At 44.5% G+C, this 88,444-nt stretch carries 67 protein-coding genes; 38 read left to right on the forward strand and 29 right to left on the reverse strand.

Features of this window, described 5'->3' with window-relative positions; all coding sequences use genetic code 11:
- Positions 1–189: 189 nt before the first annotated feature.
- The 5 genes from VPNCDNU1_RS14855 to VPNCDNU1_RS14875 are packed head-to-tail and all read right to left on the reverse strand — an operon-like array spanning position 190 to position 8,732.
- Positions 190–756, reverse strand: coding sequence for an Lcl C-terminal domain-containing protein (locus VPNCDNU1_RS14855; RefSeq protein ID WP_104401045.1), 567 nt, complete (start codon positions 754–756; stop codon positions 190–192).
- Positions 756–2,291: an Lcl domain-containing protein gene (locus VPNCDNU1_RS14860; protein WP_104401046.1), complete on the reverse strand. Its 1,536-nt coding sequence runs from the start codon at positions 2,289–2,291 to the stop codon at positions 756–758. The genes VPNCDNU1_RS14855 and VPNCDNU1_RS14860 overlap by 1 nt, the downstream gene beginning before the upstream one ends.
- A gap of 9 nt (positions 2,292–2,300) precedes the next feature.
- Positions 2,301–4,559 carry a proprotein convertase P-domain-containing protein gene (locus VPNCDNU1_RS14865; RefSeq protein ID WP_167404801.1) on the reverse strand — a complete coding sequence of 753 codons (2,259 nt, stop codon included), beginning with the start codon at positions 4,557–4,559 and terminating at the stop codon, positions 2,301–2,303.
- A gap of 9 nt (positions 4,560–4,568) precedes the next feature.
- Entirely contained in the window at positions 4,569–6,722 is a 2,154-nt protein-coding gene (locus VPNCDNU1_RS14870; protein WP_104401048.1) for a TonB-dependent hemoglobin/transferrin/lactoferrin family receptor, read from the reverse strand.
- Positions 6,723–6,725: 3 nt separating this feature from the next.
- A complete protein-coding gene (locus VPNCDNU1_RS14875; protein ID WP_104401049.1) occupies positions 6,726–8,732 on the reverse strand; it encodes a prolyl oligopeptidase family serine peptidase in 2,007 nt (668 codons plus the stop codon).
- 554 nt (positions 8,733–9,286) lie between these two features.
- Here VPNCDNU1_RS14875 and VPNCDNU1_RS14880 point away from each other — a divergent pair.
- From VPNCDNU1_RS14880 to VPNCDNU1_RS14915, 8 genes are all read left to right on the forward strand, one after another.
- Entirely contained in the window at positions 9,287–10,531 is a 1,245-nt protein-coding gene (locus VPNCDNU1_RS14880; protein WP_104401050.1) for an extracellular solute-binding protein, read from the forward strand.
- A gap of 60 nt (positions 10,532–10,591) precedes the next feature.
- Positions 10,592–11,578 carry a carbohydrate ABC transporter permease gene (locus VPNCDNU1_RS14885; RefSeq protein WP_101111632.1) on the forward strand — a complete coding sequence of 329 codons (987 nt, stop codon included), beginning with the start codon at positions 10,592–10,594 and terminating at the stop codon, positions 11,576–11,578.
- Between the two features lies 1 nt (position 11,579).
- Entirely contained in the window at positions 11,580–12,446 is an 867-nt protein-coding gene (locus VPNCDNU1_RS14890) for a carbohydrate ABC transporter permease (RefSeq protein WP_104401051.1), read from the forward strand.
- Between the two features lie 6 nt (positions 12,447–12,452).
- On the forward strand, positions 12,453–13,802 hold the full coding sequence (locus VPNCDNU1_RS14895) for a GH1 family beta-glucosidase (RefSeq protein WP_104401052.1): 1,350 nt from the start codon (positions 12,453–12,455) through the stop codon (positions 13,800–13,802).
- Positions 13,802–14,893 carry an ABC transporter ATP-binding protein gene (locus VPNCDNU1_RS14900; RefSeq protein WP_104401053.1) on the forward strand — a complete coding sequence of 364 codons (1,092 nt, stop codon included), beginning with the start codon at positions 13,802–13,804 and terminating at the stop codon, positions 14,891–14,893. Before VPNCDNU1_RS14895 ends, VPNCDNU1_RS14900 begins: the two co-directional genes overlap by 1 nt.
- Positions 14,894–14,915: 22 nt before the next feature.
- Positions 14,916–15,929, forward strand: a complete 1,014-nt coding sequence (locus tag VPNCDNU1_RS14905) for a LacI family DNA-binding transcriptional regulator (RefSeq protein ID WP_104401054.1) — start codon at positions 14,916–14,918, stop codon at positions 15,927–15,929.
- Between the two features lie 77 nt (positions 15,930–16,006).
- Positions 16,007–16,945: an alpha/beta hydrolase family protein gene (locus tag VPNCDNU1_RS14910; protein ID WP_104401055.1), complete on the forward strand. Its 939-nt coding sequence runs from the start codon at positions 16,007–16,009 to the stop codon at positions 16,943–16,945.
- A 48-nt stretch (positions 16,946–16,993) separates the two neighbouring features.
- Complete coding sequence (locus VPNCDNU1_RS14915) at positions 16,994–17,479, forward strand: YbaK/EbsC family protein (RefSeq protein WP_104401056.1); 486 nt, start codon at positions 16,994–16,996, stop codon at positions 17,477–17,479.
- 117 nt (positions 17,480–17,596) lie between these two features.
- Here the strand turns inward: VPNCDNU1_RS14915 and VPNCDNU1_RS14920 are convergent, their stop codons facing one another.
- Entirely contained in the window at positions 17,597–18,943 is a 1,347-nt protein-coding gene (locus VPNCDNU1_RS14920; protein WP_104401057.1) for a DEAD/DEAH box helicase, read from the reverse strand.
- Positions 18,944–19,302: 359 nt separating this feature from the next.
- On the opposite strand from VPNCDNU1_RS14920, the gene VPNCDNU1_RS14925 reads away from it, so the two are divergent.
- Entirely contained in the window at positions 19,303–19,593 is a 291-nt protein-coding gene (locus VPNCDNU1_RS14925) for an Lpp/OprI family alanine-zipper lipoprotein (RefSeq protein WP_101111640.1), read from the forward strand.
- 122 nt (positions 19,594–19,715) lie between these two features.
- On the opposite strand, the gene VPNCDNU1_RS14930 is transcribed toward VPNCDNU1_RS14925, so the two are convergent.
- The 10 genes from VPNCDNU1_RS14930 to VPNCDNU1_RS14975 all read right to left on the reverse strand — a co-directional run bounded on the left by VPNCDNU1_RS14930 (position 19,716) and on the right by VPNCDNU1_RS14975 (position 31,576).
- On the reverse strand, positions 19,716–20,615 hold the full coding sequence (locus VPNCDNU1_RS14930; RefSeq protein ID WP_104401058.1) for a L,D-transpeptidase family protein: 900 nt from the start codon (positions 20,613–20,615) through the stop codon (positions 19,716–19,718).
- Between the two features lie 156 nt (positions 20,616–20,771).
- Positions 20,772–22,241 carry a deoxyribodipyrimidine photo-lyase gene (gene phrB / locus VPNCDNU1_RS14935; RefSeq protein WP_104401059.1) on the reverse strand — a complete coding sequence of 490 codons (1,470 nt, stop codon included), beginning with the start codon at positions 22,239–22,241 and terminating at the stop codon, positions 20,772–20,774.
- Positions 22,242–22,248: 7 nt separating this feature from the next.
- On the reverse strand, positions 22,249–23,067 hold the full coding sequence (locus VPNCDNU1_RS14940) for a MerR family transcriptional regulator (RefSeq protein WP_104401060.1): 819 nt from the start codon (positions 23,065–23,067) through the stop codon (positions 22,249–22,251).
- A 27-nt stretch (positions 23,068–23,094) separates the two neighbouring features.
- Complete coding sequence (locus tag VPNCDNU1_RS14945) at positions 23,095–24,048, reverse strand: DUF523 and DUF1722 domain-containing protein (protein WP_104401061.1); 954 nt, start codon at positions 24,046–24,048, stop codon at positions 23,095–23,097.
- A 231-nt stretch (positions 24,049–24,279) separates the two neighbouring features.
- Positions 24,280–25,923, reverse strand: coding sequence for an FGGY-family carbohydrate kinase (locus VPNCDNU1_RS14950; RefSeq protein WP_104401062.1), 1,644 nt, complete (start codon positions 25,921–25,923; stop codon positions 24,280–24,282).
- Between the two features lie 54 nt (positions 25,924–25,977).
- Positions 25,978–26,709 carry an SDR family oxidoreductase gene (locus VPNCDNU1_RS14955; RefSeq protein ID WP_104401063.1) on the reverse strand — a complete coding sequence of 244 codons (732 nt, stop codon included), beginning with the start codon at positions 26,707–26,709 and terminating at the stop codon, positions 25,978–25,980.
- Between the two features lie 55 nt (positions 26,710–26,764).
- Positions 26,765–28,024, reverse strand: a complete 1,260-nt coding sequence (locus VPNCDNU1_RS14960) for a sugar ABC transporter permease (protein ID WP_104401064.1) — start codon at positions 28,022–28,024, stop codon at positions 26,765–26,767.
- Entirely contained in the window at positions 28,021–28,881 is an 861-nt protein-coding gene (locus VPNCDNU1_RS14965) for an ATP-binding cassette domain-containing protein (RefSeq protein WP_104401065.1), read from the reverse strand. The genes VPNCDNU1_RS14960 and VPNCDNU1_RS14965 overlap by 4 nt, the downstream gene beginning before the upstream one ends.
- Positions 28,882–29,123: 242 nt before the next feature.
- Entirely contained in the window at positions 29,124–30,209 is a 1,086-nt protein-coding gene (locus tag VPNCDNU1_RS14970; RefSeq protein WP_104401066.1) for an ABC transporter substrate-binding protein, read from the reverse strand.
- A gap of 335 nt (positions 30,210–30,544) precedes the next feature.
- Positions 30,545–31,576 (reverse strand): LacI family DNA-binding transcriptional regulator, encoded by a 1,032-nt coding sequence (locus tag VPNCDNU1_RS14975; protein WP_104401067.1) that lies wholly within the window; start codon positions 31,574–31,576, stop codon positions 30,545–30,547.
- Positions 31,577–31,990: 414 nt separating this feature from the next.
- Here VPNCDNU1_RS14975 and deoD point away from each other — a divergent pair, with 414 nt between their 5' ends.
- The 4 genes from deoD (at position 31,991) to VPNCDNU1_RS14995 (ending at position 37,441) form a co-directional block, all read left to right on the forward strand.
- A complete protein-coding gene (gene deoD, locus VPNCDNU1_RS14980) occupies positions 31,991–32,701 on the forward strand; it encodes a purine-nucleoside phosphorylase (RefSeq protein ID WP_104401068.1) in 711 nt (236 codons plus the stop codon).
- Between the two features lie 35 nt (positions 32,702–32,736).
- Entirely contained in the window at positions 32,737–34,206 is a 1,470-nt protein-coding gene (locus VPNCDNU1_RS14985; protein WP_104401069.1) for a lactate dehydrogenase, read from the forward strand.
- Between the two features lie 180 nt (positions 34,207–34,386).
- Positions 34,387–35,886: a hypothetical protein gene (locus tag VPNCDNU1_RS14990; protein ID WP_104401070.1), complete on the forward strand. Its 1,500-nt coding sequence runs from the start codon at positions 34,387–34,389 to the stop codon at positions 35,884–35,886.
- Complete coding sequence (locus VPNCDNU1_RS14995; protein ID WP_104401071.1) at positions 35,858–37,441, forward strand: GGDEF domain-containing protein; 1,584 nt, start codon at positions 35,858–35,860, stop codon at positions 37,439–37,441. The genes VPNCDNU1_RS14990 and VPNCDNU1_RS14995 overlap by 29 nt, the downstream gene beginning before the upstream one ends.
- A gap of 177 nt (positions 37,442–37,618) precedes the next feature.
- On the opposite strand, the gene VPNCDNU1_RS15000 is transcribed toward VPNCDNU1_RS14995, so the two are convergent.
- Positions 37,619–38,512 (reverse strand): DMT family transporter, encoded by an 894-nt coding sequence (locus VPNCDNU1_RS15000; protein WP_104401072.1) that lies wholly within the window; start codon positions 38,510–38,512, stop codon positions 37,619–37,621.
- A 213-nt stretch (positions 38,513–38,725) separates the two neighbouring features.
- Here VPNCDNU1_RS15000 and VPNCDNU1_RS15005 point away from each other — a divergent pair, with 213 nt between their 5' ends.
- From VPNCDNU1_RS15005 to VPNCDNU1_RS15070, 13 genes are all read left to right on the forward strand, one after another.
- The gene (locus VPNCDNU1_RS15005) at positions 38,726–39,103 is read left to right on the forward strand and encodes a DUF3302 domain-containing protein (protein ID WP_104401073.1); all 378 of its coding nucleotides are present in this window, start codon (positions 38,726–38,728) and stop codon (positions 39,101–39,103) included.
- A complete protein-coding gene (locus VPNCDNU1_RS15010) occupies positions 39,103–40,233 on the forward strand; it encodes an HlyD family secretion protein (protein ID WP_104401074.1) in 1,131 nt (376 codons plus the stop codon). Before VPNCDNU1_RS15005 ends, VPNCDNU1_RS15010 begins: the two co-directional genes overlap by 1 nt.
- Positions 40,234–40,858: 625 nt before the next feature.
- Complete coding sequence (locus tag VPNCDNU1_RS15015; RefSeq protein ID WP_104401075.1) at positions 40,859–42,385, forward strand: sensor domain-containing diguanylate cyclase; 1,527 nt, start codon at positions 40,859–40,861, stop codon at positions 42,383–42,385.
- A gap of 143 nt (positions 42,386–42,528) precedes the next feature.
- A complete protein-coding gene (locus tag VPNCDNU1_RS15020) occupies positions 42,529–44,073 on the forward strand; it encodes a sensor domain-containing diguanylate cyclase (protein WP_104401076.1) in 1,545 nt (514 codons plus the stop codon).
- Between the two features lie 404 nt (positions 44,074–44,477).
- Positions 44,478–45,035 carry a DJ-1/PfpI family protein gene (locus tag VPNCDNU1_RS15025; RefSeq protein ID WP_104401077.1) on the forward strand — a complete coding sequence of 186 codons (558 nt, stop codon included), beginning with the start codon at positions 44,478–44,480 and terminating at the stop codon, positions 45,033–45,035.
- 359 nt (positions 45,036–45,394) lie between these two features.
- Positions 45,395–45,703, forward strand: coding sequence for a ribbon-helix-helix domain-containing protein (locus VPNCDNU1_RS15035; protein WP_101111662.1), 309 nt, complete (start codon positions 45,395–45,397; stop codon positions 45,701–45,703).
- A 129-nt stretch (positions 45,704–45,832) separates the two neighbouring features.
- Positions 45,833–46,480: a DUF1007 family protein gene (locus VPNCDNU1_RS15040; RefSeq protein WP_104401079.1), complete on the forward strand. Its 648-nt coding sequence runs from the start codon at positions 45,833–45,835 to the stop codon at positions 46,478–46,480.
- A 7-nt stretch (positions 46,481–46,487) separates the two neighbouring features.
- Positions 46,488–47,399, forward strand: coding sequence for a nickel/cobalt transporter (locus VPNCDNU1_RS15045; protein WP_167404802.1), 912 nt, complete (start codon positions 46,488–46,490; stop codon positions 47,397–47,399).
- 233 nt (positions 47,400–47,632) lie between these two features.
- Positions 47,633–49,792, forward strand: coding sequence for a prolyl oligopeptidase family serine peptidase (locus tag VPNCDNU1_RS15050; RefSeq protein ID WP_104401081.1), 2,160 nt, complete (start codon positions 47,633–47,635; stop codon positions 49,790–49,792).
- Positions 49,793–50,066: 274 nt separating this feature from the next.
- The gene (locus tag VPNCDNU1_RS15055) at positions 50,067–51,365 is read left to right on the forward strand and encodes a phosphatase PAP2 family protein (RefSeq protein ID WP_201797128.1); all 1,299 of its coding nucleotides are present in this window, start codon (positions 50,067–50,069) and stop codon (positions 51,363–51,365) included.
- Between the two features lie 152 nt (positions 51,366–51,517).
- Positions 51,518–51,907, forward strand: coding sequence for a thiol-disulfide oxidoreductase DCC family protein (locus tag VPNCDNU1_RS15060; protein WP_167404803.1), 390 nt, complete (start codon positions 51,518–51,520; stop codon positions 51,905–51,907).
- Between the two features lie 249 nt (positions 51,908–52,156).
- The gene (locus tag VPNCDNU1_RS15065; protein ID WP_104401082.1) at positions 52,157–53,524 is read left to right on the forward strand and encodes a YjiH family protein; all 1,368 of its coding nucleotides are present in this window, start codon (positions 52,157–52,159) and stop codon (positions 53,522–53,524) included.
- Between the two features lie 506 nt (positions 53,525–54,030).
- A complete protein-coding gene (locus VPNCDNU1_RS15070; protein ID WP_104401083.1) occupies positions 54,031–57,192 on the forward strand; it encodes an AAA family ATPase in 3,162 nt (1,053 codons plus the stop codon).
- A gap of 84 nt (positions 57,193–57,276) precedes the next feature.
- Here the strand turns inward: VPNCDNU1_RS15070 and VPNCDNU1_RS29005 are convergent, their stop codons facing one another.
- From VPNCDNU1_RS29005 to VPNCDNU1_RS15115, 9 genes are all read right to left on the reverse strand, one after another.
- On the reverse strand, positions 57,277–57,978 hold the full coding sequence (locus tag VPNCDNU1_RS29005; protein ID WP_201797129.1) for a hypothetical protein: 702 nt from the start codon (positions 57,976–57,978) through the stop codon (positions 57,277–57,279).
- 297 nt (positions 57,979–58,275) lie between these two features.
- Positions 58,276–60,054, reverse strand: coding sequence for an NAD(P)-binding protein (locus VPNCDNU1_RS15080; RefSeq protein ID WP_104401084.1), 1,779 nt, complete (start codon positions 60,052–60,054; stop codon positions 58,276–58,278).
- Positions 60,055–60,227: 173 nt separating this feature from the next.
- On the reverse strand, positions 60,228–62,240 hold the full coding sequence (locus VPNCDNU1_RS15085) for a methyl-accepting chemotaxis protein (RefSeq protein WP_104401085.1): 2,013 nt from the start codon (positions 62,238–62,240) through the stop codon (positions 60,228–60,230).
- Positions 62,241–62,464: 224 nt separating this feature from the next.
- Entirely contained in the window at positions 62,465–64,528 is a 2,064-nt protein-coding gene (locus tag VPNCDNU1_RS15090) for a prolyl oligopeptidase family serine peptidase (protein WP_104401086.1), read from the reverse strand.
- A gap of 197 nt (positions 64,529–64,725) precedes the next feature.
- Positions 64,726–65,598 carry an SIS domain-containing protein gene (locus tag VPNCDNU1_RS15095; RefSeq protein ID WP_104401087.1) on the reverse strand — a complete coding sequence of 291 codons (873 nt, stop codon included), beginning with the start codon at positions 65,596–65,598 and terminating at the stop codon, positions 64,726–64,728.
- A 2-nt stretch (positions 65,599–65,600) separates the two neighbouring features.
- The gene (locus tag VPNCDNU1_RS15100; RefSeq protein ID WP_104401088.1) at positions 65,601–66,563 is read right to left on the reverse strand and encodes an MBL fold metallo-hydrolase; all 963 of its coding nucleotides are present in this window, start codon (positions 66,561–66,563) and stop codon (positions 65,601–65,603) included.
- Positions 66,563–67,504, reverse strand: coding sequence for a phosphoglycerate dehydrogenase (locus tag VPNCDNU1_RS15105; RefSeq protein WP_104401106.1), 942 nt, complete (start codon positions 67,502–67,504; stop codon positions 66,563–66,565). The genes VPNCDNU1_RS15100 and VPNCDNU1_RS15105 overlap by 1 nt, the downstream gene beginning before the upstream one ends.
- Before the next feature lie 4 nt (positions 67,505–67,508).
- Complete coding sequence (locus VPNCDNU1_RS15110; protein WP_104401089.1) at positions 67,509–68,474, reverse strand: shikimate dehydrogenase family protein; 966 nt, start codon at positions 68,472–68,474, stop codon at positions 67,509–67,511.
- A complete protein-coding gene (locus tag VPNCDNU1_RS15115) occupies positions 68,471–69,100 on the reverse strand; it encodes a glucose-6-phosphate isomerase (protein WP_104401090.1) in 630 nt (209 codons plus the stop codon). The genes VPNCDNU1_RS15110 and VPNCDNU1_RS15115 overlap by 4 nt, the downstream gene beginning before the upstream one ends.
- Before the next feature lie 319 nt (positions 69,101–69,419).
- Between VPNCDNU1_RS15115 and VPNCDNU1_RS15120 the strand changes: the two genes are divergently transcribed.
- From VPNCDNU1_RS15120 to VPNCDNU1_RS15155, 8 genes are all read left to right on the forward strand, one after another.
- Positions 69,420–70,316 (forward strand): carbohydrate ABC transporter permease, encoded by an 897-nt coding sequence (locus VPNCDNU1_RS15120; protein ID WP_104401091.1) that lies wholly within the window; start codon positions 69,420–69,422, stop codon positions 70,314–70,316.
- Positions 70,313–71,449, forward strand: a complete 1,137-nt coding sequence (locus VPNCDNU1_RS15125) for a carbohydrate ABC transporter permease (RefSeq protein ID WP_104401092.1) — start codon at positions 70,313–70,315, stop codon at positions 71,447–71,449. The genes VPNCDNU1_RS15120 and VPNCDNU1_RS15125 overlap by 4 nt, the downstream gene beginning before the upstream one ends.
- Before the next feature lie 121 nt (positions 71,450–71,570).
- On the forward strand, positions 71,571–73,040 hold the full coding sequence (locus VPNCDNU1_RS15130) for an extracellular solute-binding protein (RefSeq protein WP_104401093.1): 1,470 nt from the start codon (positions 71,571–71,573) through the stop codon (positions 73,038–73,040).
- Positions 73,041–73,115: 75 nt separating this feature from the next.
- Positions 73,116–74,207: an ABC transporter ATP-binding protein gene (locus VPNCDNU1_RS15135; protein ID WP_104401094.1), complete on the forward strand. Its 1,092-nt coding sequence runs from the start codon at positions 73,116–73,118 to the stop codon at positions 74,205–74,207.
- Between the two features lie 99 nt (positions 74,208–74,306).
- Positions 74,307–75,872: a xylulokinase gene (locus tag VPNCDNU1_RS15140; protein WP_104401095.1), complete on the forward strand. Its 1,566-nt coding sequence runs from the start codon at positions 74,307–74,309 to the stop codon at positions 75,870–75,872.
- Between the two features lie 222 nt (positions 75,873–76,094).
- A complete protein-coding gene (locus VPNCDNU1_RS15145) occupies positions 76,095–76,757 on the forward strand; it encodes an HAD family hydrolase (RefSeq protein WP_104401096.1) in 663 nt (220 codons plus the stop codon).
- Between the two features lie 210 nt (positions 76,758–76,967).
- Positions 76,968–77,387: a GNAT family N-acetyltransferase gene (locus VPNCDNU1_RS15150; RefSeq protein WP_104401097.1), complete on the forward strand. Its 420-nt coding sequence runs from the start codon at positions 76,968–76,970 to the stop codon at positions 77,385–77,387.
- 82 nt (positions 77,388–77,469) lie between these two features.
- Complete coding sequence (locus VPNCDNU1_RS15155; RefSeq protein ID WP_101111686.1) at positions 77,470–78,228, forward strand: DeoR/GlpR family transcriptional regulator; 759 nt, start codon at positions 77,470–77,472, stop codon at positions 78,226–78,228.
- 28 nt (positions 78,229–78,256) lie between these two features.
- On the opposite strand, the gene rbsK is transcribed toward VPNCDNU1_RS15155, so the two are convergent.
- Entirely contained in the window at positions 78,257–79,180 is a 924-nt protein-coding gene (rbsK, locus tag VPNCDNU1_RS15160; RefSeq protein WP_104401098.1) for a ribokinase, read from the reverse strand.
- Positions 79,177–80,019, reverse strand: a complete 843-nt coding sequence (locus tag VPNCDNU1_RS15165) for an AraC family transcriptional regulator (RefSeq protein WP_104401099.1) — start codon at positions 80,017–80,019, stop codon at positions 79,177–79,179. The genes rbsK and VPNCDNU1_RS15165 overlap by 4 nt, the downstream gene beginning before the upstream one ends.
- Positions 80,020–80,221: 202 nt before the next feature.
- Between VPNCDNU1_RS15165 and VPNCDNU1_RS15170 the strand changes: the two genes are divergently transcribed.
- The 3 genes from VPNCDNU1_RS15170 (at position 80,222) to VPNCDNU1_RS15180 (ending at position 85,312) form a co-directional block, all read left to right on the forward strand.
- On the forward strand, positions 80,222–80,644 hold the full coding sequence (locus VPNCDNU1_RS15170) for a YHS domain-containing (seleno)protein (protein ID WP_237322409.1): 423 nt from the start codon (positions 80,222–80,224) through the stop codon (positions 80,642–80,644).
- 295 nt (positions 80,645–80,939) lie between these two features.
- Positions 80,940–82,271: an MFS transporter gene (locus VPNCDNU1_RS15175; protein WP_104401100.1), complete on the forward strand. Its 1,332-nt coding sequence runs from the start codon at positions 80,940–80,942 to the stop codon at positions 82,269–82,271.
- Positions 82,272–82,852: 581 nt separating this feature from the next.
- Complete coding sequence (locus tag VPNCDNU1_RS15180; protein ID WP_104401101.1) at positions 82,853–85,312, forward strand: SIR2 family protein; 2,460 nt, start codon at positions 82,853–82,855, stop codon at positions 85,310–85,312.
- A 328-nt stretch (positions 85,313–85,640) separates the two neighbouring features.
- Here VPNCDNU1_RS15180 and VPNCDNU1_RS15185 read toward each other — a convergent pair whose 3' ends face one another.
- The gene (locus VPNCDNU1_RS15185) at positions 85,641–86,723 is read right to left on the reverse strand and encodes an acyltransferase family protein (RefSeq protein ID WP_104401102.1); all 1,083 of its coding nucleotides are present in this window, start codon (positions 86,721–86,723) and stop codon (positions 85,641–85,643) included.
- A gap of 567 nt (positions 86,724–87,290) precedes the next feature.
- On the opposite strand from VPNCDNU1_RS15185, the gene VPNCDNU1_RS15190 reads away from it, so the two are divergent.
- A complete protein-coding gene (locus VPNCDNU1_RS15190; protein WP_104401103.1) occupies positions 87,291–87,863 on the forward strand; it encodes a sugar O-acetyltransferase in 573 nt (190 codons plus the stop codon).
- Positions 87,864–88,444: the final 581 nt, after the last annotated feature.

An 88,444-nucleotide genomic window follows, 5' to 3' on the forward strand; every position in this document is an offset into this window, starting at 1 on the left:
CAATTCTTAATTAACTCTTGCAGTTGCCAGACCACAAGACGTTTTTATCAAATTGAAAGGGGTTATATAACTGACTTATAGCTGTAAGCTTTACGGAACCCCCAGCCTAGCTGGGGGTTTTCTCTATACAAAAAAAAGTCAGTCTTTGAAACAAAGACTGGCTTTTTATTGTTCTGAAGTATTTAGAGATTACTTACCGTCTGTAACCAACAAAGCACCGTAGTTACCACCTGTCTTATTAGGCAACTGAGTTAATATTTCACCGTAGTCTGAATCCATTACCAATATGACGTCACCAGATCCTGCGGCAGTCGAACTCCAAAGAGTTGAGGCTGTAGATGGGTCTGCCGAAACCGTAAAATTAGGAAATGCTTTAGTGTTCAGAGCTGGTTTAATACAACCTTTCTCTATAAGAGAAAATAACTCTTTAGTGTTTGGTAACCTCCAGCTGTCATAGCCCGCAAATTTATGCAGCTTGTGGAGAGCTTTCGAATTGATATCTTCAATTTCTTTCAATGCTGTCTGCCATTGAGTACCCTGGCTTTCACCAGTACAAGTAGCTTGGGTGCGATCCCATGTTTTGCCAAGAGGACAACGCATCCAGACCAGACCTGTCTTAAGGTCTTTCACCGTGCCGTTGTCTTGTGCGATGAAACGAGAGTTGGGTGCTGATTTTGTAATATCGACAGAGCATGTTTGGGCCAATGCACCAGACGAAGTCAATGTAATCAACATGGTTAACATAAACTTTTTCATTACTTGCTCTCCTTCATTGCAACTAAACGAGTTGGGAACACCCAAGATTCAGATGTCTTATCTTCAAAGTCTCCCGTATAGATTTCATATTGTGCAGATTGACCACGCTGTAATGACACTGCATCCATGTCAAAATCAGCAGAATCCGTGCCATTCAAGTATGTCGCGTAGAAATAGAGTTGTCCTTTCGTTTCTGCATGGAAAAGACCGTGTAGGAAGTGATCGGTCCAAACAATGCCTTGCTTAACATAGGGGTAATCATCTTCTGTACCAAGTGTCTGGTGAGGGAAGTACTTCAGAGACAAGCCAGCGACGGAACCATCAGATAGTTTTCCTGTTTCACCAAAGTCAATAATATCGTAAAGCTCGTGACCTGTTGGCAAGCGCCAATTAGACAACCCACAGATATTTTGTTTGTTTATCTCGTCCACATACTGTTGAGTAGTACAAATACCATCACCAGCGGTCTGGCAAGTGGCTGTAGGTACATCACCTTCATATGAAGAGAATCGATCTTTGATTTCCAATGCAAACACGCGTTCTAAATGCTGGATAGAGGAAGTATCATTAGATTTAACTTCCCAAATCAATCCGGTGCGTTCATCAGATACACATGACCATTCAGTTGCGTCATCCGCCAGCTCGTTACCCTGAGCATCCAGCTTTTTGAATTTGAAGCCGTTGCCAGTGTTAGTTTGCTTATCCGTGACATCAAGACCATACATAGCATCCTGACCTGGGTAATCCGACGGGTTTTCTGTCTGGTTTTCTGTGTTAGAAGCATCCGAGAAGAACTTAGTCAAACCTGTATCATTCAATGGCTGTAAAGTGAATTTGGCTTTCGACAGTTCAGTCACTGCTTTAGCCAGATCTTCAGCCGATGCGTTAGCTTCCGTCAACGCTTTGTAGTCTGCTAGCGAAAGCCCAGCGGATGCCAGAACGCTTGAACGGTTTTTATCACCTGCTGCTTGAGAGAGCTTTACCACATTCGCTTCAAGTACGCTTAGATCGTTGGCGTTCAGGTTATTCAGCAAAGAACCTGAAAGAGTAATGTTCGCACGCTTAATTTCGGTTTCTACCTGAGAAACGGCCTGAGACAGCGTCAAACCGTTATCCATTGCACCCGAGATCAGCGTCGTGATGCCATTGATAACGTTGTCGCTTTTCAATCGACGATTCGGCGCAGCCAAAACAGTCTGGCTTCCTGCTGAGGCAGGGTTAACACTGCTTAATGCGGAAGCTTGCGCCACACCTGTGTCCATCACCGCCAAAATGGGAAAATCATAAATACTCAGGCTGGTACTGGTGATGGTAAAAGCGCCATTACGTGCAGTTGTGCTCGCCTCGGACGCGTCACATCGATAGTTTTGGTTAGCATCCACACAAACTTTTGCGCTTGCCGGAACATTGGCTGTCGTAATGTTGCCAGACAAGTCATAAGTCGGAAGGCTGGTTGAGCTGGCAGAATCGCCGCCCGAACCACCACAACCGGCGAGCAGAAGAGCTGCCGAGAGCAGGGTCAGTTTTGTTTTCATAATGAACTCTTAGTAGTACTTGCGGTTCCGAAGCCAGGCTCCGGTAAATAGAATGAGCAAACTTAGCCAGGCAATAGATGCCCCACTAGAAGATTGCGTAGTCGACGGCTTTTTATTGTTGTCTGTCGTCGTATTCTCACATTGATATCCACTCAGTTCGCTGACACCCCATTTCAATAAAGTGCCTGTGTCCTGATGTGCAAAGTCGGTGATTTCCAGTCTCCAGATGCCATACATACTGGTTCCTTTCAGGGCATCTAATTCCTTAGAGTTGCCCGCAGCAAAGTAGCGTTTGAACGTGTTGCCGCTGCTGTATTCATGCGGCTTAATTCGAATAACAACGTTGTCTGGGCTGGTCAGCTTGAGCTCTAGGTCGGTAAGCTTTGCATGCTCCAACTCGAAATAAACGCCTAGGTTGTCTGAGATGGATTTTTGAGCGTATACGTCATAACTGAATGACTTAACGCCTAAGTTATTGCTCTGGTCCGCATCAGGAATGGATGCGTTGACTGAAGTGACTGGTGTGACAAAGTTCGGCTGTCCGTAAACAAACTGCTCTGTATGCTGCCAGCGGTGAACAGACTGGTTGCTCGTAACCTGATATTGAATGTCTAATGCCAAATCAAAAGGCTTCGCACAGACACCATTTGCCAGACCTGAAATATGAATCTTCTGGAGAGCTGAACTGGCATCAGAAAAACTGACCTCTTTCGCCAAATCGGTACGGGCTACACCATCAACGCTGCTTAGTGATAAGGTGCGCTGAATCTGCAGATCAATGCCGTGCTCAGGATCGATAAATTTGGGCGTATTGAACACACGAAATGGCTCTTTAATCAGCCCGTGAATATCAAAATTCGCTTTTAGGATCTGAGCGTATTCCTTGTCCGAATACAGTTTGTTGGCAACAAAAATCATGCTTTCTGCCAGATCGTGCATTTTCATGCCACGACCTAAACCATACATGGATTGCAGCACAATGGTGTCAAACTCCGAGAAAGCGACCTGCCCGTATTTGGCGACCGATTGCTTCAGCGACTGGAACAAAGGGGTTGACCAAAGCTCGTCGCCCAGTTCTCCACCTACGTACTCGTGCGGTCGGTATTCGTCGCCTTCAAAGTAGCGAGCACGCTGATTCCACAGGCTTCGGGTATTTTTCTTGAAACCAAACACACCATCCCAATTAGCGAAGGTATCCAGTTCAAAAGATTCACCCTGAGCATACTGAATGCGGTAGCTGTAAGATCCTGCCCAGTAGTCACCAAAACCTTCTCCGATAGCACCGGTATGACCATAGCCCCAATCCGGCACAATCTGATAGTGGATGCCATGCCCTAACTCATGGATAACCACGTCGGCATCTATTGCGTCCGGCGAGCCTGTAATGCCGAACATGGTCGCTTTAGGACCGAGATAATACGCAGAGTTATCTTGCGACAGTCCCCTTCCATCAAAGCGTACAGGTTCAGAAAACAGGTCTGAACCTAGTGAAGACAGGTATTGAAGCGAATGATCAAGATGATAAAACGCCATAACCTGCGCAAATTCCGGCATGTCATACGTCACCGAACTCAACGCTGCTTCAGAAGCGAATTCAACAACACCTTCCTGAGCCAGAAACGAGCTGGTCGGGCTGGTTTCCCAAACTCCGGTGTCCGCGTTTTTCTGTTGCAGCTCCTTCGCATCCACCTGACGCAAACGCTCATTAGCCAGATACAGCTTGCCACCAGATTCAAGAACAGATACGGACTTGCTCACATAACGAATCGAGTGAGGGTAATCTTCTAGGTTTTTCCACAAAGAGTCGGGCTGCGGAACCTTATCCATAGTGCGAAGATCTGGGTCAAACACATTGACTTTCACGGACTTGATAGAACCTGTTGCCAGCTCTGGCGGTTCTAGCGCCTCAAGACGCCTCGGATTTTCTAGCTCAACCGCAGTGGTAACTAACCCGTTTCGAATCACCGTATCTTCTAAGCTTTTGAAAATTCGGGCAACGCGCTGATCGTTGTCCACACTCAGAACGACCGCTCTCTGGTGTTTGTATTCACCACCCACCAGCACATCGAAGTTATAGTGCTTGCCAAGCTTACTTTCGGTAACGTAACGCAACCGGAATGAACCAACATCAGCATAGCGCTGGCTCACGTAGTTCAGGGCTTCACCATCACTGGTCACTGTGGCTGCATCGCTCGGGTAGTCCCACTCGCCTGCCATAGCAGATGAGATAGAGGCACAAAGCAGGGTCGGCAACAGGTACTTTTTCATCATGCCTCCCTAGAACTCGTATTTCGCGTTAAGTGTGAAATACCGACCAGGTTCGGTTGAGAAAGAGGTCTGATGCTTACCTAATCCAGCGATGTCCTGATAACGCGTAAATTGACTGTCCAGCAGGTTGATCACGTTAGCACTCAAAGTCAGGTCATCCCAAAGCACGACGCTTGCACCTGCATCCAGTGACTGCCAGGCCTGAGTCTGGTCACACGGCACTTCCACTTGCAGTTGATTGTTGCAGACAGGGGTTCTGGTCATCTCTGCAGCCCAATTCATTCGAAGGTAACCGCTCAACGCATTTTGTTCGTAGTCAAGCTGAATATTGCCTTCCCATGGAGTCAGAGAACGAATGTAATTACCGTCGCCATCTTTTCCATCGACGACGCCTGCTTTAGTCGACACTGCCCATTGCTCATCAATCTGGTAAGCCACAGAGAATTCCATGCCCTGTGTAAACACATTTTTCTTGTTTACATACTGGTACAGCGAATTACCGTTTGAATCCCGGTCTATTCTCTTAACATCGATGAAGTTTTTGTATTGGGTGTGGAAAACCGCTGTCGACCAAGACCACTGACCATCCTGATATTTAGCGCCAAGTTCATAGGAATCGCTGGTCTCTTTTTCCAACTCTAAATTCGGAATAATGTAAAACGGGTCAAGTAGGTTAAACAGGTGAGGTACAAACCCGTATACCTTGTCGTAGCTCGGGGCACGATAGCCATGGTTGTAGCTGACATAACCGTTCAGAGAAGGCGTGAACTTGTGGGTGACGGACAAACTTGGTGACCATTCTGAGCTGCAGGTATTGCCGATTTCATAACCACCAATTTCGCTTTTTGCTTCAGGCTTGAGGTGGTGAAAATCAAAACGCGCCCCAAGATCGAATATCCAGTTGCCGTGGGTTGCTCGGTCTTTGATGTATGAACTGAATCTGTGAGTAACCACTCCTGCAAACGGCGACTTATCTTGCTCGTCCAAACCATTTGTGTCGAATGTCTTTCGGCTAACCGGGCGGTTGTACGAACGACGATCTACTTCTACACCGTAAACGATCTGATGCTGCATATCGGCGAAGTCAGTTTGTTTGTTGGCATCCAGATTGATGCCCATCGCGCTGTCATTAAACTCACGATGATCATCTTCATTGCGGTACTCGGTGATGCCTCTGTTATCACGGTATATCGAGTAATTGCGATCGCGCTGCGAAGTGGAATCGCGCAAATAGCCCTTGGTATTCAACTCATCGTAAAATACATTCGAAACAGTATGTTGTGTCCCAAGTTCAACGCCGATCGTCTGGGTAAAAACTTTGTCGTTGTAGTGGCTAACGTCCCATTTTCCATCCGGCTGAACGATATGCGTGCCTTCATCGCGATTAACACGGTTAAGGTAGTAATTTGCTTTGGCTTTAAGAATAAAATCGTCGTGCAGATAGTGGTTAACCACCGCATCCAGATTGTAGCCATCGATATCACGATTATAGAGATCCTGCTTGTAGTTTCGGGTCTCTTCACCCAACCAGTAGCTGGCGCGAATTAAAGCTTCGGTATCTTGAAAACGAAATGCTGATAAAGCATAGCTTTTGGTTTTGTTACTGATCTGGGTGTAGGTGGTGCCTACCTCGGAATGGAAATCTTTACCTTGCAAATAGTCCTCTGGCTTCTTGGAAACCAGTACCACAACCCCACCAATAGCGCCGGAGCCGTGAATGTTAGAGCTCGCCCCTTTCACCACTTCGATTTGCTTGAGGCTGTTGATATCAAAAGTGTCGCGACCCGCGCCATCATTGAGATCCAGAGCACCGTATCCGTCCGACATTTTTACACCATCTTTCACAATGGCAATTCGGTTTCCTGTCATCCCTCGGATCACGATGTTCTGAGGTCGACCCGCTCCGCCAGTAACGGAAACGCCCGGTTCGGTGTCCAGCGCATCATAGAGTTCTGTTGCCCCTTCCTTTTCCACCTTGTCCAGATCGACCACAGAGATGGATCCCGGCACTTCAAACGGTGGAGTGTCGATTTTGTTAGCCGTAACAACCACGGTTTCGACAAATTCCTGTTCATTTTGAGTAGAAATCGTGCCGCTTTCAGCGAAGCAGACATGAGAAAACAACGCAGCCGATACTGCGACAGATAAAGGAGAAAGTTTCATCAATTACTCCGCTGATGAGTGTTGAACAAGTGAAAGGAGAAAAGCGTACTCTTCCGCCTGAAAATTCAGTGCGTGTCGGCGGTCTGGTCTATGACCAGAGACGAAATCGGTGCGCAACAAGTAAGGGTGGTCTGCGGTACTCAGCATATTTAGGCGAGCGACATACTTAGCGCCTTCCCAAAAAGGTACTCGGCGATCTTGATAACCCACGCGAACTAGAATAGGCGGGTAGCTTTGTTTTTTAAGGTTTTGATACGGGTCGAAGTTCAGCATCACTTCCCGCTGTTTGGCGTCACTTGGGTTACCCCATTCCAGATGCTGTTGATCACTCAATGGGATAGAACTGTCGGACATGCTGTTTACAACATCTAAAAATGGCACTTGTAATACCACGCCTTGATACAGTTCTGGCTTTTGATTGATCGCCGCTGCGACTAACGTACCGCCAGCACTGCCTCCTATTGCGAGAATGGGTCGATCGCCGCTTTCATAGTTTTTTAGATACTGAGATGCCATATGAAAGTCATTGATACCGTTTTGCTTGTTGATGCCACGACCTGATACATGCCAGTCATTTCCAAGGAAACCGCCACCGCGAACATGCGCGATAGCGTAAATTGCACCTTGATTTAACAAGCTAACTATTTGAGGCATAAAGTAAGGGCGCATGGCGACACCATAGGCACCGTAACCATACAAAATAACCGGTGATTGCTTGGTTAGCTTGTCTTTGCGATAAGCCAAGGTGACAGGAACACGCACTCCGTCTTGCTTAACCCAAACCTGCTTTGAGACATAATTTTCGGTATCGTGGCTTGGATAGACATCTTGAGAAAGAGCAGAAACCTGCCCAGTATTCACATCCAATTCCGACCATTTAGGTGGTTGAATCAATGACATGCTGCGCAAACGAATTCGATTACTGCCATAGTCACCGTTTCTCTTCACCCAAGTGACAGCACCATTCTCATTCAATGAGTTCTGCCACACGGTTTTTCCATCTCTTACAGCCGTTAGCTTGCGGTTTTGATGAGCCACCGTCGAAACCACTAACGCAGATTCGAAAAGATAAAAATTATCGATGGATTCATTTTCAGTAGGTTGGAACGCAAGGCTAAATTTAGAAATATCGGCTTTAAGTGGCTTTTGCCAAATAGCAAATTCGCCTTGATGGTTGGAATTCAAAAACAGCTGCTCGTTGGCGATATCTGCAAAATACTCCAGCCCATCCTTTCTAGGGAAAATGGTTTTCGACAATACCCCAGTATTTAGGTTAAGAAGAAGCTGCTCTACGCTGGATTCGTTGTTGGATTGAACAATCGCCCAGTTGTCATCGCTGGCCGGATAGACAGACACCAGCCACGCAGGATCGGCTTCACTAAATACGGCTGTCTTATTTTTTGAATTGAGATCAAATCGAACCAATTGGTAGGGGCGCTGAGTTGTGTTTTCTTGGCCGACTGCATACAGAGAACGATCGTCTCTCGACCACAGCAATGTGGATTCAGAACCACTGGTAACCCATGTTTCTGATCCTGTTTCAAGTTCAATCACCGAAATCTGATGCTGCCCTGTCCCAGAAACATCTTCCGCCAAAGCTATCGCGCTTAAGTCGTGGCTTAGCGTCCAATTAGCAAGGCGGTAATAAGCGTGTTTCTCTTGCCGCGTACTGATATCCAATACAACTTCAGCCATCGCGTTTGAGCGATTTTTTCGCAGCAAAACTTGTCGACCATCTTGAACGCTAAGTTTGTACTGCTCCCCTTTTATCACCAACCAAGGTTGAGGGGCTTTTTCGACATCATCGCGTTGCCACTTATCGAGTAGTAAGTCCTTAAGCGGCTTTATGTCTGATAAGGTTTTGTCGGTTTTGGTATTTTGTTCAACCAAAAACTGCTTAACGCTCGCATCGCTTCGGCTGTCATCTCTGAGCCATTGGAACTCATCCTGAGCCAGAACATGAAAGCATGTGAGACTAGTGAATAAAATCAGTGAAGAACGCCAAAGCATGAGCAACCTTAGAAATATAGAGAGAACTTATAAAAGGTCGCGCATGGTGCACCCAAACAATAATGATATCAATTATCATTTACATTGATATTTGACACTAATCACACATTGAGTACTCGATCGCTCGAGAAACAACCCAAGGTAAACATTCTTAGTGGAGATAAACTCAACTATTCATGAAGAATTAATTCGAATGATAATTCACAAAATGAATAAAAAATGATTAAAAACCCCTTAAAAACTCTCTATATCAGTTAAAACCCCAATTTTTAACAATTTGAAATGTATTTTCATTATTTCAAACAACAGGAATAAAATGTAATATACATCACAAAAAAACATATCGTGTTCCATTCGCAATTTGCTGCTTTTTTTAATGTCATGAAACAGTTTCATGACATGTATTGAATTTGCCCAGCCTTTCAATTTTCCTGAATTTCCTATTTCTCTCCTCTAGCCTGATGAGACGAAGTTCACACTATATCTGCCAGAGTTTATTGATACTGCCCACGCACTCTGTTGCCTGCTCCCAATAAAACCCATAAGGATATGATATGAAAGTGTTTCAAATTGCCGCCTATTGCGCGCTTGCATTAGGCGTCGCTTCCACCGTGAATGCTGAAGAAAACAAGATCCGATTTGATGGTTTCCCCGATTTTGACAGCAGTTTAAAGGTCATATTGCCGGAGTTTAAGAAAGAGTCTGGAATCAACGTTGATTACCTGATGAACAATCACGGTGACCACCACACCAAGCTCACCACGAACCTAGCGACCGGATCTGGCGCAGGTGACGTGATCGTTGTCGATGTTGAAAAAATTGGCCCTTTTGTCGCCTCAGGTGGCTTGGTTAATCTCTCAAAACAATACGGTGCGGATAAGTTTCAAGCGCAATTTGCGCCTTATGCATGGGCGCAAGGCAAAGGAGGCGATGGGAACATGTACGGTATACCCGTCGATTTGGGGCCTGGCGTGATGTATTACCGAACCGACATCTTTGAAAAAGCTGGTATTGATGTAAAAGAAGCCATTAAAGATTGGGATGCTTACATCGCGGCAGGGGTCAAATTAAAGCAACAGAATGTCCAGCTTATTGCGTCAGCTGCAGATGTCGCGCAAGCCATTATTTTCACCACAGTCCCAGAAGGTGAAGGCCTGTATTTTGATAAACAGGGCAATTCCGTTGTCACTTCGCAACGCTTTGTCCATGCGTTTGAAGTAGCGAAAAAGATCCGAGACAACGGATTAGACGCCCGAATCTTAGCTTGGTCGAATGAATGGTATGAAGGCTTTCGCAACGGCACATTTGCAACTCAGCTTTCTGGTGCTTGGCTTTTGGGTCACCTAAACAATTGGATTGCCCCAGATACCAAAGGGAAATGGGCCGTTTCTCACTTACCTGATGGTATTTATGGCAGCTGGGGTGGGTCTTTCCTCTCTATTCCAAAACAATCAGACCATCCAGATGAAGCGTGGAAGCTGATTGAATACATGACAACAAACCGTGCAGTTCAACTTAAGCACTTTGAAACTATCGCGGCGTTCCCAGCCAACACAACAACCTACGACGATCCTTTGTTCGAACAAGAAGTTGAATTCTTAGGTGGGCAGAAAGCGCGATTACTGTTTGCAGATGTGGCGAAAAATATAAAACCCGTACAGCCGAGTAAAGGCGATCACATTGCCCGAGCCATCATTCTAGAAAATGCATTAATGGAAGTCCTCGATGAAGGCAAAGACATCAAAACCGCGCTTAAAGAAGCGGAGCGTCTAATAAAACGTAGAACACGTAACCTGTAATAAAAGTTACTGGGAATAAAAACGTAACTTGGATTTGAAGCAATACGGAGCCAGCAGGATATGGATACTGCAAACAGTAAAGCAACCGAAATTCCAACGAATACACAGGAAAAGCGCTTTCAGATGAATGCGCTAACACCTTATGGATTTTTGTTGCCATTCATAATTATTTTTTCCGTTTTCGGTGTCTTTCCCTTGCTGTTCTCGGTCTACCTATCATTTCATGCGTGGAACCCTGTTGAAGGGTTAGCCGCAATGAAATATGTGGGAGTAGAAAACTACGAAATCGCACTCACCGACCCTTGGCTGTGGCGTTCGCTTAAAAATACCCTGTGGTTGGCCATCACGTCAGGCGTAGCTCAGCACCTAGTCGCCATACCTGTCGCTTATATTTTGGTTTCATTAAGCGATCGGCTTAGGCATTGGCTCACATCGGCCTATTTTTTGCCGTTCATTACATCAACTGTCGCTGCGTCTCTTATCTTCTTTAATATGTATTCCCCTAACAGCGGAATCATAAACCAAACGCTGATTATGCTATCCGACAGCACGCTATTTGGGTGGGCATTTAGCTGGGTAAATGACTATCAACCCATACGGTGGCTCGACGATTCAACCATGGTAAAACCCGCTATCGCAATCATGGTATTTTGGAAATACACCGGTTTTAACATCGTCCTCTACACCACTGGCTTAATGACCATTCCAAAAGACATTTTAGAGGCCGCCAGAATGGATGGAGCCAACGCGTTTCGTCGGTTTTGGAGTATCTCACTTCCAATGATTCGACCGTTTGTTTTCTTTGCTGTCACCATGACCATCATAGGTAACCTACAGTTGTTTGAAGAACCATTCGTATTGACAAGGGGGACAGGGGGAACCGGTCAATCTGCGTTAACCATCTCTATGTACTTATACAAAGTCGGCTGGGAATGGCTAGAGATGGGGACGGCTTCCGCTATTTCATGGCTGCTCTTTGCGCTTATCGCCTTTTTCACCTGCATTCAATTTTTCTTCTTCGGGAAGAAAGGATTAGGGGAACAATAATATGAATCATTCTATCGCCCCTCAGAACACACGCGTGACGGAAGTCATCGTTAAGGTCACACTGGTTGCTCTGGCAAGTGTGTTAATCATCTCCGCCTTGATGACTGTATTTCCATTTATTTGGTCTGCACTGCTTTCAACTCGTGATCGAACAGAAATATTCGGCTCAGGCATCAGCTTTGCCATTGGTGATAGCCTCGCGATTAATTACGCAAAATTGCTTGAAATCATGCCTTTTTGGCAAGCGATGTTTAACTCCATTTACGTGGCCTTTTTGGGTACCACAATTTCGCTTTTGTTTTGCTCGATGGGAGGGTATGCCTTCGCGGTGTATCAATTCAGAGGAAAAAACGTCCTATTTGGCATGTTGGTTGGATCCATGATGATACCGCCAGTTTTGAGCCTGATACCCTATTTCATGATCGTGAAGTTTTTAGGGCTTATCGATAACCACATGGCAGTGTGGCTACCCTTTACGACAACGCCGTTTGGCATATTCTTGATGCGCCAACATGTGGTTGCCTCTATCCCAAAAGAATTGCTCGAAGCAGCCAAGCTAGACGGCGCTGGGGAATTTCGCACGTACTGGAGTGTGGTTCTTCCTCTTATGAAACCTGCACTTGCCACATTAGCCATCGTTCAATTTGTGTTTTTCTGGAACAGTTTTATGAACCCACTCGTGGTACTCACTTCGCCAGAAAACTATGTCATTACTCAAGCATTACGCAGCGTACAAGGTATTCCCAACACACCTTGGGGAGCCGTCATGCTTGGCACCACAATTTCCATTCTTCCTCTGGTAACAGCCTACCTATTTGCTTCGCGGCAAATGATCAGCGGCTTAACCTCTGGAGCCGTAAAAGGATAACGTTTTATGAACAAATACCAACTTCCACACGACTCATCCATGCTCTCTAAAGACTTTGTATTTGGGGTCGCGACCTCTTCTTACCAAATCGAAGGAGGAGTCACAGCAGACGGTCGATGCCCTTCCATTTGGGATACGTTCTGCCTTCGCCCGAACACTGTCGATAATAACGATAATGGCGATATTGCTTGTGATCATTACCATTTATGGAAACAAGACATCACCATGATCAAAGAGCTGGGAGTCGATGCTTACCGGTTCTCGATAGCGTGGCCACGTATTATCGACAAAGACGGCATCGTTAATACCGCTGGCTTGGCATTTTATGAACGCATTATTGATGAATGCCGCCAGCAAGGGCTCAAAGTTTACGTCACCTTATACCATTGGGATTTACCTCAGTATTTGGAAGATCGTGGTGGTTGGCTGAACCGCGAAACGGCCTACAAATTTGCCGAATACGCCAATATTGTTAGCCAATACTTCGGAAATAAAATTGATTGTTACACAACGCTGAACGAACCCTTTGTGTCCGCTTTTCTTGGCTATCGCTGGGGCATTCACGCACCTGGGATAAAGGGAGAGAAAGAAGGCTTTCAGGCATCGCATCACCTTCTGCTAGCACATGGTTTAGCGATGCCACTTCTGCGTCAAAATGCACCGGCTTCGAAACACGGCATTGTGCTCAATGTGACTCCTGCTTATCCAGAAACTAAAGCGGATGAAAATGCTGCAAAATACGAAGATGCAGAAAGCTGCCATTGGTTTATGGAGCCCATTTTGCACGGCAACTACCCTGATTTGGTACTGGAGAAACAAAAGGAAAATCTGCCCGTTATTTTGGAAAAAGACCTACAAATAATCAGTGCTCCCATCGATTATCTGGGCATCAATTTTTATACCCGTTCTGTAGTGCGATACGGTTCCAACCGTCAGATTCAAAGTGTTAGCCAAAACAATGCCGAGCACACCCATATCGGTTGGGAAGTTTACCCTCAAGCACTGACTGATGTGCTCCTGCGAATTCATAATTATTACAAGGAACTGCCACCCATATTTATTACCGAAAATGGCGCAGCCGTGAACGACAAACTCGTGGATGGGGAAGTCCACGACGAGCAGCGTATTCGTTACTTTCAAGCTCACCTCAACGCGGTAGACAAAGCGATTAAATCAGGCGTTAAAGTAAGTGGTTACTTTGCATGGAGCCTAATGGACAACTTTGAGTGGGCATTTGGGTATCAACAAAGGTTCGGCTTGGTCTATGTCGATTATGCTACGCAAAAGCGTACTCTAAAACACAGTGCCATTGCGTATCGAAACATGTTGGAAGACCGCTCTAAAGGAGGCAACTAATGGCCAAAGTTGAATTTAAAAACTTAAAGAAATCCTACGGTGACGTGGCGGTTGTAAAACAATTTGATTTCACGGTAGACGACGGCGAGTTTGTGGTTTTTCTCGGACCATCTGGCTGCGGAAAGTCGACGACTTTAAGGATGTTAGCAGGGCTGGAATCGATATCTTCAGGGGAAATCTACGTAGGCGACAAATTGATGAATTCTGTCGATGCCAAAGACCGAGATCTGGCGATGGTGTTTCAGAGTTACGCCCTTTACCCACATATGACGGTTTATGAAAACATCGCCTTTGCGCTGAAATTGAAAGGCATGTCTAAAAGTGACATCGACACAGAAGTTCGAAAAGCCGCTCAAATGCTGGAATTGGCACCACTTTTAGACCGAAAACCAAAGGCATTATCTGGCGGGCAAAGGCAGCGCGTTGCTATGGGACGAGCCATGGTTCGAACCCCAAAAGTCTTTTTGTTCGACGAACCTCTATCCAATTTAGACGCCAAACTTCGCGGAACCATGCGCGAAGAGATAAAGCACCTGCATAGAGAATTAAAGACCACGACCATTTACGTTACCCACGACCAAATCGAAGCCATGACGCTGGCCGACAGAATAGTGATTCTAAAAGACGGTTACGTTGCACAAGTCGGAACGCCAACAGACGTATTCCAGCGTCCTGCCAACAAGTTTGTCGCGCAGTTTATTGGTAATCCTTCAATGAATATGCTGGATGCGCAGCAGGTAAAACACGAGGGCAGTTGGAGCATTAGATTAGGGTCGCTTCTTATCCCTATGCCTGAACGCTTCGTTGCAAAAGCCAGAAATGAAGCCTCTGTACATTTTGGTATTCGCCCCACCGATCTCTATTTGCGCGCGGAGCAGATAAGCCGTTCGCGCTACTACCCTTTGCCGATTAAAGTCATCGATAAAGAGCTACTTGGTGCGAGTATATTAGTGAAAGGTATGTTGGATGAGCAATCGCTCACAATTGAAACGCAAGCAGCAGAAGTTGACGTCGACATCTTATCAGTATACTTAGATATGGATGCTATCCACCTTTTTGATATTGAAAGTGAACAGTCGTTGGCTGACTGAATTCTCCATCTTCTGAGGAATCATGACGAGAAAGAAAAAAGAATCCACCGTATATGATGTCGCCCGCCACGCGGGGGTTTCCGTCAGTACCGTGTCGCGTTTTTTAAATCGAAGCAGTTACGTTTCAGAGCAAAAAAGTGCCAACATCGAATCGGCACTGAAAGCGACGGGCTACAAGCCTAAGGTTCAGGTGACGCTTGGCTCTGGAAAGCGCTCGATGACCATCGGTGTTCTGGTTCAAAACCCAGAAAGCCCCCATACCAACCGAATGTTGATCAACATGGAAAGCACGTTGATGGCACATGGCTATTCATTGGTCATTGCATCCGGTCATTGGAATAACAACCAAGAACTCCATGCATTGGATTACCTTGCTCAAAGCCATGTGGATGGCGTCATAATATTTACGGGCAGCTTAACCGAAATGCAGATTCTTGAGTTCAGTGACTCTACGCCTGTCGTTGCGGTGGGCTATTACGTCAATGGGAGTAATGTCCTTTCTTTATCCATCGACAATGAGCTTGGCGGTTACATGGCAACGTTGCATCTTCTGCAACAAGGACATGTCTCAATAGCGCACATCAAGGGGCATTCCAATCAGCCCGACTCTCGATCGCGTTTTTTAGGGTATAAAAAAGCACTGGATGAAGCGGGTATAAAGGCAAGAAAATCACTAGTGAAGCAAGGCGACTTCAGTTCAGAGTCGGGGTATGAGAAAACACTGGAGTTGATCGACTCAAATACACACTTTACTGCGCTGTTTGCAGCCAATGACCAAACTGCATACGGTGCAATAAAAGCGCTGCATGATCGAAACATGAAAGTGCCGGAAGATGTCTCTGTTATTGGGTTTGATGATCTTCCAACGTCACTTTTTTTCACGCCAGCATTAACCACGCTGCGTCAACCCATCGAAGAACTGGGTGCCGTATGCGCCGATGCATTACTTAAGCTGATGTCTGGTGAGAACCATCAAACGCGCATGCCTCCTATTGAATTGATTGTTCGCCAATCCACCAAATCTCCATTTCGATAAAATTAACCGTTCTCATCCTACACTCATCTCCGTCCATAACTATCTTCGTCCATAACTAGTCTGACGCGTGGAGCATAATGATGAGCGAACTTAAACCCGTTTTTCTTAGCCTGTTAACATTTCTTTTTTCAATGACTGCGCAAGCGGAACAAGTCCAAACTTTGCCTCGTTCCGATAGCAGTAATATTCACTACTATTTATCCATCGAAAGTGAAAAGCCCTCCGACACCTTACTGGTTCTTATTCAAGGTTCTGATTGCAATAGCGTTACCAAAGTTGAAATGATTAAAGAGGGTCTACCGACAGTTGCACCCAATGCCGATCTTCTAACGGTCGAGAAATACGGTATTACTCAGTCGCTTTCCTACGACGAAGATCCTGAACGAGCAGATTGCCCAGAAAGTTTTGTTCAAAAAGACAGCATTAGCCAGCGGGTTGATGACCACCTAAAAGTTATCTCTCATGTCCGATCTCAATACCGCTATAAAAACGTTTATGCCGTCGGTGGCAGTGAAGGAGCGGTTGTCGCGAACTTCCTTGCGCAATACCCAGAAACCGTTTCTAAAGTGGTGGCCTTTAATGGCGGTGGCGCGCGTTTTATCGACGATCTTGAACATGCAATAAAATCGGAGATAACGGATAAAAAAACCTATACTGAAGTGATGCAAGAAGTCCAAGAGTTCACTCAATACGTACTTAACAGCGAACCTGTTGAGTTTAATGTAAGTGGTCATGGCTTTGCATGGTGGCGGGAAATATTAGAGCTAAACCAAACGGACGTATTAAGAAAAACGCAGGTGCCTGTTTTGCTTGTTCAAGGCGAAAAAGACAACAGTGTCTCCGTGAAATCGGCATTGGAACAATTTAACCTTCTTAAAAAGGAAGGGAAATCTAATATTGAATACCTTTCACTTGCGGGACTGGACCATGCTTTTGATGATCAGGATGGACAAAGCCAAGTGCCGATGGTCATTAAAGATGTTCAACAGTGGTTGGAATCCGATAAACCCAAATAACTAACCTGAACTCGGGTTAACTACGCTAGGCTCAGCGGGAGAACACTAATGGAAAATAAGCCGACAAGCTCAAGCATTGAAAGAGTAAAACTGCATTTGGAAAACCACGGAGGGCACTTCGATGTTTTGACCCTCCCTGATTCTACCCACACGGCAAAAGATGCGGCAAATGCCATCGGCTGCAACGTCGAACAAATAGCCAAGTCTTTGGTGTTTGTCGATAAGCTTTCAGAACAACCCATTATGATTGTCGCATCGGGAACGAATACCGTGAGTTTGGACAAAGTAGAGAAAGCAACAGGGTTTGTTCTAGGGAAAGCCACGGCAAAACAGGTTAAGTCCTTTACTGGCTTTTCTATTGGTGGCGTCTCCCCTATCGCCCATGCTCAACCCATCATCACCGTGCTGGACGAAGACTTAAAGCAATACTCTGAAATATGGGCAGCGGCGGGTTCACCAAATTCCGTATTCAAGCTCCAGTCTGAGCAACTTCAGTCATTAACGCAGGGTAGCTGGCTGAATCTTTGCCAATAGGGGTATACGGCTGACCTATGCTAATGTCGAAAGCCTGGTTATGGATAACAACATCCAAAGATAAAAACGCAAAAAGCCCAGCTTCAATCGCTGGGCTTTCTTATCTAACCGGACATTTTAGTCGTCGCTAGGCGGTTGTGGCTTTTTCTTCTTCGGCATAAATACCTGATCACCAACCGCCACATTTGTGAGGAAAGTTTTATCACGCTTGGCTGGCTTCTTAGCGCCTTTCTTCGCTTGAGGCTTGCGTTTCTTCTTGGCATCGCCAGCATTTTTTCGAAAGTCTGGCTTACGCGGCTTAATGCCTTTGAATTTTCCTTCAAGACCTTCCAACACGGAGAAAGAAAGATCTTGTTGTAAGAAATTCTCGACTCGCTTAAAGCTATCCCAATCTTTAGGTCCAACAAGAGATACGGCGTTTCCTTTGTTGCCCGCACGACCAGTACGACCCACACGGTGCACGTATTCTTCTGTATGCTTTGGCATATCGAAGTTAATCACGTGCGTAACGCTCGCAATGTCGAGCCCACGAGATGCGACGTCGGTGGTCACCAATATTTTAAAAACATGGCGCTCAAATTGGCTCATGATGTTGTTGCGCTGCGTCTGGTTTAAATTGCCGCTCAACGCCATGGCCTTCAGGCTCTTTTCGTTCAACTCTTTGGTTAAGCGCTCAGTATCCGCGCGAGTTGCTGTGAAGATGATGACCTGGCGGTATTCAGACTCTTCCAAGATGCGATTCATGATCGCTTCTTTGTGATCAAGGTGATCACAAAGGTAGAAAGTTTGCGTGATGTCTTTGTGTTCTTCGTTCGCGCTGCCAACAGAAATGCGTTTTGGTGCATTCAGCATTTCAGAAGCAATGTCGTTCACTTCCGCATGATCCAGCGTCGCTGAAAACATGAGCGTCTGACGACGGCGATGTTTCGCTGCATTGTGAATTCGGCGAAGCTCTGGAGCAAAGCCCAAATCCAACATTCTGTCTGCTTCATCAAGTATCAGTGTATCCACGCCATCGAGAAACATAGAACGATGCTCAAGGTGGTCAGCCAAACGTCCTGGCGTCGCGACAATGAATTTAGGGTATTTACGAAGCGCTTTAACTTGATCGTTAAAGTTTTCACCACCCAAAATAAGGGTCGCGTCGTAAGATAAGCCACCCAACATGGCGCGAAGTTCACCGTACACCTGCTTAGCAAGCTCACGTGTTGGCGCTAAAATGACCCCTCTTGGATCTTTCGCAGAGAAAGCTTTGGTTTTAAGCGCTTTATGAAGCAACGGTAATACAAATGCTAACGTCTTACCCGATCCGGTTTTAGACGACGCCAACAGGTCTTTACCTGCAATAACAACGGGAATGGATTGACGTTGAATATCAGTTGCTTGCTTGAAGTCGTAGTGCTTCAGGTTTTTCAATAAGCGGTTATCTAGCCCTAAGTCTTTAAATTGCAAAGGATTCTCCAAAAAGGTGGTACAAGGTGTTTTATCAGCGCCGTATGATAACTCTTTTTAAGGACCAGATCACAAAAAATAGTCGCTATTCTTATTAGCCCTCATGCAAGCCATTGTGTCACGCTATCTACAAATTTGTCATTTTCATGTTAGATTTTAGAGCGATGCCATCAGATGGCGGATTTTTGTGCCATATTAGAGACTGGTGACCACATGTGAGTAGTACTGATTTACGTTTTCTCACAAGCGGCACTATGATTGAGTAGCAACCTTTCATACCTAAACAATCAAAGCCATTTAACAAAAAGCTTTATGTGCGGGAATTTAGGGAATAAAACAAGCTATAAAAAAATGTCCAACAAGGAGTTCTTATGAACAGCAAATTACTTTTAGCAGCGGGTATTTCTTCAGTTCTGTTTTTGGCAGGTTGTTCTGGCGCGCCAGACACAGCTTCCAGCAAACTGGATGAGCTTACTAATCAGGTTCAGCAGCTCAGTCAGCAAGTTTCTTCGCTTCAATCTTCTCAAGAAAAAGCGAGCATGAAAGCAGAAGAAGCAGCTTCAGCAGCGAATGGTGCTAAGAGCGCTGCGATGTCGGCTCAACAAGAAGCGGCACGTGCAAACAGCCGTATCGATAACATCGCGCAGTCTTATACTAAGTAAGCTCGGAGATTAAGTAAAAAATGGGTGCATTTGTCACTCAGATATTTTCGCTTGCAGCCGGATTTAAACGGCTGATATCAAAATATGTAACCTGAACTTGGGTTATTAAGAGGTTAGGTTATTTATGGCGTGGCAATTTCGATTGGCACGCCGTTTTGTACTTGAACTGCGGCCTTCGCTTTTGCATCTGAAATATTAAATTCATCCATCCACCAGCCAAGCTCCATTGGCAACTCTAACCTTGCTTGAACGCCTTTGCTGTTGGTTAATGGCTCATGCACTTCAATAAACACACTTCTGTCAGGTTCTAGCGACATTTTGATTGGTTGATTAATGATCCTTACCTGTTCACCTTTGTTCGCCTGTTTAAACAGCCATTCGATGTCTTTAGGCTCCATTCGGATACAGCCCGCGCTTACACGCAGCCCAATGCCAAAATCTTTGTTGGTACCGTGAATCAGATACTCTCCAGATCCATACGCCAAACGCATGGCATAGTCACCCAAAGGGTTTTCCGGCCCTGCGGGCACGACCCGCGGCAAGCTGATGCCTTTTTCGGCGTATTCTTTGCGGATCGATTTAGGGGGAGTCCATGTTGGGTTTGGAATTTTGCTCGAAATTCGCGTGACCATCTCGGGCGTATCTCGCCCAACTCGACCTATGCCTACAGGGAAAACGTGAACAATGTCTTCGCCTTTGGGGTAATAATACAACCGCAATTCTGGCAAATTGATAACAATGCCCTTTCTAGGCGTATTCGGAAGAATGAAGTGAGTAGGAATAGTCAGTACAGAGCCTTCAGGGGGAAGGAACGGGTCGTACCCTTTATTGGCAGCCATAAGTGAAAGAAAGCCAACATCGTATTGCTTAGCGATTAGAGCGAAGGTTTCCCCTTCTTGAACCACATGTCGCTGCACGGTCCCAGCGATATTACTGCCTTCAATAGGCAGTGAAAATGTTGCTGCCGAAACCGACGATGCAACCAAGGATACCAACCAAACACCAACGACCGCTTTCTTCATTCCTACTTTTACCTTAATTTCTTTCGTTCAACATTTCTTTCGATCAACATCGTTTTTGTCAGCCTAGTTCGTTCAGCCAAGTAGGATCATGTCAGCAACGCCGGTGCATCGTCAACATACTTAACTTGAGTTCAAGTGACTTAACCCTAATTCAAGCTACTTACCCTTTGCTTTCTTATACATGCTCAACGCCAGCTCGCGCTGAGTTTTATGGTCAACAACACGCTCAGGATAGTTCAGCGTGTGGCTTTCTGACCAAGTCCAAGGCTGATGAATGTATTTTGATGGCACCTGTTTCAACTCCGGAACCCAATGACGCACAAATTCGCCTTGAGTATCAAATTTTTCTCCCTGAGATATCGGGTTAAAAATTCGAAAGTACGGCTGACCATCGCACCCTGTTGAAGCCGACCACTGCCAACCCCCGTTGTTTGCCGCGTAGTCTCCGTCTGCAAGTTTTGACAGAAAATAGTCTTCACCCCATCGCCAATCAATTAACAAGTCTTTGGTTAGAAAACTCGCCACAATCATTCTTAGCCGATTATGCATCCATCCAGTAGAATTGAGCTGTCTCATAGCTGCATCGACAATCGGATACCCTGTTGTGCCATTTTTCCAACGCTCGAACCAATCTTTGTCATTGTGCCATTCAAGATCAACCGCCCAGTCAATAAACGGTAAGCCTTTACTTAATTTTGATTCAAATTCGAGTAAATGTTGATAAAACTCTCGCCACACCAACTCACTCAACCACGTTTGTTCGCCTTCATTGAGGTCGTCCATACTACGTTGGTAAGTCAAACGAGCGACGCACTGCCTAACTGAAAGAAAGCCAAGCGCTAAATAAGGTGACAACTTGCTGGTTCCTTCAACAAAAGGAAAGTCTCGATCTTCTTTATAGCGGGTGGCGCTTGTTGTATGACGAAGCGCGTTTTTTGCCGAACTGAGAGGATTTTTTGCGCAAAACTCGCGAAGCTGATGAATCAGTGATTCCGTTGAAACATCATATTGATTGCTGTCCGTCCGAGCGTAACTGAAATGGCACTTTGAATTGAATTCGCTCACCAGAGACTGAAGAAACGCCACTTCCGGCACCTCAACGTTACCCTTTTTTAAACGTGGAAAGACAGAAACACCAGCTTGAGAAACCTGACTTAGCCACGCTCGCTTAAATGGCGTGAAGACTTTGAAATACTCACCTTTTTTGTTGAGAACACTTCGCGGAGGTAAGACACATTTATCGTGATAGAGATGAAAGTTTTTTGATGGTGGACACCCGCTTTCAATGGACGAATCTCGCTGCTTTTCGTTCCATTCATGTTCGATATTGGCGTGTAATGCTTGAATTTTGTCGTAGGTAAGCAACTTAGATATTAAATCGGCTTGCTCTGCAAACGTCGACACTTCGGCGTAAACCAAGGGGATATTTAGCTCATGCAATTCTCGCTGCAATTCATACAAACGCCGATAAATCAGATCCGCTTGAATGGGAGCCAGATGGTGGGACTCCCATTGCTGAGGTGTCGCGATATACAGTGCAATGACAGGCTGTCCGGTTGCTATTGCTTGTGAGAGTGCGGTGTTATCCAACGTTCTTAAATCACGACGAAACCAAACCAATTGCATACTATTGTTATTCTTCTATCTGATTGAAATACACTTGCTGGATAAGCGGAGAATACCCCACTTCATACGCATCTAATGCCGCGAAGGACTTAATGTCTCCAGCCGTCTTACTGCTGATGTTTTTACTGCAATGAAAGTAGACTTGAGAAACAGATTCTGAGTCCACCATTTCAGGTAGCCCACTCACGTCTTCAACGCCTTCCAGCATAGTGACGCGGTTTCCGCTATCTGAAAGCAAAAGGGCATGTATTCGTGTGTCCACACTTCCGGGGGTATCAAAGCTTACAAGTAACGCTTTTTTGTTCTGAGACACTTTGTTTTCCGATTCAATTATCCGGTTAGATACCACCATAATTAAAGAGCGAAACAGAGAGATTTGAAGGGAACGCTGCGTCCCTTTTACTGAATCCAAGGCTTCTTGAACAGGGTAAATCACCTTGTTCACAATATGCTGAGTAGGGTACTCCTTAAACAAAGCGGAGAGAATTTTATCGCCCTTCTGAGCATCCATTTTGGCAATGGCCTCAAGCAGAGAATCCACTTCTTTCAACGATTCTTCACTCGGTTCAGCGAGATCCGATTTCGAACCGCCTAGGATTAAATCTTTCACCTTCCCAATGGGGACCCCTTTATTGAGCCACCCCTGAATTTCACGGATGTCATTGATGTCCTTTTCGGAAAAAAGACGGTGACCCTTTTGAGTTCGTTTGGGTTGAATCAAACCGTAACGCCTTTGCCATGCGCGCAGCGTAACGGGTTTGATTCCAGTCATCTCAGAGACCTCTCGAATGGCAAATCGAGGGTTTTTCTGATTAAGATCTTTCATAGTTAAAGGTTTTCATAATTAAGGTTCTCACAGCCCATATCTTAATCTCAGTTCTTGTGGGTATGGGTCTAAAAATCGTTGAGTTTCTAAGTATTGGTCTGGGTACGAATTCAGGTAGTGTTTGATCAGTGTTAACGGAGCCAGCAAAGGTAACAAACCTTGGCGATATTCATGAATAGTATCCGCCAATTCTTTCTTTTGGTTTCCATTCAGATCACGTTTGAAATAGCCCTGAAGGTGCATCAAAACATTGGTGGTGTTTTTGCGACTTGCGCGGTGCTTAAGCGCATTCATGAATTCGTTACGATATTGAATGTAAAAAGCTTGGGAATCGTAAAGTTTAATGTTGGCGACCAAACGACCAATAGACCGATAAGATTCAGGGTGATGCGCCATTAAACTGAGTTTGTACCGAGAATGAAACTTAACGATTTTCCCTGGCGTTGGTTTTCCACCCATGGATTGGTAAAAATCATGCAGAGCATAAACTCGCGCAATGAAATTTTCTTTTAAAAACTGATCGTGCAAGCGCCCATCTTCTTCAACAGGAAGCCACGGCATTTTTTCCATTAGTACTTTGGTGTAAAGCCCAACGCCATTTTTGTCGGCGCTGTTTTTCTTGTACACCTTGACTCGCTCCATCCCACAAGTTGGAGATTTTGCGCAAACGACATAGCCGCATAAATTCTCTGAGATCAATTCTTCAACTTTGCTTTTTGAAAAATCCATCATGCGATCCGTGTACTCTTGGTCGGGGTTCTTTGTTTCGACAAGAGCCACTCGTTCTTCATTACTAATGAGACGAATGGTAGGGCGCGGCACTGGGAGCCCTATTCCAACTTCAGGACAGACGGGAACAAAACTGACGTATTCCGAAAAATCTTTGGTTAAAAAGTTATTGATTTTGTGCCCAGAGTCGAAACGTACTTTCTCTCCGATTACACACGCACTTACACCAATTTTAATTTCATTCGCTGCCATAGTTTTCTCCCTAACCACTTTAGTTGGATGATTGAGTTGGTTGACTAGGTTGGATAGTTGTTTTGTACAATTATTTTTCTTGTACAAGAATCTATAGCATTTCGATCACATCGATACAAAAAATAATTTTGTATCGTTTATTGCTTCGCTGTAAAACCGGCCTAATGATTTCGGTTTAACTAATTGATATAAATAACGTAAATGGCATGAACATGATGTATTTATAACGTTTTAAATTTCTCTAAATTTTTTGTTCACTTCTTGAATTTCAATGAAAGCTGCATAACGCTGACGGTGTATATTCACCACTTTTTCTGTCGCAGTGGAATATTGCTCGCCGAAGTGCGACATGGTTTTCATCGCTTCAAACACATCATTAAATACGCCAGCCGCAACCGCTGCCATAATGGCGCTGCCAAGCATCACAGGCTCACTTGCGATAGGCGCAACAACCGGAAGCTCTGTTGCGTCGGCTAGAATTTGACGAATTAGTGGATCTTGCCCCGCACCACCACTTACGACTACCTGCTTCACTTGAATGCCCTCTGCCGACTGGGCACCAATGATCTGTTTCAACCCATAAGCTAAACCACATAGCCCCGCCACATACAATTTAACTAAGCTCTCGACTGAACTGTCCATATCAAGCCCTAATATCGCCCCGCGAGCATCTGGATCGGCGTGAGGCGCTCTATTCCCAAGAAACTCCGGAAGAACATGCAGCCCTTTGGCTAAGAAAACGGCATCGCTGAGTGACGGGCAAAGCGCTTTCGCCTGTGAAGATAAATATTGAACCGGCGTACAGTTTTGTATTTGCGCCATGGCTTTTAATTCTGGGAACGCAGGATGCGACTGAATCAAATGATCCATAGCGGCACCTGCAGCTGACTGCCCAGCCTCATTCAGCCACATTCCGGGGATCATCGCAGAAAAATACGGCCCCCAAACACCTGATACCAAGGTTTTGGTTGTAGACGTGGTCATGGTGCAAGCCGATGTGCCAAAAACATACGCAAGGCTAGCCGTTGGATCTGAAATACCTTGCTCATTAACCGCACCGACCGAGCCCATTCCACCAGCATGGGCATCAATTAACCCAGCAGCAACGGCAACCCCGACGGGTAACCCCAAGTGCGCGGCAGCATCTTGCGTTAAACCTTGTGCAAGCGAAGTACCCGGAGCGACAACAGTAGTTCCTATTTTGGCGAAATTGTCACTGGTTAGTTCACTTAGCCCGAATTGATTAAAGTACGTCTCGTCCCAGCGGTTTTCATGAGCTAGGTAAGTCCATTTGCATACCGTGGTGCATATGGAGCGCGAGAGCGACCCGCTAGACTTCCATGTCAGAAAGTCCGTCAGGTCAAAAAAGTGCTTTGCGTTTAAATACGTTTCTGGCAGATTTTCTTTTAGCCACAACAACTTTGGCGTTTCCATTTCTGGTGAAATTCGGTTGCCGACATAGTCAAGAACCGAGTGCCCTTCTTCATTGATGCGCTTGGCTTGTGACGTGGCACGTTGATCCATCCAGACAATCACGTTTCTGTCTGCATGATTGTGAACCCCGACGGGTAAAGGCTGATCGTAATCGCCAATAACAACCAAAGAACATGTCGCATCAAAAGAAATACCAACTACGTGATGTTTATCAATACCCGCCTCATTCACCGCCGCGCGAACACAATCGCCAACGGCATCCCAAATTTGATCGGAAGATTGCTCGTATCTTGCGTTTTCATCGCTGAACATCAGCACATCGCACTTTGCCGTACTGAGCTCTTTGCCTTGGAGATCATACACACCAGCACGAGCACTTCCTGTTCCTACATCCACTCCAATGACGTATTTATCTGCAACTTGCACTTTGCTTGCTCCCATTTATAGCACTCCGTTTTTCATTCCCCGTTTGTAACAAGCCACTTAAACTTCCGATTAGAGCTCTACACTATTGGGTAGAATGACCAAATCCCGAACCGTTACGCCAGGTGACCGTGTCAGCATAAAGACAATGGAATCCGCTACTTCCTCGGCTTGCATTAAACTGCCGTTCGCCAATGCCTCTTCCATCTTGTCTTTTGGCCAATCATCCAAAAGGGCTGTTACAACCGGTCCTGGAGCCACCGCCCCCACACGTATCGAGTGGGGAATCAGTTGGCGTCGTAGCGAATGCACAAACGCCTGAATGGCATGTTTCGACGCGGTGTAAATAGGTTCGTAAACCACAGGAATAAACCCAGCGATCGAACTGGTCACAACAATATCACCACATTTTTGCTCGATTAAATGCGGCAGCACCGCTTTTACCGATCGAAATACTGCGTTGATATTGAGATTCAACATGCGATCCCATTCATCTGGATCCCCTTCGGCGAAGATTCCCCCAACATACGAACCCGCATTGGCATGAAACCCATCGAGCTTTCCATTGGTCAGCGCTAGAATGCCTTCAAGCATGCCCGAAACTTGACGCGGTTCCATCAGATCCACCTCCAATGGCAGAGCCAACGTACCCAAATCTTCGCAGGCTTTTTCTAAACCATCTTTGCTTCTATCAATCAGAACAACGGTTGCCCCTTCATCAATCAATGCTTTTGCGCAGGCTAATCCAATCCCAGACGCCGCGCCCGTTATCGCGTAAGCCTTTCCTTCAATGTTCATTTTCATGGGTTCTGTTCCTTATTCATCGTTACCGGTTTTCATGAATACCAGTTTGGGGGCATTACGCTTTACCGTGAGAAACACGGCTTCGGCGGGCAAGGCTATCGATAATCACAGCGACTGCGAGAACAGCTCCGGTGATCATGTACCGATGCGCCGATGAGAGATTGAGCAACGTTAAGCCGCTCGCGATGGACTGAATGACGATAATGCCAAGCAGCGCCGACCACGCCGAACCACGGCCACCAAAGAGGCTGGTTCCACCAATCACAGCCGCAGCAATGGCATTGAGATTCACATCGCCCGTTCCTGCCTGTTGGCTTGAAGAGGCCAAACGCGCTGCCGCCAGTACACCCCCTAACGTTGCCAACGTAGAGCACGTTACAAAAGCGCTAATGTAGATAGCTTTTACGTTGATACCCGCACGGCGAGCTGCTTCTGCGTTTCCGCCAACCGCCAGCATGTATCGTCCCCATTTGGTGCGAGTTAGCGCGTAGTTAAGTGCGACCACGAGAAAAATAAACAAACCAAACATCCATGGAATGCCGCGCCCCTGATTTAAATAGGCACTCACTGCGAGTAACAACACCGTGACTATCAACGCTTTCACCCAAATGAACTTGGCACTTTTGGCTGAAAGGTTTACCGACTTGCGTTTGCGTCTAAGCGTCCATTCAGAAAAAGCAATAACGCCACCAGCGAATACAGACAGTGAGTAGGAAACCCAATCTGGCATCACCATCAATTGCCCAAAATTCACCATTGAAGAACCGTAAGGCAAATTGATAGAACCGGTAGAACCCAGTAAATACAATTGCAAACCAAGCAACGCGAGCAATCCTGCAAGGGTTGAAACAAAACTCGGCATACCGAAACTGTTTCTTAAAGATGCGTATGCAAAGCCCACCATGGCACCAAAACATAGGCTTATTCCGATCGCGATGCCCAAAGGCACACCTTGGTTTACCCAAAGCACACCCAAAATCGCTGATCCGACACCACTCATGGAGCCAACGGATAAATCAATTTCGCCAAGCATCAAAACGCAAACAATACCAAGGGCGATAATCCCGACAGTCGAACTATCGAAAAGCAGGTTGACGAGGTTATTGGGCGATAAAAATATCGGATTAATGTAGGTAAAGATCCCCCAAATAAGGATTAACCCCACCACCACGGGTAACGAGCCTAAATCCCCGGATTTTATCTGGTCGATGAATTTGCGAATGTATCCACCCAAACCAGCCGCATGAGTAACGCGGGTATCGCTTCTATCCAACAAATGGTTTGGGTTCGGCGTAACATTAGAGGAATGATTCATGCCTTTTCCTCCACCGCGGTTGACGCGTTATCCATTCGGTTCGCACGCTCCATCGCTGCATTATCAGTGGCACCCGTTATTGCTCCTATCAACTCTTCGTTGGAAGCGTCCGCTCTAAATATCCCATTGTTTTTTCCTAACCGTAGCACCACAACTCTATCGGCTACGGCACGTACATCCTGCATGTTGTGGGAAATCATGATTACTCCTAACCCTTTGGCTTTTATGCGCTCGACCAAATTCAAAACCTCTGCCGTTTGCGCCACTCCCAATGCCGCTGTGGGCTCATCCAACATCACAATTTTAGGGTCGAGAAGTAACGAACGAGCAATCGCCACGGTTTGGCGCTGTCCGCCAGACAGAGACGCAACCACATCTCTCACACTGGGTATTCGAGCGGCTAATTCATTGAGCAGTTGCCAAGACCTGACTTCCATTTCCGTTTCATCTAGATTCAGGCTGTTCTTCTCTTGTCCCAAAAATATATTGGCGACAACATCGAGGTTTTCACACAAGGCTAAATCTTGGAAAACAGTTGCAATCCCAAGCTCTAGCGCATCGCTTGGTTTTTTGAATTCCACCTCTTTCCCTTCAAACGCAATCGCCCCTGAACTTAATGCATGCGCACCAGCAAGGATCTTAATCAGGGTCGATTTTCCCGCCCCGTTATCCCCAACCAGCGCCACCACTTCACCAGGGTAAACATCAAGGTCGATGTTGGTTAGTGCGGCGACCGCACCAAAATTCTTGGACACATTGCGTAGGCTTAAAATAGGCTGAATGCCTTCTTTGGAATCCAATTCTGTTTGGTTTGATTGCTTTTGGGCTTGTTCTTGAGATGAACCATCCGACGCCATAAAACTCACTCCAGTCAAAGCGTTTTTTATTCAACACTTTTCGTTTAACGCTGTTCGTTTATCGCTTTCCACCTATACGCAGATTCTTATCTTGAGCATTGGGCAGTAAAGCGCTCGCCATTTACGCTTTGAGTTCAGACCTTAAAACATAATGAAAAGCCTGATAAAGAGTGCCACCTCACCAAAAGACCGGTGGCACTCATGTTCAAACTGGTTAAAAAGGCCAGTTTGAGGACAAAGCGTTACTTAATTCCCAGTTCTTTACAGCCCGCTAGGTAGCGACCAGTACAAACGTCATCAGCAGAGGCAATACCCGAATCAAAAATGATCTTTTTGATGTTGCCGCGTGTGACCACTTCAGGGACAAATAACTCAGATGGCGTGTTGTAGAGTGTTGTTTTGGCTTTCGGTGTTTCGCCGTTCAACATGGATACCGCGACTTTTGCTGCCGCTGCCGCCACAATTTCAGAAGGCTTGGAAATGGTGTTGTATTGATCGCCAGAAATGATCAATTGAAGGGCCGCCAACGTGGCATCGTTCCCCGTTACAGGCGGCACAGGATCAACTCCCGCTGCTTTAAACGCCGCTATCGCACCGCCGCCAGTGCCGTCATTCGCCGCGACAACGCCAATGATCTTCGAACCAAAACGGTTAATTTGGCCACTTGCCCAAGACTGCGCTTTTGGTGGTGCCCAATTTGGTGTCGCGTATTCCGCTAGCGTGCCGTATTCACTGCCGTCTAGCCCTTGATCGATCCCATCTCGGATAAGACCCGCTGCAGCATCCGTCGGTGAGCCATTAATTTGCAATATGCCGCCTGAATCTTTCGACACTTTATTGATTCGTAAATGCTCAACCAAGCTATCGGCAATGGCTTTACCTATGCCTTGATTATCGAACGAAACATAGTAGTCCGCGGCTCTATCTGGGATTGGTCTATCATACGCAATGACCTTTATCCCTTGGCTTTGCGCCAACCCAACTAATGATGCAGCGGCGCTTGAGTCCACCGGATCCAATACGATCACTTTTGCACCTTGGGTAATCACGGAATTGAACTGCTGTTGTTGCAACGCAACATCCGCATTCGCATTTTGGTAGATCACTTTACAATCCGAGCAGAGTTCACTCATCGCCGCCTTAAAGCCGGGGTAATCATGTTCTTCATAGCGAGTTGAGGCTTGGTCGGGCATAAGAAATGCGACCAGAGGGGCAGCAATACTTTGCGCAGACACCGCGCTCAAAGAGACAAGCAACGCAGCAGAAACACTCAGTTTGCTTGCCGATTTCAGCTTGCTCGCTAACAGTTTCGTGGCTAAGGATTTCATAGTTAATACTCCATTTAAGATATGTCAGGTACAGCAGTACCCTCAGCAGCCGTCCGACAGCCGCTGTTCCTTTATCCCTCCACCGTATTGCTTTTAAAACTTGGGTATACTAAAGTGCAAAAGTCTTCTGTTTGCTGCAACAAACAAAGACTTTAGAACTGTCCTAAGTTCTAACAACCAGCGAAAGTGTAGGGTCGATTTTCTTTGGTAAAGTCTATTTCCATGTAAGTTTGTTCTACATTTTCGTTCCTTCTTTCTGCTTTTATCCGATAGTTACTACTCAAGTTACATTGCCGAGATTCGCTAGAAATACTGCTGTATTAAGTTTTATCCGCTCATTTTTCTATCGCAAAATTCAAAACCGATGCTCGCTCGATCAATTCCGCTTCTAATACCGTCGAAAGTTTCACATTCTGTTCTGCATCTCCGTTGATTCTCAACATCAACCTGTCCCATGCGTGTTTGGCTATTGCTTCAACAGGTTGGCGCACCGCCGTTAAGCTAACGCTTCTTGCCGACATCCAGGCATAATCATCAAATACCAATAGCGAAATATCCTCTCCTACCTTGATGTTGCGTTCTGCTAAAGCAGTAAGCGTACTGAGCGTAGTAACGTTAGTAAGAGAAAAAATGGCAGTTGGGTGGGGGTTTGCGTCTAACCATTCCCCAACTTTTACTGCTCCGGCATCAAGGTCGGCGCCAATTTCAATTACATCATGAGTCGCGCTATTTGTATTTTCTAGCAGAGCCCTAACAGCTTGTTTTCCACCTTCAACACGTTCATTTATTGGAGGAAAAGACAGATCGGATGCGATGGTCAGAATATTCTTGTGCCCTGCCTCACGTAAGTAACGACACGCCATTTCACCAGAATCTCGATTATTTATGGTGATGGAATCGAGTGCCGATTCATCTACTGCGACACGGTCTACCAGCACTACGGGGCAAGCATCGGCTTTATCGATCAATATTTGTGGAAGGTTTCCCGAGCATGGGACGACGATCATACCTGCAGGGTGCCAGCTCAATAATGTCCGAATGCGCGATTGTTCAATATCCGTTTGGTCGTGAGCACTCGCCACAATCACGTCGTAACCTTGCTCGTAAGCGAAACTTTCCAATAAGGTTACTATGGTGGCAAAAAATGTATCGGTAATATTAGGAACCAGTACAGTAACCACTTTGTTGTGTTGGGAGCGTAACTGAGATGCCACTCGGTTTACTTGATACCCAAGCGACTCCGCAGCGTTTTGAACACGCTCTTTAAGATCCGTATTAACGGGTTTCTTTCCGGAAAACACATTAGAGACCGTCGCCGTAGAGACTCCCGCCAGATTTGCCACTTCTCGAATTGAAGGTTTCTTCATGCAACCAAAGCCCTTATCTACTAACTGAAGCCTTTATTTACCTACTGTAAAACGTTTAACTCAAATTACGTTACTTAATAAGTGGTCAATAATCAAGCGTGTTGTTGATAATTTGTTCAATAAGGATTAAAGGATTGTTAAAAGAGGCATAACACACTCAAGTATCGAGCTTAAAAGAAAGAAAACACTTGCTCTGTCCACCAGCAAATCGATTGCATTCCCGTTTTCAACAGATTTCGTTATCAACATTCCATTTTCGCAAAAAATTAGAATTTTTTGTGACAAAGATCTCAAGGGATGACCGTTCACAGGGCTAGTATTGCTGTCAAGAAGTAACCCCTGTTCAACAGATTTGGTAATTGTCGTCGCATTATTTCCTGCGAATTATCAAAACTCACTTTGGAGAGTATCACTATGGCAACCCCACACATTAACGCACAAGCAGGCGATTTCGCAGAAACGGTTCTAATGCCAGGCGACCCGTTGCGCGCTAAGTACATTGCAGAAAACTTCCTAGAAGATGCAAGGCAAGTTTGTGATGTAAGAAACATGTTTGGTTTTACAGGTACTTATAAAGGTAAAAAAGTATCGGTAATGGGTCATGGAATGGGTATTCCTTCTGCTTGTATCTACACCCACGAGTTGATTTCTGAATACGGTGTTAAAAATATTATCCGCATCGGTAGCTGTGGTGCTGTAAAAGATGATGTGAATCTAATGGACGTGGTTATCGGTATGGGTGCTTCTACCGACTCGAAAGTAAACCGCATTCGTTTTGCAAACCACGACTTTGCAGCCGTAGCTGACTACGGGCTATTGGAAGAAGCAGTTAAACAAGCGCGTGCGAACAATGTTCCAGTAAAAGTGGGGAACGTATTTTCTGCCGACCTTTTCTACACACCAGAAGCCGATATTTTCGAAAAAATGGAAAAGCTAGGCATCTTAGGTGTGGATATGGAAGCGGCGGGAATTTATGGTGTCGCGGCGGAGCTTGGTGCTAAAGCGCTAACTATTTTAACCGTATCAGACCACATCATTCGCGGTGAGAAGCTTTCAGCAGAAGATCGTCAGAAGTCGTTCAACGATATGATGACCGTTGCGCTAGAAACCGCAATTAACCTGTAATTTTTTACGACCAGTTTATTCCCGAGGGGGCGATCGTGTCAGACGGCAAACTGCCAAAGGATGCAGATGGGTTGCAACTCAACTTTTGTAAAACATTGGCGTGTGACAACTTTGGATTGAGTGATGCAAATCGGTATGTTTTGCAGCATGCAAACCCTAAACGTCCAGCGATGGTGTGCCGTGAGTGTGGTGCTTTCCCCCCCTTACTTAATAATCGCGAGGTTCTTAACGAACTGAGCAGGCTTAGAGCCGTGCATAGTGACGGTTTGCCGGCGTGTCGTAACCCCAATTGTGAAAATGCCGGCAAAACCGTCCATACCCACAAACATCTTTACCACGCCTTCGGTTACAGCGGTGATAGGCAACGCTATCGTTGTAAATGCTGTCAATCGACCTTCGTGGATAAATGGTCCGGCAGCAATGCCAAAATAGAATTCCAAGAGCACTTACTTGGGTATTTGTTCACTGGCTATTCCGTACGTGAAATCTGCCGTAAGCTCGAAATCAACCCTAAAACGTTTTACGATCACGTGGATCAAATCGCGAGCCGCTGCCGTCGTAAGTTAGCGATGTTTGATGCTCGTTGGATGAACCACGCCGAGCAATATCACCTTTCTTCGCATTACACAGTGCTTCAGCCACACAGCCAAAATGGCGTATTCTGGATAGTAACCACGGATGCTGACTCGGGTTATGTGTTGTCACAACACGTCAATTACTCGTTTGATGAGGAACCACAAGGCAATATTGACCACAACCCCTATCAAGTCCCTGCTAGGTTTGTTTCCAAAGAATACCAACCAGAGTCTTTTGAGGCGGTCACTCGCCGCGCAACGTCACTACGTGAAAAAATCGACAACAAGTACCAAGAAATTTTAGCGCGCGGTAACGTAGAAGACCCTATGGGAAATCTGCTGAAATTCAATTACCCGTCGAAAGGTGCATTGATTCGCCCTCCTTATACCTCTTATGCGCACTACCTCCATGTTTTGAATATGTGTGAGGATGAAAAACGCGTGTCGATATTTATGCCGCAAGACCCAATTTTGCGCTCTGCTGCGTTGTCGGTTTGCCTACCGAGAATACAGCGCCATAATATTGACTTGATGTATGTAGAAGAAGATGCCAATGAACAAGAAGGTACGATTGCTCAAAAAATTGACATCGTCCATATGGGGTGGTGGCGCGATCGCTGGGCTATCCGAAATGACGACAGTCGCGCAAAAGGAATTTGTTATCTTGCGGGCGACAATGCCGATCATGAACATTGGTTAAACCTTGCTACTACTACTCAAACTCAGTATTACCAGCAACGTTTTCAATTATTATTTGAAAGCTTCATTAATGAACCTCGCCGCAAACTACGCCCTGGTGGTTTGCTTCCTTTGTTGGACATTTTCCGTGCTTGGCACAATTTGTGCTACCAAGATAAGAACGGTATGACGCCAGCACAGCTTCTTAGACTGGCAGACAAACCTCTTACATTACGAACTTTGTTGTCCTGATTTGGATAATCAGTGAAAATCTGACGCATTTATCAGTGAGATAAACGGTAAACGGCCACAAATGTTGTACTTCATTGAGAAAATGTGGCTATTATCATTGTATTGGTAGTGCCATTCTTATCGAGCGCACAATATAATAACAAAGTTGAAACTAAGATACGTAACTGCTTGGACTAAACATTGGATAAAGCCCAGATATTAATTGAGAATGAGCTAGAGCAACTACGTGCTCGAGTTGAAAGTGAACCCGAAGGGGTATTGCTTCAGGCGAAGCAATGTTTAGCCCGTGCAGAACAAATCCTATATCACGAAGGGGTTATCCAAGCTTACATCGTCATTTCACGTTGCCACTGGAGCTTAATGAGTTACCAGAAAGGCATGAAAGCCATTAAAGAAGCACTAACGGGTCAAAACCGGTTAGACAACGATAACTACCTCCCTGAAATTCTTCACATTCATGCCCTACAGTTTTGGGGGCAAGCCAAATACTATTCTGCCCAGCAATATTGGATCAACGCCCTAGAGCAGTCAGCTTTGGTTGGCGAGTCCACGATTGAAATTGAATCCCTTATCGGGTTAGGCAACGTATGGCGAATAACTGAAGACATTCATCTTGCAAAATCAACCCATGAACTGGCCGTTAAAGTGGCGAACAACGCCCGTATTGACTGGCTGGAAGGTAAAGCGAGAATCTTGCTGGCATGGGATTACTACCTACTGAACAATTACGTCGAAATGCTGTCGGTATTGGATGGTGCAGAAGAAGCCTTGAAATACCACCAAGACCCAACTTGGCGTGCCGAAATATGCGATTTCCGTGGCTTGGCGCTTATTGGGTTAGAACGTTTAGAAGATGCCGAAAGCTCGACAATGGAAGCGCATACACTTGCTGTAAAGCACGACTTAACTTGGATGAAAGCGCACTCGTTTATTAGCCGAGCAAGGCTAGAGCTGATACGTAAAGACTTCAAAATTGCAGGCGAGCTTTTACAGCAAGCCGAAGATGCTGCTAAACCGTTCGATAATGGCGAATTGCTGTCCCAAATATGCTTTCAGCAATCGGTCGTTGCTGAAGAAAGCGCCGATTATGAACAAGCCCTTCAAGCATTCAAAAAGTACCGTCGGTATTCCATTCATATGCTGAAAGAGCAAACGAACCGACTGGGCATGGATAAAGCGCGAGGCTCGAAAAGGCAGCTCGAACAACGTGCGCGTAAATTGATTAATCGCATTCGTGGGCAAATCGAATTTAACCGCGAAAAGCGCTTTTCTAATGTCGTATCTGAAACCTACTGGTGGGAACAAATGGTTCTGTTTAAATCAGAACTGAAAAAGTCCAATCACGCGGTCATCATGATCCAGCACGAAGACAGTAATTACTTAGAGATCTGTATCGAGCTTGCTCATTGCTTATGTGGTAGGAGTGACTTGATTTCTCAACTCGATGAATCTCGTGTTGGCATGCTAATTTCTGAAAAAGGCGATGAAGCCAATAAACTGTTTGATGTTGTCAGCCAAATGATTTCTATGTACCCATGGGATCGTCGAGGCTTAAAAGGCAAAGCACCGAAAACGTCACTGCATGATATTTTGACGTTCCCATTCACGCTCGATCAACTGGTCGAAAAATCCACCGAAACGGAGCATGCTAATGGAAGCGTTACTAAGCAAAGTCTCTGAAGCTGGATTGGATCCGGCTTCCGTTACGGGTGAAGATGCCATTATATTTTGGGATCATGTTCGTCAGCACATCGCAACAACGAATCTTGAACGCTCCCATTGCTTTTTGATCAGCTCCGAATACAGAGCTAAGCTGAACCAACCCAAATCCAGTTTGGACGAACTTCGTGAAGCGGTTGCCTTACTTTCGCTACCTCGCGATGTCGAAGACATTCTCACGATTAAAGCCGCTTTGTCTGATCGCCTTTATGAAAATGGCGACTACGCCCTCTCTTTGAAAGAGTGTGTAGAATTGTCGAATATTTCCGTCGAGTTTGGTCATATTGATTACTACGTCATTGCTGTGCTTGGCATGGGTAATTTGTGTGACGCCTATGGCGACCATGCTCGGGCACTCAAGTATTATCAAAAAATCAACGGTATAGATCACGCAATCAGCAGCCGTTCGCTGCGCTTAAGATGCAAGCTGTACACGGTATCTTGCCTAATCTCGTTAGGTCGTGTCGCGAATGCCAACGAGCTGCTTAATGAATGTGAAGAACTCAGTATTCTGGTTTCAGACAAGGTACTGGCCGGGCAAATCATTCTTTACCAAGCTCGAATTCTCCGTAAACAGAAGCTGTACAACGAAGCGTTAGAAGTTTTGGCCAAGGCGCGTTATTCGTTAAACAATGTCAGTGCTTACTGGCTTTCAAACATGATGCGATTGGAACTGGCCAGAAGCTTGAATGCTATTGGTAAAACGGATCTTGCAGAGTACACACTCAACTCTGCGGTTAAACGCATCAAACTGAACAACTCACCTGTATTGCTAAAAAGCTTGTATGAATCACTCAGTGATGTTTTTGCCTCGCAAAAAGATTTCAAGCAAGCCCTCGCGTTCGAAAAAAAAGCGTTCAGAATTGGTACGGATTTGGTCAAGAACATTCCAATTAGTGATTTGGCGGGTTTTCAGCTTCGTCGCTTATCGCGCTTTGAACTCCAGCTTAAATTGATTCTTTCAGAGCAAGAAAACAAAGAGTTAAAAGAAACCACTGAAACTCAGAAAGACAAAGTAGCGCAATTGCAACAAGACGTGTTTACCGATCCGTTAACCAGCTTGCACAACCGACGCTGGCTTGATGTGAAACTTAAAGATCTCCTGCTGCATGAAACCCCATTCACTTTGATGGTCATCGATATTGATCACTTTAAATCGATCAATGATGAACTCAGCCACTTAGTGGGCGACAAAGCCATTGTGAATGTTTCACATGAGCTAGCCGCGCACTTCCGATTCCGCGGCGCATCTTGTGTGCGGTTTGGTGGCGAAGAATTCTTGGTTATCTTGGAAAATACTAATGTCGACCAAGCGGTTTTGCATGCCGAGCACTATCGGGAACGTATTTTCCAATTCGGCTGGCACGATATTTTGGGTGAACGTGGGCTAACGGTAAGCGTAGGAGTCACCAATCACAGAGAAGGCGAAAACACCCAGCGCACCTTCTATCGTGCAGATAAAGCGCTATATCGAGCTAAAGCGAAAGGTCGAAATCAAGTCTGCTACGAGATTTAGTATTCTATAGATAGCAAGCTTCTAATGAACGTCAGCTAAGAACAGAATTTATAAGCCATCTTCCATTGTGTAGGATGGCTTTTTTACATGTCCCTATCAGCTATAAACTATCAGCGCAACGTCGTTTACCCTGATTCATTGAGTTATAGGAAAGCCATAAGTTATAGTAAAAAAAAGTTATAGGAAAAACAACGAAATCCCACCCAACGCAGCCAGAGTGCCAATCACACTGGTCGAAGATACTCGCTCTCCATTCCAAGCGTAAATAAACAATATAAACAGCGGGCTGGTTGCAATCAGTGTTTGAGCAACCGCTGGGTTCGCATTCTTAAGTGCGATTTGTTGAAGCCAAAGCGCTAAGAATGTTCCAACAAAGATGGCAAGGAGTAACTTTGTGTGCTGCTTCCGGTTCACACCTTTCCAGTGATGTTTAATGCCCGAGAAAGGTTGAGGCTCCAATAATCGAATCACCAAAGCCACAGCAACAACGCCAATACTCAAGCGGATGAGGGCTCCCCAAAGTGGCGGTATGTCTCCTGCGACTAAAGCGTAGTGGGAAATAACCACACCGCTGGCCTGACACACACTCGCCAACAGCCCAAAGCCAATTCCCGCCATTGATGCTTCCTGGTCTATGCTGGAAGGCCTGATTACAACGAATGTGACCGCCGCCGTAGTGACAACCACGCCTAGCCAGCTTTGTACACTCAACTCAGAACCGAGAGCCAATAAAGCAAGCACACCAGAAAGTGGTGGAGCAAGCGACTCTAACAGTAGGGTCTTGTTTGCCCCGATGCGTTTAAGTGCAGCAAAATAAGCGCTGTCACCTATCGCAATGCCCACCACTCCTGATACAGCTAAGATGATAAAATGCCCAGTTTCCATTGCCCACCCATCATCAGGCATTGGCATAAACGGGATCACTACCAACATCATGGCAGACGCAATCACCCCTTTAACAATATTCAATTGCATGGCAGAAAACTGGTGGCTGAACTGACCGTATATCCATGTTGCCATTGCCCAAACAATTGCAGCCCCAATCGCTGAAGCCTCACCAATGTAGTCCACTTCACATCCTTATTTGTGACGTTCAAACAAAATGGTCGCACATTCCACGCGCTAACACCATTTGGCTCACACCTCTCTTGATGCGCTTCGAATAAAACTTGGTCTGCATATGAATCTAGCGATATATTAGAATCTGTTACGTCATATCATTATGCTGCGCTCACATCACTATTCACTTCTCTCTTATTAAAGAAACCAGAAGGACAAGGTTTTATGTTTCTTGATTATTTCGCCTTAGGACTGCTTATATTTGTCGCCCTAGTCATTTTTTACGGGATCATTGTCATTCATGACATTCCTTACGAAATCGCCAAAGAGCGAGACCACCCTCACCAAGATGCTATTCATGTCTCTGGTTGGGTCAGTTTATTTACATTACATGCGATTTGGCCTTTCTTATGGATTTGGGCAACGCTTTGGCGTAAAGAACGTGGTTGGGGGTTCCATAAACTTGAGGAGGAGCAACAGGATATCCACCACAGAGTCGATGTTCTTATCGATCAGGTAGCGGAACTGCAAAAAGAACTCGCAGAGCTCAAGGTGACGAAGGCTGCTCCCCAAAATCAAGAAGCACAGAAGGGAGAAGCGTAATGGATTTACTACTGATAATGACATACGCCGCTCTGTGTATCGCCATCTTTAAAATTTTCAAGATCCCATTAAACAAGTGGACAGTTCCAACGGCTGTTCTCGGTGGCGTTTTACTCATTGGCACCTTGATTCTCCTCATGAATTACAATCACCCATTCACTCAATACGGCGGTCAGTACTACACCACCACACCGATCGTTCCTAGTGTTCAGGGAAAAGTAGTGGAAGTGTCTGCCAAGGCAAATACACCACTGAAAAAGGGGGATCCGCTGTTTAAGATTGACCCGACATTGTTCGAAGCAGAAGTCGTGCGGCGGCAGTCTGCTCTTGCGGAAGCAGAACAAACCGTTTTGCAATTAGCCTCTGTTTTCAAAGAGTCTCAAGCCGCTTCCATAGAAGCACTGGCTGACAAAGACAAAGCAGAAAGAGAATTCCAAAGATACAACAAAGGGTTCAAAAAAGGCGCATTTACTGAGCAACAACTCGACACGCGTCGCCAGTCCTTTAAAGCAGCAACGGCCAGTTATGAAGCCTCCCTGGCAAAAGTAAAACAGGCAGAATTAGCCTACAAATCGGAGATAGATGGCGAGAACACTCTCATTGCTCGTGTGAAAGCTGAGTTAGCTCAAGCACAGTTCAATTTGGATGAAACTATCGTCCGAGCCCCGACAGACGGCTATGTCACGCAGCTAGCTCTTCGCCCTGGCATGATGGCGGTACCGTTGCCCTTGCGACCTGTCATGACATTCGTTCACACTGAAGATGAGTTTTACGTGGGTGCGTTCAGACAAAATTCCTTGCAACGCTTACAAGCTGGCTTCGAGGCAGAGTTTTTATTCCGAGCATTACCAGGAAAAGTTTTTCGAGGTGAGGTAGTCGAAGTGATCCCTGCGATTGGTGAAGGGCAGGTACAAGCCTCTGGTTCGCTGCTTAATTCAAGCGCGCTGAAAAATAACGGACGCGCGTTAGTGAAGCTCAAAATCACAGACGATCTTTCTGCCTATCACCTCCCAATGGGGAGCAATGCAGAGATAGCCGTGTACTCAGACAGCTTTACTCATGTTTCAGTGATGCGCAAAGTTCTTATCCGAATGAAGAGCTGGCAGAATTACTTGTATCTAGATCACTAATCGAGCTGCTATCAAAACAAAGTACAAAAAGAAAGAAGAAAAGGAAAATAGACCCCATATCGAAAAATGATATGGGGTTAACCTAAGAGGGGGAACCAATCCTCACTGCCTTTAATTTGAAATTAAACTAAACAGGAATTGGTCAGGTTTATTTATAAGTTACATTAATAGTTAGAGTGTAAAAACAGTAATAAACCATGAGATTCCTTTCCTCTTTTAATGCAAAACAAATCAATTTCGTCTCAGGTCTGAGTCTGACCTTACCAAGTGAATCAAAACACATACAACCTAAAGACATATACAATAAGTACCACAGATCGATACGTCCTATAAAACACAAAAACTAGCTCTAAATATTAATATAATATAATTTGACAATACAAAACACCAAAAACACTCAAGTACCACTGCTTAATCGAACCCCAAACATTTGTATTTGTGGCTCAATACCGCCATGTAATAGCAAAACTATCAGTTAAAAATCAAACTCGTATAGTACTTAGGTCCGGTATGATCTATCAGTAATTTGGTGAATGTCTTAAGGTCCGCCTAAATGCCTGAATCCAGATCGCTTTCCACCCTATTTCCCCCGTCAAACCTAAGGGCAATATAACAAGAAACTCTGATGTCGAAACTTACCCTTTACCCAATTGCTCTTATAGTGGTATTTCTGGCCCTTGGTCTGTCTCACTTTCACTATCAGGCTGAAAATATTCGCCAATCTACGTTGTCTACTTTGGAAGTACGCTCGAATTTGCTGCGTCTGTATGTTCGATTGATGTCTGCTAAAAACACAGCAATGAAAAACTCAATTGAATTAGATGTTCAACAAAAATCGATTCTAAAAGCTCGGGTAGATCTAATTAAAGAAATCACCTACTACCCCGAGTACAACACCTATGCACTCTCCGCATTTGATCAACCAGAATTAGGGGATTGGCTTAAAGGTACTCTAACGATGGATGTACCGATCCAATCGTCAACCGACCCCATTGCTGAAGAAATTGCAGCAGTACTGTCTATCAATGAGCAAGCGGGTACTGTTATTGACGACTTAAAAATGACGGTTTGGGCTTATTACTTATCAAAGAATCGTTTTCTGTTTCTTTCACCGAAATTACCCGTCGAAACCTTCCAGTTCAGCGATATTTTGTATGAAAAGCCTTTTTGGACAAGCTTGTTGCCCAAGACTAACCCCGAAAGAAAGCAGGTTGTCACTGAATTGTACGATGACGCTGCCGGGCAAGGTTTGATGATCACCATTTCTGATCCTGTGTATCGCGGAGACGAGTTCCTTGGCATTGTTGCCATTGATATTGGGATGGATCTGATGACCTCTTTACTGAAAGTGGGTAAAGCACCTGGTGAATCCTATTTGGTAGACGAAAACCTGCAATTAACGGCGAGCTTGAGTGCATTTTCTCTGGGAGACAAGTTGCCCATTTTGGTTTCAGATACAGGACAAAGCTGGAAAGAATCGAATGAAGGTTGGTTTTACTGCACACCTACTATTAGCAAAGAACTCTTTTTAGTTCATCGTTTAAAAAAGACCACGTTGCTACTGGAAGCAATGAAAGCGTCATCGACAGTTTGGTCTTTATTGATGGTGGGTTGTGTCCTTAGTATTTTATCTTTCTTTACCTATGTTTCCGCGAAGAAAAACAAACAACTTATGTTGGTCGACCCTTTAACTGGTCTCTATAACCGACGTGGTTTTTACTCTTTCATTCAGCCTATATTCCAGCAGTCGCTGCGCAACCAACAGAAATGTGGGTTATTGGTGATCGACATTGACCACTTCAAGAAGATCAATGATAACTTCGGCCACAGCGTAGGCGATGAAGTGCTCCGTTCCATTGCCACGGCTATTAAAAAGGTCGCGAGCCAGTCGTCTGTGACCTGTCGCTGGGGTGGTGAAGAGTTTGTTGTGCTCCTACAAGATACCAGCCTCGACCGTGCGCACTGGGTTGCGGAAAAAATTCATCTCGCTATTGCCAAAAATCAACACAGCATGAAATCCCTCACCGTGACAGTTAGCATTGGTTTAACCGTTAGTTCACCGGATGTTCAAGTCGACGATATTATGAAAAATGCCGACATGGCACTCTATGAAGCAAAGAAAATGGGCCGTAACCAAACGGTTATTGCGTAGAGTCGAGTCATTTTGTCAGAAATCAGAGACTAAGATGGAGAAGCTTGCTTGTTTCGGCTAAATTTAAAGAAAGACGACGACCATACCATTATCCAATAATAACCAATGCACCAAGAACTAAACCATCAGCGGACATCAGTTTAATGAAGAAAAGCTTATACATTCCTGCTCTTTTTTCAGCACTGCTCGCTGTAGTCGGTTACATTTACTACGAATCTGAAATAGATGAGCTTAGGCGTGACGCTGTCAATACCGTGAATGTCCGTGCGGGGCTGTTCGAACAGTATTTTAAACTGATTTCTGCACACAATACTGGTCTAAGAAATACCATGATCCATTCATACCACTTTGCTGAAGAAGGGAAGATCAACCTGCCTCAGTGGATCAACAGTATTGAATATTTCCCCGAATTCGACACCTATGGTCTCTCTGCCTTTGATCACCCTAACCAAGCATCAAAGCTTAAAGGGACGCTGACAATGCTCAGGCCCTTTAATCCCAACGATGATAAACAGCGCTTTGAAATGACAGCGGTATTGTCTTTGAATGAACAAATCAGCACGTTAGTTCGAGAATTGGGTGTCGCTATTTGGTCATACTACATTTCTGCAAACAAATACCTGTTCCTTTCCCCAGAACTTCCAGTGGCAGAATTCCAAGTCAGCGAAGCCGATTTTGAACGCCCATTTTGGTTGCAGGCGTTGCCTTCTGTAAACCCTCACGGTAGGCAGTTTGTGTCTGATTTGTATGTTGATGGTGGTGGGCAAGGGCTAATGGTGACCATCACCGACCCCATCTGGGTACACGATGAATTTATTGGTGTTGTCGCAATAGATGTAGGGATAAATAGTTTAATCGATTTGCTGCAAGTCAGCAGTTCGGTGGGTCAATCATTCTTGATTGACGAAAATCGCCAGATTGTTTCATCGATGACTGACTTTGATGTCGGAGAAAAAATCGACTTCCCTGCCCCTTCCAAAGGTATGAATTGGATCGAAGATAGTAATGGATTTTATTTGTGGCGTAAGGTTGTTCCAAATGAGCTAGAACTGGTTCACTTTGTCAGCAAAGAGCAACTTCGAGACAAAGGTATCATGCACTCTATGACTGTGTGGACGCTTTTATTAATGGGGATGGTTCTAAGCTTTAGTGCTTATTTCCTCTATGTCGCATTTCGCCGAAATCAACGACTGATGCGGATTGATCCGCTCACAAAAATCCAGAATCGGCGTGGATTTTTCGATGAATTGAACAGTGCCTATCCAGGGTTTGTGAACAGTAAATGTGAGGTTGGCTTGCTGATCTTAGACATAGACAATTTTAAGCCCGTTAATGATACCTATGGGCACTTGGTTGGCGATGATGTGCTGATCTCCATTGTGAACCGGATCAGCAATGTACTGCCTAACATCTCATCACTGTGTCGATGGGGGGGAGAAGAGTTCATGATTTTTCATCCATCGTGCTCGGTGGAAGAATTAGAAGAACTGGCCGAAAAAATACGCCATCAAATTAAAGCCATGCCACACAGTGACCTTTCGCTTCCTATCACCGTTAGTATTGGTGGCTACTTCGGACAAACTCAATCTAATTTCAATACAATGGTTCGCCACGCAGACCGCTCGTTGTATACCTCAAAACATCAAGGGAAAGACCAAGCAACGATTCATTGCGAAAACGAAGAGTAGTGAAAACGACGGTTAGTGACAATGAAGAGTAGCAAAGGGCTGTTGATGTATGCGGGGGAAAAATCGATATGCAAGTAGCATGACCTAAGAGCTCATCTTACACACCATGGGAACCTTGATTTATCTTGTGAGCCTTGGAGCTACCTTATGAACCTTGGAGTAACCTTATGAACCTTGGAGTAACCTAGGTTTAAACCCATACATTTGAAATAACAAATCCGCAACAAGAAAACGACATTGTGAGTGACATCTCGCCTGTAGTATCCAGCTATTACCCACCACTCTAATTCATCAGCAATCCTGAATACACAAACTGAACTAAAGACCTTGTGCGTTTAATCGATCCGTCTTTTTTCAGCATAGATTTTGTGAGAATAGCTCCTACCAATTAAGAGGAAAATAACATGGCTAAGATACTTCTACTTGCAGGTGATTTCGTTGAAGACTATGAAATCATGGTCCCTTTTCAAGCTTTGCAAATGGTTGGGCACACAGTGGATGCCGTTTGTCCGGATAAAGAAGCGGGCGACACTATCAAAACCGCTATTCACGATTTTGAAGGCGACCAAACATACACAGAAAAACCTGGGCACAACTTCGCACTAAACGCGTCTTTTGCAGCTTCCGATGCTGCCGACTACGATGCCCTTGTTATTCCAGGTGGTAGAGCGCCTGAATACTTAAGACTGAACCCAGCGGTGCTCTCGCTCATTCAAGCATTCCACCAGCAAGACAAGCCGATTGCAGCAATCTGCCACGGTGCGCAGCTTCTTACTGCGGCTAACGTTATTGAAGGTAAAGGCGTATCGGCTTACCCAGCATGTGCACCTGAAGTAACGGCAGCGGGCGGTCAATACCAAGATATCGGCATGGACGAAGCCTACACAGATGGCAAATTGGTTACAGCACCAGCATGGCCAGCACACCCTGCATGGCTTGCACAGTTAAACAAGCTTCTGTAATTCGGGGCTATTGATCTTTGCTGGTTAAGGTGATTGATTAGGATCTGTTGACCCTAGTAAGGAATGACTCATTCATTGATCACCTCTATAAATTATGTGAGAACAAGTCCAGAATTTGATAAAGCGATGTTATCTCACAAAAATAACCATCAAAAAGGTGACCTACGCGTTGATTACGCGGCGTACTTAACACTTCAAATCTACAGCCAGGCTTTATTCTGGCTGTTTTTGCTTTATCATCGGACACACAACGACAGAAATTGGCAGAAGGTCACCTTTGCAGGAAGCTTAGGAACCGGCTTGCTTTGGGAATCTTTAAGATTCTAGCTAGATAACCATCTCACAGACGGGAGACGATCATGTGTGAAATATACTCCGGAGCGGAAGAAGAACTTTTTGAATTAAAAACTCGCTCAATCCGAATTGATGGCGTAGTAACCAGTATTAGGCTTGAAGCCATTTTTTGGCAAATCATTGAAGATATTGCCAAAAAATCCGAATTATCTATCGGGGCTTTCGTTACGCAGATTTACAAAGAAGTGTTAGAAAAACGCGGAGAAATCAAGAATTTTGCATCTTTACTCCGTGTAGCGTGTACAACTCATCTAAACAACGGGGAAAGAATGACGCTTTTCTCAAATATCGTAGCAAAAAAAGAGTTGGTGTAACTCATCTATACTCAAACCACCTCAAGATGCTAGGTTCAGTGGTTTGAGTATAAGTCCTCTATTGTTATTTTATAACAATTGTCATAGTCTTGGCTAAAATTTAATATAAAACCAAGTCTCATGCTAAAGATGAACATCGCGCGGCAAGCGTGTAAATATGCTTGCTGCTTATTCCTGATTTTTCTCTCCACATCACTCTCGCACGCTCATCCTCACTCTTGGGTCGATATGAAAACGACCGTACTTGGCGAGGGTACAAAAATTTCCGGATTCTCCATGGAGTGGACTTTTGATGCCATGACCACCGCTTATATGTTGGATGGTGAGGACATGTCTGATCCAGTTCGTGAACAGACACTTAAGCAACTAGCCATGTCTGTTATCGATAACATGCTCTATGAACATTACTTCACCTATTTTTTTGAAGCCGATAAACCCATTCGCTACAAAGAAGTATTAGACGCACAGTTTACTCATCACAGAGGTAAGCTGACTCTTCACTTTAATCTGCCATTAACTCAAGAAAAAGACACGTTAGGTAAGTCATTAAAGCTCATGATTTTTGAGCCCAGTTATTACGTTGATATGAGTTGGAAGAAAAACAATGCAATTCAGCTAAGTGCAAATTTAGAACAGCAATGCTCGGTTGAGCTTGTCGAGCCCTCCCCTACATCGGAACAAATGGCGTATGCACTTTCGCTACCACCTGATGCGGACCCCGATAACACGCTTGGGCAACTGTTTACCCAACACACTTACATTCGTTGTGAGGGCTAATCCGGTGATGAATTCTACTTTTAAATCTTCTCTATCGTCTCTTAAACCTTATGCACTCGTCTTAAAACCCTACGTGAAGTGGGTTGCGTTTGGCTTGATGCTCATCGCGAGTTATCAACTGTGGCTCAGCTGGCCAAACTTGGTACTCAAAAGCATCCAAATACAAAGAGATTTCAACGGTCAACTCAGCGATCTACTTTATGATATTCAAGAAAAGCAAGAAGGCGCTTTGTGGACTTTTTCTGTCGTCAGTTTGGTGTATGGCATTCTTCACTCTTTAGGACCGGGGCACGGAAAAGTCATTGTAACAACGTACCTTGTCGCTAAGCCCACACAAGCAAAAACAAGCTTAATCATCACAATAGTGTCTTCATTACTGCAAGCCTTGGTGGCGATTGCAATGGTTTCAGTTTTGCTGTGGTTATATAAAGCCTCTATGCGTGATGTTCATGCCAAAGCTGAATCTGCGATGATGGTGAGCTACTTCTGCGTATTATTGTTCGGCGTTGTTATGATTTATCGTTCGGTCAAGAAGCTAAGAAAGCCTCATCAGTGCTGTCACCACCACGCCCCAAAATTTGCAGACAACTGGAAAGAGATCATCAGTTTAATCTTTACAATAGGTATACGCCCCTGCACGGGGGCTATCATGATTTTACTGTTCGCAAATATGGTGGGTGTCTATTGGGTTGGGGTACTAAGTGCCCTTTTAATGGCATTCGGTACCTGCTTAACAACCTCAACGATAGCAATGATGACTTTGGGTGGGAAAAAGCTAAACGGTCGCTTATTTGGTGATAAACACCATCACCATTCCAAATCCCCCCATTACCTAGCCTTAGCCGGTGGCATCATCCTCGGTTTGTTTGGGCTTTTATTACTTCAATCTGGGGATGTTGCGTTCAGTCGGGTAATTTAAGCCCTAGAAAGAAAAAGCGTAAAAAAGGGAATCATCGCATTTCCCTTTTTTGCCAATACTCCCCAAAAACTGCGTAATGGGAGTAGCCCTCATTACCAAGCCAGCGCTAAGCCCAGTATCAATCAGCGAGCCTTGCCACAAATAAAATGAACCCACACAAAGTTAAACGCCGTACGGTCTCCTTTTTGTAGTACATTCCGCTTTTCCCTCAGAGATTTTCTTCAAGGAAGACCATGAAAAATAAGGCGTTCGCAATTGCGGCAGCTGTTGCTATCACTGGCTGTAGTTTGCCAGTTGAACCAGAGAATGATACTCCAAAGCAGTTTGCTCAACACATCAAAAACATTGCCATTGAATACCCTGCCACCAAGCAAGTGAATGTGGTTGATGACTATTTTGGCGTAAAAATAAGCGACCCGTATCGTTGGTTGGAAGATGATCAAAGCAACGAAACCGCCGAATGGGTAAAATCTCAAAATCAGGTAACGTTCGACTATCTAGAGCAGATTCCATATCGGCAAAAAATTGAAGATCGCCTCACAGAACTGATGGACTATGAGAAAGTCGGCAAACCCTTTAAAGAAGGGGAATACACGTATTTCTATAAAAATGATGGGTTGCAAAATCAATTTGTTCTCTATCGACAAGTTGACGATAACGAACCAGAAGTATTCATCGACCCGAACACCTTCAGTGACGACGGCACCACATCAATGGCTGGAATCAGCTTCTCTGCAGATGGCTCCCTTGTCGCTTACCAAATTTCCGAAGGTGGCAGCGACTGGCGCAAAGTGATCGTACTGAATACCGAAACCAAAGAAAAAGTAGGCGAAACGCTCATTGATGTGAAATTCAGCGGTGTGTCTTGGTTGGGCAACGAAGGATTTTATTACTCTAGCTACGATAAACCGAAAGGCAGTGAGCTTTCTGCTAAGACGGACCAACATAAGCTTTATTTCCACAAGCTTGGCACCAAACAGAATGAAGATTCGCTGATCTTTGGTGGCACCGACGCTGAAAAGCATCGCTATGTTTACGGCTACACGACTGAAGACGACCGTTATCTTGTTATTTCGGCCAGTGTTTCAACCTCTGGCAATAAGTTGTTCTTAAAGGATCTGTCTAAACCAGATGCTTCCTTAATGCCAATTATGGAAAACGCCGAATCAGATACCTACGTGATTCACAGCGAAGGCAATAAGCTGTATTTGGTCACAAACCTGAATGCACCTAACAAGCGCGTTGTTACCGTGAATGCAGAAGCGCCCCAGCCACAGAATTGGCAAGATGTGATCCCAGAGACTAAGAATGTCCTTCGTGTTTCAACTGCTGGTGATGCGTTATTTGCGAGCTACATTGCGGACGCGGTATCTAAGGTGAAGCAATACGATATGCAGGGCAAACTCATCCGTGAGATAGAGCTACCAGGTGTGGGAAGCGCAAGTGGGTTTTCTGGTGAAAAAGATGCGACAGAGGTGTATTACACCTTCACCAACTACAAAACACCCGGATCCATTTACTCGTTGAACATTGAATCCGGCGAAAGCACGCTTTATCGCCGCTCGACCGCTCCGTTCAAATCGGATGAATACGAATCGCGTCAGGTTTTTTATTCATCGAAAGACGGAACTCAGGTTCCAATGATCATCACTTACAAAAAAGACACGCCCATGGATGGCACAGCTCCGACTATCCTTTATGGCTATGGTGGCTTTAACGTGAGTTTAACACCTAGGTTCAGCCCTGCTCGTGCCGCTTGGCTAGAGATGGGAGGCGTGTACGCAGTCGCTAATATTCGTGGTGGCGGCGAATACGGGAAAGAGTGGCACAAAGCCGGAACGCAATTACAAAAGCAAAATGTATTTGACGACTTTATCGCAGCAGCCGAGTACCTCATTGAGGAAGACTACACATCACGCAACAAACTGGCGGTAAACGGTGGCTCGAATGGAGGCCTGTTAGTGGGTGCGGTGATGACACAACGACCAGAGCTGTTCCAAGTTGCACTGCCTGCCGTTGGGGTTTTAGATATGTTGCGTTACCACACCTTCACCGCAGGCGCTGGCTGGGCATACGACTACGGCACAGCAGACCAAAGTGAAGAAATGTTCCAGTACTTGGAAGCATACTCACCTGTTCACAATGTGAAACCCGGTACTGAGTACCCAGCAACTATGGTAACGACTGGCGATCACGACGACCGAGTAGTGCCTGCACATTCCTATAAGTTCGCTGCAGAACTTCAGTCTAAGCAAGCAGGTAACAACCCTACGTTAATCCGAGTAGAGACAAACGCAGGTCATGGTGCAGGCACACCTACGAGTAAAGTCATTGAGCAATATGCCGATGTTTACAGCTTTACCCTATTTAATATGGGCGTAAAAACTCTATAAGCAAAAAGCCATTAAGCCGCCAATTTTTATTCATATTGGCGGCTTCACTTTTTCTAGGCTTACTCTTCACACTCTTTGTCTATTCTGAAGAAACAGAAATGCGGTGCTTGAGCTAAATAATCGGAACTCAGATTAAATAGACTCGCGTTCGGGTTTAACGATTGATTCTTGTTGCGAACATTAACGCTGTAAAATATTTAAAGAACTGATTTTTACCCTTATAATGCGCGGCTAAATTTTTAGCCTCATAAGAAAACCAACAGAAGGATACACAATGAAGTTACGTGCTTGCGCCGCGTTTGTAATTGGCGCACTAGGTACAGCGACACCTGCTATCGCAGCGTCCGAAATAACGGATATTCGTTCAGATTCCACAGTGGAAACAGGCGATATGCTGCAACTTGTGATCCCTCTCAGCGGCTATATGGCAGCATGGATGCATGACGATTGGGAAGGGGCAAAACAATTGACCTATTCCGTTTTGGCTTCACAAATCATTGTCGACACCACCAAAAAAATCGTTGGCAGACAAAGACCTAGTGGCACTAGCCCTCGTTCTTATCCTTCTGGCCATGCGGCTGCGGGTTTCTCTGGTGCGCACTTTTTGCAAATGCGATACGGTGCAGAGTGGGGTGTACCTGCCTATGCGGCGGCTTCGTACGTCGCGTACAGCCGAGTTCATGGTAAACGTCATTTTGTGAGTGACGTAACGGCAAGCGCGGGTATCTCCTTCTTAGTTAACCAATACTTTGTTTCCCCATATGCCAATGACGGGGTATACCTAAATGCTCAACAAACCGAAGACGGTATGTCACTGAATGTCACCATAACAGAAGCGGCATTTAACCAAGAGCGCAGCTCAAAAGATCGTATTCAAACAGTGGTAACACCACTCAAAAACAAAATTGAAGTCGGGCTGGGTTCTCATCTGAGTTTCTTCACTGAAGACCTGATCATGAACCAGAACTTTAGCGATGTAACTCAAGTCGATAAGCTTCAACCTTATACTCGCATTACCTACTCACGCGAATTGGCAAACAGCAACGCGCTGGATTTCGAGTTTATTCCAACAGAACTGCGCGTTACGGGCAAAGCGAAACAAGATTTCAGCTACCAAGGTAAAGGCTACGCGAAAGGCGAGTCTTTGGTGAGTGAGTACCGACACTACATGCTTGGCGGTAATGTATACAAAGGGTATACGCCTCTAGAAAACTTTGAAGTGAAATTTGGTTTAGGCGTTTATGCCCACCAATTTGGATACCAAGTCGCCAACGCAGATAGCCTAGGGCAACATGCAAAACGTGAGTACCTTCGAATTCTTCCTGCTATGACAGCCAGAGCAACCTACACACTATGGGACAGCGTTGCAGTAACAGGTGAATATCGTTTCCAAAGCTGGGAAAAGAACAGCCACAACACGGCAAAACTTGGGGTTAATTATCAAATCAACCGTGCATGGGATGTAGGCCTGAACTACTTAACCTCATCCACCAACCTTCCAGCAAGTGTAGAATTTGATGAAGTGGGCTACGACAACAGCTCGGTAGAACTTCTGTTTTCAAACCGCTTCTAGAGCTTCCCATTCACCGAGGTTTAAGCCTGACACCCAAAGCTCCGATATTCTCGGAGCTTTTTTATACTCAAGCTACCTCATGGTACTTGGATACAATTGATCATCCGCCAAATTCTTTCGTACAATTAAAAAAATTTGGCAATGAGAATATTATGGCACTCACTATTTTCTACGATGGAACATGCCCTTTATGCAAAGCAGAAATGGATCAGCTTAAGCGTTTTGATTTGCATCAGCGTCTTGTTTTAGAAGATCTTTATCAACCCGACTTCTCACATAAATACCCAAATATCAGTGTTACTGATGCAAATCGGATTCTTCACGCACTAGACGATAATAACCAACTGCTATTAGGGCTTGATGTTACTCAAGCTGCTTGGAACGCTGTAGGCAAAAAGCCATGGGTGAATTGGTTAAGAAAACCGTATATCCGTCCAGTTGCCGATTGGGTTTACCTTAGGTTTGCCAAGCATCGGTACACCATTTCGTGGTTGCTTACAGGTAAGAGACGCAGCGATTGCGATCAGTGTCGGCTTCCCTGATCTGAGTATACTGTAATAAAATAAACTTTGACCCAGTTATCAGTTTTGTATATCTCGCTACTTACACGCAACATTATTGTTACAATACTCCACCTTAAAACCTATTTGCCGCCATTTAAACTGAATAATTAAGAATAAACATTGAATAGTATTGCAGGAATATCAGAAAGCAGTTATTCTTCGCAACAATGAATGAATACTAATGTTTAGTGAATAATTATTTACTAGCGGTAACAAGAGTATAAAAAGATGGATAACGTAAACACGGTTAGCTCTTCTAAGAGTAAAAAGAACTTTTGGGTCTTCTTGATCCCTTCCTTGCTTGGCCTTTTCCTTTTCATGGCACCTGTCAGTTTTCAAGGTGAACTCACCATTCCCGTCGCTATTTTAGCGGGTGCATTAAAAGACTTACTGGGTGACTTGATTGTCCCTATCATTACCTTTGTGATTGGCTTTATGTCTGTGGCGACTATTTTGAATAAAGTTGCTAAGCCCGCGTTTGTCGCGAACAACGCATTTTTAACAGGGCTATTTGATCCTTCCCCACTTTGGTTTGCTGTGCGCACCATTGGTGGTATTGCGGTTTTGATGACGTATTTCCAATTTGGTCCAAAATCCATTTGGGATGAAAACACGGGCGGCCTTGTGCTAGAAGGCTTAATGCCAACACTCTTTGCTGTGTTTATTTTTGCTGGCTTACTGCTTCCATTACTTCTGAATTTTGGCCTGCTAGAGCTGTTTGGTACATTGCTGAGCAAAATCATGCGTCCACTATTTAACCTTCCGGGTCGTAGCGCGATCGACTGTATGGCTTCGTGGCTTGGTGATGGCAGTGTGGGTATCCTTCTAACCAGCAAACAGTACGAGAAAAAATTCTACACACAGCGTGAAGCCGCAGTAGTTGGTACGACGTTCTCAGCCGTTTCTATCACGTTCAGCCTCGTGGTACTGGCTCAGGTTAACCTAGAGCATATGTTCCTACCTTTTTACGGTGCCATTTGTTTAGCTGGCTTAGTTGCAGCGGTGATCATTCCGCGTCTTCCCCCTTTGAGCTATAAGAAAGATCTGTACATCGATGGTAGCGCACCAGAAGCGTCTGACAATGCCATTCCAGAAGGCCACAATAGCTGGTCTTGGGGCCTTAACCTTGCTCTAACAAAAGCAAGCAAAGTGAAGTCAGCGAAAGAAGTATGTGTTGAAGGGCTAAAAAATGCTGCCGACATGGTATTTGGTGTACTGCCTGTTGTGATGGCGTTAGGTACTGTTGCTCTGGTCATCGCCGAGTACACGCCGGTATTTTCTATTCTTGGTCAACCATTTGTGCCGTTTTTAGAACTGCTGAACATCCCTGAAGCGGCTAAAGCATCTGAAACTATTGTGGTCGGGTTTGCAGACATGTTTATTCCAGCCATTTTGGCGGCTTCTATTGAAAGCGACCTAACTCGCTTCGTTATCGCTGCTATGTCTGTTACTCAGCTTATCTACATGTCTGAAGTGGGCGCACTACTATTGGGAAGCCGTATCCCGGTTAACATCGCAGAATTGTTCATCATCTTCATTTTGCGCACACTCATTACGCTTCCAGTTATTGCAGGTATTGCGCATCTGATTTTTTAAATACAGATTTTTTAAGTGAAAGTTTTCTAAGTACTGCTTTTCTATGTACAGGTTTTCTAAGTACAGGCTTTCTATGTACAAAAAGTAAAACGCCTCTAATACCCCCTGATAGTTCAGGGGGTATTTTTGTTATATCCAATACTCTCTTACACTTTTCTTGTCTTCAATATGGCTATTGATAAATCGAATAAAATCACTATTATTCATCTAGTTACGAAGCAAGGCTAATGATTTCATTGTCAGTAATTTTACCGCACTCTGCTCTATCGCCTTCTCTTGTTTGTTTTTCAAAAAGCCCAAATTAAAATGCGATCAAACATAAACTGTGACAACGAATTGATATAAACGTATCAATCAATTGAATGTCACTTTATTTTTGCTATTAGTTATCTCTTAAGTATGTGGGCTTACCATTATTGTCTTATTTATCAATAAGTAACTCATTAAGTCTGGTACTACTTAGAATGTACGGCGTACGCTTCCTATTAACAAAATGGAATTAAATAATGGGTTCAAAAGATGGTCGTTTACCATTAAATGGTGACTTGCTTAAGCAATTAAGGAAGCAAAAAGGGCTGAGCCAAGAAAGGCTAGCCGAGCAATGCACAGAAAACCGATTGTATGTCTCTCTATCTTCAATAAAACGTGCAGAGTCTGGCAGTAGTATTTTGTATCGCACAGCGAAAGAACTCGCTACGTTTTACTCGGTGGAAGTAGAAGATCTCATCCAAAATTCTGCCCCAATATTACAAAAAGAATTGTCGACCATACCGGAACATACGCATCAAGTTTTGCGCCTTTCGATAGAGGTTGATGATGAGTCTTTAAAATCCGAAGTCGAAAAACTGAATGATCGCTCTAATTGCTACTACATAGCAGAAAAAGGGCTTCTTGAGTTTGGCTGGTATTCACGTTCCAGTGATGAATTCGTATTCGAGCGTATTCGTCGATTATGTGCGATGCTGCAATTTACACTGAAAAGTCACGTTCGCATGTTTGTTGAAAGCAGCCCAACCAACGCACAATTCGATGCCCAGAACACACAAGTCAGTCAGCGTGCTAAGCAATTGCTTTCTCAAATCACTTGGGGGGATATCGTTGCATGCCCATGCTTTGTATCGTCCAATTGTGCAAGACCAAGAAATGTCTTCTTACCCGAACAACCTGAATTTAAAGATTGGCGTATTGTGTCAATGTGCCAAGTACAAACAGACTATTTTGTCGGACGTCAATATGAGCTAACTCAACTAAGCTCCATGCATGCCCGTTTATACGATAACAATACAGGCAGTACCGTCTGCTTAACGGGTATGGCAGGGATCGGAAAGACAAGGCTCCTTCACAAATTCATCGAAATACTTGAACATAAAAACTGCTCTCCGGTACGAGTTCAAATATTAAATTTTGGTGTAGTGAACTCCCTTATTCCTACGGTTAATTTGATTCGTTCATTATTCGGCTTCACACCAGAAGATGACAGCAACCACATAAGACAATCTATTGCTATTTCACCGATTGCTTCATCTCATCACCTTTTCATTTACTGGCTGATGGGTTTAAAACTGTATGAGTCGGAACAGCGTCTTTTAGACGTGATGGAACATTCCGCTCGTAACAGAGCAATAGCAGAAAGCATTGAACAGCTGCTTTCACACCGCCCAGCTCACCTTGGTCAACTCGTGATTACCGTAGAGGATTTACACTGGGCAAATGAATTGCTTCTGTCCATTATTCAGGTTTTATCCTCATTAACGGATAGGTTCCCGGTAATGCTCGTTCTGACATTTCGTTCTGAGCATCATTTGGTTAACGCACCGGATTGGTTTCAAACAGCGACAACAATTGCACTCAAGCCGCTTAATATGGATGAATCGATACAGTTGGCAAATTGGATGGCACCAGGAAACCAAGAGGCCGTGCAACGCTGTGTCGAGAGGGCAAGCGGACACCCACTCTTCTTAAGACAATCCTTACTCTGCTCACGTTTAGGCAACCATGTCCCCGAATCTTTAGAGCACCTTGTCGTAGTTCAACTATACAAACTCGATGCAAATAACCTTTCTGCGATAAAGGCGGCGTCCGTATTCGGGCAATGCTTCAACTTGGAGCAGCTTCAGTTTGTTTTAAATGATGAACATTACTATCCAAGAACCTTGTTAGAACACGGTTTGATTAAGCATTCTGAACAAGGATTTATGTTCCACCACGATCTCATTTGTTCAGCGGTACAAAGCCAACTTTCCGATAGTGAAAGGCGGCTGCTAAACGAGCACTGTGCTAAGTGGTTTGAAGAAAGAGACAAAAAGCAGTTTGCGCTCCACTCAAAAAGGGCGCAGTGCAAAGATGCCTTTACGATCCTAATTAAAAGTGCCAAAGAATACATCAGCAGCTTTCAGTTTGAGCAAGCGTTGGAATTGATTGAAGAAGCCATTGAAATTGTTCCAAAAAGTGAAACAGCATACGCTCTAAACTTAAAAGGCAATTGCCTGTATTCGATGGGTAAAGTGAAAGAGTGTATTCACTTTCTGGAACTGGCCGTTAATCAAAACACCGACTCGAATGCCTCCAGCCAGTACTTTATTGATTTAGCTAACCCATATCAGGTGGTTGATGCCATCGATAAGGCTTTATCCATACTGCAAACCGCACAGAACATTTCGGAGCCAACACAGCAATACGCTCAATTGTCTGAAGTGCATTCAATGAGAGGGAATATTCTATTCCCAACAGGAAATATTGAATCCTGCGAACAAGAACATCAGAAAGCACTCCACTACAGCATTAAAGCAAATAGCCCTAAAGCAAAAGCAAAGGCCTTGAGTGGGTTGGGAGATTGTGAATACCTAAAAGGTAACATGATCAACGCCCACAATAACTTCAAAGAAAGCTTGAAGATATGTGAAGAAAATCAATATTTGGAAATCGAAGCGTCCAATCGCTACATGCTTGCGACGACACTGATTTACCAACTCGACACATCACAAGCGCTTTCGCAATCTCAACAATCTGCCACCCTTGCCTACTTAACAGGAAATCGTCGAGCTGAAATTGTTTCCCGACTGACGGCGGCTTGGGTACTGCTTGATTACAATGCTCTGGATCAGGCAGAGAATGAAATCAATATGGCACTAGCCATCGCAAAAGAATTCAATGCTGTCCGATTCATCGCATGTTTAATGGAAACCAAGGCGCGCCTTAAGTGGTATCAGAACGACGCAATTAAAGCTCGTGAATATATAGAGGTTGGGCTCAATTTGGTTGAAGAAAACAACTTACACGCTTTTATTGGTCCCTGGTTATGTTCAACTAAAGCCATGGTCAGCACATTCTGGCAAGAGAGTAGAAACGCGTTGGAGCAAGGTGAAAAGTGGCTTGAGCAACCCTGCGTTGGCCACAACTATTTACGTTTTTACCAACAAGGTATACGCACTGCGTGGAATTTGAAGGATCGCGCACTCCTTGAAAAATATCGAGATCAGCTATTTCAGTGTTGTGAACCTTCACCATGGCGAGAGCTGTATATTGAACAGGCAAACGTCATGCTTGGTGTGTTAACACAAGAGAGCTCTAAAACAGAGCTTGAAGCGTTTAATTTAAAAGTAAAAGAATTACATTTGCTCCAAGCACAAATTTCTTTAAATGAATATGATGCGATACCTTCATTCTAGGTAGGTAACAGACCCAAATTCGCCATAAGATCTCCCGATTCTTTGAGCATCCCCCAGCGCGCTCAAAGAACCGGGAGAAATACACTAAGCCGTTTCTAACAAGACTGCCTTAAGCACTTTTCCTGTGTCTGCACCAACCTGAACTTGAGTGCCTAAATCGGAAACAAAGGTCCAAACAGGTTCTTTTACTTCCGGTGTTAACACTTTACTCAGTGAAAGCTTGATGAATTTGCTTCCCCAATTCCCTGTGTAAAACACTTCTATCGCTTGCTTGTAATCAAACTTATACCCTTCAATGATCGCAAGACCTAGCGGGCAAATAACTTGAGTAGCGTGCGTTAACCCTGGACCTCTTTCCGCTTGATAGTATTGGTAACACTCATTTCCGTCGCGCACTAATCGCTCAAACCCTAGTACGTCTTCAGCTGATTCCCCTGCATTATTGCGAAGGCTTGCTTTCAGGCTGACTAATTCAAATTGATCAACCTTTTGGCTTTCAACCATTTTCGGTTCTTCAATACGCTGGATGTTGGTGATGTAAGGCTTTCCATCTAAAGGCGCAAACATCGAAACCCAAGAAAAGTAATGAAGTGTTGGCTCATCGATCAAATTCGCTTTACAGAGGTAGCGATAGTTCACCCCTGCTACAACTTGCGATTGCACTTCCATAGGTTCATAGTTCACGCCGACAAAGCCTTCAAGAGCAGCATTAAAAACCGCTTTATCTTCTAAATTGAGCTTGCGAAAATTGGACCAGCCACCGAGCGTAGAACCAAACTGAGACATGAGTATTTCCTTTTACATGGATTGATTAAAATTAGGGTCTGTTGACCTTTCGCAGTTTTTTATTGGCGTACTCATGTTTTCCTTAGTGCATTGCATGAACTCAACCAACAGCAACAGATTAAGGAAAATAGCGAATCTGGTCTGGTTCACTTTGGTATCACTTAACAAAAAAACCACCCATTGCTCCAACAAAGAACAAAGGGTGGTAATGGAAAATCAATGCGTTGTATTGCGTTAATGGACATATACGCTTAACGGGTATATGCGTTAACAGGTATAGAGATATATCACTTTGGCTTAAATTGTCTTAAGCAAGCTATCCACGGCATTGCGAGCTTGTTTCCAACACGTTTCCTGCAAACCTACTTCAGCACACCATGATCCCGCGTAAACAATGGGTGCATATCCATTTTCACGAACGTTAGTTGGAAGGTCTTTATGATACTGATTGATTTCAGTCTGACTTGTGTGAGCATCACGATCATAAACGTTATGCGCAAAGTAGAAAATCGCTTTGTTGTCTTCACGCCCTAGCAGGTTCTTTGTATTTGTTTGAGCGAGGTGATCCTGAGTCGACTTAGGTAACTCGGTTAGCTCAGTACCACATAAGAATTCCAAATTCTTATTAGAATCAACAGTACGCAATACAAACTTGTCATTAACTGGGTGAGTTGGGTTCAGAGTAACGAAATAGCTCAATTCTGGTGCGTGTTTGATGTTCGGGTTACACCAATCATTTTGATGTCTATTCTCTTGGAAGGTAATGCTGTAAGGCAGCATTGCTTCACCATGCCTAATGGACACATTGAACGTGCGCCAGCTGTTCACATTCGAAGAAATCACACTATTGTCTGTATGAACAATACCAATGCTTTGCGTGTATTTCACTCGGCCTAAGATAGGTTCAAGCGCGTTACCTTGTTCAGAATGCTTGGCGTTAAACGCAACCTGCGTAAGTGCGTGGTTAGCATGAATAGTGCTCACCATAGCGTCGAAGTTAATTTGTGATAGTTTGTTGTGCTCTTCTTTCTTATCAACGAGCGGCGAGGGTACACTTTCAAAAGTAAACCCAGTGTCAGTCGTACGGAATTTTGCATCGACATTGGTGTGAATAGACAGCCTAAGATTTTCAGAATCGTTATTGTAGCCATTAATCAAGTAAGCAGTTAGGTGCTCAATCCATTTCTTTGTTCCGCCAACAAAGTAGCGTCTATCTGGGAATTCTTCGCCCTCATTTTTACCTTCTTGGTAGCTGAAATAACCAAAAGGTGACGCTAATGGAAGATGCTGCGGTCCTTTGTCTGTTGTAAAGAACATGGCAGCAACACGTGGATAAAAGAGGTTATCACGCATTTCAACAATGAGTTTTGCTAACTCGGCACCCGATAAATCAGCCAACGATGGTTGCTGACGAATGGCGTTGTAGGCCTCAACACAAATTTCAAACTCTGGCGAGGCTTTCAAAGTTTCAGGACGACCTTCAGCTAAATCAATCAGCACAGTGAAAAAAGTATGCAGTTCGATGTTCCAAGCCGTTTCTAGCTTGGCCTCATTTTTACTCATTTCTGTACCGTACGCCACTAATGCGGTAAAAACGGTGCCCAGATCAGTGTCAGACAGGCTGAACCGTCGCTCCATCGGGCGGTTGATGGGCAAATGCTCATCGTCAGTGTAAAGATAGCGATTGTCTTCTGAGAAAAAACACGCCGTATCTTCAATAGGCTTCAGGTTTTCATCACTGTAATAACCCGTTTTAACCATCACTTCTTTTAATGTGTTGTACATACTTAGGTTGATGTCGTTCACACCCATGTCTGCCCAGCGAACCAACGTTTTGGGTTCAATCTTGTTTCCATCGCTGTCTACACTGCTGCTCTCACCAAGATCCAACACAACCGTATGCGCATTTCCACCCAGCTCAGCGGCTTTTTCAAACAAATGGATGTGGTACTGACCTTGATGGTTATCTGAGTTCTTTTGACCCAATTTTTGAAGCAGGTAATAACATGTCGCAAGGCCAGATGTCCCGCCACCGACTACTGCGATATTTGTAACGTTTCCGCATTCATGTTGCATGGTTAACTTTCCCTATTGTCGATTCAAAGCCAATTTTCGCTGTTAGCGTTGCATCAATAGGGTATCGGTTCAGTGAAGTGTAAACAGTGTCAGTTTAGTCTCAGATGAATATTTAAACGCCGTTCTAAATACAAAAAGCCACCTCATTTTTGAGGTGGCTGGAATATGGCAGGTTATACTCGGAACTGGGCGACCATGCCTTCTAACTCTTTCACTTTATTGTAAAGATTTCGCGTAGATTCAGAGCTTCTTTGCGTTTTCTCCACTGATGAATAAGCAATTTGGCTAACTTGTGCGATGTCGTGTGCCATCTCTTGAGTGGCAGTCGATTGCTCCTCTCCTGCAGTGGCAATCGAATGAATCATATTGTTCACGTCATTTGCACGTTCAACAATTTGTTCCAGCGCGTCGCCTGCGGAATTAGACAATTGCACCCCTTCTGTAACCAGTTGAGTACCCTCTCCCATTCTTTCGACTGCGGTGCGAGTTTCACTTTGGATTGAAGTGATGAGGCTACTGACTTCCTCCGTCGCTTTAGAGGTTCGCTCTGCTAAGCCTCGAACTTCATCCGCAACCACGGCAAACCCTCTACCAAGTTCACCAGCGCGCGCAGCTTCAATCGCAGCATTCAGCGCAAGGAGGTTGGTTTGTTCAGCAATGTCGTTGATGACTTTAATCACATCCCCGATTTCTTCCCCTTTCCTACCTAGGCTATCAACCGTTGCAGCGGATTCGTTAACCACGTCAGCAATTCTTTGCATTCCATGTACCGTCTCTTGCATCAGTTTCCCCCCTTCGCTGGCAACATTACCTGCCTCTTGGGAGCTTTGCGCTGCATCAGATGACTGCATTGCGACTTCGCGTACCGTGCCACTCATTTCTTCAACTGCACTGGCAATTAATGCGGCTTTATCCGCTTGTAATTGAATATCACTGGCCACCTGATTGCTGATGCTATCGACTTGTTTGGTACTGGAGGTCACTTCACTTGCCACATCCGAAATACCTGAAACCAAGCCCTTGAGCGAGGCTTGCATTCCATCAATCGATTTAGCGAGTAAGCCGATTTCATCTTCAATGGTTTCGTTGATCGCTGGCGAGGTGAGGTTTCCTTCGGCAATCTGATTCGCCTTTTCTGAGATAGCGTGAATGCGTCGGTTAATAACGCGGGTAATCATAACCGCAACCGCGATGCCTACAGTCACCACAACTAGCGCGTTAACCGAAAGCCACATGACAATCTGGTTCATCTTGTCATTAACCGATGCAATATCTTGGGTCACATCACTTTTTTCTTCTTTCGATGAGCGATCCAATATTTCTTCTAACGGCAATACCACTAAATCTTCGAGATCATCGACGAGCGTAATAGCAGCCTTTTTAGCGGCAGGGTCATAGTTTGAAAATACTTTTTTGGCCGTTTTTCGAATTTCGGCGTAATAGGTTTCAATTTGCGTTATGGCTTTCACCTCTTCTGCACGTCTCTCTAAAGGTTTCAGATTACTTAGGTAGTTATTGAACGATTTAGAGTCCCCTTCAAATGACTCACGTGCAGCAAGATCTCCCATCATGTATGCGTTGAGAGAGGCAATCATATCTCCCGCTTCATCAATCATTTCAAGGTAATACCGAACACCGGGTAGGTCATCATTCAAAGACTCGCTCAAACTGGTCGTTTTAAATGCATCAGCAAACTCTTCCTCTTTCATTTTATCGAGAAGATCTTCGAGCGGATTACCGACATCGCGCGTTAGATTTTGAACCCAAAGCCTTGCTTCCAACTCTGTAGCTGGGGAATATTTGGCAAATACCTCATTTTCAATTGAACGAATATATTGGTCGGCTAATTTTCTAATATTAGCCATTTTGTCTCTTTCAGCCTGGGTGGTTGATTCCAGTGAATAGAGTATTCTGTAATAGTTTTCAAATTGCTGTACGGTCTTTCTAAAGTGGTCGGCTTCACTTTGCTCTCCGCCTAGATATTCCAACGCATAGGTTTGTAAATCTGCCACTTTGTCGTTTACGTTCAAATACGCAAGTACGCCAGGCACATTATCAGACTCGATCTTTTCTGCGAGCTTTGCTGAGTCTTGGACTGCCGACCATACGATATAGGTAAGCACTAGAGTTGTGAGGAGTATGAAGGAAAACCCTGCATACAACATTTGAGTGAGTTTTAAGTTCATTTTGATACCAAAGCACTTCTTTTGGGATGGTGATGTATTTCGTGGTGGTTACAGTCGATAGACCGTATCGCGGAGTATGCGGTGGGAATGATGCGTTTCAATGAACAAAAATTTAATAATGAACAAACATCTCGAAATAGTGAGAGTGTTACATGCAGTCTCCAATATGACAAAAGCCTCACTAGGAGGCTTTAGAATACAAACTTAAGACAGTAATGGGATGGTTAGATATTCGGCTCAAACACCATATGGTGGAAGCTAAAAGCATACATATCGGCATACAAATCCAATACCTTGCTCATAGGCATACCAGCACCATGACCCGCATTGGTATCCACTCGGATCAATACAGGGTTCTCGCCTTGATGTTTAGCTTGAAGCTCGGCAATAAACTTAAATGAGTGTGCAGGCACAACACGGTCATCGTGGTCAGCCGTAGTCACTAGTGTTGCTGGGTAGTGCGTCCCTTCTGTTACATTATGAACAGGGGAGTATTGTTTCAAGTAGCTGAACATTTCTTCATTTTGCTCAGATGTGCCGTAGTCGTAAGCCCAACCTTCACCAGAGGTAAACGTGTGGTAACGCAACATATCCAATACGCCAACCGCAGGAATCGCCACTTTAAACAGTTCTGGGCGTTGTGTCATGCACGCGCCAACCAACAAACCACCGTTTGAGCCGCCATGGATCGCAAGCTTTTCTGGTGACGTGTACCCTTCCTCAATCAGGTATTCTGCCGCTGAAATAAAGTCATCGAACACATTTTGCTTTTGCTGTTTTGTGCCTGCAATGTGCCACGCTTTACCGTATTCACCACCACCACGTAGGTTCGCAACGGCATAAACACCCCCCATTTCAATCCACGTCGCAACAAGTGGGCTGAATCTTGGTTCTAGGCTAACGTTAAAACCACCGTAGCCATACAGCATAGTTGGGTTGTTTCCATTCAACTCCAAGCCCTTGCGGTAGCAGATCGTTACAGGAACGCGCGTGCCATCTTTTGAGGTATAAAAGACCTGCTTAGATTCCAATAGATCGCTGTCGATCTGGCATTGAGAGCGGTGATGCAATTCCGTTACACCCGTCTCTGGGTCGAAACGATACCCTGAAGATGCAACGATAAGGTTAGTGAAGCTGTAATAAAGTTCTTTTGAGTCGAAACGCCCGCCAAAACCAGACACACAACCTAACCCCGGAAGCTCAACATCACGCACTTTTTCACCGTTATAGCGGTACTGAACCACTTTGGTGTTCACATCCACTAGGTAAGAGGCAAACAAATAGCCTGCGCCTGTTTCAATGTCTAACTGCTGCTCCTGCTCTGGAATCAGATCGACCCAATTATCATCCGACGGCTGCTGTGCATTCACTTTTACTACACGACCTAAGGGCGCATCTAAGTTGGTGTAAATCAGCAAATCGCCTTCGCTGTGCTCGACAACGTAGCTGTCGGCTTGGCTTTTATCCGTTACAAGCGTTAACGGTGCGTCTTGTTGGCGTAAATCACGCACATAAAGCTCGTTACCCGATGTGGACTGAGCACCGGAAACAACAAGGAAAGCATCGTCTTCCGTTGTATAACCTGATACATATCGGTATTTTTCTGAATCTGAACCACCAAATACCAACACATCTTCGCTTTGCGGTGTGTTCAGTCGGTGGAAGTACAACTTGTGTTGTTCGGTACGAGCCGATAGCTCGCTGCCTTCAGGCTTGTCGTAACTGGCGTAATAGAAGCCTTCGTCGCCAAACCACGAAATCCCGGTAAATTTGGCGTTTTGAATTGGGGCTTCAAGCTCTTCACCGGTTTCAGCATCAATCACATAAATGGTACGCCAGTCGCTACCTCCTTCCGATACAGAATACGCAATAACCGTATCTGATTTAGAAAAAGACACGCTGTCTAGCGAGGTTGTGCCTTCTTCGCTAAACGTATTCGGATCAAGGAAAATTTGCGCTTCGCCTAGTTCTTTTTGGTCGTTTTCTTTCTGACGATAAAGAACCGCTTGGTTTTGAATACCATCATTTTTGTAGAAATAGGTGTAATCGCCATGCTTAAAAGGCAGAGAGACTTTTTCGAAATTATTGGCAGTTTCAAGTTTCTTTCGAATGGCGTCACGAAAAGCGATTTGATTGAGGTGTGCAAAGGTTACGTCGTTCTGGCGAGTTACCCAGTCCGCGGTTTCTTCGCTGCGATCGTCTTCTAACCAGCGATACGGATCGGACACTTCCGTAGAAAAGTAGGTATCAACAACATCCGATTGTTTTGTTTCTGGGTATTTATACACTTTGCACTCCTTACTTAAATTTTACGTCTGCCCACAATTGGTTTCGGTTTGAAGCCAATTGGGCACAGGTATCATCGCACAAATTCATTAAGTAAGGAGTATAGTTACACAATGCTCATCTTATAGACCTGTCTCTACCAGATCTTGATACTTTAAAACGTAATCTGGTTTAGAGATGAACATCGAACTGCATTCAATTAGTCATTATCAAAATGGTTAGAACGGAAGCGAGACAAACGTTCCTTCATTGACGTTATCCGATCTCGGTGCGCTTCTTCCTTTTTCAACGACACGCTCGTAGCAAGAATATCCACGACCACCAGCGCTGCGATTCGAGAAATCGTAGGGGTATAGCGGTCGGTGTTTTCCAAGGTCTCGACAACAAGGCTTAAATCGCACTCTTTGCTGAGTGAACAACCGCGCCGACCCGTTATCGCAATCACAGTCGCGCCGTGGTTTTTGGCTTCTCTGACCGTTTCAATGAGATCGATGGTTTCACCATTGTTAGAAATCGCAACAACCACATTGCCTTCACTCATCATGGACGACGCAATAAATTGTTGATGCGCGTCTGTGTGTGCATTACAGGGCACGCCAAACAGAGGGAATTTTTGCTGCGCATCCTGCGCCACAATGCCAGAGGCACCAAACCCATAAAAATCGATTTGTCGGGCGTGGGAAAGTACATCCACTGCCGCATCCATCTCTTCAATATCGGCATGCTGACGAGCCCAGTCCAAGCTGGTTAAAGTAAAATCAAACAATTTACGAGAAATTACCTGAGTGCTATCGCCATCTTGAAGAGCTGCGTGGGTCGGCGTAACCCCTAACGCAATACTTTGCGCCAAACGAATTTTTAAGTCTTGAAAGCCACTGCAACCTACCGCTGTCGAAAAACGCATAACGGTAGGTTCACTGACTCCTGCGGCTTTCGCCGTTTCCACCAATGTACTGTTGATTGCTTTTTGAGGGTCGGACAATACCCATTCCGCGACCTTTCGGTCAGACTTACGGAGCTTATCCAGTGAACGGGTGATCATCTCAATGACATTAGGTTGCTTCTGTTGCAATGCTAACTCCTTAACCTCAAACGATATTCGACATTTAGCTGTGCCGGGAAGATAGAAATACTATCAGCGTTTTGCTGAGCCGCTAGAAGAATTTTTTGCGGATCGATGGTATTGAACTCAAATAAATCAAAATGGTGTGCGATCAGGTTCTTAATTCCGACCTGCTTACACAAAGACAACGCTTCTTCTAAATGAAAATTCCCCGGAATACCCTGACTGGATCGGCGTTCATCCCGTCCATTGACTGGCAACAATGCCACATCAGGCTGGTGCCGTTTCAGAGTATCATTTAACCCTTCATAAGGAACGCAATCGCCAGAATGCCAAATGGTGAGCGTATCCTTCTTTTCATCGATGCTCTCGTGCTTTACTTGAGTATTTTCATTCAGTCTTATTTTAAGAATATACCCCAGAAAGCGGCTGTTTCCTTGCTTATCGCGTTCAATACTCTCGTGTGCTGCGAGTGTTGCGTGAACAGAGAGCGACTCAGACAATACAAGCTCTTCACCATCCGAAATCCAATGAATGCGATCTGAAGGCAATCCGCTTCGAGTCAGCGCTTCTTTTTTTTCAGCGCGTGGAGCCAGCATGAAAGCTCGGTTGCCTAAATGGTGTTGGAACAGCGGAATCAGTGTTCCGGCATCCATATGATCGGTATGCTTATGCGTACAAAGAACACCATCCACACTCGTGAGGTCTTGAACCCTAATTGGCGCTGGCATCATACGAATATGTGGGTAGTGCTTGCCTTTATACTTCTCGGCAAGTGAATCCGACAAATAAGGGTCGATGAGCCAACTTGCTTGTTTTGTTCGAATCAAAAAGCCAGCTTGCCCCAGCCAATAAAACAACACTTCATCAGTTGGCGGTGGCAGCGATGAAATCCGCTGAGCCAACTGTCCGTTGAATACGGCACTGGTTACGCAAGAACTTGGCAATATTTGGCTTGATGAAGAACCGTTCATTAGGCGTTGTCGTCCTCTAGCACCGATAACAAGTTACTGACGGCGGCAATGGTTGCTTTATCAACACTTTCTTGGGTGTATCCGCCAATGTGGCTGGTCGCAATGCATCGTTCATGTTGCCAAAGCGGGTGGCTAGCAGGAGGTTCTGTGTCATACACATCCACCGCATACACCGAGACTTTTCCACTGCACAAACCATCGTAGATTACATCGTGATCCACCAGCGACGCTCGGGCTGTATTGATGATAACAACACCGTCTTTCATTGATTCGAGTGTACTTGCGCTGATTATCGGTCGGCCATCCAACGGAGCCGGACAATGAAACGTAATAATGTCTGCCAGCTTAAGTAGTTGGCTTACTTCGGTAAATTTAAAATCGTCGTTAAGAACCAGCTGACCTTTTAGTATCGGGTCAAAAGCGATCACCTGAGTGCCCAACCCCAATGCCATTTGCGCCACTTGCCTACCGATTGCGCCCATACCAATAACGCCCACTAGCTTCCCTTGAATTTCTTGACCTAAAGCACGAGTCCACTGACCGGATTTAAGCCCTTCTGCTGTTTCTGGTATATGACGCAGCCCAGACAGCATCATGGCAATGGCTAATTCAGCGACACCACGAGCATTCGCTCCTTCCGCCCGGCACACCTCGATGCCCGCTTTCTCAATACTGGCTAAAGGCAAGTTGTCGACCCCCGTACCATTTCGGCTGATCACTTTAAGCTGTTTGGCAGAAGCAATCACCTTTTCAGATACGGGTTCAACGCCAGCAATCCACCCTACGCATTCGGGTATAACAGCAAGCAGCTCCTCTTCTGTAGGTGACTTACCGGGCTGACAAAACACCATTTCGTACCCCAGCTTTTTAAGAGATTCAAAAGCAGGGTGCCCATTTAAAGACAATGAACGAGGTGTCACTAAAATCTTACCTTTATTCATAACATTACCCCTCATGGCTTAACTGCTTACCAGAACGGGCGGCAATACGTGAAATCTCTTCAAAGCGTTCGCCATTCACCGGAATGTCTACATCGAATACTTCCGCAATCACTCTTGTCCAGCCATAGATGAAATACACCCAACCATCATGAATCGATAGATGAGAGGACGACTCTTGCGATTTCGCTTGTCGATAAAACTCCAGTTCCCCTCGGTAGTTGAGTTCCCACACGATGCCATGCACTGGAAATTGAGCTTTGTTCGATAATGGCGAACCAGGGCCATCTTTTCCTAACCCTGTTGCGTTTATAACGAGCGAATAAGGCGGCAATGAAGCCAATACCTCATCATTGGTTGCGTCCGATTCAACCAACACATACTCGCAGTCGACATCTATTCCGTATATTTTGAGTACTTGATCTAACTCATCCAGCCGATGCTGAGAAACATCTGAAACCACAATCTTAGTTGGGCGATCGTTTTGTTTTGCGGCTTGAGTTAGATACCAAACAATGGCTGTCGCGCTGCCACCCGCTCCCATAACAAACACATTACCTCGATGCGTCGCAAAAAAATGAGGAGGTAATATGTACTCCAAAGCAAATCCAGAAGTAATCGGATCTTTCGCATTGCAACAGAATGTTGATTGTCTTTTATAAAGGCAGCTGGTTTCGTTCATTTTTGTCGCATGTGGATCAACCTCATCAAACATATCAATACACGCTTGGTAAAGATTGATTTTGTGCGTGGTGACAAGTGCACCAAGCGATAGGGGATCGTGTTTAATAAATGACGTTACCTGTTGATACTGTTCATTTGGTGCATTGAGCGGTAAATCGATTCCACGAATTTGAACGTCACCCAAACCAAGAAACTCAGCCCAAGCAGGGAAAACTTTCATGATCGAGCTTTGCAACGTAGACACCCCTATAAAGTAAAACGTCGGCTTTTGGGCTGGTACAAGGTTCATTCCGACTCCCCTTTATATAGACGATTAACATCCGCTTGGCTGCGTGGTTGATAATGCGCATTTTCTTCGATTTTCCAGCCACTATCTCCTTCAGCCAGAACGCGATGGCGCATACCACCAGAACGCTCAATGATGTTGTAATCTTGCCCACTGTCTCCGGGGTAGCAAAAGAACATAACAAACTCTTCATCCCCCGTGTTTACGCTTCGGTGGATCCAGAAGGGAGGGACATAACATACCGTGTTAGGGGTGATTTCCACCACTTTGGTTTCCCCCTCAGGTGACTCAAGTAACATCAACCCTTTTCCTTTCTTTCCGATGTAAACTTCTGGTCGGTCGGCAATCGCATGGATATGCCCTCGAGTCATGAAATACTCGCTACCAACCTTACCGGGCTGCATTTTGGTCACACCAAAAATCATATCCTGAACCCGATTCCCTGGGTGATAGTCTGTTACTTCATAAACGACTTTTTCTCCCATTTCTCTGTTTAGCGCTTCAAATGCGTCCGTGTCCAAGTACAGCCCATTCAAATCATCAAAGCGTTTTTCGTAATGTCGGCTTGTCCCTGCCAGGCTGCCTGATAACACATCAATCTGGCAGCTCACTGGATCCATAAGTGACATAATTGTTCCCTCACTATCCATTTAGATTGCCTACTCTTTGTTCAGAGCACTCCCGTTTTTAGCCTGTCGAATGTGACTTAAACGGTAGTGTGTGACTTAAAGAATCGGCGCTTTTTAGTATTAATACTACATAAAAATAAAAGATCAACTGGTTTTAACTCGAATATAGACGCCGATTTAATCAAATTAAGTTAAAAAACTGTGAAATTTTAGATTGACATTGTGGTTTTATGTATTAAAAATACATTTATGCCAGCTTCATGAAGAAGAATTGGAAAGTAAAACTACCAAATGGCAGTTTCATACAAAGGAGTTGTGAATGTCGATAGGGACACTGAATCCAAAACAGACAGATTCCATCAAATATTTATTTGTCTGGCCTGCATTATTCGTAGTACTGCTGGTGACGCTGTTTCCACTGATTTATGCGCTAACGGTCAGCTTTCAATCCGTGCGTTTAATACCGCCTTTGCCGGTAAAATTTGTTGGCTTCGACAACTACCAAACCCTGCTGGAGTCTTCTCGCTTTTGGCAGTCTGTCTTTACGACTATCTTTATTGTCTTTACTTCGGTGTTAATTCAATACGTTGTGGGCTTTTTGCTTGCAATGGCACTGTACATAAAAGTACCTGGCGAGAAACTGTTTAGGGTTATCTTTCTATTGCCGATGTTTATGGCACCGATTGCGGTCGCTCTCGTTGCACGAATGATGTTCCACTCGGCGCTCGGCCCTGTGAATGATTTCTTTAGTATGCTCGGATTTGAAAATCTGCCTTTTCTAACGGAAACCTCTTGGGCGCTGGGCGTATTAGTCACTGTAGAAGTTTGGCAATGGACACCTTTCGTCACGCTTTTGATGCTAGCAGGGCTGCAAGGCTTACCTAAAGACGTGTACGAAGCGGCGTCTCTTGAAAATGTGCCACCATGGCGACAATTTTGGGACATCACTTTTCCAATGCTATTACCACTCTCCGTTGTCGTGGTGTTCATTCGCATCGTTGAAGGTTTCAAGATCATTGATACCGTCTACATTTTAACGGGAGGAGGCCCCGGTACTTCTACCGAAACCCTCACCCTGTTTGCCTACAACCAAGGGTTTAAAACTTTTAACTTAGGGGAAGCTTCTGCACTGAGCTTTTTATTCCTAATCGTGATTGTTGTTCTAGGTAGCGTTTACCTTGCTGCTGTTAAGCCTGTAGTGGAGAAACGATCATGAGCGATCTTGCTACCGATAAATTATCCGCATCCACTACGCAAGCGAGCCGTACCATGCAAAAGCCAAGCATCAACAGTAATACGCAATCAGGCAAACAGCATCTAGCCAAACAGCGCCGTTCACTGACGACTGGTCAATGGATAGCCATTATTGGGTGTTTCTTTTGGTTGCTGTTTTTGCTCGCCCCTTTTTACTGGGTAACAGTAACCGCATTCAAACCACCACAGGCGGTGAATGGCGGGGCAACTTACCTACCCTTTATCGACTTTGCGCCTACGTTGGATGCATTTAGAGAGGTTATGTCTGGCATTCGCGGCGATTTTGTCGGACCTTTCTGGCACTCGTCTTTGATCGCACTGGTTTCCACCGCTTTATCGGTGTTGCTGGGTTCAATGGCTGCCTATGGTATTGCTCGGTTTGAGTTTCGTATCCGATTACTCTCTGGATTCACTTTTGCTATTGTCGGAATTGGTGGGTTCTTATTGCTGAATGAGGTCATGGAGTTTGCGATTCCTCAAGCCATTATTATCTCACTGGTATGCGCATTTACCTCGTCATTCTTTATTAACAAACTGCCTCTACCCGGTCCCGTACTGGGGAACGACGACGTTACTTTTTGGTTTGTTTCTCAGCGCATGTTTCCACCTATCGTCTCTGCGTTTGCCCTATACCTTTTTTACGCAGAGCTTGGAAAACAAGGCGTACAATTGCTCGATAGCTTTTCCGGCATGGTTGTCGCCTATACCGCATTTGGGCTACCACTCGCCGTATGGTTGATGCGCGACTTCTTCCGGACCATTCCGGTCGAAGTTGAAGAAGCCGCAATGGTTGATAATGTGCCGAGACTTCGCATCTTTTTCGATATCGTTCTGCCTATGTCCAAACCGGGACTGATCGCGACATCGATGATCACATTGTCGTTCATATGGAATGAATTTCTTTTTGCACTTTTACTTACGTCTTCACGTTGGCAAACCTTGCCTGTTGTATTAGCAGGACAGAATTCAAGCCGAGGCGATGAATGGTGGGCGATATCCGTCGCGACATTGATATCCATTATACCAATGATCATCGTCGTCACCCTGCTCGGTCGGCTGATGAGGTCCGGACTGCTCTCTGGATCTATTAAATAGTACCAATGAAACTTAAGAACTGTTGACGACTCTTTAGGTCTTTTAACGACACTTAAGACCTTTTGACTCTACCCATGGATGCCCAGCCTTTGTGCTAGGGCAAAATTAGAAGGAATTAAACATGGAAAGGAAAATACGCACCTCCGCGCTGGCTGTCGCACTTTGTTTGGGCGTAACCGCGATGTCGACCAACGCACTGGCAGCATGCGAACCCGATTACTCCGGTGTCACCGTGACCGTCGGCTCGCAAAACGGCCCTTTTATTGCTTCGGCGCTTCGCACTGCTGGCACTGCTTGGGAAGCTCAGACTTGCGGTAAAGTAAAGATTGTGGAATTCCCATTTGGAGAACTTTTCCCTAAGTTTTTGACGGGGATGCAAACAGGATCAAGTGAGATCGATGTTATTTCTTACATCCCTGCGTGGTTACCCGACTTTAATATCTTCTTGTCTGAAATGCCTCAGAGCATGCAGGAAGGAGAATACTGGAACGACATTCACCCCGTATACCGCGAACGCTTGATGTTATGGGATGGTAAAGTGAAATCCGCCACCATGGATGGCGACATGCACATGCTGAATTACCGTGCCGACCTCTTCAATGACCCAAAAGAGAAAGCGGCGTTCAAAACCAAGTATGGCTATGCTTTGGCAGCTCCTGTTACATGGGATCAGTACTACGATATTGCTGAATTCTTCCACCGCCCAGACCAAGGGTTATACGGAACAGCTGAAGCTTATAAACGCGGCGGGCAGCAATTCTGGTACTTCTTCTCTCACGCAGCCAGCTACACCAATGATCCGAAAAACCCAGGCTCAATGTTCTTTGACCCCGACACCATGAATGCACAAATTAACAACGCAGGCTGGTTAAAAGCACTGAAAGACTATAAACGAGGCTTAGACTACAACCCACCGGGCGCGTTAAACAACGGTTCAGGTGACGTAAGGCCTTTATACGCAGGAGGTAAAGTCGCGATGAATATCGACTGGGCAGACTCCGGCGTATTAGGAGCAAACCCGAAAGAATCGCGCATTGTAGGCAATGTTCGTACTGCGATGCTGCCAGGGTCTAAATCCATGTGGAACGCCAAAGAAGGCAAATGGAATGAATACAATGAAGTCGTCGCGTCACCTTTCCTAGCCTTTGGTGGCTGGCAGCTCGCGGTTCCTCAGTCTTCCAGAAACAAGGCGGCTGCGTGGAACTTTGTTCAAACCGTTACCAGTCAAGAACATTCATCGAAAGCCATTGTTACGGCAAATACTGGGGTAAACCCATATCGATTAAGCCACTACGACAACATCGATAACTGGTTGGCGATTTTCTCTAAACCCGAGGCGGAGTCTTACCTAGCAGCGCAACGCGCATCACTAGACGCGCCAAATGTGGCACTGGATTTACGTATTCCGGGTTTCTTCGCTTACACCGAAATTCTTGAAATAGAGCTTTCTCGCGCCTTGGCAGGGAAAGTGACCGAACAAGAAGCATTGGACAGCATCGCCAAGCAATGGAACCAACTAACGGATGATTTCGGCCGTGAATCTCAGCTTAAAGCCTATCGCAGTGCAATGGGGTTACCTGAGAAAAAATAGAGGCAAAATAGCGCTTTACAAGCTGCCAGCTTAACCGCTGGCAGCGTGTTCCCAAACCGACAGGGAGTCGTCACAGTGACACACGTTAGCTTAACCAACATCAGTAAATCTTATGGCGAGATCAGTGTGATACCCGATCTGAATCTCGACATTAAACAAGGCGAGTTTGTCGTTCTTGTGGGTCCATCCGGATGTGGAAAAACCACCACATTACGGATGATCGCAGGTTTAGAGTCTGTCACAGATGGGCAGATCGCCATTTCAGAGCGAGACGTAACCTACGAACAACCCGGCACACGCAACTGTGCAATGGTGTTTCAAAACTACGCGTTATACCCACACATGACGGTGTACGACAACATCGCGTATGGCATGAAAGTGAGAAAAGAGCCTCAAGATGTCATCAAAAAAAGAGTCTTAGATGCAAGCGAATTGCTTGGCATTAATGCTCTGTTAGAGAGAAAGCCACGCCATCTTTCAGGTGGTCAACGCCAACGAGTCGCCATAGGGCGCGCCATCGTTAGGCACCCCGATCTCTTTTTATTCGATGAACCATTATCCAATTTGGACGCAAAGCTGCGTGTTGAGATGCGTACCGAAATCAAACAATTACAACGCAAACTTGGTACGACTGCGGTGTATGTTACGCATGACCAAGTAGAAGCCATGACCATGGCCGACCGTGTTGTCGTGATGCAAAATGGGCACATTGAACAATTTGCATCACCAATAGAGATCTACGAAAAACCCGCGAACCGCTTTGTGGCAGAATTCATCGGCACCCCGAGTATGAATTTCACGAAAGTAACGGTCGGATCTGATGCAACGTTTGTTACCTTAGAAACGGGCGAAATTCTTGAAATTTCGGCTGCTCACCAAGCTGTACTTACCCCATACCGTGGATCTAAAGTGGTATTAGGTGTCCGCCCTGAACACACTCAAGATTCCGCAACTCAAAATGTAAGCAACATCGTCAACATTCACCCACGGGCGATAGAACCACTTGGCTCGCATACGCTGGTAATTTCCGACTTAGGAGGCTCGCCATTTACGGCTCAAATAGACAGTCACTTTCCAGCAGGGCTAGACCAGTTATGTTGCATTCAAATTGACATGTCTAAAGCGCACTACTTTGATATCAACAGTGAATTGCGAATAGAAGACTAAGTTGGTCTAAGTACTGATTAATTAGGCGCGGATAAGCAAGGTTAATACAAACAAAGCAGTTACAAACAAGGCTCTTACAATTAAGGCAGAGAGGTCATTATGGCAACCCCCATATTTTTGGTTATAGATGTAGGAACAGGCTCGGTGAGAGCGGCTGCCGTGAACAAAAACGGGGAAATGCTCGCTTTTTCTGCCAAGGAGCACGATCAGCATGTTCCAAAATATGGCTGGTGCGAACAACGCCCGATAGACTGGTGGCAAGGTACATGTGAATCCATTAACGCAGTCATACGTCAAATTGGTCAGCGAAAATCGGATATCGTTGCCGTATCGTGCTGTGGTCAAATGCATGGCACTGTTCTAATTGACGAGTCAGGGCAACCCACTCGTGAATACGTACCATTATGGAATGATAAACGCACCATAAACCATGTAAATCAATACCAAGATAACTTCGGGCTGGAAAGCTGTTTAACCCATACCGCTAACCCACCAACACCTGCTTGGCCGGGGTTCAAACTTCAATGGTTTGCAGACAACGAACCAGAACTATTGGAAAAAAGCTGGAAAGTACTGATGCCGAAAGATTTCATTAATTTTCGGCTAACCGGCAATATTGCCTTTGATACAACAGAAGCGTCCGCCAGCTTTTTAATGGACGCAGACACCAAAGAATGGTCGCAAACCATGCTGTCACAATTGGGAGTGCCTCGTCGTTTACTGCCTCCATTGCGTGATCCGTTAGATGTACTTGGTTCCATTTCATTTAAAGCCGCTCAAGAGACCGGATTGCCCGAAGGGCTTCCCGTAGTAGTCGGTGGGGGTGATTTTCCCGTAACTTTGGTTGGTTCGGGCGTTACTGAGCCCGGAATGGGTTCTGATGTGACGGGCACCTCTTCAATCATCACCATCGCAAATAGCGCGCCTGTGAGGCACGAAGAAGTCTGCAATGTATTGATACCTGGTAATCATTGGGGTGCGTTTTCATTGTTGGATGCTGGGGGCGATGCGGTACGCTGGGCTAGGCGAGCAATGAACGAAAATACCCTTTCGTACGAAGCCGCGACGACAAAAGCCGCTGAATCTCCAGCAGGCAGTCGACACCTTTTCTTCTTGCCCTACCTGACCGGAGAGCGGCTCGGAGCAACCCGAAACTCGCGAGCGCAATACTTTGGGTTAAATAGTAGCCATAACCTTGCCGATCTACACCGCAGCGTATTAGAAGGGGTCGCGTTTGCTGTTCGCAGGCAAATAGAACAGATGAGCGGCTCAGATATCAAGGGGGCTTCTGATACCAAGAGCGCTTTTGATACCAAGAGCAATACTAAAGTTGAACGCATCATTGCGGCCAGCGGCGGCGCGAAATCTCTACTCTGGCTGCAAATCAAAGCCAGCATGTACAACACACCCATACTGGTTCCTAAAGAAGCGGAATGCGGGGTGATTGGTGCGACAGCCATAGCTGCAACTGCGACGGGTCATTTCAATTCATTGTCTGATGCTACGCGACATCTTGTTCAGTACGAAAAAGAGATCCAACCGAACCCAGAATGGAAAGACACGTACGATCGCATGTACCCAATGTTCAATAAAATCAAGGCTGCAACAAGCGATCTCTACAGCGAACTCGATAAGCTAGAAGAAACTATTTTACCGAACACCTAACGCTTCTAATTCAGTGATCTCCGGCCTGTATTTTATTTGATCATATGCAAAGTTAAGACGCTGAGCCCTAAAATTGAAACATATTTGTGTATATATTGGACAACACTTACTCATTTAGATCTTGGCTCATTTGACCCTTTTTCACTTAAAACGCGAAAGGTGCTCCTATCCCAACCAAGGTTCTAGTCTTCAAATATTCGGTCGGTTCAGAAAGGTATATTCATGTTAAAAATAGATAAAGAACAGCTAAAGTTTGATGGTGTGCTCTGGGACATGGACGGCACCATTGCCGATAGCGAACCGATTCACGAACGAGCCATTCGCCATACGCTTAACAAATATGGGGTAGACCCAACACACGACGACATGCAAAGCGTACTAGGAACAGAAGGGAGCAAAACCTTTGAATACTTTCAAACAACGTACGATCTCACCGTATCGTTTGACGATTATCAAGCCTCCAATTACCAGTACTTTTGTGCCCACAGTAACGAAGTAACCCCACTCTATGGGTGTGAGGTTTTCAAATCACTCCGTGCACTCGGTGTACCGCAAGCTATTGTCACGAATTCCGACCGTATATTAGTCAATGCCAGCCTCGCCGCTCTCCAACTTGAAATACCGGGTTTGACGGTTGTTGCCCGAAACGACGTTAGACTAGGAAAACCTTCACCGGAAGGATACTTGCGCGCCGCTTACCTTATTGATGTTGAGCCGAGTAAGCTTGCGGTGATTGAAGACAGCGTATTAGGCACAAAAGCAGGGCTGCTTGCAGGAATGCAAGTGATCGGTGTTCCGATAGAGGAAAATCGTCACAAATTCTCTAGCGACGTCACCCTTGTTAAAAACGCACATTCGCTGATTGACGCCCTTTCAAAAAGCTAATGGGTAAACCTTGCATCTTCGGTCATAGTAGACGCAGTGGCGATAATGTTTATTTAACTCTTTCAATATGCATCAAAAAATTTGGTTTCGAACACTGCATCTTCTATGAGCTGGTATATACTTTTTAAAAACCCTAATAACTCAAGTTGATACCGTTATACCCATGTAACCTCACCTTGAGATCACCGTTTTTATATTCAGGTAGGCTACATGATCATCGAAGTGACTTATCATCCAAGCAAGCACGATTTGGAGTCGATTTATCAGGCTTTAAGAGAATTTAATGAACCCTTTTTCCCTGGGTTGGATGAAAAAGTATTGGCTCTATTTATTCGGGACCAACACCATCAAATCATTGGTGGTATTGCGGCACACTTATTCTATGATTCCCTCCACATCCATCGTATTTGGGTTAACGAAGCCTATCGTCGAAAAGGGGTAGGCACTAAGTTGCTAAAAACGGCTGAAAAAGAAGCTCGGAAAATGCAAGTTAAGAAAGTATTTTTGGACACTTACAATTTTCAGGCTCCAGATTTTTACCAAAGACATGGCTTTCACGAAGTGGGTCGCTATGAGGGTTACCCTCAAGATGGCACAGATAAAATATTTTATCGGAAGACTTTGATATGATGGACGGAAGCCCAAGGTGATCTACCCTAGTCTTCTTTAGGAAATCACCTGAAGTAACCTCTATCACTATCCGGAGTTAAACGTGAAACAAACGCAGCGTCATCATGAGATACTCGCTTTATTGGACGAGCAAGGATTCCTTTCCACTGAAGCTTTTGTTGATACGTTTAACGTCAGCCCCCAAACGATTCGACGCGACCTAAATGAACTTGCCCAGCAAGGGCTCATCAGCCGCCATCATGGTGGGGCATCGCTCTATTCCAGTACAGAAAATGAAGCCTATTCCACCCGAAAAATCAGCCATCAGGAAGAAAAAGCCCGAATCGCGACCGAGTTGGTAAAGAAAATTCCTAATGGCGCATCCATGTTTATTGATATTGGGACAACGACAGAAGCCGTAGCGACCGCGCTGTTGAATCATAAAGATCTTAAGGTTGTCACCAATAACATCAATGTTGCCAGTATTTTGATGCCGAAAGAGGATTTCACCGTCATCATCGCGGGCGGTCAGATCCGCAATAAAGATGGCGGTATTATTGGGGAAGCCACACGAGAGTTTATCGAACAGTTCCGAATGGATTTTGGCATCATAGGCATATCGGGCATTGATTCCGATGGCAGCATGCTCGATTTTGATTATTCTGAAGTGAAAATAGCGCAAGCCATCATTGCCAGTTCACGTCAAACACTACTGGCTGCGGATAGCAGTAAATTTAACCGTGGTGCCATGGTGAACCTTGGTCATATTTCTCAGGTAGATTCGTTGTTTACCGATGAAGTGCCAGCATCGAACTTAGTTGATGTTATCAAGCAACACGACGTTGAATTAGTGGTGTGCTGACCACCTTGGGGGAAACCTTAGCCCTCACTTATTTTCCCTGATTCTTTAGGAAGGCTTCCACTTCAGTAATAAAAGGAATGGACGTTTGCGCGCCAAAGCGTGTCACTGAAATGGCGGCAGCAGCGTGTGCAAACACCACCGCCTCTTCAAGAGATTTTCCTATAGTCAGCCCCGCAATCAGCGCGCCATTAAACGTATCGCCAGCGGCTGTCGTGTCCACGGCTTCGACTGTAAAAGCGGGAATTAAATAGCCGATCCCATCCTGACTGACCCATACCCCTTTTGAACCCAAAGTAATAAGCACCATAAGCACACCTTTATGATGAAGATATTGTGCTGCTTTCGATGCCGATAAATGGTCCGTCACTTCAATTCCCGTTAGAATCTGCGCTTCAGTCTCGTTGGGGGTGAGTATGTCAACTTTCGAAAGTAGGCTATCTGGAAGCACACTGGCTGGCGCAGGGTTGAGTACAACTTTTTTGTTAGCGTTGTACGCAATATCAATCGCCTTCTCAACCCCTGAAATGGGGGTTTCCAGCTGAACCAGCAGATAGTCGCCCTGTTCTATAATATCCGCAAAACCCGACACCACTTTCGCCGTGAGACGATCATTTGCCTCGGCTGAAATGCAAATGCTGTTTTCCCCACTTTCTGCCACTTGAACCATCGCCATACCCGTCGCGCAATCGGGCTCTACCTTAATTCCAGAGACATCAATACCATCCGACTGATACTGCTTTCGAATGCCTAACCCAAAGGGGTCGTCCCCAACACACCCAATAAAGTGAGTCTCTGCACCCAGCCGTGTAGACGCCACCGCTTGATTCGCCCCTTTTCCACCAGCAATTACCCGATAATTTCGACCTTTCAAGGTTTCACCGGGCCGCGGAAACGCAGGAACTTGTAACACGTGATCAGCGTTGATGCTCCCTAACACGACAATTCCGTTCATAACTCTCTTTCGTCAGCCTCTTTTTTTAATGCCATCCATTGGCGTGGAGACACGCCTGTAATTTTCCGAAACACCTTACTGAATCCGGAGTAACTCTCGTACCCCACGTGATCCAGCACCCAATGCATCGGCTTTCCTTGTAAAATGAGCGATTGCGCAGCCCCAATACGCCAATGTGCGACATAATTGCCGGGGGTCATTCCTACCACTTTTTTAAAGGTATCGATGAATACCGTTCTCGACATCGCCCCTTTCTGCGCCATGTCTTCCATGGTGAAAGCTTTATAAGGAAGTTGGTGAATCATATTCAATACTTCCGATAATCTAGGGTGCGACAGCCCAGCCAACACACCTTGTTTTACTAAATTGCTATCAACTATGTGGCGAAAAAGCATGATCATCATGACATCACTCAACTTGTCGAGAATCACCTGCTGCCCGAGTTCTGCACTTTCCGCTTCCAGAAACAATCCTTCCATTATCGGCGACAACGCAGGCAATGTTCTGAACGGAATCACAATTTTGTCTGGAAGTGCGGAAAAAAGCAGCTCCCACTTCCCTTCACTGTATTCAATTGTAGAGCACACCAACTGAGCCCCATCCGATAGCCCTTCAATAACATGAGGTACCGTTTGCGGAAAATACACAATAGAAGGCTCATCGACCTTCATTTCCTTCCCTTTGTGATCTCGCAGTATCAACTTGCCCTCACGCACAATGTGAAGGTGACCTTGATTCTTTTCATCATCCCCAAATGACGAGGTACCGCAGAGCTGCCCGGTGTAGAAAACTTCAGACCGCATTGAGAGTTGTTGTATCAGTTTAGATAAAGCATCCATGAAAACCTCGGACTATTGGCACACTTTTACGCATTTCTGTACCCAAATAGACCGGACATCTGCCTTAAATTACTTCACACACGGTCAGGGCAAGCCGCAGAAATTACGGAAACCTGACATTAAGAAGATAATAAAAAGGAGTTTTCCTATGTCTGTTTCAAATAAATCTCTTAAGCGTCTTATTAGTTTAGGCGGTATTGCAATGCTTCCTTTCTCTGTGATGGCTGCCGACATCGACGTAAGCGCTGATGCCAATGACCTAGCAATTAAGGGTTACGACCCAGTAGCGTACTTTACGGCAAGTGAGCCGACTGTCGGTAACCCCGAATTTTCAGCGACTTACAAAAATGCGATTTACCATTTTGCTTCAGCTGAAAACCGCGATACGTTCCGAGCAGATCCAGCGGCATACGCACCACAATACGGTGGTTACTGTGCATTTGGTGTTGCGATGGGTAAGAAGTTTGATACCGACCCACTGGCGTGGAAAGTAGATGAAGGCAAGCTTTACCTAAACCTAGATAAATCAGTTCAACAGCGCTGGTTAGAAGATGTGACGGGGTTTGTTAAAACCGCGAACGGAAACTGGCCTGAAATCAAAACCGTAAGCGCTGATAAGTTATAAGTTTCCCCTCCCTTGCATTGAGTTCTCTCCCTCTATCCAATTCTTTGCAAGGGATCTTTTTATTCCCTGTCTTGGGTTAGCGCCCAATCAAAAGCCTCTTATGAGGCTTTTTTCTTTGAAACTACAAGAAATAGCACCACAAACATGCTTTTGCATCTCATGGTGAAAAAGATGTGTTGAATAAGAAATGGAAAGATTTTTGTAACCACCCCATCATTTCAATAGTGCCACCTAGCATCTAGAGCTTACTTGGGTGTATACCTAATGTAATGTTGCTCAACGTGCAGAGAACGTCATGACGCTCAAAGAAATCTTAGATATCCGTAACGTACGCTACTTCTTAGTGTTTCGAATCAGCTACTTTGCACGCTTTTACTACCCTGTATTCACCCTACTCTATTTAGATTACGGCTTAACGCTCTCTCAATTCGCAATACTGAACGTGATATGGGCAGCGACCATTGTAATTTCTGAGGTCCCATCGGGCGCTTTTGCCGATACTTTAGGGCGCAAAAAGCTCGTCGTCTTGTCTTCTGTGGTGATGTTCGTTGAAATTGCTATGATCGCCCTTGTACCCACGGGCAACCCTACGTTGGTCTTTGTTGTGTTTATGATCAACCGGGTATTGAGTGGTTTAGCCATGTCTTTGGCGAGTGGTGCGGATGAAGCACTGGCTTACGACACCTTAAAAGCGCAAGGCAAGGAAGAAGTATGGCCGCAGGTGTTACAAACCCAGCTTCGTATCTCATCTGGTGTGGGTATTTTTGTTACCTTGCTGGGCGCCGCCATGTACGATGTGAATTTTATGGCGACCGTTTACCAATTTCTTGGATTCGCCGCGCCAGAAAATACCCAAGACATCATGCGTATTCCCGTATTTGCCACTTTATTTGTCGCGATCATCGCCATTTATGCCGCGATAAACATGGAAGAAGACAACAACGTATTACCATCTCACAGCAGTAAATGGGCAACGACGGTCGCAAGCCTTAAACTGACAATCGATACCGGTAAGTGGGTTATTGCCACCCCCTACGTGCTGTTTATATTGCTCTATTACAGCTTGTTCGAGCATATCTCACGCATGTTTTTAACCATGAACAGCCAATACTATCGCGCCATCGATATCCCGATTATCTATTTCGGATTTATCGGCGCAGGGATAAGTTTGCTGCAAATTCTGCTGGCGGGGCAAAGCCGACGATTAGCAGAAAGCATAGCGCCGAGAACCTTTCTATTGGTGATGGGTATCGCAACCACCGTTACTTATTATTTGATCAGCCTCGGGTGGTCGATTTACGGAGTCATCCCCGTTCTGGTGCTGATTTTCATCAATATGACGATGAACATTTTCATTAGCTACCACCTTAATAAAAAGACCGAATCGCACAACCGAGCCACGGTTCTGAGTTTTAAGGGATTGATGTTCAACCTAGGATACGGGTCGATAGGCATTCTTTACGCCTACTATTACAAACTCATATCCCAAAGCTACACGGAGCAAGAGATTGAACAACACCTCGATTTCTTAGCGTCCCTCTCTTCATTCTGCTACTACTTCGCATTTTGGTTTGTCGTGATTAGCGGGTGGTTTTACGTTAAGAGTAGGAGGGTGGGGATTTTTTGAATGGCGGGAAGTTGTATGAGGTTTCTAACATGTTTTTGCTAACTTAGCAGTCAATAGGTTTATTTTGTAAGAAAAATGTATTCATTGTTAATTTACCTGAGTTACATGCCATATAAATTCAGTACTGCTACACCCAATCTACTTACAGGCATAAAAATCCCCTCACTTTTGAGAGAGAATATATTTAAGAAATATTAAAATAACTATGAACTGCTTTACTTTTATTAACGTGAAATCTGTAGATTAAATAAAATTCTAAATTTTACTTTTAAAATATAATAACAATCTAAGGGTGGAGTGAGTTTAGTATAAAAATAGTTACGCCCTTATAGAAAGCTTATAAGTACCTAAGAAATTTCGCTAGCGTAAATCCATTAAAAACTGCTGACAAACTTGAGACAAAGACGAATGCAGAGTTACTGCCCCATGTACGGGCTGATACTAAACCCTGAATTTAGCTCGCAACCTAAAATCATGATTCAAATCATAAAATCATGCAAAATATGCAACATGTTGTATTAATAAGATTACTTTAATTATAATATATCGTCTCTTTTAAACTTCCTTTGGAATAGTCGAACATGTTAGATAATTTGGACAGAACTAAGTTGAGCTATGCCCCAATCGATTTACATTTATTGAAGAGAAGAATTGCTTCAGGTAATGCAATTGTTTTTACTGGAGCTGGGTTTTCGACAGACACTACCAATGTTCTGGGTGAAACACCTCCTCTTGCGAAAAAACTTGCGAGAGAGCTAAGTAATTTGGCTAAACTAGATGAAATATCCGAAGAACTGATGTTTGCGTCTGAAGTCGCACTTGAGTTTAATGATCATGATACTATTTTGGAGCTATTAAAGGATAATTACACCCTTCGAAGTGTTTCGTCATTCCATGAAAACATTTGTAAACTGCCTTGGAAACGTTTTTATACAACTAACTACGATAATTCGATTGAGTTGGCAAGCTTAAATGTTTCGAAGCGTATCGAGTCAATAAATATTTCCTCAAATCCAGCAGATTACATAAAAAAGTCTAATGTTTGCCTCCACCTCAACGGGAAAGTAGAAGGCAGTATTTCTGAAGATCTTCAGTCTAAAATTAAGTTGTCAGATGCATCTTACCTCTCTGCTGATAGCTTCGTTAACTCTAAATGGTATTTTCACTTTAAGAGAGACCTCGAGAGGTCGAGCGCTATCGTATTTTTAGGTTATTCAATGTATGACATCGATGTAAAGAAGATACTGTTTGAAAATCCAGAGTTTGCAGAGAAAACTTACTTCGTAGTGAGGGATGGAGCGACCTTCCAAGATACGTTTATGATTAAGCGATTTGGTCATATTCTACCTATAGGTGTAAAAAACTTTGGCAAACTTGTAGAAAACCTAGAACTCATTGAAAGGACAGAAGAATTTAATCCTAAATCGCTGATCAAGTATGAGATTTTTAACGACACGGTAGACATTCGTGACTCAGATAGTGAAAAATTCCTGCTATTTGGATCTTACAATAAGGAGCTTCTCCAGAGCTCGCTAATCGAAAACAACAATGTTCCTTTCGCTGCCAAAAGAACCCATATCACAGATTGCATCTCACATATAAACTTAGGTCATAATCTTATAATCCAAGGTGATCTTGGTAATGGCAAGTCTATCTTTTTGGAATCTTTGGCATTTGAATTAACTATTAACGGGCATATTGTTTATTACATAGAAGATAACGATAGTGACTATATCCAAGATATAGAATATATTGAGTCAACAAACGAGAAATGTATCTTAATCGTAGATGATTTTTCTAATTACTTACCTCTTTTAGAATATGTAAAGCAAGCAGACCCTCAGAATATCCAGTTGGTTTTGAGTGAGCGTAATGTGTCTTATCTAAGTGAAGTTCAAGGTATAAATGTTGAATTCCTCGAAATTAATATTGATATTCTTACTAGCGATGAGATAGAAAGACTAATAGAAGTGGTCGATAATCTAGGTGCTTGGAATTCGTTTTCTTCTCTTAGTAATGAAAAGAAAATTCAGACAGTTAAGTCCAAATACAACTCTCAACTATCCTCGCTATTGCTTGGATTGTTAGATAGCCCAAATATCAAACAAAAAATCAAAAAACAAACCGATGCTTTGTATCAAGTAGAAGCATATAAAAAGACAGTTTTTGCTATTTGTTTATGTGAAGTAGTTAATGCGACTCCTACTGCAAGCCTTATATCTGAACTTATCGATAATAATGAGATTTATAACACTGGGCTTAGGAGGTCTGAGGAATTTAAGACGTTATTTAGGATTGAAAACAACGTTGTACGCTCTAAATCTAGCTTGTTAGCCTTGTCTTTACTAAACAATACATTCGGTGAAACATATATCATGGATGAATTACTAGCAGTGGCAAAAAGGCTTGATTCGAAGAAAAATCAAGGGAACGGATTTGACAAGATAATGACCTCAATCTTGAGATTTAGGTTCGTCGAAATGATCTTACCTCAGAAGAAAAGCGTTCTTAATCGATATTATGAGCGTATAAAAATAGACTGTAGCTGGTTAATGAAAAGTCCGCATTACTGGGTACAATACGCAATGTGCCGATTAGCATATAATGACTACAAGAAAGCGCAGGATTATCTTACAACAGCTTACGAACAAGCTCGTAACAAGAACAAGAATTATTACACAGACAATATAGATACTCAGCAAGCAAGGCTATACCTGAACCAAGCATTAAACGTGAATGATTCTCTTCAATCTTATAAATACTTCGATGATGCTCATAAATTGCTATCCTCATTACCTAATGATGGGCGAAAGTTTAGACAAGCACTGTTATATCAGGATATCTTCGATAAAAAGTATTCTAAGTATTCAGAGAAGTTTAAAGTCGCATTTGAACATGCAACTCGTAGAATCCTTGAGCAAGCAAGTAACGGTGATTTGGATCCTCGAATTATACATCATGCAAGACAAATGAAGTTTATTACACAAGCTAAAGACGCTCTAGAATCTGTACTGAAAGCAATTTTAGAAAATAGAAAGTAGCTTCTAACAATCAAAACTTTTGACCTTAGACTACATCATGGGTGTACGTAAATAAAATTAAAAAGATAATTAACCATTAATAATCTATATTAACATGGGCTTTTGCTCTACATGATAATAGGGCAAAAGCGAGCTGTAGATAAAACGTACTAATCACCCCAAAACTCTACTATCTCATCTTTGATCAACACATATACAGTATCTTATTAACCTATTTAGCCATAACGACAAAAATCGCAGACAATAGACCACTAATTAGGTGGGTTACTATTAAGTGTTAATTTACAAACAAAACCATACTGATAATCAGTAGAAGGTTAAAAACTTCCTACACTGTCTCAACCGCTTTCCGGCTTTTCCCTTCATCAGGTATACGCAAAAGCCTTAGCATTGCCGTTTTAAATACCGGAGCCAGTCTGCGCTCTACTTGTGTATGAATGATATAAGCTGCCACCAACATGAGCGCAATGGTCGAAGTGACTAAAACAACAGGATCAACGGAATCCCCAAAATGATTGAAGATGATGTAGCCGATGTTTTGGTGTACTAGGTAAATCGGGTAAGTCAGCACGCCTAGGTAGTACAGCCACTTTTGTCTGAGCATGTTTTCTTTACAGAAGGCGGTAACACAGAACAACATAAAGAAGGCGATGTTAAGAATGGCAATGACCGTGGTGTTGAATGTGATAGAGAACCAGCCAGACATTAACTCACCAAACAATGTCGATTGCTTAACCATGTAAACAAGCGACAGTGCCAGAAGTAGCAATTTAAAGGTGGACGCGCCATCACGGCGAATATAGTAGAACACCCCTCCGGCGGCAAAATACCCGCTCCAGTGCGGAAAAATAGACACCCACATGTTCATTTCTTTAGCCCAAGGGTGGAATAGTGTGGCGGTTGATACAATGAGCACTAAGGCAATCACATGCAGGAAATACTTCATCATTCTAAAAAGCAGCATACCAAAGACGAGTAAGTAAAATTTCACTTCAAGAAACAGAGTCCAATATGCCCCATCGACAGGCATATGCCCGAACCAGTGATTCACCATGGTTAAGTTCGCTAGGAACTGTGCACCGTCGACCGTGAATTTGGGAGCACCAAAATACACAGTAACAATACTGGTCAGAACTAATGCGACCCAGTAAGCAGGAAAAAGGCGAGAAAAACGGGATGCCACAAACTTTCGAGCACTGCCCCCTTCTACGCTCATAAAAATAACAAAGCCACTAATCACAAAAAAGAAATTGATGCCCATATAGGCGTAACGGCTCCAAATTCGAGTATTTTCTAGATCAATAACAGGGGCATGACCCGCCATATGCGCAGAATAGGTATAGTGAAAAATCACAACAAAAATGGCTGACAAAAACCTGAGCAAATCTATTTCGTAAAATCTTGTCTTCATATTTAATTGTCCATAAAGTCAAATAAAACCTTTCGATCCCAGTGTATTATTACCCGTTCATTGCTTATAACTAGGGGGCAAATTTTAGATAAGAAAAGTAATATCAAGCAGCACACCAACACCACTTAACATACTGTTATAATTAATTTTTATTATTTAAAACACGAACCACAATCTTACATGGCTTTTTGCATTCTATATCTCATTCGTTATTCATTATGTGCTCACACTCATAAAATAAAGTATTTTCATAAGGTATCTCACTCAATATTTATTGATAATAAATTGAAACTAAATAATCCTTAATAAAACTTAAATTAAAAAATAACACATCGATATATTTTGATATTAAAATGTTAAAAATATTTATCGTAATAATTGAATAAACTATCGGTCGAATATTTAGAAATATGTGGATAGTTTAAAAATGGAATTCAGACGCGTGAAAGTTGCCTCTTGCCGAGGAACTGCGCGAAGTTAACTGCCTCAAACAACCCGATGAATAGATAGCATTGCTAGTGATACACTATTACCTTGTAAACCGATAGGTAACAAGTAGAGGGCAAGATGACTGAATTTGAAAAGATGCTCGCAGGTAAAGACTTTGACGGTGGCTCAGACAGTATCGAACGTATCCGCCAGAATGCGTCTGACTTGGTGCAAGCCATTAACCAGAATACGGATGGTGTTCAGCGCAGTGAGTTGTTTCAACAACTGATGGGCGGTATCCCTGATTCGAGTTTAATCCGCTCTCCTTTCTATTGTGAATTCGGTAAAACAATCTCGATTGGCGAAAAGACCTTCATTAATATGAATGTGACTATGCTGGATGGGGCTAAAATTACGATTGGTAATAATGTATTGATTGGTCCGAATACGCAGCTTTACTGTGCTAGCCATGACCTGAATTACCTTGCGCGTCGTAACTGGGAAACCTCCTGTGCTCCTATAAACATAGAGGACGACGTGTGGATTGGCGGTAATGTTGTGATCAACCAAGGTGTGACAATAGGTGCGCGATCTGTAATCGCAGCCAACTCAGTCGTGAATAGCGATGTACCGCCAGATTCACTGTATGGTGGAACACCTGCCAAGTTAATCAGAAAAATTCATGAAAATGGTGAAGATATAAGCCGTTAATAGACGTTAGAAGAGGAGGATTTTCTAACATTCTAGCGATGCTCCTCAAAGCTACACCGCCGAATACACGAGAACAGCCTATCGCAATACTGTATCTCGCATTTCAAATACTCAGCCACCAACTGCTTTCAACTGCTACCCGACCTCGACAACGTGTACCGCGCCCCCGCAATATAGCATTCTATTTGAGAGAATAATGGCTTTAACAGTTTGGCATCTCATATCGACATGAAATGCGTATTTATAGCGCTCTCTAATATTCTGAATCACGATCAAAAATAATATTCTCGGATGCAAGAAAATACAGTATCACACTCCAAATAATAACAGTACTGAACACGGAATAATATTTAACCTAAAGGGTCTTTTTTCCTTAAATAAATATTCAACAAATTAACGAAAATCGATAATTTGCTATCAAAAATACCGCTATGTTCATTAAAAACCTTCATCCCTGTTGAATTATTATTCTTTTAAATATTTAAAAAATAAACCATTCTCTTTATTGAGACAGTATTTTTTCAACAAAAAATAACTCGAATAAAAATCACAAAATAAACATTAATAACGGAACATTATAA

Origin of the sequence: Vibrio penaeicida (assembly GCF_002933855.1) — a bacterium.
In the GTDB taxonomy this organism is placed as follows: domain Bacteria; phylum Pseudomonadota; class Gammaproteobacteria; order Enterobacterales; family Vibrionaceae; genus Vibrio; species Vibrio penaeicida_A.

Bases quoted from the DNA above. Each gene is read 5' to 3' on its own strand.
- VPNCDNU1_RS15190 (WP_104401103.1), top strand. From the start codon at position 87,291: ATGACTGAATTTGAAAAGATGCTCGCAGGTAAAGACTTTGACGGTGGC.
- VPNCDNU1_RS14955 (WP_104401063.1), bottom strand. From the start codon at position 26,709: ATGAAAATGAACATTGAAGGAAAGGCTTACGCGATAACGGGCGCGGCG.
- deoD (WP_104401068.1), top strand. From the start codon at position 31,991: ATGGCAACCCCACACATTAACGCACAAGCAGGCGATTTCGCAGAAACG.
- VPNCDNU1_RS15100 (WP_104401088.1), bottom strand. From the start codon at position 66,563: ATGAACGGTTCTTCATCAAGCCAAATATTGCCAAGTTCTTGCGTAACC.
- VPNCDNU1_RS14865 (WP_167404801.1), bottom strand. From the start codon at position 4,559: ATGAAAAAGTACCTGTTGCCGACCCTGCTTTGTGCCTCTATCTCATCT.
- VPNCDNU1_RS14895 (WP_104401052.1), top strand. From the start codon at position 12,453: ATGAACAAATACCAACTTCCACACGACTCATCCATGCTCTCTAAAGAC.
- VPNCDNU1_RS29005 (WP_201797129.1), bottom strand. From the start codon at position 57,978: ATGTCTCAGTTTGGTTCTACGCTCGGTGGCTGGTCCAATTTTCGCAAG.
- VPNCDNU1_RS14910 (WP_104401055.1), top strand. From the start codon at position 16,007: ATGATGAGCGAACTTAAACCCGTTTTTCTTAGCCTGTTAACATTTCTT.
- VPNCDNU1_RS14855 (WP_104401045.1), bottom strand. From the start codon at position 756: ATGAAAAAGTTTATGTTAACCATGTTGATTACATTGACTTCGTCTGGT.
- VPNCDNU1_RS15050 (WP_104401081.1), top strand. From the start codon at position 47,633: ATGAAAAATAAGGCGTTCGCAATTGCGGCAGCTGTTGCTATCACTGGC.
- VPNCDNU1_RS15130 (WP_104401093.1), top strand. From the start codon at position 71,571: ATGGAAAGGAAAATACGCACCTCCGCGCTGGCTGTCGCACTTTGTTTG.
- VPNCDNU1_RS15055 (WP_201797128.1), top strand. From the start codon at position 50,067: ATGAAGTTACGTGCTTGCGCCGCGTTTGTAATTGGCGCACTAGGTACA.
- VPNCDNU1_RS14890 (WP_104401051.1), top strand. From the start codon at position 11,580: ATGAATCATTCTATCGCCCCTCAGAACACACGCGTGACGGAAGTCATC.
- VPNCDNU1_RS14925 (WP_101111640.1), top strand. From the start codon at position 19,303: ATGAACAGCAAATTACTTTTAGCAGCGGGTATTTCTTCAGTTCTGTTT.
- VPNCDNU1_RS14870 (WP_104401048.1), bottom strand. From the start codon at position 6,722: ATGAAACTTTCTCCTTTATCTGTCGCAGTATCGGCTGCGTTGTTTTCT.
- VPNCDNU1_RS15065 (WP_104401082.1), top strand. From the start codon at position 52,157: ATGGATAACGTAAACACGGTTAGCTCTTCTAAGAGTAAAAAGAACTTT.
- VPNCDNU1_RS15060 (WP_167404803.1), top strand. From the start codon at position 51,518: ATGGCACTCACTATTTTCTACGATGGAACATGCCCTTTATGCAAAGCA.
- phrB (WP_104401059.1), bottom strand. From the start codon at position 22,241: ATGCAATTGGTTTGGTTTCGTCGTGATTTAAGAACGTTGGATAACACC.
- VPNCDNU1_RS14975 (WP_104401067.1), bottom strand. From the start codon at position 31,576: ATGAAGAAACCTTCAATTCGAGAAGTGGCAAATCTGGCGGGAGTCTCT.
- VPNCDNU1_RS14915 (WP_104401056.1), top strand. From the start codon at position 16,994: ATGGAAAATAAGCCGACAAGCTCAAGCATTGAAAGAGTAAAACTGCAT.
- VPNCDNU1_RS15150 (WP_104401097.1), top strand. From the start codon at position 76,968: ATGATCATCGAAGTGACTTATCATCCAAGCAAGCACGATTTGGAGTCG.
- VPNCDNU1_RS15105 (WP_104401106.1), bottom strand. From the start codon at position 67,504: ATGAATAAAGGTAAGATTTTAGTGACACCTCGTTCATTGTCTTTAAAT.
- VPNCDNU1_RS15040 (WP_104401079.1), top strand. From the start codon at position 45,833: ATGAACATCGCGCGGCAAGCGTGTAAATATGCTTGCTGCTTATTCCTG.
- VPNCDNU1_RS15140 (WP_104401095.1), top strand. From the start codon at position 74,307: ATGGCAACCCCCATATTTTTGGTTATAGATGTAGGAACAGGCTCGGTG.
- rbsK (WP_104401098.1), bottom strand. From the start codon at position 79,180: ATGAACGGAATTGTCGTGTTAGGGAGCATCAACGCTGATCACGTGTTA.
- VPNCDNU1_RS14900 (WP_104401053.1), top strand. From the start codon at position 13,802: ATGGCCAAAGTTGAATTTAAAAACTTAAAGAAATCCTACGGTGACGTG.
- VPNCDNU1_RS14960 (WP_104401064.1), bottom strand. From the start codon at position 28,024: ATGAATCATTCCTCTAATGTTACGCCGAACCCAAACCATTTGTTGGAT.
- VPNCDNU1_RS14860 (WP_104401046.1), bottom strand. From the start codon at position 2,291: ATGAAAACAAAACTGACCCTGCTCTCGGCAGCTCTTCTGCTCGCCGGT.
- VPNCDNU1_RS15120 (WP_104401091.1), top strand. From the start codon at position 69,420: ATGTCGATAGGGACACTGAATCCAAAACAGACAGATTCCATCAAATAT.
- VPNCDNU1_RS15165 (WP_104401099.1), bottom strand. From the start codon at position 80,019: ATGGATGCTTTATCTAAACTGATACAACAACTCTCAATGCGGTCTGAA.
- VPNCDNU1_RS14965 (WP_104401065.1), bottom strand. From the start codon at position 28,881: ATGGCGTCGGATGGTTCATCTCAAGAACAAGCCCAAAAGCAATCAAAC.
- VPNCDNU1_RS14970 (WP_104401066.1), bottom strand. From the start codon at position 30,209: ATGAAATCCTTAGCCACGAAACTGTTAGCGAGCAAGCTGAAATCGGCA.
- VPNCDNU1_RS15145 (WP_104401096.1), top strand. From the start codon at position 76,095: ATGTTAAAAATAGATAAAGAACAGCTAAAGTTTGATGGTGTGCTCTGG.
- VPNCDNU1_RS14995 (WP_104401071.1), top strand. From the start codon at position 35,858: ATGGAAGCGTTACTAAGCAAAGTCTCTGAAGCTGGATTGGATCCGGCT.
- VPNCDNU1_RS14945 (WP_104401061.1), bottom strand. From the start codon at position 24,048: ATGGCAGCGAATGAAATTAAAATTGGTGTAAGTGCGTGTGTAATCGGA.
- VPNCDNU1_RS15110 (WP_104401089.1), bottom strand. From the start codon at position 68,474: ATGAACCTTGTACCAGCCCAAAAGCCGACGTTTTACTTTATAGGGGTG.
- VPNCDNU1_RS15080 (WP_104401084.1), bottom strand. From the start codon at position 60,054: ATGCAACATGAATGCGGAAACGTTACAAATATCGCAGTAGTCGGTGGC.
- VPNCDNU1_RS14930 (WP_104401058.1), bottom strand. From the start codon at position 20,615: ATGAAGAAAGCGGTCGTTGGTGTTTGGTTGGTATCCTTGGTTGCATCG.
- VPNCDNU1_RS15185 (WP_104401102.1), bottom strand. From the start codon at position 86,723: ATGAAGACAAGATTTTACGAAATAGATTTGCTCAGGTTTTTGTCAGCC.
- VPNCDNU1_RS15005 (WP_104401073.1), top strand. From the start codon at position 38,726: ATGTTTCTTGATTATTTCGCCTTAGGACTGCTTATATTTGTCGCCCTA.
- VPNCDNU1_RS15170 (WP_237322409.1), top strand. From the start codon at position 80,222: ATGCTTCCTTTCTCTGTGATGGCTGCCGACATCGACGTAAGCGCTGAT.
- VPNCDNU1_RS15070 (WP_104401083.1), top strand. From the start codon at position 54,031: ATGGGTTCAAAAGATGGTCGTTTACCATTAAATGGTGACTTGCTTAAG.
- VPNCDNU1_RS15180 (WP_104401101.1), top strand. From the start codon at position 82,853: ATGTTAGATAATTTGGACAGAACTAAGTTGAGCTATGCCCCAATCGAT.
- VPNCDNU1_RS14950 (WP_104401062.1), bottom strand. From the start codon at position 25,923: ATGGGAGCAAGCAAAGTGCAAGTTGCAGATAAATACGTCATTGGAGTG.
- VPNCDNU1_RS15045 (WP_167404802.1), top strand. From the start codon at position 46,488: ATGAATTCTACTTTTAAATCTTCTCTATCGTCTCTTAAACCTTATGCA.
- VPNCDNU1_RS15115 (WP_104401090.1), bottom strand. From the start codon at position 69,100: ATGTCACTTATGGATCCAGTGAGCTGCCAGATTGATGTGTTATCAGGC.
- VPNCDNU1_RS15015 (WP_104401075.1), top strand. From the start codon at position 40,859: ATGTCGAAACTTACCCTTTACCCAATTGCTCTTATAGTGGTATTTCTG.
- VPNCDNU1_RS15035 (WP_101111662.1), top strand. From the start codon at position 45,395: ATGTGTGAAATATACTCCGGAGCGGAAGAAGAACTTTTTGAATTAAAA.
- VPNCDNU1_RS15020 (WP_104401076.1), top strand. From the start codon at position 42,529: ATGAAGAAAAGCTTATACATTCCTGCTCTTTTTTCAGCACTGCTCGCT.
- VPNCDNU1_RS14880 (WP_104401050.1), top strand. From the start codon at position 9,287: ATGAAAGTGTTTCAAATTGCCGCCTATTGCGCGCTTGCATTAGGCGTC.
- VPNCDNU1_RS15010 (WP_104401074.1), top strand. From the start codon at position 39,103: ATGGATTTACTACTGATAATGACATACGCCGCTCTGTGTATCGCCATC.
- VPNCDNU1_RS15085 (WP_104401085.1), bottom strand. From the start codon at position 62,240: ATGAACTTAAAACTCACTCAAATGTTGTATGCAGGGTTTTCCTTCATA.
- VPNCDNU1_RS15025 (WP_104401077.1), top strand. From the start codon at position 44,478: ATGGCTAAGATACTTCTACTTGCAGGTGATTTCGTTGAAGACTATGAA.
- VPNCDNU1_RS14905 (WP_104401054.1), top strand. From the start codon at position 14,916: ATGACGAGAAAGAAAAAAGAATCCACCGTATATGATGTCGCCCGCCAC.
- VPNCDNU1_RS14875 (WP_104401049.1), bottom strand. From the start codon at position 8,732: ATGCTTTGGCGTTCTTCACTGATTTTATTCACTAGTCTCACATGCTTT.
- VPNCDNU1_RS14885 (WP_101111632.1), top strand. From the start codon at position 10,592: ATGGATACTGCAAACAGTAAAGCAACCGAAATTCCAACGAATACACAG.
- VPNCDNU1_RS15175 (WP_104401100.1), top strand. From the start codon at position 80,940: ATGACGCTCAAAGAAATCTTAGATATCCGTAACGTACGCTACTTCTTA.
- VPNCDNU1_RS15125 (WP_104401092.1), top strand. From the start codon at position 70,313: ATGAGCGATCTTGCTACCGATAAATTATCCGCATCCACTACGCAAGCG.
- VPNCDNU1_RS14940 (WP_104401060.1), bottom strand. From the start codon at position 23,067: ATGAAAGATCTTAATCAGAAAAACCCTCGATTTGCCATTCGAGAGGTC.